The organism is Ochrobactrum sp. P6BSIII (assembly GCF_014138065.1).
In the GTDB taxonomy this organism is placed as follows: domain Bacteria; phylum Pseudomonadota; class Alphaproteobacteria; order Rhizobiales; family Rhizobiaceae; genus Brucella.
The window spans coordinates 1-101428 of the sequence record NZ_JACGXB010000017.1; the positions used below are offsets into that span (position 1 = coordinate 1).

Consider the following 101428-nt stretch of genomic DNA (forward strand, 5'->3'; position numbering starts at 1 on the left):
ATTCGCTCAGATCGCCTCGGCTCATGACTGCCTCCAAAAAGCAGTCTTGAATCAAGCTTCGATCAATTCGTCAACCAATTCGTCCACGCCGCCTAGAATAGTATGTAACAAGTTCTGCAACGGGACCGACGAGATCGTAACATCGGCATCATCCCATGTCGGCATCGTCAGTTCATGCGCCCTGGCAAGTGCGGCCAATCTCGCCTGAACCACCTCGCGAAACTCATCAACCTGCGTAGCCGATCTTGCGCTCAATGAGACGATTCCGTTTGCCAGAGCGAACAAATTTTTCACGCGATGACGCATTTCGCCCATATGGAGCTTTTGTTGGCTTTGAGCCTCCAAGCGCTCGCTGATGTCGCGTGCAATTTTTGATGCACCAATAATAACGCCGTTGTGTTTCGAATAGGTGAAATCGTTAATGAAATATCGATTGGCGTACCATCTCTCCGCTTCCGAATTGTTTCGAAATGATCGACTCGGTTTCCCTTTCGAATTTCGCTTAAAATAGCTGGTTCTTCGTCAAGCCGATCGTCTGGTATCAAGATCGTGACCGGCTTTCCGATGACTTCCTCGGCATGATAACCGAATAGGCGCTCGGCACCTCTATTCCAGCTTCTAATAATGCCATTCAGATCCTTGCTAACGATGGCGTCGTCTGAACCGTCAACAATTGCAGCGAGCCAATCCCGTGGATCGAGATCGGTTTCGCCGAGTTGTGGTTGCGAAGCAGGTGTTACCGACAACAAAATGCGATGTCTGGCGTAAGCCGAACCAAGTCGATCAGAGCCAATTTGGTCTTTATTCTTTTCCATCGTAGGCAACCCATTCTAAAGTCATGAAAGAATATTAATATTTCAGAACACGATATCAATCCCTTAGATCCACGTAATGCGTGAAGTGTTTTCCCTTATTGAAATTCTGGATAATCGCCCGCCATACCGGTTCTTCGCCAAACAATGTGATGAACTGTTCACTGCTAAATATCACCATATCGCGTGAAGAGCACCATGATGTGCTTTCGTCGGTTTATAGCGGTACATTAAAGGACCGATTTTTGACCGTCAGCACGAGCCGTTTCCTATTTACAATGGTAATAGGGCGCCCGAGACAATCCTCAGTCGAAATCATGCTTTCGTCTGGTTTGCTACCGCGTGGACATCAAACGCACTGATTGCCAGTCTAGAAATTCCGCACAGGACTGAACGAATGGACTTTCGTTGAGAGGAAACTTCTCGGCGGTGCGTGTACTCTTAAATCCCTCGTTCCATCGGATTCTCCTATCAAAACTATCGTATGTTTCCATTTCCTTGTCAGGATCGCGGCGGCTACCTTCAGACATCAGAGCGCACTTTCTTGCGCGGATGAACAAATTGAGGGAGATTCGAAGTGGAAGAAAAAAGTGCCCATGAGCATGTTCTGGTTGTTGGTGGCAGTTCTGGAATGGGACTTGCGCTCGCCGAACGATTGCTCTCGGCGGGGGCCAGAGTGACTATTGTCGGCAGATCATCTGAACGGCTTTCCGAAGCCCGCGAAAAGCTCGGTAATTTACCACTTTTGCAAACAACCGCCGCAGATGTCACGCGAGAAGACGAAGTGGTGCGCCTGTTTGGATCGGTTGGCGTACTGCATCATATCGTCTCCACTGCTGCAGATGTGGGCGGCGTCTACGTGCCTTTGCCCGAGATGAACATATCGACCGCACGCCGCGTTATCGATTCAAAGGTGGTGGCACCACTTCTGTTGGCAAAGCACGGTACCCCGCACCTCAAGGCCGCTGGATCTATTACCTTCACATCCGGGATCGCCGCATATCGGCCAGCGCCAAAAGGCTCGGTTGTGGCTGCAATCAACGGCGCAATTGAATCTCTGGTCTACGCACTAGCCGTTGAACTTGCGCCGATACGCGTGAATGCGGTTTCCCCCGGATGGGTCGATACACCAATCTGGGATTCGGTCGCAGGAGAAGGAAAGATCGCAGTGCTGAATACGATGGCCAAACGGCTGCCGGTCGGCCGGATCGGGCAACCGGGCGACATCGCACAAGCGATTGAATCGGTTATGCGAAATGGTTTCATCTCCGGAACAGTGGTCCACGTCGATGGTGGTCAGCGTCTGGTCTGATTGCGAAGAAGTTCTCTGGCAATGGCCAAAAATGCATTTGTCTCAGGTCGATCTACACGCCGGTGTCGCCACATCATTGTAACAGATGTTGCCCTGGCCGTGCCCAGCCAAGGGACGACCACTACACGGGCTGGCTGGACAGCGAGAGCCGATCGGGGCACCAATGCGCAGCCGACGCCTGCCTCAACAAGGCCCCGTATCGAGCCGATACTTGCGAACTCTCCGGCGATTTTCGGCAGTGCGGGCAGCGTTGCCGCGAAAGTCTCGTCGAACATTTTCCTATAAACGCAGCCGGGCGGTGTAACCAGAAAGACTTCATCGGCGAGTTCCGCAGGCTTGATTGCTTCCCGCCCAGCCAATCGATGGTTGGACGGTAAAATAACCAACAACTCCTCTTCAGTCACAGCCTCGCTCCGTAGACCTTTCTCTGCCCACCCATCTCCGAAAAAGAAACTCACGTCCAGATCGCCATGTTTTATTCCATTGCGAAGGCCACCACTGTCTGTTGTCTTAAGTGTCAATTCCACAGCAGGATATCTGCGGCTGAACTCCGCTACTACTTCTGGCAACCAGGTTGCGCAAAGGGTTTCAAGTCCACCAATGACGAGACTTCCCGATATGTCGGCTGAAGTACTGGCAACCGAGGAATATGCTTCGTCAGCCAGGTTGCTCAGTTCGGCTGCATAGCCGAGCAAACGCTGCCCCGCTGCTGTGAGCTTGAGTTTTCTGCGCGACCGGTCGAAGAGCTTTACGCCAAGTTCAGCCTCCAAGGCCTGGATCTGTTCGGTCACGCTCGACTGAGCCAGATGCACTTGTTCAGCTGCGCGCGTGAAGTTGAGTGTATTCGCAACTGCCGTGAAAGTCTTAAGAAAGCGAAGTTGCATGTTTTGCCTCAGAACAGAATGATGTCGACCAAATCTCTAACATGCTATGCTGGAAATATCCGACGCGTAGTCCAAATTGACCGGACCCTGCCTTCATTAAAGGCATGACAAGGCTGGGAAACCGTTCGCCACTTGTTACTAACAGCTTGTTCTGTCCATCGTCATCGGCATCGGCACACAGCTCGGTGAGCGGGCGGTACGGCGTTTCTCAATTCGCGCCACACTGGTCGCGGGCAATTTGGTCGGCGCCGCTTCAATAGTGCCCGACGCTGAAATCGGTAGAAACTGTCTGGTTATCGTTTTGGGCCGTATCATTTCGGTGTGTGCCAGCGCATTGTTTGGACGGCCATGTGGACTGCCGCCACTGGCGTCCTTCCAGAGGAACAGGTCGCCGCCTCAGGCATGGCGTCCACCAGGCTCAGTATCGGCAATTCCAACGGTGTGGCCGCCCTGATCGCCATCGCAATTCGCCATCTGGGCGATCTGGAGGGAGAGGCCCTAGCCGAAGCGATTTCAGAAAGCACTCAGCTTGCATTCTGGCTGGTCGCCGCCGGCATTCTCGTCGGTTTGCTTGCAATTTCCGGGCTGCCGAAGGTAGCTAAGGTCGTTCAAGGAGGATCAAATTGGCCCTACATTCGTTTAGACGAATGTAGGGCCGCATCTCCGGCTGGCTCACCCGGAAATTCATTTGAACGAGCCCATGCCTCAACAACTTACCCAAGCTCCTGACCCATTTCGGTGCCGCGACAATAACAATCACCATATCAGCTTCACCCGCTCACCACTTTCAGCGGCTCGTTCTATCGCATCAATGACCCGATGGATGTTTACTGCGTCCGCGAAGCTTGGCGCTGTATTGGTGCCATTACGTAGGTCGCTTGCCATTCTCGCATAAACGCGTGCGACATTTCCACTTTCAGTCGCCAATGGCCAACCGAGGCGACAGGAGGCAGGTACATCCAGCGGACGCATTGCCTTTTCGTCACCCTGAAGGCCCGAAAGAGAAAGCTGTACCATTTGAGTGTGGCCGGACGAGCCCGAAACTCTGATGTCCCCTCTCGTGCCATGAATTTCCCACAGCAAGCCATCGCCGTTCCTTGGGGCACCGCCACGATAGTGAATTGAGATCGGCGCACCACTGACAAGAATACCGCTTACGAGGACCTCATCGGGCGATGAAACCGGCAGTTTCTCTCCCGTATCTTCTGTGAGAACGTAAGGACGACGTGTTGCCAGTACAGCAGAAAGTTCCGCAATGTGGCCCAATATGTCCCCAAGCGCTGCAATCGTATGCCCAAACGGGATGGTCAACAGAGTTGCGCCGTTGGCATTATCGAGCAAGTAGCCGTAGGTCTTCTTGTTCGGAATGGCCGCAGCTCCCAGTGCGGCACCGCCATAAGCGACCAGGGTCGTCGACAATACCTCACCAACAAAACCATCTTCGATCAGACATTTCAGATATTCGATCTCAGGTGCGACCCGCGCTTGCGTCCCGACAATACCCAAAACACCTTTTGCGCGGGCAAGCCTCGCCATTTCTTCAGCTTCGGACAAACCGTTCCCAAGTGGCCATTCACAGTAAACATGTTTTCCAGCCTCAACCGCTGATCTCACGATCTCGAAATGCGGAGGCACTTTCACTGTAACCGTGACAATATCGACTTCTGGCGCGGCAATAAGCTCGGCAACATTTGCATAAGCCCGAGGCAGGCCATATGCCACCGCAGCAGCTTCTCCACTGGCTTTGGTCGAGTTGACGACACCTGCAATTTCGAAAGTCTCGGAGAGGGCGCGCAATGCGGGAATATGGGCTCGCGCAGCCCAGCTTCTTTCGGGTTGGAGGCCAACAATCCCAACTTTCAGGCGATCTGACAGCATAGCGATTCCATTCTCCATAGAATTAACTTCAATACTGCCCGGCATCTTAAACTGGTTTACTATGTGCAGATATTCGGCAAATATGCAAACATACCTTGAGATTTCGCACAGATGGTAAAATGATCGATTGGGAAGATATCCGGTATTTCATCGCTGTGGCGCAAAATGGAACGCTCTCGGGTGCGGCCCGGAGCCTCAAGGTCGATCATGCGACCGTCAGCCGAAGGCTGGCCGCCCTCGAGACTGCGCTGGAACTACGTCTTGTTGATCGCCTGCCCCGATCGTGTCGTCTTACAGAGGCAGGTAAACTGGTTCTGGAGCGATCAGTCGAGATGGAAGCTGGCGCACTTGCCATTGCCCGTTTGGCGACGGCTGCACGAGTTCCCCTTTCTGGACGCGTCACATTGAGCGCGCCGCCTGCTCTGGTCACCCATCTGCTGGCCAATCATCTGGACAGTTTCAGAAAACAATATCCTCACATTCGACTTTCGCTCTCGGCAGAAGGTCGGGTAGTTTCACTCAGCCGCCGCGAGGCAGACGTCGCCCTACGATTTGTCCAGCCAAAAGAGACAAACAGCGTGGCGCGTAAAATTGGAAAGATGGCGTTCAGTCTCTACGCCCAACGATCTTATGAGCATTTATCCGTCCCGGAGCGCTGGGAGTTCATCGCCTGGGACCAGACCTATCCGGACATGCCAGCCCAGGGATGGTTACTCGACATCATTGGAGATCGGCAGGTGGCCTGTGAACTGACGCATTCAAGTGAGCACCTGATTGCAGCACGGGCCGGCGTGGGAGTAGCGGCCCTGCCCGACTTTATAGGTGAACGAGATCGCGACCTTGTTCGGATCGGCAACAACGTTCCATTCTTTGCCCGCGATATCTGGCTTACGGTTCACAACGATTTGCGCAAAGTTCCAGCAATACGAGCCGTGATGGATTTCTTTACCACAACCGTATCCGACGACGAGTTTCTGCGAATTCGTTGATGGGCGGTCCCCTCCCACTTGGCTGCGGCGCAGTGCCCGGAACCTGTCTTGAAAGGAATTTGTGCTTATGTCGCTGGTTGTCAGTTGATACACGTGTCGTCCCTGGCTGCTGATCAAGCCATCTGATTGCCAGTCAGGGATTTCGCTGCCGACTCCATTCGCAACGCAATCTGTTCGAGCGCAATCGAACTCGCGGGCTATAGAAAGTTTGCCAAACTAGGTCTGTTAATCGATTCAGGACTATCATCGGCCCGCTGCCCTGCCCGGAAGGACCATGTCAAGTGCTGCACCTGCGCGAGGGTATCCTCTTGTAGACCGCAAAGACTATGGTAACATGGTTTCGGCTTTTGAAATGCCGTTGAGCTGGAATGAAAATGCCAGATCTCGCCCATCTCGTGACTTGAGCGCCGTTGTCATGGTCTTTCCACCACGCAGTGCTTTCAGCCATTGAGCATCGACCTTCGCATCAGCATAGCAGCCACCCGCATCGCAGCTTTGCCAAGTGAGCGAACCCACCTGCTTTTCATCGATCAGAATTTTGACAGGATCGGTCAGGCTTACCCCATAGGGCAAAGTGAATGCAGCTGCGGTTTCAGGCTTACCGGCAACACGGGTAAACGATGCTGTTGCCACACGCTGGCTCTGATTGCCCTGTCGCATAACGATGCTCTGCGAAACTTCACATAGCAGCTGTTCCGGCTGCAACTGATTAGAGCATGTCATCAGCCAGAGCGGCGCCGCCGGAGCGGCGTTTTGGTCAGCTTGTTGCGTATCGCCCGCCGCAGCTGGCGGAACCTGCGCCAAGGCAGCAGCAGAACCGCAGCTCATCATTGCAGTCATAGCGATCATCGTTGCAGTCAGTCGGTTCATGGTCTCTCTTCTCTAACGAATATTCTAGAAACGCAGGCCCAGATTCACAGTGGCCGTGTGACCAACCGTGTCGTCGCTCCATTGGCCTTGATAACCAAAGGTCAAACGTGTGGTGTTCTTGGCATCATAGAAAGTCAGACCAGTGTCCACACGTCCGGTCAGATCGCCAGTCTGGCTATAATTGCGGAATGTGCCGTCCGCACTGCTCGCACCGGCGAAGGTTGCGTTGATGAAGACGTCATTCTTATTGGCAAAGCTGACCTCGCCACGCAGATAAGCCTGCATCCACAATGTGCTGGTGATCTGTGTCTCGACGCCCACTTCAAGCGATGGCGTTGCCGCCAACACCCATTGACCCGTGCTGTCCAGCTCCAACCCGTAATTGGTGTTGTTTTCCGAAGCGCTGCCCGAATAAAGATAGCTGGCATCGAAATCGAGCGCAGGTCGCAGATAGACGGCACCACCATCGGGTCGATAGTGATAGGCGGATCCTAGCCTGAAATTGGCCTGGCTGATCCGTTGCTTAGCGGTCGCCGTTCCCCCGATCACGAGATCCCCACCGGGCAAAGCGCCGTAAATATCGATCAGACGTGTGCTGTCATATTGCGCTGTCGCGCCATTGAGAATGCCGTAAAGCTCCCACGGACCCTTATACTTCGACAGAGATACACCCAGCATTGCCCGCTGGCCGTCTGCCGAAAAGCGGTCACCGCTCGTCAGACTGAAATCTTCAAAGCCCGTTCCGAAGCCCAGATAGAGATCCTCCTTGAGAGGCATACGAACACCGGCATATAGACCGGCGGTCTGCGTATCGAAGCTTCTATACTGGAACGAGGCGTTGCGATCCAACGTGCTGGCGCTACCTGTGAACCAGTAACAGCTATGATCATCTCCCATACGGGCTGCGAAATTGTCGTAGCCGCAATCAGCCATCGTTCGCGCAAAGCGATAGCCGGACTGCAAGGCGTCAACCTGCGTCGTGGCATAGTCCTCCGAGCCAAGATTGTCGACCGCATTGAGGACTTCGGCACTGGTCTGCATGTTGGCAATCAGTGCGAACATCGGTCCCATACTGGTTGAACCCTGTCCCGACAGCACCCGTGCGATATGTTCTGCGGTATTGGTCTGATTGCGGTTCATGCCGGGCATATGGAAATCGGCATGCGGGATGAGGTCGATCGTGCTGCCGTCACCAGTCGGTCCATTCAACCCGATTTCATAGCTCATAACCGCCGTGCCAAGCACCGTCGTACCAGCATTGGCGGTTGTTCCGCCTGCATTGATGAGCACCAGCGGACGTAAACGGTCCAACTGATGGAGCACCGGATTCACTGTGCCGGCAATGGTGGCATTGCCGGTGACATTGATCAGATCACTCGCGCCGCCAGCGGCTGTATCCTGACGGAAATAGACATCTGCCGTGTAGGCCGCCGTGCTGCCGAATGTCAAAGAACCGTTGACTACAGTCGTCTGGCTGACATTTTCGGTCACCTGCAGATCCGAAGCAGCCATACGGGCGCTCAAGGCTGTATTTGGCACATAATAAGCGACGCCGCCCAGAGACAGATTGCCGTCGATAGTCAATTGACCCGACGCGCCAAGATTAACTTCATCCTGGGCGTAAAAGGTCGCACCTTGCTGAACCGTTACGCTGTTGGTGCCGCTACCGAGATCGATGTTACCAACCGCGCGGCCATTCAGCGTCACTTGTTCGGAACCGCTTCCCCCGCTGATGATACGATTATTGAGCGCCATCAGGAAACTGTCGGAAGAAAGAGACAGTGTATTGGCCATCCCGCCATCGATCATGATGGCTGCTGTTTCGGAGACAAGACTAGTGGTAGATTGCCCGTTGCTGCCACCGACAATAACGCCATTCAGTGCAATATCGATATTACCTGCGCCGTCCTTGCCTTCAGATTGTGCCAGTACGGCAATGCCGCGTTCACCAAGCGACAGAATATTTCCTGTCAGATCAAGCGCAAGGCTTCCGCCACTGCCTGCGCCGCCAGCGCTACCATGAAACAAACCATCAACACTGCCGCCACCGCCGCCGAGGCTTTGTGCCAATACGCCGATCGAGTCCTTACCCGTCACCATGACGTTGCCGTTATTGGTGAAATCGATTGCACCGCCACTACCGCCATTATTATCCGACAGCAACAGATTGACTGCCGATGGCGCCAGATCCGTTCCAACCAGACCACCGCCGCCGCCAATACTTTGCAGAACGAAGCCGTGGGAGCGGTCACCTGTTGTCGTGATATCGCCGCTATTCTGGAGGGTGATGGCTCCGCCATCGCCCGTTGAACCATCGCTTGCGCCAAGGGTAATCGTGGCCTGATCGAGGCTGGTCAGATAGACTTCACCGCCACCTGCACCGATGGACTGAACGATCTGACCGCTGGCATTATCGCCTAGCGTGCTGACTATGCCGCTCAGGTTTAGGGTGATATCGCCGCCATTGTTGCGGAAGGAAGGATCAGCGCCGAGTGTAACCACTGCCTTGCGCTGACCGGAGCTTCCGTTACCTGATGCACCTGCAATAATCATGCGTCCACCGCCACCGCCGATAGATTGCGCGAGGCCGCCGCTGGAAAGATTGCCGAGTGTCGTGACATCACCAACACGGTTGGCAACCAGATCGCCGCCTGAAGCATCATCTGTGTTGATTGCGCCCAGCATCGCGCTCAAGGCGATATCACCATTGCTGAGCGCGCCGAGTGTCGTCGTCGACATACCGCCGCCGCCACCGATGCTCTGGAGCAACATACCCGCCGAACGATCAGACGTAGTGACGATATCACCGTGGTGCGTCTGGTTCACCGATGCTCCTGCATTTCCATCCACGTCATTGCCGCCCAGCGACAACGAGCTGCTCAAGGAAGCGACTGATGAGCCGCCCGCGCCTTCTTCAGAAGCCGCCGCGAAATCGAGGAATGTATCCACATTGCCGCCGCCGCCATTCACCGACTGGCTGAATATGGCCTGACTGCCCGCACCTGTGACAATGATGTCGCCAGTACTGTTGACCGTAACTATGCCTGCGGTGCCTTGTGTTCCAAGGCGTGCGCCAAGTACTGTCGAGATAACGTAATCTGCCGCCATGGCGGCCGGAGTGGAGATTGAAAGCGCAGCATTGCCGCCGCCGCCACCGACCGACTGCGCGAAAATACCATAGCTGTTCTCGCCGCTGACACGGATCGTGCCACTGTGGTTGACCGTGACATTCCCACCGTCCGCACCATCGCCGCCTGCGCCGCCAATAGCGATCTTTGAGTAGGATTGGCCTCTCGCCTGATTGACCAGATCATTCAGCGACAATGCAACCGCCATGCCGCCATTGCCGCCGCCACCGCCAACAGATTGGGCCAGCACGCCATAAGACTGCGCACCCGATACGCTGATTTCGCCAGTGTTGGTAGCTGTGACATCGCCAGCCGCATTACCGCTGCCACCAGAACCGCCGATATTCAGCGCCATGGTAGGATTGGCTTCCGTTCCCTTCTGCAGGGCCAGACTACCGGTTATCGAGTAACCACCATTGCCGCCGCCGCCGCCAATGGACTGAGCCAGGATACCATGCGCCTTGTCGCCACGGGTAACAATGAGGCCGTCATTGACGACATTGACCGCACCGCCGGTACCGCCCGTGCCACCAGCCCCGCCGATACCGAGCTGCAAGCCCTGTTCCGTATTGGCCGTGCTGGCAGGTTTGGTGACCGTAACGGAAAGAACCTCACCGCCATTACCGCCGCCGCCGCCAATTGATTGGGCGAAGATACCGTGGCCTTCGTCGCCATCAGTTATAATTCTAGCGTCAAAGGCGTTGAAAACGTCCACAGTGCCGCCGGCACCGCCAGTACCACCAGCCCCACCGATCAACAGCGCATTGCGTGTGCTGTTATCGGCATCACTACCAGCAATGATGTTGCGAACATGCTGAGCGTCACCCCCGCCGCCGCCAACAGCCTGGGCAAAAATGCCCGCCGCCTGCTTGCCCTGCGTACCTATATCGCTGGTGTTCGTAACGCTGACATTGCCGGAAACGGCACCCGTGCCTCCCGTACCGCCAATTGCAAGCGTCGACGTGCTGGCAATGGTCGAGCGAAGATTGACAATCGTATTCTCGACTAAGCCGCCTTTGCCGCCGCCGCCGCCAACAGATTGCGCCATTATGCCATGAGCGCCATCTCCAAGGGTAGTGAGAACGCCGCCATTTGCGACGGTGACATCTCCCGAAGACATGCCATCGCCGCCAGAACCGCCGATATTAATCGAGGTCGTTGTGCCGATTTCGGTGCCTTTAACCAGGTTCTTGATAATACCAAGCGGAGATGTGCCCGCTTTTGCATAGCCACCTGTACCACCGGCACCACCAATGGACTGGGCCAGAATACCAATCGAGCCGCTGCCCTCAGTTGCAATGCGCGCAGTGCTCGCCACATCGACATCGCCAGACGTACCGCCACTTCCGCCCGTGCCGCCAATATTCAACGAATAGGACGTGGCCTTCCCGGCGGAGCCGGTTGCACCGCCGCCATTGCCGCCGCCACCGCCAACTGACTGCGCGAAGATGCCATGCGAGTCGTCGCCAAGCGTATACAACAAGCCATCGGCTTCGACCGACACATTGCCTGAAGTGCCGCCTTGACCGCCTTCCAGACCAACACTGACCGAGAAACTGCTACCGGTCTTGTCGCCATCTTTCGGTGTCGTCAAGGAAACTGATGTTGCTGAGGAATTGCCGCCACCGTTGCCGATCGACTGCGCAAACAGAGCATGCGATCGGTCGCCTTGTGTACGTATCAGACTGTCGCTTCTGACCGTGACATCGCCAGCGGAACCGCCAGTACCGCCAACACGTCCGATGGTGATGCCGATATTGCCATCTTCGCCACCTGTGGAGAGCACGTTATAGCCGGCATTACCGCCGCCGCCGCCAACCGACTGCGCGAAAATGCCGTGCGCGTCATCACCAAACGTATCAACGATGCCGGTATTATCAACCGTGACATTACCTCCTGTGCCGCCAGCGCCCGTACCGCCGCCGATAGCCATGCCGAAACCCTTGTTCTTGGAAGCATCTCCCGTTTCAAAGACCAGCCCGGCATTAAATGCAGCGTTACCGCCGCCGCCACCAAGCGATTGTGCGAAGACGCCGTAGCTTCCGTCCTGAAGGGTAACAATATCGCCAAAATGGCTGATATCCACCTGACCGCCATTGCCCGCATTGCCCGCAGAACCACCGACCGCGATGATTGCGGAATTGACAGTTTTATTGCTCCCGCTGCCGCCCCCACCGGTCGAGGTTTCGGCCTTATCAAGCGTGTCCGTAATGCCGGTAACCGCTGACGAATCCACACCGTTATTGACGGTTTCCTTGCGGTCGCCAGCAGAACCGCTATCGCTACCGGAGCCAGTGGTTTTGCTTATACCGAGAACTGCGTTGACCCCGGCATCGCCACCGCCACCGCCAATACTGCTTGCTTCGATACCATGCGCACCAACGCCGTCGGTCAGGATCAGTCCCGCCGACTGAAGCGAAGTCCCTCGCGTGACAGTGACATTACCTGCATTGCCGCCGCTGGTGCCTGTACCACCAATGCCGATACCGACCGGCGTGCTGTCCTTGGTCGCGACTGCTGTTACATTGATACCGCCAGTACCGCCGCCACCGCCGACCGACTGGGCAAAGATGCCACGGGAGTGATAGCCGTTCGTTGAGATGTCGCCGTTTGAAACAACATCGACATTACCAGCATCGGCGCCGACGCCGCCATAGCCACCAAGACCTGCAACGATGCTGAGATCTGTTGCACCGCCGGAACTGTTGGAACTGCCCCAGTTCAACTGTCCGCTGACATTGAGCGCGCCATTACCGCCACCGCCACCGATAGATTGCGCCAGAATGCCGTGCTTCCAGTTACCCTCGACCGCAATCGTGCCTTCGTGGTCAACGCTGACATCGCCCGATACGTTGCCTGCGCCACCCGAGCCGCCAACACCGAATGTAATGGATGGGATCTTGCCGTCTTTGCTGAGGGCTATACCGCCTGAGACGTTCAGCCCACCATTGCCACCGCCACCGCCGATGGATTGGGCCAGAATACCAGCCGAACCTTCAGTGTCAGGTAGTTTGTCATGGCTATTAAACAATCCGAGGTCGACGAACAGTGACTTGAGACCGAATGAATCGACCAGTCCTGTTGTGGTGTCAACCACCGAGTTACCCAACACATCGCGCAGTTTTGTTTCAAAGCTCTGGTCGGTCGGTTTTCCGAAATCGCTGGGATCCGTCGTGACCTGAATGTCGGCGCGCGCGGTAACGCTGACATTGTCCGCGCGGCCCGCATTGCCGCCCATACCGCCAACACCGACGATCAGCGATGTATCCGAAACGATGCCGCCAGAAACATTCATGCCACCATTGCCGCCACCGCCGCCAATGGACTGTGCGAGGATGCCCGAACGTCCCGTACCATGGGCAAGGATGGTGCTACCATCCCCGACATTGACATCGACCGTACCCGCATCGCCACCGACACCACCAAAGCCACCAACGCCGATCAGCACGCCGTAGGACTTGCTGTTATCGGATTGGCCTTCGCCGGGCTTGCTGCTGATTGCAACGCCACCGCTGACATTCAGGCCGCCATCACCGCCGCCGCCGCCAATGGATTGCGCAACAAGACCATCCGCGCCTTGCGTTTCATTGAGCGTGACACTGCCATCGCTATTAATGGTGCGCGGCAGAGCGGTCAGCGCGCCTGTATAGGAAAGGCTGACAGCTCCCGCATCGCCGCCACCGCCGCCAAAGCCGCCGACACCAGCGGAAACGGAAAAGATCGTGCTTGATCCGGACGGCTTGGTCAAAGCAAGAGAACCGGAAATATTGGTACCGCCGACACCGCCGCCGCCGCCAAGGCTTTGAGCCATCAGGCCGGTAGACCGGTCGCCGAATGTATTGACTGTTCCGATAACATCGAGATCAACAGACCCGGCATTGCCGCCCGCGCCGCCAAATCCGCCCAGACCGAGTGATACTGCCGCGCCCGATTGCCCCGTGACGCTGACTGCGCCTGAAACGTTCAGGCCGCCCGTACCGCCACCGCCGCCAACCGACTGTGCCATCACGCCTATGCTCTGATCACCAATGGTGGTGATGTTGTCATGGTCAGCCGTTACACGGACTTTGCTTGTTACATCGCCCGCATTGCCGCCGCCGCCGCCGAACCCGCCCAAGCCGAGCGATGCTGCAGCACCACTTTGTTGCGTGAGGTTGACCGTGCCGGAGACATTCATCCCCCCATTACCGCCGCCACCGCCAAGGCTTTGCGTCACAATGGCCGAACTTCTGTCGCCGATTGTGAGGACGCCGCCGGTCACATCCGAAGCCGTCAGAGCCCCTGCATCAGCACCCGCACCGCCAAATCCACCCAGACCAAGTGCTACTGCCGCACTTGTCTGACGCGACAGGGAAACGGCGCCACTGACATTGAGACCGCCATTGCCACCGCCGCCGCCGAGACTTTGGCTGAGAATACCGATAGATTCGTCGCCCAGTGTTTGCACATAGCCAATCAATGTCTGATCAACAGGCCCTGCAACACCGCCATCGCCGCCAAAGCCACCGATACCTAATCCAAGAGATCCGGAAAATTGTGGCGCGACCGAAAGACCGCCGGAAATGTTGATGCCGCCATTACCGCCGCCGCCGCCAAGGCTTTGCGCGACGATACCCGACGAACGGTCGCCGAACGTGAAGACATTGCCTGAATAGCTGCCGGTGACATCGCCAGCATAGCCGCCAGAACCGCCGAAACCGCCAATACCGACAGCTGCAACACCTGAACCATTGCCCGCAATACTGACCGCACCACTAATGTTGATACCGCCATTGCCACCGCCGCCACCAACTGACTGAACCAGCACACCGGTCGAATCCACGCCAAGCGTGACCACATCACCGGTAAAATCATTGGTCGCTGTATCTGCGTGACCACCGTCGCCGCCAAAGCCGCCGATGCCAATGCCGACAGCACCGCTGTTCTGCGCAGCCAGACTAACGGCACCGGAAACATTGATCCCGCCATTACCGCCACCGCCGCCAAGCGATTGAACCACTACACCAGCCGAACGATCCCCCTGGGTGACGACATTTCCGGTCATTTTTCCAGCAGCGGTCCCAGCATCGCCGCCGCCACCGCCCGAGCCGCCAATGCCGATACTGGCCGCGCCCGATCCATTGCCTGAAAGGCTGACGACACCGGCGATATTGATTGCGCCATTGCCACCACCGCCACCGGCGGACTGGACGACCACACCGCTCGCATCATCGCCCGACGTTTGGACATTGCCGTTGATCGTGCTGTCTGCTGTGGCCGCATTGCCGCCATCGCCACCACTGCCACCCAGTCCAACGGCAACACCGCCAGCGCCTGTACCGGCTGCTGTCACTGTTCCCGATACATTGAGGCCGCCGTTACCGCCGCCGCCGCCAAGCGACTGGACGACCACGCCGCCAGAACCATTACCTTCCGTAATGACATCGCCGGTGAGAACCGATGTGGCATTGCCCGAAGCGCCGCCTGCGCCGCCTGAACCGCCGATGCCGACAGACGCACCACCGGCCCCGGTTCCTGCGACTGCAACAGTCGCCGAAACATTCATGCCGCCATTACCGCCGCCGCCACCAAGTGACTGAACGAGCAGAGCCGTCGAGTTTTCGCCGATTGTGGTGAGATTGCCTGTGACCTTGCTGCCAACGGTGCCGCCTGTGCCGCCCGCTCCCGCACTACCGCCGAGACCGACACCGACTGCACCCGATCCGGTTCCCGCACCGGCACCGGCTGCCGAGACATTGAAGCCGCCATTACCGCCGCCGCCGCCAATCGATTGCGCGACAACTGCCGACGATTGGGCACCATGGGTCAGCACATCATTTTCAACCGTCAGGTCGACCGTGCCACCGTTACCGCCGCCAGCGCCGCTACCGCCCAGACCGACCGAGATCGCACCTGATCCCGTACCTGCACCGGATACCGTTGGCGTGATATTGAAACCGCCATTACCGCCACCACCGCCAACCGACTGCGCCAGGACACCTGTTGAAGCATTGCCGCGCGTTTCAATATTCGCCGTCGTGTGGGCGGTTACCGTTGAACCATTACCGCCGCCAGCACCGCTACCGCCAAGTCCGACACCGACCGAACCTGCGCCAACGCCTGCAACAGACAGCCCGGCACTGACATTGAAGCCACCATTGCCGCCACCGCCGCCAATCGACTGAGCAACGAAGCCAGATGACGCAAAGCCCTCCGTCAGAATCTCTCCGTTAGATGTCGCGTTGGCCGCGCCACCGTTGCCGCCACCCGCACCACCGCCACCGAGGCCCACGCTGACCGTTCCGCTTCCAGTTCCGGCACCGGCAATCGAACCGGAGACGTCGAAGCCACCGTTGCCGCCGCCGCCGCCGATGGACTGCACGACAACGCCTGACGAACGATCTCCTTGCGTCCAGACATAGCCGTTGCTGGTAAGCTTGACCGCGTCGCCCTTTGCGCCCGTACCGCCGCTGCCGCCCAATCCGACACTGACCGCACCGCTGCCGACGCCCGAGCCGCTCATGGCACCGGAAACATTAAATCCGCCATTGCCGCCACCGCCGCCGACCGACTGCGCGAGGATGGCCGTGGAGTCTTTACCTTCCGTCGTTACGTTTCCATCGACAGTTGCCGTGACGGTGGAACCGTCGCCGCCGCTACCGCCTGAACCGCCAAGTCCGACCGAAACCGAACCGCTTCCAGCACCCGCTCCCGATAAGGTTCCCGATACAGAGAAACCTCCATTACCACCACCGCCGCCAATCGATTGCATAACGACACCCGCGGCGCGTTCGCCTTGGGTTCCAACATCGTTATTGATAAGGGCGGTCACCGCGCCGCCCTTGCCGCCAGCACCAGCTGAACCACCAAGTCCAACAGACACCGCGCCTGCACCGGCACCCGCGCCAGCACCACCGGCTGCAACAGAGAACCCGCCATTACCGCCGCCACCGCCAATTGACTGGATCAAAATTGCGCCGGAGTCGTCTGCCTCCGTTGCAACAACGGCATCCACCTGAGCATTCACCGCGCCGCCGTTGCCGCCACCATCGGCCGAACCGCCAACGCCGACGCTAACAGTTCCGGCACCGGCGCCACCACCCGCAAGCCCCGCTGCGATTGAATAACCACCGTTACCGCCACCACCGCCGATTGACTGTGCAACAACCGCAGTCGAAAACTGACCGGTCGTGCGGATCAGGTCGCCACCGGCGATAAGATCAACTGCGCCGCCGGTACCGCCGCCTGCGCCACTTCCACCAACGCCGACACTAATATTTGCCGCAACGCCTGCGCTGCCCGCAACACCGGCTGCAATGCTACCGCCGCCATTGCCACCGCCGCCTCCAATCGATTGAGCAATCAGAGCAGACGAGCTGTTGCCGCGTGTTGTAATATCGGAGTCCGTGTAAACACGGACCAGTCCGCCACTGCCGCCAGCCCCTGCTGAGCCACCAATGCCTACGGACAGATTGCCGGAAAAGAGGAGAGACCCGCCGCCCGTTGCAGCCACCGCGAGACCACCGTTACCGCCGCCACCGCCAACCGATTGAAAAATCATACCGGCGGAGCGCTCGCCCGTGGTCACAACACTTCCGGAGAAGCCCGGCGCAACCAGATTGCCGCTTCCATCGACAGTGCCTACAAGGACTTCACCGCCCTTACCGCCTGCGGCGCCTGATCCGCCAACGCCGACAGCAAGAGAACCCGAAACCGGACCTCCAGCCGCTGCGACTGAAACCGCGTAACCGCCATTACCGCCGCCGCCACCGACGGATTGCAGTATTATGCCTGCTGCGTCCGCACCACCGGTCTGGATAGCGGCATCACCACTACCGTCCAATATGGCAGTTCCGCCGTCGCCGCCGACACCGCCCGATCCGCCCACGGAGATAGAGGCCGCACCGAAAGCGCCGACTGCCACACTGACAGCGCCGCCGCCATTACCGCCACCGCCGCCAACGGACTGCACAAATACGCCGGTTGACCGGTCGCCGGTCGTTACAATCCGGGAAGGCTGGCTGGCATCTGTGTCGGAAAGCGTCACATTGACCTGACCGCCAGCACCACCCTTACCGCCTGTGCCGCCGATAGCAACGCCAACAAAAGCCCCTACTGCACCAGACGAGCCGCCATTACCGCCGCCGCCGCCAATCGATTGGGCCAGGATACCCATTGCGTCCTGGCCGCCCGTGACAATGACACCGTCATTGGTGACGCTGACCGCTGCCCCGGCACCGCCCTCGCTGCCACTGCCGCCAACCGCGACCATGCCTGCGGTCGATCCGCCATCACCACCACCGCCGCCAATCGACTGCGCGATAATCCCGCGAGCGCCGTCACCTTCGGTAACGATACGACCAAGATTGCTAACAGAAACGGCCGACCCGCTACCGCCCTTCGAACCGTTTCCGCCAATGCTCACCAGACCGTAGGCGTTTGTCCCCTGACCGCCGGAGCCGCCAATGGATTGTGCCATAATGCCATCGGCGAGATCGCCTTTCGTGTAGATCGATCCGGTTCCCGCATTCGTCACGCTGACTTCACCACCGGATCCGCCGTTGGAGCCCACGCCCCCAAGGGCCAGCGCAACCAGACCTGCCGCCGTACCGCCAGCGCCGCCGCCACCGCCAATCGATTGCGCCATGATCCCGCGTGAAGCCACGCCGTGCGTTTCGATGGTGCCGCCATTCGTGACGTTAACCTTGCCGCCGCTACCGCCATTGTCGGCACTACCTATGAGCGAAACCAACAGATTGCTGCTCGCCCCTGCAGATCCCCCGGTACCACCGATAGATTGTGCAAAAATGCCGTTTGAGAAATCTTTCTCTGTCAGGATGGTCGCACCGGCGAAGGTTTTGACGTCAACCTGCCCGCCATTCCCGCCATAACCACCGTCGCCCGCAGTACCGACAAGCCCCCACTGATCGCCACCTTGACCGCCATTATTGCTGACGCTCAGAGCATAGATGCCGTGGGCATTCGTTCCGTTGGTGGATATCGCACCGTACTGGTTGACCGTAACCTGCCCGCCATTGGAGGAATGACCGCCAGTGCCGCCGCCAGGTGCAGCATAACCACTGCCACCGTCTCCGGCTTCGCCGCTCCGGCTATAAGCAAATATGCCATAATGATTATCGCCGCTTGTCTGAATCGTGCTTGATGCGGCCTGCGTCGCAAGAACAGTTCCGCCAGCGCCGCCATCACCACCATCGCGACCGCTCCAGAAACTGGCATAAGAATTACCGCCTTTACCGCCATTTCCGCCGACGCTGCCGATTTCCCAACCCACATTGGAAGTCGCGTTGACATTTGTCGCTAAGGTTTTCTCGTTGGTTGGTCCGGTCGCGCCATCCCCACCTGAGGACGGCGGAACGAACAGCGCCCCGGCCCGACCATTGCTGCCATTTTTGCCGTAGTTGACTTGCTTTACGCCATTGGGTCCATTCACATCGACCGGCGGAATGAGCGTTCCTTGAGTGTCAGAACCACTGAAATTGGCTTCAAAATCTGTGGTCTCCTGACCAAGCGGGATCTCTACACTTCCAGATGCAGTGGCACTGGTGACCACAGCCTGACCGCCGGTAATAGAGGCGACCGCAAAAGCGACAGGCGGCGCGTCGCCATTATAGAAAATTTCGCCAGCGGATTTTACCAGGAACGTATAGCCATCCTGGGTCTGAACAAATGCAGTCGTTCCAGCTGTCGCGGTTCCTGCCGGGTCAACGACCAATGCAGTGACGGTGGTCTCCTCCCCAGTCAGTGGATTTGTTACCGTTTGACCAGGCACCGATGTCTTCGACGGTGCGGGCGGTGGGTCAGCAGCAAAAACTGTGGAACTACCAACCGCGAGGTAGATACCTGCCATAACCGCAAACTGCACCGGCAAACCCGCCGACGACCGATGCCCACGCGCACGCTTCCTGTTTTTCATGACAGTCCCACCCGGTCCCGCACCTGCCCCACAATCTCTGTACGCCGCGGCCACGCGTACGAGATTAGTCATGACGTGTCGCACGACACTTCATTATAAGTCTGGATTTCCCCTCAACCTGACTGCCAATACTTAAACCTGACAAATTCAGCAGCGCAGCGGGGGAATATGTTCCAGTATAAGCTTAAAATCAATACGCCAGTTCTACAAACGGCGGAGATTTATGCCTTTCGAAGCCAAAAAAAACAGCCACAAAAAGCCGGTTGCTTGAGTCAACTAAATAAAAATCTACGCTGGCGGCAAAGGGCCAACAATACGGCAAATGTCGTATTTCGTGACAATGCACGCCGAAATGAACTCGATGACGGCGGGACGGGTTATCGAATCCGGGGGAAGGCTAAATTCGCTGACTTGAAATGTGCTGTTCGCTCTCGCTCTTCAGCAAGAGCATGCTCAATTAGGTATATTCGAGTTTTGGGTACACGATCTGAACTCTTATGACGATCTTTATCAAGCGCCCCTTACTTTAACGAAAAGGCGACCTACCAAACGATAATTGTCGGCAAATCTTCCTCGTAGATTGCCAGTCAAGAATTTCGTCAATCACTGGAAAATGAGCCGTCCGCTTAGGTCTGCAATGTCATTAACCTGGCGAGTACACGAAATCGACCCCGTTGGATAACAGCGCAAATATGATTGCATTGCAATTGGCCTTAACGCACGCGCTGATGACCGATATCATTCTTCTCGGTTATCTATAAATGTCAATTCTCGGTAGCTGCCATTGCGCGCTGGCACAACTTTTGTTCGATAGAATGCATCGGCTTTCGGCAGACAGATCGGACCCCTGATAACCCTTATGTCATGCTTATAGTCACTAAAGGGGATGATAATGAGATAGATGAACCGTCGGGTGCGATCAATCAACAAGATGCCGTTGGCATCCTCTGGAACAGGATAACGAGGTGTGACGTCGTAACCACGAAAGTCACCTCTGCCGTGCCGCCATAAAGCTTGCACGGCATTGTCGTATGCTTCGATGTGACAAATTTCGTTCCAATACACTTCTGGAAACATGTCCGAAAAGGCTTCGACCGCTCCAACATTCGATTGGAGCCTAGCGACGATACGCTCACTGTCCAAAGACGGTTGAGAACTGCATCCGGCGAGTAGAAGTGTTGCAGCGACAACCGGTATTATAATTTTTACTTTGATTGGTAACACCCGTCCCATCCCAAATTGACTTAGTTTGCCCAGACGCAATATGGCTCCTAAAAGGTTCCAGTTTCAATGAGCGTCAAAGTCCATTGCGACCGCAATGGGGCCGGACGCTGACCGTCCGCTTATGCGTTATGAGCGGAGTTAGCGGCCATTCGGCAGCAGATCATGCCTGCGGCTAGCCGAACAGATTGTGGCCCTACATGAGCCTTTCCGCTCGCGCTCGCATTGCTGGCTCAAGTTCGAGTGAATGACGCGCGATCTTGTCGAAATAGACGGACGTTGTCTCATTGATGGCGCGCAGGTCCCCATCAAGCGAACCAGCCATTATCTGGCGAAACGTGATTGATGAACGCCCCACCTTCAGGACCTGAGAGCGGATCGTCAGCAAGTCCCCGGCGGGCACTTCCTTTTTATATTCCATTGTCGAGCGCACATCCGCCCAACCGAAACCCTCATCCGGGATTTTCCCGGCAATGTGGCCCAACAGCTGAAAGCTCGCATCGTCGAACATCCCGGCATAATACCGGACATTCATATGTCCCATGACGTCGCACATCCACGGATGTACGACGCCGATAAAAGTCACAAGACCGCTCATCGCGCTACCGACTGATAGCCGCACAGGAAAGCGGTGAGATTGTCGCCCAGCGCATCGCAAAGATAACCACCTTCCTGAACGATGACAGTTGGCAGCCGAAGCTTTGCAATGGCTTCGGCAATGCGCCCGAAACCGCCAGTGGTAACCGACAATCCGCCGAATGGATCACCCTCAAACGGGTCAAGACCAAGTGCTACCACCAGCGCATCTGGCGCGAAAGCTTCTATACGACGGAAAGCCGTATCGAGCGACGCGAGGAACTCGTCATCGCCAGATTTGCGTGGCAGAGGCAGATTGAGATTGTAGCCGAGCCCAGCGCCTTCACCGCGTTCATCGGCATGGCCCCAGAAGAATGGATAGAAGCGCAACGGATCGGCGTGGATCGAGACTGTCAGCACATCGGGACGCGCATAGAAAATGCCTTGCGTCCCGTTACCGTGATGCAGATCAACATCCAGGATTGCGACGCGTTCAGCCTTTGACCGTAGATGCTGGGCCGCGACTGCCGAATTATTGACGAAACAAAAGCCGCCAGCAACATCGGCAAAGGCGTGATGCCCCGGTGGACGGCAGAGCGCATAGGCCGCCACCTCGCCCGCAAGCACCGCATCGGCGGCGTCAACCGCGCTCCAGGCACTCCAGCACACGCTTTCCCATGTGTGTTCTGCTATCGGGCACGCCGTATCGGCCATGTGATAGCCAACCTGCCCGACGGCGGACGCGGGATAGCGGCCGTCGCGCGTCAACGGATGAATGTTCGGGATGACCTCTTCCGAAGCTTCCTCGATGCGCCGCCAACGCGGATAGATGTGCTGCAGGAACTCCAGATATTCCGGCGTATGCACGGCAGCTATCGGACCGAGACCGTGATTATTCGGACGGATAATCTCGCAGCCCACAGCCTTTGCGCCGGAGAGCAGGCGCTCGACACGCTCCGGTTGCTCGGGGTTTGGCTTCGGCGCACCGCTGGAAAGAAAGGCTTTCGGATCGTGACGCTTTTGCTCAACAGCGTAGAAGGCTTTCATGATTACTCCCTAATTTGCGTTGATACGCGCCAGACGGGCAAAATCCTCGCCATAAGCGCCATGATCGAGGTCGGCTTCGATCCAGCCGATACCCAGCCGCTGGTAAAAGCGCCGCGCGGCAATATTGTCCCGATCCACAGCCAGCCGCAGATAGACGCCGCCCCGCGCTGTCGACCACGAGGCGACATGGCGGAGCAAAACCTCGCCCACCCGCCGACCGCGAAACGCCTCGTCAACATAGAGATCCTGCACAAAGACACCCGGCTTTCCGAGCCATGTCGAGAAAATCGGGAAGAACAGTGCCAGCCCGGCAAATACCTCGTCCACCTCGGCGATCAGACTGGTAAAAGCGGCGTTGGGACCAAAGCCGTGGTTGCGAAAATCTTCTACCGTGCTGGAGACTTTGCCCGCAGCGCCAAGCCCCGCGCCCATCACGCGGATCGCCTCGTGAATCTGTTCAGCATCGGCAGGCTCGGCGAGCCGGATCACAACGCCCGCTTTGCTATCCAACACGATCTTTGGCATCAGAACGCCACCCTGTCTCCACCCTTCAGGCCCAGATAGTCGCGCGCCTCGTCAGGTGTAGCAACTTCCAGCGACAAGCCGTCCAGGATGCTACGGATGCGCCGCACCTGATCGGCATTGCTCTTGGCCAGTTTTCCCCGTCCGTCATAGAGACTGTCTTCCAGACCGACACGCACATTGCCACCCATGGCCGCTGCCATTGTGATCATCGGAATCTGGTGTCGCCCTGCCGCCAGAACCGAGAAGGAATAGCCGTCGCCGAACAGCTTGTCTGCAATGCGCTTCATATGCATGAGGTTGTCCGGGTCTGCACCAATGCCGCCCAGAATACCGAAGACGAACTGGATGAAGAGATGACCGGTCACCAGTCCACGATCACGGAAATGGGCCAGTGAATAGAGATGCCCGACATCGTAGCATTCGAACTCGAAGCGTGTACCGCAGCCCCGACCAAGACTGGTCAGAATGCCTTCCATATCAGCGAAAGTGTTCTTGAAGATCGAATGGCGCGTTGCCTCCAATAGTTCGGGTTCCCAAGCGTGCTTCCACTCGCGTGGCTTGTCGAGGGCTGGAAACAGCGCGAAATTCATCGAGCCCATATTGAGAGAACACATTTCCGGTTGCGCCTTGAGCGGCGCAGCCAGACGGTCATCCAGCGTCATCAATGACGAGCCGCCGGTGGAAATATTCACCACCGCCGCGGTCGACTGCTTGATACGCGGCAGGAACTGCATGAACAGATCCGGATTGGCGGATGGTCTGCCGTCACGGGGATCGCGAGCATGGAGATGCAGAATGGATGCGCCCGCTTCCGCCGCCGCAATGGCCTCACTGGCGATCTCCTCCGGCGTAACCGGCAGATGCGGCGACATGGTTGGAGTGTGCACGGAGCCCGTCACTGCGCAGGTGATGATCACCTTGCGCTGTGTTTTCTTCTTATCGGTCATGATCCGGTTTCCTTATGCGTTCACGGGCAGCTTGAGTTCACGCGACAGAACCTCCAGCGTATCGTCAAGGATCGCGGTGATCTCGCCGACCTGTTCTCGACTCACGATCATCGGCGGACAGACGAGGAAGTGATCGCCTTCAACACCACCCCGCGTGCGGCGCGAATAGATGATCAGACCGCGCTCATAGGCAAGATCGACCATGCGCTGATGGGCGTTCAGCTCCTTCGGCAACGGCTTCATGGTTTCAGGATCGGACACGAATTCGGCGGCCAGCAACAACCCCTTGCCGCGCACATCACCGATGAACGGGAAGCGCTTCGCCAGTCCTTCCAGCTCGCCCTTCAGCGCATCGCCCATATGGGCGGCATTGCCGACCAGATCGAGACGATCAATCTCCTGAAGCACCGCCTTGCCTGCCGCGCAAGCCAGCGGATTGCCCGCATAAGTGAAGCCGTGCAGGAAGCCACCAGCATCCAGAACCGGCTGCACGATGCGCCCCGGCGCCACCATTGCGCCAAGCGGGCAATAACCAGAGGCGAAACCCTTCGAAAGCGCGATGAGATCGGGCTTGCAGTTCCAGTGGTCGCCGCCAAGAAACTTGCCGGTGCGTCCTGCGCCGCTCATCACCTCGTCGTGGATGAGCAAGATGCCATAACGGTCGCAGATTTCGCGGATACGCGGATAGTAACTGTCGGGCGCGACCAGCGCGCCGGTCGATGCTCCACCGATCGGCTCCATGATGAAGGCGAGTACGCTTTCAGGACCTTCTTCCTGAATCTTCTCCTCCAGCATGTCGGCATACTTCTGGCCGCGCTGTTCCATCGTGAGATTGTCGCGATCGAGATAGGCAGTCGGTGCGGGGACTTTCGGCATTTCGCGCATGATGGGTGCGAAAGGCTCGCTCAAAGCCGCATAGCCGGTGACCGCCAGCGCCCCAAGCGTACCGCCATGGTAAGACGGAAACCGCGAAATCACTTTCCAGCGTGTGCCCTGCCCGGTCGCAACCACCCATTGGCGGGCAAGCTTGATGCAGGATTCCACTGCTTCCGAACCACCGGACACGAAGAAAATCTTGTCCAGACCTTCCGGCATACGTTCGGCGGCCATGCGCGCCAGATCTTCCGCCGGCTCGTTTTCGAAATGGAGACGATAAGCGAAGGTGACGCGATCCATCTGCTCTTTCATGGCGTCAAGCACGTTGCGATTGCCGTGGCCGATATTGACCACCATCGCGCCGCTAGACCCGTCGATGACACGGCGTCCGTCCTGATCCCAGATATAGATACCTTCGGCACGATCCACCAGTGGCCTGCGCAGGCGCGACTGGTAGAAAAGATGCGATGTCGGGCGTTCGTTCTGTGCTTTTGTGTTGAGCATGGCGTTACTCTGTCAGCGCTTGAGATATTGGTTAAGAACATTGGCGGTCACACGCTCGACCATGCGGTCGCCACGTTTGAGAGCCGCGACCCACTCACAGCTTCCGGCGTGGAAAACCTCGCCCTTGCCGCGCGGGAAATTGACGATCATGCCGCAGCCGCGCTTGATGCGTTCGACGGCTGCATCGCCATTGTCGCCGATCAGCGTATCGGCTACAAATTTGGCATCGGCATCGGAGAGGAACTGGTCGTCAGCTGGAATATCCGCGCTCTCTTCCTTGAGAGACGACATGCCAAGCGCCAGAATCTGCAATCCATCAGGTGCGCCGCTGCCCTCCTCCGGTTCAGGCAGACCGCCGCGGATCACATAGTCGAGCCCGTCGACCTCATAGCCGAAGGCGTGACCGTCAGCGCCCAGGAGATCACCGTAATAGATGCCCGTTCCCGCAAAGGCCCAATGTTCCGGGCGATAGACCGGAAAACCGCGCACGCCACGCGGGGCGCAACCACCCCAGCCGACATAAAGCCCGCGCAGCGCATTGAGGCCGAAGGTTTCGGCAGCAGGCCGTCCGGCTTCCGTCGCTTCCCAGCAACCGCTGGTGCGCCGTGGATCAGCGGAGCGATAGACCGGGTCTTCAGCGCGGGCGCGATATTTGTAACAAGTCTGGCGCTTGCCATCATCCTCAAGCCGCGTCTGCCACATGAAGTTGCCCGCAAAACGGGCCGCACGGCCGCCGCCATCGACATAATGATCGACGGCATCGCGCATTTCCCATGTCCAATATTCGTCGTGACCGACAAAGGCCACGCAATCATAACCGTCGAGGATTTCCGGCGAGAAATGCAGCTCATGCTGGCTGGCGAGATCAATCGCAAAGCCTTCCCGTTCAGCCCAGCGGAAGAACAGGCTGTCATAGCTCGCCCAGCCGGACGAGGCATATTTCTTGGAATAGCCATTGGCAAAGGCCCATTCCATATGCGGATAACGCGGAGGTGCCGCGGGCCGCGTCACAAATTCCAGCGGCACGCGGGGCGCATCGGACGGCAGCAGCGCAAAGCCACGGCAGAACGGACGCTCGATGCTTACCGTCGTCGCATATTGATCGCCATTCGGTCCGGTAATGCCCTGATAGTGATTGGAACCGCCCCAGGTATTGTAGGCCGTCCACGTGCCGGTCGCGGCAACCTGCAGGATGCGACCGGGCTTACGGCCTGCTGCAGGTCGCAGGACGAAAAGATGGTGGCAATGGATCAGCTGACCGTCATTGCCTTCGGCTTTCAGCGTGATGCGATAGGCGCCGGAAGGCCAGTTCTCATCCGTCTTGAACGAAAATGTCGTCTCCCAGCCGCAGCCCACAACGGAACATTGGGCTGGCGTTTCCTGCCATTTGCAGTCTATCCCTCGCTTTGCGAAGACAGGCTTTTCAACCGCCCCATCCCGCACGATTTCGATATCGAAACGCGACGCGGTCGCACTCACCTGCAAATGAACCGTTGCGCCCGGCAGATAAGAATAGGCATCGGTGTAGCACCAGATTTCGCCACGCGGCCCGTCCATGCCGGGATATTCATAATAATGGCCAAGCACAGCTTCGCGCCGCTGCGCCGAGGTCAGTCCGAAATCGGGAAACTCCCCAAAATCGGCGAACTCATTGGCGTTTCTCTCGTTCATGCCATCACCTCACGCGGCCAGATATTTCTTGAGGAAGGAGCGGGTACGCTCCTGCACGGGATTGCTCAAAATCTGATCCGGCGGCCCCTCTTCCACCACCACACCGCCATCCATGAACAGGATGCGATCTGCCACTTCGCCCGCAAATCGCATCTCATGCGTGACGATCAGCATCGTCATATGTTCAGCGGCAAGCTGCTTCATGACGGCATTGACTTCATCCACCAGTTCGGGATCGAGTGCCGAAGTCGCCTCGTCGAACAGCATGACTTTCGGCTGCATGGCGAGCGCACGGGCAATGGCCACACGCTGCTTCTGACCGCCAGACAGCCGCGAGGGGTAGACGTCGATCTTGTCGGCAAGCCCGACCTTTTTCAAAAGCTCCAGCGCCAGTGTACGAGCAGCGTCCTTCGTCATGCCCTTGAGTTTGATGGGGCCGAGCGTGATGTTTTCCAGCACTGTCAGATGCGGAAACAGGTTGAAGTGCTGGAACACCATGCCCATCTGCTGGCGCACGGCATTGATGAGCTTCTCGAAAGCCTGCCCGATGAGAGGTTGATTGACCTGCATGCCATCAAGCCAGACTTCACCGCCATTAAGCGCTTCTAGATGATTGATCGAGCGCAGAAGCGTGCTCTTTCCGGAGCCGCTGGGGCCGATGATGGCGACGATCTGGCCACGCGCCACGGAAAGGTCGATACCTTTCAACACTTCCAGCTCGCCATAGGCTTTGCGGGCACCCTTCACTTCGACCATCGGCTTTGCGGTTTTGGGGCTGCTCATCGCGTGACCTCCACTTTTCTTTCAATGCGCCGCAGGCTGGCTTCCAGAACCAGATTGACCACGTAGTAAATGGCGGCGATGGTGATGTAGAATTCGAACGGGCTGAAGGTTTCGCTGATGGCAAGCTGCGCGCTGTGCACCAGTTCCGCAATGCCGATGATCGAAACCAGCGACGTATCCTTCAAAAGAACGATCATATTGTTGCCGATGGGCGGGATCGTATTGCGCACCGCCTGCGGGATGACAATGTAGCGCAAAGCCTGACCATGGCTGAAGCCGATGGAACGCGCGCCTTCCATCTGACCCGGATCGACCGCCACGATACCCGCACGGATGATATCGGCATTATAGACGGCAAAGTGGAGGCTAAGGCCGATGATGCCCGCGCCAAGTGCCGGAATATCGATACCGATCTGAACCAGCCCGAAATAGATCAGGAACAGCTGCAACAGAAGCGGCGTTCCCATGAACAGCCACATGAAGAGCCGCACCGGCCATGCGAGAATCTTGGGCGCGTAAAGCACCACCAGCGCAAAGATGATGCCGAGCACAAAGCTGAGGAAAGCCGACGCTATGGTCAGAACCAGCGTCCACCACAGTCCTGTCAAAAGCAGATCCGTATAGGGAGCGACGATGCTGAAATCGAGAGCTTGCATCCTGTCCTCCCTCACTGCGCCGCGAAGCGCTTGTCGAGAAGATCGACCCCGCGCGCCACGATATAGATGATGATCATGTAGAGAACAGCTGCAACACCGAAAATCTCGAACGGCTTGTAGGTGGAACCGATGAAACGCTGCGCTGTATAGGTCAGCTCAACCACTGAAATGGTGGAAACCAGCGCGGAGCCCTTCAGGAGCGCAATCGTGTTGACACCGAGAGGGCGGATCATCAGCCGGGCTGCCTGAGGTAGAACAACGAACCGCATCGTCTGCCCGCGCCCGAAACCGATAGAACGGGCGGCTTCCGCCTGGCCGCGATCAACGCTTTGAATTGCGCCGCGGATCGACTCCGACATATAGGCGCCGATATTCAACCCCAAACCGATGACGCCAGCGGCAAACGGTTCCAGATTGATGCCGATTTGCGGACCGCCGAAATAGAGAATGAAGAGTTGCACAAGGCAAGGTGTGCCACGAAAGACGCTCACATAAGCTGCCGCAAGCCATCGCAGGATGACCGAGCGGGATAGACGCCCGTTAACGAGGACCGCCGCGACGGCCAGACCCAACACCAGAGCCAGAGCAGAAATTTGGACAGTCACCAATGCCGCCTCCAGAAAAAACGGGAGGACGCGCAACATCAACGCAAAATCCATCGGAAAACTCCGGTCAATCGGTTCTCAACCGGCCCGGACATATGCCGGGCCGGGATGACGCATCAGCGAATATCGCTGCCAACCCATTGCATCGAGATCTTCTCATAGGTGCCGTCGGCCATGATCTCGTCGAGAGCCTTCTGCATTGCAGCCTTCAGCTCTGGATTGTTCTTGCGGATGGCGATGCCGATGGCGACGCTGCCGCCTTCAATATCGGGCGTATCGAGCCTACGCACCTTCTGTCCGGTTTCCTTGATCGCCACCATGACAGGGATGTTGTCAACGACGATTGCGTCGACACGACCGGCATTCAGTTCGAGCATCAGCTCCGGCAGGCCCTTATAGGTGCGAATGGTCCAGCCACCCTGCTCGCGCGCCCATTTTTCATGGGTTTCACCAAGCGTGACGCCTAGCGTCTTGTCTTTAAGATCATCGAGCTTGTGAACCGTAGAGTCTTCCTTCACGAAAACCGCGCGGCCCGCGTGATAGTACGGTCCAACAAAATCCACGGCCTTCTCGCGTTCCGGCGTAATCGTCATGGAGCCAACCACCGTGTCGAACTTGCCTGCTCGAAGACCCGCAACGATACCGTCCCATGCGGTGGTGATAAGCTGTGGCTTGAGCTGCATGCGTTCGGCAATCGCCGAACCGATGGAAGCGTCGAAGCCCACCACTTCATTCTTCTCATTGACGAAATTGAACGGCGGGTACTGGCCACTCATGGCGATCTTCAACTCGCCCGCTGCCTTGATCTTTTCAAGATCATCCGCCTGTGCAGGTGCAACCGCAAAGACTGTGGTGGCTGCAATCGCGGCTGCGGCAATGAAACCCGTGAATTTGTTAAACATGCTGTTCCCGACTTCCCTTTGTTTGTTTTTCTTGAGGCTTTTTGATGCCTTCCAATATTCATGATTGCTTTTATGGGTGCATTTCGCAAATAGATAATGGGAATGGATTGCATAGATTTCATGAATGGATGATGCCATGTCGTTACATCGCCCTGAACGCCTTGTCTGGGATCTGGACTGGAATCTTCTGCGCAGTTTTGTGGTAATCGCGGAGGTCAAAAGCATCACCCGCGCGGCAGAGCGTCTCAACCTCAAACAACCAAGCGTAAGCAATGCGTTGCGCCGATTGGAAGACCGCATCGGCCAGCGGCTGGTGGAGCGCGACGCAACCCATTTTGAACTGACGGACGTTGGCAAACTGCTTTACGAACAGAGCATTGAGGTCTTCGGCGCGATTTCACAGCTGCCGCAACTGGTGCGTGGCGTCGGTGACAATGTGACTGGCCATGTCACCATTTCTGTCGCCAGCCACATCATATCGCCGATCTTCGATCAGGCGCTCGCGCTGTTTCATGAACAGCATCCCAATGCGACACTGACGATCAACGTATCAGCCAGTACAGAAGTCGCGCGGCTTGTGCGCGAGAAGCGCGCTTCCTTCGGCCTTGGTCTGGTGAGCAATCGCGACCCCGCGCTCGACTACACCATGGTCTATCGCGAGTTCTTCGGGTTTTTCTGCGGGCCCCGGCACCGGATGTTCGGCCAGTCCGGGCTTGCCCTTGCCGATCTGAAAGGGGAACCATCGGTTTCGTTCCAGACCGATCACATTGCCGACGCGTTACGGCCTGTAGCCCTGTTGCGCAGCGAGGCGCGACTTTCACCGGATGTGGTCGGCACCTCGTCAAGCCTCGAAGAAGTCCGCCGGATGATCATCACCGGGCTTGGCATCGGTCCTCTTCCATTGCATGTCGCGCGACGCGAGATTGATGACGGTCTTCTCTGGCGTCTGCCGCCTTACGACAACCCGCCTGCCATCGATGTTTTTCTAATCCACAACCCTGAAGCCAATCTCAACAAGGCAGAAAAGGCCATGCTGGCCGGACTGAAATCTATCATTGCATCAACGCCCCTTGAGGAGCGCATCTACCAGGGTTGAGCCCCCCAAAGCCCCCAATCTTCACGGCTGCGCCAGCAACGTCTCATGATAGGCCCAGAACTCGTCTATGAAGCGCTGCGCCAGACTGTTATCGGGGCCATTACTGCGACGAATGACGAGAAACCCAGCATCGACGAAGCTCGTGAAAGGCCGGATCGCCACGCCGCGTCCGCGAAAATCGGTTGCCGACGACGGATCGATGATCGTTATGCCAACACCTTCGGCCACAAGCGTCAGCGCCGTGTGCGACAAGCGAGTCTCAATGGTGGCCGACCGTGGAATGCGCGCAAGCGCAACCTCGACGCGCATGGCAAACAGCGACCCCGGCTCCAGCGTGATCATACGTTCATCGGCGAGATCATCCGGTGAAACCTCCGGATAGTCTGCAAGACGATGCCCCAGCGGGACAGCGACAACCGCCGGTATCGCCCGGGTTTCAATATTGAAACCGGGCCGGTCGAGCGGACCATCGGCAAATCCGAGATCGACCTGACCAGATGCGACGGCCTCAACAACCATTGCCGAAGGAATACCGTTGAGAGAGGCGTGGATATTGGGTCGCTCCTTGAGAAAACGCGCAAGGAAGCGCGGCATGATCCCGTTTGCAAGCGCAGGCATGGCCGCTATCCGCAACATGCCCGCATTCTGACGGCTGATCTCGTCGGCGAAACTCCGGATGCGATTGAGCCCGACATAGGCCCGCTCCACCTCCTGCAACAGCGTCATGGCCGCCTGCGTAGGGATCAACTGGTTTCCGCGACGGTTGAAGAGCTTGAGTTTCGTGTCGATCTCAAAGTCGCGGATCAGGCGGCTCACGGCGGGCTGGGTGATCGACATCAGTTCCGCTGCAGCCGTCATTTTTCCAGTTAGCATGACGGTTCGGAACGCTTCGACCTGACGCAGGTTCATGTTTCACCATAATATTTGGTTATGCTTGAGGCTTCATTTCGAATTTGACTGTATTGAGCCCCGCTGTCAAACCACTCCCATAAACGTACCGGCGCGGTGAAAGCACCGGACATAAAAAGGGAACGAGGCAGTTGGGTGCGGTCAGCGCATATCTGGATTTGATGGGTTTTGCCGAAGACGGCTGGGGCTACGATATGCTCCGGGCCACCGGCATGACACTCGCGGTAGCCTTTTGCGGCTTTGCGGCAGGTGCGGTGTTCGGTATGATTGCCGCTGCCGCGTCATTTTCATCACAGCGCATTCTCAGAGTTGCGGCTGACGGCTATTCGACAGTGCTTCGCGGCATTCCCGATCTCCTGGTCATTTACCTGTTCTATTTCGGCAGCAGCGCCGTGTTGAGCCAGATTGGCGCGTTGTTCGGCGGGCAAGGTTTCGTCAGTGCGCCAATCTTCATCACCGGTGCACTGGCCATCGGTGTGGTATCGGGTGCTTATCAGGCCGAAGTTTATCGCGGCGCGGTGCTTGCACTCCCCAAAGGCGAGATCGAGGCTGCCAAGGCCTATGGCATGCCACCGCGTCTGCTGTTTCGCCGCATCATGGTTCCGCAGGCGGCACGCTTCGCCATTCCGGGAATCGGCAATGTGTGGCAGCTCGTCTTGAAAGAGTCGGCGCTGATTTCGGTCGTCGGACTGGTTGAGCTGATGCGTCAGGCGCAAATCGGCGCTGGATCAACCCGCAAGCCTTTCACCTTCTTTCTGACCGCCGGGCTGCTTTATCTCGTCATCACATTCATATCGGGCTTGCTGTTCAAGAATGCTGAAAAGCGCGCCATGCGCGGTATCCGGAGGGCGGTATGAGCTTTCTCGACCTGCCGTTCATGTTCGACAGTTTTGTTCAGCTATGCCGGGGTATTCCGCTGACGCTGCAACTGATGGCGCTATCAGTTATCAGCGGCGCCGTGCTGGCCACCATACTGGCCACGATGCGTCTGTCGGGCAATCTGGTACTGGACCTCATTGCGCGAGGTTATATCTTCGTGCTGCGCGGCACCCCGCTGCTCGTGCAACTCTACATCATCTATTACGGCCTCAGTCAGTTTCCAGAACTGCGCCGGAGCTTTCTCTGGCCGTTTTTGCGGGAACCCTATTGGTGCGCGGTACTGGCTCTTGCACTCAATACGGCTGCCTATAGTGCCGAAATCATTCGTGGCGGCGTTCTGTCGGTTGCGACCGGGCAGATCGAAGCGGCGCGCGCTTATGGCATGAGCGGCTTCACCCTCGTCCGTCGCATTCTGGCCCCACAAGCATTGCGACAGATGCTGCCCGCCTATTCGAACGAAGTAATCTTGATGGTGAAGTCCACCGCGCTGGCATCAACCATCACCATGATGGAGGTAACGGGGCTGGCGGCCAAGCTGATTTCCGCCACCTATCGCCCTGTCGAAGTCTTCATCTGTGCAGGCGCGATTTATCTCCTCCTGAACTTCGTAGTCACCAGAATCTTCAAACTGCTGGAATACCGCCTGTCGGCGGCCCAGCGTCAGCCTGTCATCGTGCATGCCGCCGGAGGAAACTCATAATGCAACGTTTCGAAACGCCTGCGGTCGAGATCAAGAACCTCGAGAAATGTTACGGCGCGCACAAGGTTCTGCATTCAGTTTCCTTGCAGGCCCACCAGGGTGAAGTCATCTCCATTCTGGGTGCATCAGGTTCCGGCAAATCCACACTGCTGCGCTGCATCAATATGCTGGAAGTGCCGGATGCAGGCAGTGTGGCTATTCACGGCGAGGCATACAAGCTCGACCAACAGCCCGGGCGCGCAGCTCGTCCGGCCGATGCGAAACAGGTTCAGCGGCTGCGCGGTCAGGCGACGATGGTGTTTCAGTCGTTCAATCTGTGGTCGCACCTGACTATCCTCGAAAATCTGATCGAAGCGCCTGTCCATGTGCAGAAGCGAAACCGGTCGGAGTGCATCGCCGAGGCTGAAGCACTGCTGGAGCGGGTCGGCATTGCCGACAAACGCAACTTCTATCCCGCGCATCTTTCTGGTGGCCAGCAGCAACGCGCCGCAATTGCCCGCGCGTTAGCGATGCGGCCGAAGATCATGCTGTTCGATGAACCAACCTCCGCGCTCGACCCCGAACTGGTGGCCGAGGTGTTGAAGGTCATGCGCGATCTGGCGGCAGAGGGGCGCACCATGCTGGTCGTGACCCACGAGATGGGCTTCGCCCGCGATGTTTCTAGCCGTGTCGTGTTTCTGCGTCAGGGCGTGATTGAAGAAGAAGGCACGCCCGACGAGGTTTTTGGCAACCCAAAAAGCGAACGGTTCCGGCAATTCATTTCCAAACAAAACGCGTGAACCGATCAATCAGTTTTCTAACAGAGGTGAACATATGAAACTGAAATTCGTCCTTTCCGTTCTCGGCGTTCTCGCCGTTGCCCCGACCGCGCATGCCGAAGATGTTGTGCGCATCGCGACCGAAGGTGCTTATGCGCCGTGGAATTTCTCCGGCCCGAACGGTGTGCTGGAAGGCTTCGAGATTGACCTCGTCAAAGACCTTTGCGAGCGCCTGAAAGCGAAATGCGAAATCACCGCTCAGAACTGGGACGGCATCATTCCATCGCTGACCGCTGGCAAGTATGACGCCATCATGGCGGGTATGAGCATCACGCCGAAGCGTGAGGAAGTGATTGCGTTTTCGTCGCCTTATGCGGCAGCCATCAACTCCTTCGCAGTCATGGATGACAGTGACCTCGCCGATCTGCCGGAAGGCGGCAAGCCGCTGAATGTCGATTCCGATGCGGCCAAGCCGGTGCTCGAGGAAATCGCCAAGAAAATCAACGGCAAGACCGTCGGCGTTCAGGGTTCCACAACCGCTTCTGCCTTCATGGAACAGTATTTCAAGGATGGCGCGGATGTGCGTGAGTACAAGACTGCCGAAGAACACAATTTCGACCTGACCAGCGGTCGTGTGGATGCGGTTGTCGCCAATGCCACAGTTCTTGCGGCTGCGCTGGAAAAGGACGACATGAAGGGCGCAAAGCTGGCTGGCCCGCTGTTTTCGGGCAAGGTCTTCGGCATGATCGGTGTCGGTCTGCGCAAGGAAGATACCGCCCTGAAAGGTCGCTTCGATACTGCCATTCAGGCCGCGATTGCCGACGGCACGGTGAAGAAGCTTTCCGAGAAGTGGTTCAAGGTGGACGTGAGCCCGCAAAACTGAGCCAACACTATCGGGCCTGACTCTCGTCAGGCCCAACACTGACGACGCTGTGACAACAGATTGATTTACGAATGCGCAGATTGCCGGACCAAAACATAATCATTATCGGAGCGGGACTGGTTGGCTCTGCCATCGCCTGGGGTCTCGCCCGATCTGGTCTGCGTCCAATGCTTCTCGATGGGGAAGACCTGTCCCTGCGCGCATCCCGTGCAAATTTCGCGCTCATCTGGGTACAGGGCAAAGGCGTAGGCGCACCACACTATGCCCGTTGGACAATGCAATCTGCGCACCTGTGGCCCGCTTTCGCAGATGAATTGCGGGATGTCACCGGGCTTGATGTGGCGTTGAAACAGACCGGTGCCTTTACCTTCTGCCTCGACGAACACGAGCTTCAAATGTTTGCCGAAGACGTCGATACCGTGGCGCGGCAACTTGGCAATGACGCCCCGGAACATGTTGTGCTCGACCATCAGGGAACGGCCAAAATGGTCCCCTCCATCGGCCGGGATGTGATCGGTTCGATCTATTCGCCGATGGACGGCGACGTGAATTCACTGCGCCTGTTTCGCGCCTTGCATACCGGCATGATCAACCTCGGCGCTTCCTACGAACCGCATTGTGAAGTCTCATCCATCACCCCGCAAAACGGCGGCTTTCTCCTGAGTGGCACATGGGGTGAAGTCTTCACCGAACGCGTCATTCTGGCTGCGGGCAACGGCAATGCAGAGCTTGCAAAGAGTGTCGGTCTCGATGCGCCGGTTGTACGCAGCAAAGGTCAAATTCTTGTAACGGAGAAATGCGCGCCCTTCTTCCCCTATACAGCGGCGACGCTGCGGCAGGCGGATGAAGGCGGCGTGATGATCGGCGACAGTCAGGAAACCCATACGGATCGGATCGCCACCAATCAGGATATCAGTGCAGTTCTGGCCAACAGAGCCGTGCGGACGTTCCCCCATCTGGCCGACGTCAATGTCATTCGCAGTTGGGCCGGATTTCGGGTCAAGACACCGGACGGCCTGCCTGTCTACGAACAATCCGAAAGTCACAAGGGCGCGTATGTCGTCATGTGCCATTCTGGCGTCACGCTTGCAGCCAACCACGCTCTGATCGTGGCTAAGGAAATAGCAGCCGATGTCAAACAACTTGCTGGTGATGCGTTCTCCGGCCGGAGGTTTCATGTCTCCTAAAATGTTCCTGAAAACTGAGACACCAGAGGAAACCGTGACGATCACATTCGATGCGCGCACCTTGACGGTGCCTGCCAATGTAACTGTCGCCGCAGCGCTGCTTGGAGAGGGTATCAACCGGCTCAGAAACAGCGTCGTTGGTGATCAGCCACGAGCGCCCTACTGCCTGATGGGTATCTGTTTTGAATGTCTGGTCACCATTGATGGTGTTCAGAACCGCCAAGCCTGTATGACGCCCGTTGTCGATGGAATGGTCATTTCTTCGCAGACCGGCGCACGTCGGGTGGAACCATGACCACCATGCTCAAGAGAATTTCCGATATCCATGCGCTCGACGCGGCCTATGATCTCGCCATTATCGGCGCCGGACCGGCGGGCATGTCGGCAGCGGCGGAGGCAAGCGCCGCTGGCGCTAACGTTGTCCTGTTCGACGAGAACCCCGTCGCTGGCGGCCAGATTTACCGTGGCATTGAACACAATACGACTGCCCGCAGACCGTTTCTCGGCACCGACTACTGGCGAGGCAAAGAAGTCCTGCAAGCATTTATCGCCAGCAATGCCACCTATGTGCCACAGGCTCTCGTCTGGAGTGTGGAACCACAGGATGGCGACAACAACGGCGTTGATCTGCGCGTATCGGTAAGCGGCAAGAGCGGGATTGTTTCAGCGCGCCGCGTGATCTTCGCGACTGGCGCGATGGAGCGCCCGATGCCTGTCAGGGGCTGGACTTTGCCGGGTGTAATGACCGTTGGCGCGGCACAGATTGCACTGAAGACTTCCGGCCTCCTGCCCAACGGACGTGTGGTTCTGGCAGGAACCGGTCCGCTCCTCTACATGTTCGCCGCGCAGCTGTTGCAGGCGGGCGGCAAGGTTGCTGCTCTGCTCGATACGACGCCCGGCGCAAATTACGCGAAAGCTGCATCGAACCTGCCTTCATTCCTTTTCTCGCCCTATTCCTTGAAGGGGCTTTCCCTGCTTTTGAAGGTGCGCAAGTCGGTGCCGGTTTATTCCGGTGTCACCGAAATAGCCATTGAAGGAAAAGACGAAGCCGAAGCGATCTGCTTTTCGGCCAAAGGCAAGACTCACAGGCTTGCTGTCGATAGCGTGTTCCTGCATCAGGGTGTGATCCCCAACAACAATCTCGCCAATGCTTCGGGCTGCACGCTCGTGTGGAACGACGGCCAGAAATGTTTCCAACCACAACTCGACGACAATGGTCGTTCGTCTGTTCCGTCCATCTATATTGCTGGTGACGGCAGCGGCATCGGCGGTGCATTGGTTGCCGAGCACAGCGGACGTGTCGCAGCGCTCGCAGCCTGTCGGGATATCTTTCCGGCATTGGCCACAACGTTGAGTTCGAAAATCGCAAAGCTGCATGCGCAAGCGCGGCGCTTCGAGCGTGGTCGATCCTTTATCGATGCGCTCTACCTGCCTGCACAGGCATTTCGCGCACCGGCGGCCAGAGACACGATTGTCTGCCGTTGCGAGGAAGTGACCGCAGGCGCAATCCGCGACGCGGCGGCCTGTAACATCGCCGGCCCGAACCAGCTGAAAACCATGTTCCGCTGCGGCATGGGGCCTTGTCAGGGTCGTTTGTGCAGTTCCACAGTCACGGAAATTCTGGCCGAGGTGCAAAACCGCGCGCCGGAAACAGTCGGCTTCTATCGTCTGCGTGCGCCGGTGAAACCGGTGCCGCTCAGCGAAATCGCAGCACTCCCTCAAACCCCCGATGCTGTTTTCGCCGTTACTGGCGAGCAACCGGACAATTCCCCAACCATCTGAAAGGATTAAACTATGGCTGAGCGTTTCATTCAGACGCCGATCATGCATCGCGTCGTCGAGCACAATGGCATTGTCTATGTAGGCGGAACCACCTGTGATGACGAAAGCCTGGATATGGCCGGGCAGACCCGCGAAATCCTCGCCAAGCTCGACAGCTATCTGGCGCAGGCAGGCACGGACAAGACCAAGCTTCTGGCAGCCACCATCTTCGTAACGGATCTCAACAAGAAGCCTGAAATGGATAAGGTCTGGAAGGAATGGATCGATCCTTCGCTGCTGCCAACCCGTGCAACCGTTGGTGTTGCAGATCTCGGCGGCGACACGCTGATTGAGATCGTGGTTTCCGCTTATAAATAAGCGACCTTAAAAGCCTCGTTAGCTTTTAAAAAAGAAGCCGTCGACTGGATGACAGTCGGCGGTTTTTCTCCATCCAAGAGCTATAGCCTTTGGCAGCTATTGTTATAGACGGGCATTAGTACGTTAAATGCCAAAGTTCATATTCTTATTATTGGTTGTATATTGAAATAATTATTTATCTATTCGGCCCATTGAAATGCTACAATCCAGGTTAATGTATTTAATTAAAATTTGATATTAAATATTCATAAAATGAATCTACATATTTATTTAACAGACTATACCTAAGATTCTGTGTGACTTTTCCGATATTCGCAAATCTCGCATTCTCAGCGAAGCGGCGACTAAGTTTTCGAAGGGGTATTTGAAAATACCAAACCCTTTTAAGCGTAAAGGACATAGCAATCACCTCGACAACCCGCGATGTTAACAGGGCCAAAGAACCCGTTCGTTCCAATTTCTATTTCCGTTCGTGAATGAGCGCTTCTGTTGCGCATTCCAACTTACTTCGGATGAATTGCCAATCAAAACAGAAGGTCTACATGTGGTATTAATCGCATCCGCTTAATCGAAGAGCTTTGCGTCCGTTACAGTCCGGCAACTATAGAGCACAAGGCTGTCAGCCGGAATGTGATTTGCGGCGGCCCCCACAACCGACTGCAGCAATGCCTTTAAACTACGGCGAGTGCGAAGCGACTTCCGCTTCTCGAATAGGCTTCTAATGAGCAAACTATCCGCTTTTCACCCCTTCCCGCTCGTTACTAGTATGAAAAGCGAAACGACCGCTTTCAGCAAACTTTTCGACAGCTCGAACGTCCGACATGAGGTCGCAAAGCGGTCACGTGCGGATCTGATTGCCAGTTAAGATTCAGCGGTTCCATCTTGTCAAAAGCACTATCCCCTTGCCTCACACTGAATAAGAGCCGAAAAATTATAGTTTTGCTCGTGTCTCTAGCCTCCTGGGCCATGGGGCGTACCATATGTTATGGAACAATAAGATTCCTATTTGTATAGTCTAAACCTAACGAGTTAGCCGATGCTTGGCAGCTTTGTCAGAACCTAACGCGAAGTCCGAGCGTGCCCTTCAGACCGTAGCTATCACCGAAGTTTTGCATACTGGTGGTCACCAGACCTTCTCCGTAGACCGAGTATTTGTCATCTTCCCAATTTCGTGAAAAACCAAGCCCCAGACCGCCCCAGAAACGGTCGTCGCGGTTGATCAGAGTGGTTTCGGCCACATTGACGCGTCTGTCACCGAGGAACTCATAATAAAGATTGGCTATACCATAGCCATGAAGACGATTGACGAAACCGTCATCATCAACCCAGGCACGTTCGCGGTCCACCGAAAGTCCCAGTCGTCCGCGCAGGCTGTTGGCCCGATCAAGCGAAACTGGAGCGCCAAATGTGTCGGTGAAATTATCAAACTCAACCGACGAGTAAACCAGTTGCGCTTGCGGCGTTAGTGTCCAATCCTCATTCCGCTGTAGGCGTTTACCGGTTTCAATTGACAAAGCGTAACCGAAACCGTCATTGCCATCAGTCAGTGATCGGTTGGCAAGCAAGGAGGATAGATCGCTGTCGAACCAGCTAGCCTCGCCCTGCGCGTCGATATAGAAACCTTCGTTTCCATACCAGGTCAGCGTTGCACCAAGACCGTATGCTTCGGTATCGATCTTACCGTCACCATAGAAAGATGAAACTCTGCTGCGACCATGACCGTAATGAGCAGTGATACCACCGATCAGCTTTCCGTCTTCATCGTCATGCAGAAGACCATCAATGCCGGCCTGCAACTTGAAAATATCGATCTTCGAACGTGCATTGGTGGTGGAGCGATCCGGGTCGATGCTTCCATGGAAGCCAACGACACGGCCCCATACGCCGTTTTCCTGAATGATGCTATCGTTTTCCGGCGATGGGGGAAGCTCGGTGCCGGGGCCGTCGCCTTGTGCGATTTGCAGAGCACCCGGCCCACTCCAGTAGCGATTGCCAACGCGTTGTTGAAGGGTTGGCATTTCCATTAATCCGAGAAGCGCACGGGAGTAGGCCTCATAGGTCGGATCGCCAGCTTGATAAACCGGTTCCGGCTCTGGTCCCGGGCCGGGGCCAGGCTCGTCTTTGAGCTTTGAGCGCAGGTACCAGTTGCCGTCCTGAGGCGTCGTGACGCCGTTTTTCCAAAGGGAATAGACATAAGCGCCACCGACAACCACCTGTTGGCCTTCTAGCTCGTAATCGCCGATCAGGGAAAAGTCGCCATTTGACTGGCCATCCACCTGTACGACGAGAATGCCGTTTTCCTGCGTTAAGGCGCCGGGACCGCCTGTATTGCGCACGCGCAGGAATGAATTGCCGGCGGTGTCGTTTGTGACGTGCAAAATATCGGACGGTGCATTGTCCGCCTCAAGCCAGGTGTTCAGCGCAAGTGTTCCGTTGGCGCCGGTATAATCGCCAACCGTCAGGGTTTTGTAGCTGGCGAGGTTTTCCAGATTGCCAGTCGGAGCGGTATAATCGATGACGCTTGCCGCATTAAGCAAGGTGGTGAGGTTGGAACTGCCCGTCATCGTCCACTGACTGTTGGCGAGCGTGACATTGGATGTACTGCCAGTTTCCGTTACGGCGGCACCGGTCAGTGTCGAACCGGAAATGTCAATATTGGCGATGGCGGGTGTATTATCCAGCCTTGGCTCGACAAGAAGCGGCAAAAGGCCGTCTGCTGGTGAAAGGCCGGGCGTGGTACCGGTATCGGGATCGGGTTCGTCTCCAATGACCGCATTTGGAGCCGCTGGCAAGCCAACTCGATTGACTGCGACGTCGCTAAAGCCTGAACTGCTGAACCCACTGACCTCCAGCCAGTTGACGGCGCCTGCAACTGTTGCACCGCTGATCGTAACGTCAGCATTGCCGCCTGCGACCGCCACTGTTCCTGCGTCCCCACTTTGAAGCGACCCGCCCGTAATGGTGGCTGTTTGAGCCAGGGTCACATCATCGCTTGTCAGCAGGAGAGTGTGAGCGCCTGTTGCGAGTGTCGTGACCGGTGTGGCGATAGCGTCGATGCGCGCTCCGTCCGCAACGACCAAACCATGCGACCCCGCTCCCAATGTTTGAACGGTGCTGTTGTTGAGCGTAATGGATGATCCAATACCTTCAGCGAAAAGGCCTGCTGAGCCCGTTCCTTCTGTTTTGATCTGCGTCCCGTCAAAGCTCAAATGAGACGCATAATTCGCATTACCAGTGGGATTCCACGCGACAGCGCCTTCCGAAAGCGCGCCGTGGGTAACAATGCTACCGCCCATCATTTGAAGACGGGATCCGCCGGCCTGACAGGCTGTTGAGGTCGTATAGTTGCACGTGACCTGATAGCCATAGGCGAGAATACCGGCAGATGTCAGTCCTGATGTTTCAATATGACCGCCCTCAATCCGGGCGAGAACGTCGTCCGGCGTCACGCCATTGCTATCGGTTTGAAGATTGTTGTTATAGACGCGCAGACCATTGGAATTATCGCCGGTCGTGGTCAGCTGTACCTGTTTGCCGAAATAGGCTTGTGTGTTGTTTGCAATATAAGCCGCATCGGAATTATCGCCAGAAGTCGTAATGGTTGCCTGGCCCGATAAATTGACCACCGCAAGCTTTGGCGCATAAGTTGAACCGGCGCCTGTGTATCCGGAAGCATAAAGACCGTGATTATAGGCATTACGCGTCGTGACGGAAATTGTCGAACCTAAGGCTGCTGACAAAGTGGATGCACCCGCTACGAAGGCGTCGCTGCGGATGCGCAAGCCTGCGTTCTGACCATCAGTCGAAGCAAGATTGGCGACATTCATGTCAACGGTTAGGATAGAGCCCGCATCCATATTGAGTTGCGCACCTTGACCGATTTCAACGGCAGCGAAGTTCTTGGATGCGGGCGACGGATTGCTCAGGTCAATGTCGGTTACGGAATTCCCCTTCAGTGTGAGAACCGTTGAGGCCTGCCCTTCCGTTGAGGAGCCCGAACCTATCGACAGCCCACTACCGCCAAGGCCCGAATATTTATACATAGCAACACCGGTACCGGTATCGTCGCCAAATGTTGCCTTTGCACCCTGGAGACGAAAGCCCGCTGTTGAACCAAGGCCCGCTGTGGTTTGCGACGTTTCGAATGTTCCGCCTGCAGCAAGTGAGAACACAGCCGTTGGCGAGTTTATCGTCACGACATTCTGATTGGTCGGTGCTTGTGCTCGCAACGTTGCGCCTGCCCCAATATTAAACTCGCTACCGGCACGGCTGGTCATGTTTATCGCGGATTGCCCGGACGTAATGGTTGTCGTCCCGCCCGTGAAATTCAGCTGCTGATCAGTTCCAAGAGAAAATGTTATGCCCTGCCCGTTGGAAACAATGTTCGTATCTGCGCCAAAATTTACACTGGAGCCGACCTGCGAAAAGCCAATGCCGACCTGATTAGACGTGTTCTGTGCGGTGATTGTTACGACACTGCCGGCAAGACCGGGGCTGACATTGAGAACAGAACTGGCAACCGTATCTCGAACAGCTGCAAACGTTGTGCCGACACCCGTTACACTATCGCCACCCAAAAGCGTAAACGGATTGTTGGCAGAATTGATAACGATGAACCCGTAGTCCGCAGCCTTGGCCGAGCTTGCCGCAAGAATTGCCAGAGTTGCTGTGCATGCAAGCCAACGAGTTCTCGACATGCGCTCTTCTCCTCGATCCCCGACAGCATCATCGGTCTTTTCGGAAGCATTTTGCCTTAAATCAAAGACATCCTCCATATAACGTTCCGAATTTTCAAGATTTTTTTCTTAAGAACAGAACGATTTGTTCTATATTTTTATAAAATACACAATATGCACCATTTTGATGCATCTCACTCACTCCGTTAACCACCCTATTTTTTTAGCACACGAGATTGTATCTCATTGCTTCCAACAAATTGACCTTTTTAGCTCGTGAAGATTCCTCTATTCTCCCCTAAGCCAAATTGATGCTGTTGGTCGCCCAATTCGACTGAAACTGACTGCCAGACAAAAGGTGCCAAATTCTAACGACCGAAATGGGGCCGGGAGCGGACTGGCGGGTCTTGGCAACTAGCTCACCAACCCGGACATCCGTCATAACAGTTTTTGCTGTAGCTTTCGGCCCATCGCGGACCGTCGCGACCGGTGCCGCGAATGGCTGTGGTTTATAAACCCTCCACCTGAATTCCATTCTCCGCCAGCCAATCTGGGAAATGCTGCTCCAGTTTGATCCAGAAGTTTGCGGAATGATCTGGGTGATGAGCATGTGTCAATTAATGCACCACAACGTACTGGGCAATGCGTGGAGGCAAAAGTACGGCTTTCCAGTGAAACGATACGCGACCGTCGGAACCGAAAGAACCCCATCTGAAGCCAAGGTCTTGAACCTTAACCTCTCGCACGGTCACTCCCATGCGGGTATTGCCAAGTTGTTTGATCGGCGGGTTGCAGCTTTCAGTTCGGCATGAAGATGCCTTGCTCATTACCCCGGCTGAAGGGGTTTCGCTTTCCGCGTGAAATCGTCGCCTATGCGGTCTGGGCTTATCACCGCTTTGCCCTGAGCACGGCCGATGTGGAGGATCTGCTCGCCGAGCGCAGGGTTATCGTCAGCCGGGAAACTGTTCGGCTCTGGGTCAACCGCTTTGGTCGTCATTTTGCCGATTGCATCCGCAGGGACCGGCCAAAACCCAAAGACAAGTGGCGCATGGATGAGGCCGTCATTACGATTGGCGGCAGGAAGTTCTGGCTCTGGCGCGCCATCGATGCCAATGGCGATGTTCTCGATATCCTGGTTCAGGCTCGCCGCGACAGCAGGGCTGCCAGGCGCTTCTTCTCCAGGCTGGTCAGGTAGTTTGGTCAGCCGCGGGTGGTCGTGACGGACAAACTGGGCAGCTACGTGGAGCCGATCCAGGCCATCGCTCCGGATGCCGATCACCGGGCGCACAAGGGGCTGAACAACCGAATTGAAAATTCCCACCGGCAGACCCGAAAACGCGAGAAGATCATGGGTCGGTTCAAGTCGACACGACAGGCACAGCGCTTCCTGTCGGCCCACGATCAAATCAACACGATCTTTCGTCCCCGCCGCTACACTCTGACCGCCATTTCATACCGCCATGCACGGGCTGATGCGTTCAGCCTGTGGGCGCAGTATGCCGCTGAAATGACAGTCTGAAACTGGCGACACGGCGTCGATAGCGCCCAACGCCAAACAACTTGGCAATGCCTAATTTAGCCACGATTGTGAAAATGTGATAGGAATGCCTGTGTCGCGGGCTGTTGTGGATTGTCGATCATGTCACGCGCCGCCCCCTGCTCGACGATCACGCCGTCGCGCATGAACACGACACGGTCGGCCACATCGCGGGCAAAGGCAATTTCATGCGTAACGATAATCATCGTCATGCCTTCGGCCGCCAGATCCCGCATAACCTGCAAAACTTCCGCGACCAGTTCAGGATCGAGCGCCGACGTGGCCTCGTCGAACAGCATCACGCTTGGTTCCATTGCCAAGGCGCGGGCGATGGCGACGCGCTGCTTTTGGCCACCGGAAAGCCTGGAAGGAAACTCGCCCGCTTTTTCGGCAAGCCCCACTTTACCCAGCAGCTTGCGCGCTAATGCTTCCGCATCACGCTTTGGCATCTTCTTGACGGTGACGGGACCTTCCATAACGTTCTGCAGAACCGTCATATGCGGGAACAAATTGAAATGCTGGAAGACCATACCGGTCTTCCGGCGAAAATCCGCCTGCTGGCGCGTGTTGGGAAGTTTTTTTCCTGGACCGAATTCAAATGCATCCGCACCGACCCGCAAAGCACCACCATCTGGCGTATTCAGCAGATTGATGCAGCGCAGCAATGTGGACTTACCTGACCCTGACGGTCCGATCAGCGACACAACTTCTCCCTGACCGATGGTCATTGTGATATCGCGGAGAACTGTCAACGTGCCAAAGCTCTTGCTCAAGCCCTTGACTTCAATCTTGACGTTACCGGCTTCCAGTTTTGACGTGGTCATCAATCAATCCCCTTTTGCCAGTTTGTTTTCGGTACGCTTGACGACAGCTGTCAGAGGCACCAGCACCACAAAATAGATGACGGCAATCGTCGTATAAATTTCGAGCGGGCGATAAGTTTCGGTCGCCGCAACCTGCCCCATATAAAGCAGGTCCGGAACGGTGAGTACGGAGACAAGCGAGGTGTTCTTAAACTGGATGATCGATTGATTCATCAATGGCGGGATCATGCGCTTGAAAGCTTGCGGCAACACGATGCGACGCATCACCTGGATCGGGCGCATCCCCAGCGCCTGTCCGGCTTCTGACTGGCCGCTATCTATGGAAATAATACCGCCGCGAATGACTTCGGCGTAGAACGAACCGCCATAAAGCGACAGGGTCAAAATTGCGGCTGTGGTCGCCGACATTTCAATCCCGACCAGCATGGGCAGGGCGTAGTAGACCCAGAGCAACTGCACCAGCAATGGCGTACAGCGAAAAACTTCAATATAGAACCAAGAAATACTGCGTAGAACGCGCCATCTGGAAAGCTGCGCCAGACCTGCGACCAGACCTGCCAACAACCCTAGCACGATGACGGCCAGCGTGAGCAGGACCGTTATCATCGTGCCTTGTGCAAACAGCCAGCGATAGTTCCATATTACACCAAAGTCCCAATCGTACATGGCCATATTCCTGTATGGAAAGAAGCACACAGCGGTGGGGCATTACTCAGATGCGCGCAGCGTGCGATAGAATGACTGGACCGGAAGCTTCCCGACCCTCAGCCGTTTAAAAGCGAACGAAGCGCGCCGGACTGCATAGGCTGTCCGACGCTTGCGAGCACGATTTTAGAACGTGACGCCTTCGGGAATGTCGCTGATCGACAGATCGACCGCCGCAAGACTATCCAGCACTGCGGTGCGGATTAGCCCCATGTATTTGGCATAGGTGATCCAGTTGTCGAGGAAGTCGCGAAGCGTTTTGTCTTTTTCACGCCGAATGCAGGCATTCGACGTCGAGCCGAACAAGGGCTGCGGCACAACCACACTGCCGATTTTCGGATCGCGCTTTACTGCACGCACCGCACCCATCCAGAACAGGCACTGGGCGTCAATACGACCGGAACGCAGCGCCATGCTGGCATCATCCAGCGTCTTGAAACGCGAGATCTGGGCATTCGGGCACATGCGGGTGAGAATCTGATCATGTGCGGAGCCAACATCCACGCCGAGCTTGGCTTCAGGCTTATTCATATCTTCCCACGTCTTGGGTTCATAGCCAGGTTTGGCGATGACCACGAGCGCTGACTCGTAGACCGTCGTGGTAAAATCAACCACCAACGCGCGCGCTGGAGTCAGGTTCATGCCGAACATGACGTCAACCTTGTTGGCCTGCAAGTCCATGATCGCGTTGCCCCATTGGGTTTCCACGATTTCCAGTTCGACACCCATATCCTGTGCAAGCGCGCGGCCCATTGCGATGAACTGGCCGCTCCATTCACCCGAGGCGACGTTCTTCATCGTCCAGGGCGCACCCGTCGCGACCGCACCGATGCGCAGTTTCTTGGTGCGCATGATCTTATCCCAGGTGCTCTCATCGCTGGACTGCGCCAGAGCGGGCTTGGACAAGCTGGATGCAGCGGCGGCGGCGCCAATTCCAACGAGGCCAGCAAAATTACGTCTATTAACCATCTGTTCCCTCCATTATTTGGCCCGTTTGAAACTCCCGGGCTCAGAGCTAGTGCCGATTTGGCAAATTGGTTATGTCGCCGCGTGCGGAAGAAGCACGCCGGGGTTCATCGTGTTATGCGGATCGAAAAGAGTGCGCACCTGCTGCATGGCACGCAACTGAACGGGATTACTCAAGCGGTCAATTTCGCTGGTAAGCTTACGACCGATGCCATGTTCGGCACTGATCGTTCCCTCGAATTGCATGGCGACATCGTGAAACACCTGTTCAACTTCGAGCGCGAACACGTCGCCCTGATCGCCGGATGGCACATCCGAACGCTGGAACATCATCGTGTAATGAACATTGCCATCGCCAAGGTGGCATACGACCATCGGCACCGCATGCGGCCATTTTTTGGCTGCAACAATATCCGCCGCTTCGATAAAGGCAGGCACATCGGAAACCCGCACGCAAATATCGTGCACGATACCCACACCTTCCTTCTTGTTCGCTTCTGAAACCGAATGGCGGACGTGCCAGATATCCTGCGCCTGCCCCTCGGATTGAGCGATGACTGCATCCTGGACCAGCCCAGCCTCCAACCCCCGCTCCAGAACGTCGCTCAGAACGGCATCGAGATCTGCACTTGCCGAGCTGCTGCCCAGTTCCACCATCAACGACCATTCAGGCACGCTGGCGAATGGAATTTTTACCCGTTCGACATGACGCACGACGAGCGCATATTGCGACCGCGATACAAGTTCGAAAGCTTCGATCGTATCGCCTGCCATATCGCGGAACATGGCGAGCAGCGCCGTCGCATCGGACGGCGCAGCGCAGGCTATCCATGCATGAGCGCGGCTACGCAAAGGCGGATGCAGACGCAGGGTCGCGCCAGTCACAATGCCCAATGTGCCTTCCGCACCGATGAACAACTGCCGAAGTTGATAACCGGTATTGTTCTTCTTGAGACCCTTGAGATCTGACAAGATTGAGCCATCCGCTAGGACAACTTCAAGACCGGCAACGAGATCACGCATCGGGCCATAGCGGACCACACCGGTACCACCGGCATTGGTGGAGATCAGCCCGCCAATTTGCGCGGAGCCGTCGCTTCCCAGATAAAGCGGGAAACGGCGATCCTGCGCTTCTGCAAGGTCATGCAGATTTGCCAGGATCACGCCAGCATCCACTGTAGCCAGATTGCTGATCCGGTCGATATCACGGACACGGCTCATGCGCTTCAAAGACAGAACGATACCCGGCTTTGCGGCATCGTCGGCCTCAGGCACCGCGCCGAAACAAAGACCAGTGTTTCCGCCCTGTGGGAAGATCGGCTCGTTATGAGCAGCCGCAAGCTTGACGACCTCGGCAACAGCATCCGTAGATGCAGGCAGGACTACGCATCTGGCATGGCCGGTCTTTCGGCCTCGCCAATCCTGAAGATAGGGCAGCATGTCGTTCTGATCAGTAATCAGCCCGACATCGCCAACGATTTTACGAAGCTCTTCGATCATCGCTCAACAGGTCAGGCGAGTGCGTTACTTTTGGCCAGTTCGGCAGCCGCAACCAGACGGCTCATCGTTTCGGCTGCCGGGGCTTCCAGCGGCTTGCGCGACGGGCCGACAGGGCGCCCTGCCAGTTCCATGAAGACCTTCAATGGCCCCGGATTGGTTTCCGAGTAAATCGCATCGGTCACAGCATCAATCTTGCTCTGCAGGGCGAGCGCTTCCTTGAGCTTGCCGTTCCGGCTCAACTCCATAATTTCCAGCCAGATTTTCGGATAGATCGTCGCCGATGCAAGCACGCCGCCCACGGCGCCGATAGCCATATGCGTTGCGAATAGAGGCTCCTCCCCACTCAATACGGCCAGCTTGTCACCTGCTAGTTTGACGGTGCGAATGAATTCCGGCATGTCATAATGCGAGAACTTGATACCAATAGCCGTGCCGTCTTCGGCCAGCTCGGCGATGCTTTCAGGACTGATGCTGACACCGGTGCGGCGCGGAATTTGGTAGAGAAGAATTGGAAGATCAACGGCATTTCTGTAGGAACGGAAATAGTCGCGCATTCCTTCCTGGCTCGGCGGCGCATAATAGGGCGTCACCACCATCACGGCTGCCGCGCCTGCCGCGAGGAAATCCTTACCGGTTTCGACGGCATCTTCGTAACCCGGATTGAGAACACCGGGAATGACCGGCTTGCCATTCGCGGCAGCGACACAGGTTTCCACCACCGCACGGCGCTCATCGCGCGACAGCGCCGGAAACTCACCCGTACCACCAATAGGCACGACACCCGACGCACCTGCATCCAGCTGGAAGCGGACAAGCTCGGCTAAAGCCGCATGGTCCACATCGCCGTCCTTGCTGAGTGGCGTGACAATCGCAGTGTAGAGTCCGCGGATTTGGCTTTGGTCTAGCATGCTGGTTCCACCTCATTGTGCGTTGCAGAAAGTGCGCAGGCACTGGTCGATCTGCAACAAAATTACATTTTCCAGATTAAAACGACACAATTGTTCAGCTGTCAAGCAATTGATGGAAAAATTATATGATACGATAAAAATATGATATTAAGGGAAAAATTGACTTTGATAGTTGTTCTCGGTAGTTTATAGGACGAGCGAACACATTGGCCGTAATGGATTTTTTCAACGTTATGTCATCACTTAAAGATCAAGCAGTCGGGGATATTCGAGTGGTTGGCTCCACATCGGGAGCAATGATCCAGGAATCCATCCTGCAAAGCGCCACCGCCTTGAAACCAAAGAGCGGATCCTTCAGTCTGGATGAAGTCGGCAATCGTTTGCACTCCATTCGCAAAGGCCGTGGGCTGACACTTCAGGAAGCCTCGCGACTAACCGGCGTTTCAACCTCTGCTTTTTCAAAAATCGAACGAGGCGAACTCTCGCCAACAATTGGCACCTTGCAGCGGATTTCTGAGGGCCTCGACCTTGAAATCACGAGCCTGCTCAATGGGGAGCCAATCCCGCAAATACTTGCCCGGCGCAGTGTCAACCTGACCGGCGAAGGTCGGCGTCACGATACCAACACATGCGATAACCAGCTGTTGTCTGCCGATCTGCGCGGTAAAAGAATGTTGCCAATCCGCACGCGTATCACCGCTCGCTCCATTGAAGAATATGGCGAGTGGGCACGCTCCGATAGCGAAATATTTCTCTACATTCTCAGCGGCACCATCGTAATGCACAGCCATGCCTACGAGCCGCTACGTCTGACTGCCGGTGAATCCGTCTATTACGACGCCAATATCGATCATCTGTGGGTTTCAGAAGGCGACGACGATGCTGAAGTTCTTTGGATGATAGCCAGCAGATAGATCATGAATAGCTTGTTGAATGCTGCGGAATATCGCGAGGCTGCGCGCAGGTTTTTGCCAAAGGGCCTTTTCGAATATATCGACCGGGGCACAGAGGACGAGCTGGCGCTCGGCAATCTTCGTCAGGACCTCGACCGTATCCGGCTTGAGCCGAGAGTTCTGAGGGGAACAACGGAACCGGACCTCTCAACCACACTTCTTGGCAAAAAATATTCCACACCCATCGTTATTGCCCCCACCGCTCTTGCGGGCATGCTTGCCTATCAAGGCGAAGGGCTATTGGCACGCGCCGGAGCGGCAACGGGGATTCCTTATTGCGCAGCGACACAAGCGATCTCATCCATCGGAGAGATAAGATCCGCATCAGCGGAGGCCGACCTATGGTTTCAACTCTATGTCTGGAAGAACCGGGAACTGACGCGACAACTCCTCGCGCGCGCCAAGGATCAAGGTATTGACACGCTTGTCGTTACAACGGATACGCCCGTCGGCCCGAAACGTGAATATAATCAGCGCAATCGGTTTGCGGTGCCTTTCAAGGTTACGTTGAAGGGAACTACCGATGTTGCACTGCATCCTCGCTGGTTTGCCTCAGTTATGTTGCGCTATCTGCTAACATCAGGAATGCCAACTTATGGCAATTACCCGCTGGAGTTTCGCGGTTCACTGACGCGCGCGGCGATACAGAAAGATGTTGCTCTGGAGAGCAATCTCAACTGGGACGATATCGACCAATTGCGCAGCTGGTGGGGCGGTAAACTGATCCTGAAGGGCATTCTAAGCCCCGAAGATGCAGAGCAAGCGGTCAAGACCGGTATAGACGGGTTGGTCATTTCCGCCCATGGTGGTCGCAATCTGGACATCGCACCGACCCCGGTGCAAGTCCTGCCCTCAATCCGTCAGGCTGTCGGCAACAGACTGCAATTGTTGGCCGATAGTGGCGTCATGCGCGGTACGGATATTTTGAAGTTAATCGCTTTGGGTGCCGATGGCGTTATGATTGGTCGCCTGCCTTTATGGGGTTTGGCCTCCGGCGGTGAGCAGGGCGCAAAAGCCTTGTTCGACATGCTTCTTCAGGAAATGAGATTAGCAATGATCATGCTTGGCACGCAAACGCTGGATGATCTGCGCGCACTTCGGCAGCTCTAAGAGTGTATTGATCAAGTTCATTTAGAGTTGACATTAAAGAACATTTAACGGTCTCTGCGGGTACAATGCATCTGTTTTCAGATTGCCAGTCAGTAATTCGCTAGTGTTAAGGAACATCCCCTTGCGATGCGGATATCAGGCCGTCATTGAATTTCGGTACCCTTAAAATGCGCGCGTATTCTATCCAACTGACCAATTATCACGGCTATTCCGAAACAAATAGAACCAAGCCCAAATGATAACGTCCCAAGTATCAGTCGCTGAATTGATGACGCTTCAACAATGAACAATAACCCAATCATAATCTGAGCCAACCCAAGAATGAAAACAACGATCTTCATTCTTTATAATCCGACCGTAATGGGTAGATATTGAACAGTGACGATATCAAACCAGCAAGTATAGCCATGCCCATCATTTAACCGCAGCGCAATCGAATTTTATGGCGTCAATCTCACCTGAGGCAACATTATATTCGCTTACCTGAAGAAATGAACACATGTAAATTTTTTCTTCATTCTGCAGAAACACATAGTTTCCTGTTGATGTCTTTATTTCATATCCATTTTCAACAAGATCGAGAATGGTTGGCTTACGTTCAGCAAGGACTGCGGAAGTTAGCGCCAGGATGACGGCGGCTGTACTGAACAAGATTTTCATTTTACTCCCATATAATACACGAGGCGAAACGGTCTCTTAAGTTGACTAATAAGAAAGCTAAAACTTTCCTGGATTCTAAACAACCAAAAACCGCTCATATTGAGCTTCCTCCCTCCGCAATGCATGGCTTGCTGGGCTACCGCAGATCAACACTTTTTAACGTTCTTCTTCACACGAGCTTCTGCTTATACTCGTGGACTAAAGTGTGGTGTACGGATTACCGCCTTTTTGCCGATAGACCGCAGAACAGTCTTCAACTTCGACAGTCCGGCTCGATAGAGAGTGTGGTTGACGAATGAAATTTCGAATACTTAAACTGGATACGATGAGCCGGCAACGAGATATTCACCAAGTGATATCCTTACGACGCTGTCGGTTCGTCACTTCAATTCAGCCCGTCACTGATGTTGTGGGACAAATCACGTCAGTCTCCATCACGGTCAATAAACCTTAGCTCCATAGGTTCAGTGGTTCATATTATTTATAGATAGAACCACCATCGCCCTTTGCCACTCCTTTCCATGGGCAGTTCGTCTCAAAATGATCGCTATGGCAGTGGCGTCATTTTCCCAGTTTTCCATGTTTGACAGCAAAACTTATTCACAGATAGTTGAATGATGCTTGAAATTACTTATCTCTTGGCGAACGAATTATCGAAAGGCTGACCTCGTGGAATTTCTTGCTGAGCATCTGGCGTTTCTATCCAGCCCTGGCGGCTGGGCTGCACTGATAACGCTGGTGACGATGGAAATCGTCCTCGGCATCGACAATCTGATATTCATTTCGATCCTTACGAACAAACTGCCCGCTCATTTGCAATCAAAAGCAAGGCGGATCGGTATAAGTGCCGCGCTTATACTGCGTCTGGCGCTTCTCTTCACGATCTCGATCATCGTGCAACTGAAAGAACCAATCTTTGAAGCGTTTGGGCACGGCTTTTCCTGGCGCGACATCATCCTCATTGCGGGTGGTCTTTTCCTTGTCTGGAAGGCGACAAAGGAAATCCATCACACGGTCGATCCGAATGACGGCAAGGAAAACATCGGTGGCAAAGTGGCCGAGTTAACGATGGGCGCTGCCATCGTGCAGATCCTCATTCTCGATCTGGTTTTCTCGGTGGACTCGATTATCACCGCTGTTGGCATGACAGACGAGATCGCCATCATGGTGATCGCCGTTCTGGCCGCCGTGACAGTGATGCTACTGGCCGCCGATCCGCTATCGCGCTTCATTGCCGCCAATCCCACCATCGTCATGCTGGCGCTGAGCTTCCTTCTGATGATTGGCATGACGCTCATCGCCGATGGCTTTGGCTTCCATGTGCCGAAGGGCTACATTTATGCAGCCATGGGTTTCTCGGCACTCGTCGAGGCGCTGAATATGCTGGCGCGACGAAAGCCGGAGAAAAAGTAACACAATTTCAACCCGAAGAGGGCCGTGCCAAACAACTCCGGCCCTCTGATGGTTAGATCGCAAAGACAGATTGCGCGTCAGTAATCAAGCGAGATTGAATGATAGAGAAACAAAGCCAACCGTCCAGACGAGGCAGGCCAAGGGACCCAATTCAAAAAGTCAGTGTATCGATAAGGCTCGAAGTCGACCTGGTCAACGAACTGATGTCCGATCCGAATTGGCGCGAACGTATCGCACAGATGATCAGACGTGAGTTTCAAACATCAGATTAGGAACGCGGGTGTTCGACAAACGAGATTGCCAGGAACAAAGAGGTAGTTGGCCAACCTGAATGGCTGTAAAGGGGCCGGTGAACGAACCCGCTTCGCGGGAAGACGCGGGCGACTGAGGTAGCAAGCACAGAGCGACCATTGCACTCTGCGTTGAGTGTCGCTCGGAGTGAGCAGAGAATGACTGGCTTCTTCAACCAGGAGCCTGACCATGCACAACCAACCGAATTCGCCCGCGATCAGCCCGCTTCGTCAACGCCTGATCGACGACATGAACCTGCGCCACTTCGGGCACGAGACCCAACGCAACTATCTGCGCGACATCGGACGACTTGCGAGCTTTCTCGGGAGCCCCCCCGATACCGCGTCCGTGGACGATTTGCGCCGCTTCCAGATATGGCAGCAAAGCGAGGGCGTCCCGGTGCCGACGATGAACAGTGTCGTGTCGGCGCTGGGGTTCTTCTTCAATACCACGATTGATCGCCCTGATCTTGCCCGCCGTCTCGTGCGGCTGGCGCACCCGCGCAAACTGCCGGTGGTTCTGAGCCGTGAGGAAGTGACGCGTCTTCTTGATGCCACAACCTGTCTCAAGCATCAGGCGGCACTGGCCGTTGCTTATGGTTCGGGACTGCGCGTATCGGAAGTGGCTTCGCTGAAAGTCGCCGACGTCGACAGCGAGCGCATGCTTCTGCGAGTGGAGCGCGGTAAAGGCGGGCATGGACGCAACGCCATGCTGTCAGAAGATCTGCTCACGCTTCTGCGCCAATGGTGGCAAGCCGGCTAACGGCAGGGCGTCATGCGGCGGGATGGCTGGCTCTTTCCAGGCATCAACACGCTGAGGCCCATCAGCACGCGCCAACTGCACCGCGTTGTAGTGGAAGCTGCAAGGAAGGCTGACATCGACAAGCGCGTGGGACTGCACACGCTGCGCCATTCGTTTGCCACCCATCTTCTGGAAGACGGCGTCGATATCCGCATCATCCAGGTACTGCTCGGTCACGCCAAGCTGAACAACATGGCCCTTTACACCAAGGTTGCGACACGCACTGTGCGCTCAGTGACGAGTCCGCTGGATCGACTTGGTTTGTTCAAAGCGGAAGGGTCTGCGCCCGACAGCTGAGCCATGAAGGCCTCGCTTGAGGTTGCCGATATCTTCCATGCTGCTGGTCCTGAATATCGGATCGCCCATGCCAGGCATCTGAGCCTCGCCCAGTTGAAGGTGATGTCGGCGATCGAGAACTGCCGCACCGCAGCGCTTGGCGGGCATGTCGAAGCTTGTGAAGACTGCGGCCAGTGGCGGATCGCCTATAACTCTTGCCGCAACCGGCACTGTCCGAAGTGCCAGGGCGCTGCTGCGCGGACATGGCTTGCGGAGCGCCACGCCGACCTTCTTCCTGTCGGCTACTTCCACGTCGTATTCACTCTGCCGACCGAGGTGTCCGACATCGCCTTCCAGAACAAGGCGGTCGTTTATGACCTGCTGTTCAAATCCGCGTCGGAGACGCTGCTGACGATTGCTGCCGATCCAAAACATCTCGGCGCGCGCATCGGCATCACCGCCGTGCTCCACACCTGGGGGTCGGCTATGACCCATCATCCGCATGTCCATATGATCGTGCCGGGCGGCGGCATCTCGCTTGACGGAAGCCGCTGGGTCTCGTCACGCCCAGCCTTCCTGCTTCCGGTGCGCGTTCTCGGCAAGCTGTTTCGCCGTTTGTTCCTCACAAGGCTCAACGCCCTGCGCGATGCAGGCCGTCTCGTCTTCTTCGGATCGATGGCGCATCTCACTGACCGGCGCGCTTTCCTGCATCATCTTAAGCCTGTTCTAGCCAAGCGCTGGGTGGTCTATGCAAAGGCCCCATTCGCGGGTCCGGAAGCCGTTCTCGCTTATCTCTCACGCTACACGCATCGGGTCGCGATCTCGAACCATCGCCTGATCGCCTTCGACAATGACAGTGTCACATTCCGCTACAAGGATTATCGCCGCGACGGGATTGATCGCCAGCAGGTCATGGCGCTGGCTACAGGCGAGTTCATTCGACGTTTCCTGCTCCACGTGCTGCCGCGCGGTTTCCATCGCATCCGCCACTATGGCTTGCTCGCCAGCGGCGCGCGCAAGATCAGCCTGGCGCTAGTGCGCGAACTGCTGAACGTTGTCACGCCAACGGCGGCGAATGATCAGTCGAAGGAGCCTGATGAATTCCGCCCGCCATGCTCTTGCTGTGGAGGGCGCATGATCGTCATCGAAGTGTTCGAGCGATGGCGGCAACCGCGCGGGCCGCCAAACACACCCACAACAAATCGGGAGAACTCGCCATGACCCGGCATGGCATAGCTCGACATTCAGCCGAAAGCGCTCGATCTTCGGCAACGCACCCGCATGTGCTGAGCACGATCATCACCGGCGGCATAGCGGCGCTCACCTACCATTATGTCGACGATCCCATGTGGACACACCGCAAAGCTGTCCGACTGCAGCAATGGGACCACCTCCCGGCTGCGGTCGCAACATTAATGACATCAGCCAAAAAGAGAAATCCCCATAACCGTTGATTGTGGCCCGCGGGTTCCTTCCCCGGGGACTTTCGTACGCCTAACGGCGCCCGAAACTCTTCACGATAGCCGACTATCCGCTGCTGGGACACCCAGCACCGAAAGCGGACGTCGGAGTTTTTGCCGCTAAGGACCGGGATGAGGCCCTTAGCGGACGGTCGGAACCTTGATTTCGTTCAATCTGGAAAGTCCCGAATTGACCATCAGATATTCATCTAGCCGGGGATCTTCCATATATCGAATTTGTTCGTCCAAAATGTCGTAATCCCTTCCAATTTCTTCTCGCAAAAGCGCTAGCAATCTGTCCACATTCGCATTGAAACGATCACAGAGGGTCTGAGACCACAGGCTTGGATCAAGCCGATACCTTGGGTTGAGATAACCAGAGTGTTCGAAATCCAGTTGATCCCGCAAAGTTTGAGCCGTTTCAGAAAGTTCTACGCGGGCAGGTTTTCGCACTCGACCATCAAGATCAAAGAATGCCGCATCGACAGGCCCCACGTCGAGCCCGTCAAGTGTGGCAGCATTACCTGCCCATAGACAGCCTCCTGCACCATAATCAAAGAAGAATCTGAGTACACCTTTCGCCATGACATGGTCATAGCAGCTTTGCGAACATCGAGAAATGGAAGCTTCCCTGACTGTCCGTGAGGAGGCCGAAGCGGTCGATCCGGTTTCGGTTGTCGCCCATGAGACTGCTGACGCCGCGCGCTATGGTCATTTGAGACCGCCTGCGACCCCATTGCGGACGTCAAACCAAGTGCGCGGTTTTTCCGTAAGCTGACACAACCATTGACCTTCGGTTTTTAACGTAATCTGAGCCAAACGGTGAGCAATCCTTCAGTCAATGAAAAGGAGTAAAATCTTCAAGTCTAGCGGTGTTTCATCATTCCAAACACACCTGCTCCAACCGCACCCAATCCATCGCCTCCAAGACATAGGGCGCAAACAGGAAGTCGCGGATTGTGGTGATCCTGTCATTTCGCCAATCGACCAACACAAAATGTGCCGGTGCCGCTGCAGCATTGCCTTCGAAAACCAGCATGGCCGGTCGGCCATCGATTGCGCCGAACGAGAAACCCCATTTGGCTTCTTCGGCATATCGCGTGAAATATACGCCGATCCTATCGCGCCCTTCCAGCTTAAGCCGGTTCACCAGGTCTAGTTTCACGTCTTTAGCGAGCATGGCACGAATGGCGTCGAAATCGCCGCTGCGAAACAGCTCGACGAATTCGGACATCCGTTGCCGCTGGGCATCCAGCATCAACGGCAGACGCGTGTCAGAGGGCATTTTTGCAAGGTTGCGCAAGGTCGAACGCCCCCTTTGCAGCGCCGACTTTGCAGAAGCGGGGGTACAATCTGCGATGCTCGCAATCTCCTCAATCGAGTGTCCAAGCACGTCCTTCAAAATCACGGCGCAACGTTGCATCTCGGGCAGTTGCAAAAAAGTGTGGAAGCTGATCGCGAGCACGTCCGCTTCGGGCATCGACGCGGATTCGGCGTCTTTAAGCAGCGGAACTACGACAGTTCGCGACCGACGGCGGAGAAGATCGATGCACGTATTGTGGGCGACCCGAAAAAGCCAGTTTTCGGGATTTTCCACGTAGGCGCCGCTAGCGCGCGCTCCGAGTGCCTTCACTATCACGTCCTGCAATACATCTTCACCGTCAACAGTCGATCCGATCATGCGCGCACAGTAACGATGGAGACGCGGCCTAAGCTCGACCAGTCGCGCCTCGAAGTCATTGTCGCTCATCCCAAACAGGTCATCGGTCAAGTTAAATCTCCTGAGATTCGAACGTGAGAATTTGTACACCCGTTTCATCGGGGGCGAATACCCGGCGATCCGCAGCACAGGCACGACCTTCTGGGCTTGCAAATGCCTCTTTCAACGAGGCTAAGTCTTGAAAATAGACAGTTCCAATCAGGAACACATCATCCGGGCCGGCAATAACCGAAATGGGCCGTTTGCTAACCTCGTAGCGTAGGACGCCTGGCATCTTCTTCGCCAACGGGATGTGCGTTTCGAAATAGTGCTTTTCGAATGCCCCTATATCGGCAGGGGTCTTGTAAAATGCAACGATCTTGGCCATGGCGGCTCTCCTCCTTATTGGACATACCAAAGACGAAGAAGCAGCCGGAATCGGATCGCGTATCTAAGTTTATTTCACGCGAGAACCCATATGCCGTTCCCGATTGCTAGACCGACGCATTTCCGGTCCGACTGACTAAAACCCGTCAGTCCGCTGTCCACGCCAAAACTGTCGATCAGGTTTCGGTTATCGCCAAGAGATTGCTGATACGGTCGGCGACGTCCATCTATGACAGTTTCCGACCCATCAATGCCGGTCAAGAGGTGGCGCTGCGGCCCCGGAAGTTGTCGAGTGCAATGACGGATCGGCACGCCGCTTGACGATCGACGTCAATTCGTCCGTATGTCGGGTTCCCCATTCACAAAGCTGGACGAGGGCTTGTGCGAGGCTGCTGCCGAAGCTGGTGAGCGAATACTCGACCTTGGGCGGGATCTCGCCAAAGTCGAGACGATCGATGATCCCGTCCGACTGCAACTCCTTGAGCTGCTGGATCAACACCTTGTCGCTGACCTTCCCGATCGCGCGGCGCAGTTCGCCGTAGCGCAATGCGCCGTGCATGAGGTGATAGAGGATCAGCGGTTTCCACTTGCCGCCCATCACAAACAGGACAGCATCCTGACCGCAGGTGAAGGGACTTGTCATTACACGCGCTCCATTAAATTTTGGCACTTACCAAATGGTGCATACTAGAATAACAGGCGGCGTGCCCCTAATTCAACCTCTCCACAATAAAGGAGAACGAGGTTGTCATGGGCAAACTAGAAGGAAAGATCGCTGTCATCACCGGCGCCAGTAGCGGCATCGGCCTCGCTGCTGCCAAGCGGTTCGTGGCCGAAGGCGCCCACGTCTATATCATGGGTCGTCGGCAGGAGGAGCTCGACAAAGCGGTCGCGGAGATCGGCTCCGACGTGACGGCCGTGCAGGGTGACGTGTCTCGGCTTGAGGATCTGGACCGCCTTTTTGGGACGGTGCGCGCCCAACACAGGCGCATTGACGTGCTGTTCGCCAACGCGGGCGTGGGCGAGCTGGAGCCGCTAGGGCAAATTACGGAAGCATCCTTCGATCGGACGTTCGGCGTGAACGTTAAGGGCGTTGTTTTCACAGTGCAAAAGGCCCTGCCGCTCATGGGCGACTGGACGTCCATAATACTTACCGGCTCGACCACCGGAACGATGGGAACGCCGGCCTTCAGCATCTACAGCGCAACGAAAGCGGCGATCCGCAATTTGGCGCGCAGCTGGGCGTTGGACCTAAAAGGCACGGGCGTTCGCGTGAACGTCCTGTCGCCTGGGGCCACAGCGACTCCGGGTCTGCACGGTGTTGCGGTGGCCGGCGGAGAAGACGCGATCTATGATCAGCTCATCGCCCAGACCCCTTTGGGACGGATCGCCGATCCCGACGACATCGCTGCAGTCGGTCTTTTCCTTGCATCGGACGATAGCGCCGTGATGACCGGAAGCGAGGTGTTCGCGGACGGCGGCATGGCTCAGGTCTGATCCGTTAGCAAAGCAGGTCGAAGCACGAAACGGCGGCTGTTTCGCGTAGCGAGCCGTTCGCTGCCGGTCTATTTTCCACCCATCAGGGTCGTTTGCAGCAAAAAGCGGAATGACCGCTTTGGAGTGCGTGTGAATTGTATAGTGATGTCTGCAAAAAGCGCGCAGTCGACAATTACCAAACAAGATCATACGATTATGCTTTTAGCATGATTGTGTGCACGGCCGCAGCTTGCACCGCATTTGGCGAATAGACGAGCGGACAATGGTTTCCGTCGCGCCAGTTGGCGTGAAGGTCCTGATAATGCAATGCGTTCGGAACGCCCGACTGCCCTGCATTGTTGACAAACAGGCTGTTATCCCAAGCCCCAACGTCGATCACCATGCGAACCGATGGCCCGGCCAGAACGGAAAAATCCCCCAGACGATAGTTAGCATAATTGAGCGTCGAACTGCTCCCGCCGAGACCGATAGGTGGCAAGGACCAGTTTTCTTCGGTGAGTGATTGCAAGGGGTGCTGCAAATGCAGCTTATGGATTTGTCCCCAGGACCAGTACTCAGAATCCGCACCCATCAAGACTTCGCATTCAGTCCAGGCGTCATTGAGGCTTTGGGAAATGCGTTCAACCATCTGCCCATCGGCTTCCGCTCCTTCCAGCCACGCCACTACGCTCGGTGCATCAAATGGCATAAGCAAGGGTACAATCTCCGGCGCCGCGCCCTTCATCCGGGCGGCAAGTGAGCCGAGATGTTGGCTGAACCAAACCTCAAAAAAGGCAGCGCTCGCAGACTGGGCCGCGAGATCGCCATCCCAGTCTCGGAGCAACTGCCAGCCCCGTGACTCAGCGACTGTTGGCATGGCAGACAAACAGGCGAGCACGCGTCCGGCAATTGGGGAAAAGGTCGAGCATTGCAAGCGCGCGCAATCCTCCAGTGAAATCGGCTCCGCCCTCGACAATTCGCGATGAAGCGTAATATGCCTGCTACTGTCGAGCCACTCATAGCCGATAGCCGGATTCGAACGTGACCAATCGTTAGGCACATTCATGGCATTGGCGGTCGCCACAAAACCGCGCGCCGGGTTGATCTCATGGGGTCCGGCTTGCGGCGGCAGATATCCGTCCCATTCATAACGCCCATCGCCTGGCACTGGGAGAAGCCCATCCCAGTTGCAACGAACGGGGGTCGCCCCGGACGGCTTCCACGCTATCGTGTTACCGGTATCGGCGTAGATATGATTGACGGATGGGCAGCCCCAGCCTGCCAATGCATCTGCATACGCCGCATAACTGGTCGCCCGCATGACGGAAAGGCTGGCCATATAGGGTGCCATGCCCGCCTCCATCCAGACTGTGCGTAATGCGAAGGCGCGATTATTTTCCGGGTCCTCATAAAGGAGCGGGCCATGGCGGGTAAACTTCAATGCTACCATCTGATCCGGGTAACCCTTCACCGAAATCGGTTCCTCCACAGTCTGGACACGCTCCCAGTCCGTTTCATAGGCATAAAGATCGGGATCGTCTTCCTTTGTACGGTAGACATAGATGTCTTCCTGATCCGCACCGAAAATGGTTAGCCCGAAAGCGGCAGTGCCGTTGTGGCCCATCGAAATGCCGGGCACCATCGGTTCGCCGGCGCCGATAACGTTCAGTCCCGGCATGCACAGGTGCACGACATAGCGTATCGACGGCAAAATATGCGTGCGATGCGGGTCGAGAGCCAGAATTGGACGACCTGTGCTGGTTTTCTCCGCTGATATCGCCCAGTTGTTGGACCCTTCTTCGAAAGCAGCCCTGACGATTTCACCAGACGGGGTAATCGTGGTCCAGAGGCTGGCCTCCTCAAGCGTGGCTGCAAGCCGGTCCCTAGAGAATGTCGCCGGACTGACGGCGAGATTGAAGTCGCGCAGAACCCGGTCCGTCATTATCGCCGGATCGAACCCGTCAACCGGTTGCGGGACGACACCATGCGACAATTCTTTCCGCAACTGATCGAGTTTCGCGCCAAGTTCGATCCCGGCGGCTGCCATCACTTTCGACCGCAGAAGTTCGGATGACGCATTGCGCGTGAGCGAGTGAGTCCGCACACGCACGACATCTTTCGGCTTCCAGCGATCCGGCCGATGACCAAGCAGCACAAATTCCGGCGGCAGCGCTATCGTGCCCAAGTCGCAGGCATCGACATAGGCGTTGATGCCACCGGCAAATGCGGTGCAGATTTCTTCCGAATCCGGTCCGTAGGCTTTCCATTCGGGAGCCATGTCGCCGCGATAAAGCAGCAGCCTTGCAGCCCTGTCCTGTTCAAGATAGCCGGGACCGAAATCGCGGGCCAGCAGACCAAGACCGCGCTTTCGCGCGATATCGATCTGCCAGAGTCGGTCACGTGCGGCGTTCCAGCCCTGTGCAAAGAAAAGATCGTGAAGGTTGCAGGCGCGAATATGAGCAACACCCCACCGATCCACCGTAATGGTGACGTCCTCTTTCAGACCCATGATCCGACGGGCATCAAGTTTCATCTCATCCGACTTTGCATCGAACATGGCCGCACCCGTCGCGCTTTATTCAAGTCCGAGGAACAGGCCCGCATGGAGCCGCGCCCGTTCAACAAGACTGTCCTCGAAGATATGCTCGCCCAAAGTGTGCAGGCCTTCGCCGCGCACACCGATGGAGTCGAGCGTTGGTATGCCGAGCGCGCCGGTGAAATTACCATCAGACCCACCGCCCGAACTTTGTGCGGTCATGGTAAAACCGATCTCCTTGGCAATGTCATTGGCGAAGTTGAAGAGCTTCATATCCTGCGGCTGCGCATTTTCCCAAACAGGACGTGTCACGCCGCGGGTCACGATGAATTCGACATCGTCTTTCATGCCCGCAAGCGCCATGATCCGAGCAACGCCGTCCTCAAGATCCTTTTGGGTCTTGGCCATGCTGAGCGCTTCGGCCGTGCAGTTCGAGGAGACGCAGTTGACCCATTGCCCCGCCTGAATAACGCCGACAGAGAAGGTGCAGTCATCCGTGGTGAGCGCTTCGATATCGATGATCTTTTCCGCCATGCGGCGGATGGCGGAACGGCCTTCCGCCAATAGCCAGCCAGCATGGCTAGGCCGTCCGACAGTCTCGAGATTATAGCGGGCAATCGCATAGCGGCCCACCACAGCACCACCATCGCGCCGCGCCGGTTCAGGCACCAGAACATATTTGTTCTTCAGCGCTTCCTGTTCAATCAGGTCGCGTGTCGAAGGCGTTCCGACTTCTTCATCGGGCGTCAGCAGGAAAGTGACGGGTAGCTTTGTCGTCAGTCCCGAGCGAAGGATCTGGCGCATGGCTTCAAGAGCGACGAAATTGCCACCCTTCATATCTTGAATGCCGGGACCATAAATCTTTCCGCCTTCGCGGCGGTAGGGATTCACATCAATGACGCCAAGCGGATGCACGGTATCGAGATGGCCGGACACCAGAACGCCGGGCTTGCCCTGATCCGCATGCGGAAAGCGTGCACGCAGGGAGCCGCCAAATCCCATGCGTCCGGGGATGAATTCAACGCTTGCACCGGCGGCGGCAAAATCATAAGCGGCAGCGTCGACCATGCGATTGACAGCCGACGCATCGAAGGTCGGGCTTTCCGTCTCGATCCATGGGCGCAGGCGCGCAATCATGTCGTCGAGATCAAATGGCAGTTCATGCGCGCTCATGCGGCTAACTCCTTAATCACTGGCAAGCGAGTTTCCACAATCCGGGCATAGATGGACGACCCGATGGGCAACGTTGCGGGATCGAGCGTAAAGGCGGGATTGTGAAGGGCTGCTTTGCCGCCATGCAGCACATTGATGTAAGCGCCAGGTACGCGGGCGAGCATATCGGCAAAATCCTCGCTGCCCATGAAAGCGGGGCAATCGTCGGTCACATTTTCTTCGCCCAGCACATCGCGTGCAGCCGCGACATAGGCGTCGGCCAGTTCATGATCATTACGCAGCACATCGAACACATTGCGAATATCGACATCAACCGTGATGCCGTAACCCGCAGCCACACCGGCGCAAATCTCGCGCAAGCGGCTTTCAGCAAGATCGCAGACGCGCTTTTCGAAATAGCGGATCGTCCCGGTGATCGTCGCGACTTCCGGCACGATGTTATAGGCGCTGCCGGTATGGAACTGCGTACAGGAAACGACACAGGCTTCGGTCGCCGGAATGTTGCGGGAAACAATGGTCTGCAACTGACCGACCAGATCGGCACCGATCACCAGTACATCGCGCGCATTATGCGGCTGGGCGGCATGGCTGCCTTTGCCGGTCAGCTTGATGTCGAAAAAGCTGGCACCGGCCATGGCCGCGCCCTTGCGGATGACGGCTTTGCCAAGCGTGCCCAGAGGCTGGTTGTGCATGCCATAGATTTCATCGCATGGGAAGCGCTCGAACAGGCCCTCCGCGATCATGCCGCGCGCACCGCCGAGCCCTTCTTCAGCGGGCTGGAAAACGAATACGACGCTGCCTTCAAAATTGCGCGTTGCAGCCAGATATTGGGCGGCGCCGAGCAACATCGTCGTGTGTCCGTCATGGCCGCAGGCATGCATGCGTCCGGGATTTTGCGAGCTATAAGGAACGCCGGAAATTTCGTCGATGGGCAGCGCATCCATATCCGCGCGAAGGCCGACCCGACGATTGCCGGCGTTGCGCCCATTCAGGATGCCGACGACGCCGGTCTTGGCAATGCCGGTATGAACTTCATCGAAGCCCCACTTTTCCAAAAGACCGGCAACGACACCCGAAGCGTGTTTCTCCTCAAAGCCAATCTCGGGATGGCGATGCAGATCCTCGAAAACCGCGCGCATCTCGCCGGCTTTCTCCTCGATAAACGGTATGATGGGCATGATTTCATTCCTGTTCAAAATCACTCGGAAAATAGGGGCTGCTCCCTGCTGCCCCCAATCAGACAAAGATCAGGCGACTGGCTGCCCCGCCGCAAAATCCCAGAAGCGACCGGGGGCCGCCTCAATCAGCGCGCGTGTATAGTCGTGTGACGGGCTTCCCAGAACATTGGCCGCCTCACCCTGCTCGACTACCTCGCCACGCTTCATCACCAGCACTTCATCACAAATTTGCGCTGCGACCCGCAGATCGTGCGTGATGAAGATGATGGCGATACCGGTGTCCTTCTGCAGTTCTGCCAGAAGATCGAGAACCTGCGCCTGCACCGACACATCAAGCGCCGACACAGCCTCGTCTGCAACCAGAATATCTGGACGCAGCGCAACCGCGCGGGCGATAGCGATGCGCTGGCGCTGCCCGCCCGAGAACTGGTGGGGATAACGCTTCAAAGCATCTTCCGGCAACGACACGATCTTCAGGAGCCGCTTGGCTTCCGCCACGGCCTCCTCATAAGGGACACCATAATTCAGCGGGCCTTCGGTCAGGCTCTGCTCGATGGTCCAGCGCGGATTGAGCGAGCGGAACGGGTCCTGAAACACGACCTGGAGTTTTTTGCGAAATGGCTTCATATCGCGCTTGCCGAGATGGGCGATATCGCGACCGTCGACAACGATTTCACCTTCCGTCGGCTCGATCAGGCGCATGATAGATCGCGCTACCGTCGTCTTGCCAGAACCGGATTCACCGACGATACCGAGCGTGCGACCCGGTTGCAGATCGAAGGTCACCTCGCGCGATGCATTGACACCGGGCTTTCTGCTGAAAATGCTGCTGCTCTGATAGGTCATGCCAAGATTGCGGACGCGGATAACTGGATCATGTCCCAGCGGCTCGCGCGCCGCACGTGGAACGAGGCTTGGCACCGAACCGAGCAGGTCTTTGGTATATTGCTGCTGCGGCTGCGTCAGCACCAGCCGGATGGTGCCGCGCTCCACGATCTCGCCGCTGCGCATCACGCAGACACGATCCGCGATTTCGGCAACCACACCCATATCATGCGTGATGAACAGCACGGCGGTTCCATGCTTTTCCTGCAATTCTGCCATCAGCGACAGAATCTGCTTTTGCGTCGTCACATCAAGCGCGGTGGTCGGTTCATCGGCAATCAGCAGCATTGGCTCCAGAATGAGCGCCATGGCGATCATGATGCGCTGGCGCTGGCCACCGGAAAGCTGATGCGGATAGCTCTGATAGATGCGCTCGACATCCGGCAGATGCACTTGTTCCATCATGTTGATGACTTTGGCGCGTTTGGCATCGGCCGACAGTGCTGTGTGAATGTCGAGGACCTCGGTGATCTGTTCGCCAACCCGCATGACAGGATTGAGCGCCGTCATCGGTTCCTGAAAGATCATGGAAATGCGCGTGGCACGCATTTTCTTCATGTCAGCAAGCGACAGTTTGAGAAGGTCGATGCCATCCAGCCGGATTGCACCGCTTTTCACCTTGAGGGCATCCTTGGGCAACAGTCCCATCGCCGTCAGGGAGGTCACGGACTTGCCTGATCCGGATTCACCGACAAGGCAAACCGTTTCACCTTTGCGGATATCAAAGCTGACATCACGCAGGACGGGCGTGCCACCCGGCAGGGCGACGATGAGGTTCTCCACCTCCAGCACAACAGGCTCTTGCGAGAAATCACGATTGCGCAGTTCCATATCAGCCCTCCCGCTTCTTGAGACGTGGATCGAGACTATCGCGCGCTGCATCGCCCAGAAGATTGATCGACAACACACACAATGTCAGCAAAAGGCCGGGCCAAAGCACAATCGACGGCTTGATGCGGAAGAACTGGCGGCCTTCTGCCATGATGTTCCCCCAGGTCGGAATTTCAGTGCTGATACCAGCACCAAGGAATGACAGGATCGCTTCGGTCAGGATTGCTGATGCGACGATATAGGTGCCCTGCACGATCAAGGGCGCCATCGTATTCGGCAGCAGGTGCCGGAAGAGAATTTTCGGTGTGCTGGACCCGAGGGCCATTGCCGCTTCGACATAAGGCTCCTCTCTGGCGCTCAGAATAACCGAACGGACCAGACGCACCACGCGCGGGATTTCGGGAATGGTGATCGCAGCGATCACTGAACCGATGGACGGTCCATTGAGCGCAACGAGTGCGATGGCAATCAGGATCGACGGCATCGCCATCAGGGCATCCATCATGCGCATGATGATGGTATCGGCAGTACGGAAGAAACCAGCGATGAGACCGATGAACACACCTGCTGCAATCGATGCTGCCGCTGCGAGAAGCCCGATCAGAAGCGAGATGCGCCCGCCGAGGATCATGCGCGAGAAGAGATCACGACCATAATTGTCCGTGCCGAGCAGATATTCATCCGAAGGTGGTTTCAGACGCATCAGAGGGTTCATAGCAAGAGGATCGTGCGGTGCGATCCAGGGTGAGATGAGGGTAAGCAGAACAATTGCGGCGAGAAGAGCGCCCGCAACCAGTGGCCCGATACCGACGCGAGCGACGCGCGGCAACGAGAACAGGCGAAGCATCCAGTGCATGCCAGCCGATGTCGATTCAGAGCGCATCAGTAACGAATCCTTGGGTCAAACAGGGTGTAGGAAAGGTCGATCAGCAAGTTGACGAACACATAAAGCGCGCTAGTCAGTAGGATCATGGCCTGAATGACGGGATAGTCGCGCGCGAGCACGGCATCCACGGTCAGGCGACCGATGCCCGGAATATTGAAGATACTCTCGGTGACGACGACACCGGAGATCAGCAAGGCAAAACCCGTACCCACGATCGTCACGACCGGCACGGCAGCGTTCTTGAGCGCGTGCACGAAAAGAAGGCGGCGGTCGCTCACACCCTTGGCGCGCGCGGTACGAATATAGTCCTCACCCAACACATCAAGCATCGCAGCGCGGGTCATGCGGGCAATGAGCGCGATATAGATGGAAGCCAATGTCAGCGCTGGAAGGATCGCGCGTTCCATGAACCCACCAAAACCGGATGAAAGCGGCTTGAAACCTTGCACCGGCAGCCATCCGAGATTGACCGAGAAAATCAACAGCAGCACATAACCGACCAGAAAGACCGGAACCGAAAAGCCGAGAACCGAAAAGCTCATGACCAGATAGTCGATCCAGGAACGATGCCGCCAGGCCGCGACGACGCCCATGGGTATCGCAACCAAAACCGCAATGATGATGGTCAGGATCGCAATCGAAATGGTCGGGCCGATGCGTTGCGAAACCATATCCAGCACTGGTACGCCGGAAATCAGCGACACGCCCAGATCGCCCTGCAATATCTTGCCCATCCAGGTGAAATATTGGGTCAGGATCGGTTCGTTGAGGCCCATAGCCTCGCGAATGCGCTCCAGCTGCTCCGTTGTGGCGGCGTCGCCTGCGAGGATCGCCGCCGGATCGCCGGGTGTAAGACGTAAAAGGAGGAAGACGAAGATCGATACCAGTAACAGAACCGGCACGAGCGCAAAAATGCGTTTTATCAGATAGACAGCCATATACACGTCCCGTGTGAGGCAGAACCGGAGGGAGGAGCCGGTTCCGCGTTGGACAGGGAGTTATCGCGCCAGAGAGATTTGCAGCGCGATAGCCGGGGCAGGATTATTCCTCTGTCTTTTTCACATTCCAGAAGACCGGCACGGGCGAACCGAGCATATCGACCACATTGGTGCGGCGTCCCTGGGGCGGGTTATATTCGCCGAGCGGAATATAGAGGACATTCTCAAGTGTATGTGCCTGTATCTTCTCGACCACGGCCTTGCGGTCTTCCGGCGACTGCGCGGCGATATAATCCTTTTTCAGGGCTTCGATCTGGTCGTCCTTCGGCCAGCCGAACCAACCCTGATCGCCACGGCCGTTCAGCATCACCGAATTGAGCGGGGTTGCGATTTCCGGAATCTGCCAGTTGGTGAAGAAGATGTTCCAGCCGCCCTTTGAAGGCTCATCCTTGGAGGCGCGGCGGCCGACCAGCGTCTGCCAGTCCATCGGCTGCATATCGACGGTGAAACCGGCCGCACGCAATTGCTGCGCGGCAACAACCGGCTGAGGCGACAGGCTCGTCACATCGGTCGGCTGCATCATCACGACCGGCGTGCCGTCATAACCAGCCTTTTTCAGGAGCGCCTTAGCTTCCTCCATATTGCCCTTCGCTGTTAGGCTTTCGGCGCCGATATCAGTGGCATTCGGTGTGCCACAACCGAAAATCGCGCCGCAAACCTTGTAATAGCTCGGGTCCGCCATCAGCGCTGCCAGCACCGGTTCCTGCGACATTGCCAGAAAGGCAGCGCGCCGGATATCCGCGTTGTCGAAAGGCGGATGTTTGAAATTCAGACGGCCCATGGTCTGGTAGCCGAGCGGATCGCGCTTTTCCAGAATGACGGAATCGTCCCCTTCAAACAACGGGACCAGATCGACCGGCACCTGCTCCATATAGTCGACTTCGCCGCTCATCAGCGCGTTGACCGCAGTCTGCGCGTCGGTCATCGTGACCCAGCGGACCTTGTCCACATTCACGACCTTGCCCCCGGCCATCCAGCTCGCAGGCTCTTTGCGCGGAATGTAATCCTCGTTCTTGACGTAACTGACGCCGACGCCCGGCTGAAATTCCGCAGGCACGAATTTGAACGGGCCCGAACCGATATGTTCGGTAATGGCCGTATCGGCGGGAGTCGCAGCGATGCGGGCGGGCATGATGAAAGGCGGCAGTGCGGACTGTTTGGACAGCGTATCGAGGAACGGCGCGAAGGGCTCCTTGAGTGTCCATACCAGCGTCTTATCGTCGGTGGCCTTGAGCGACTCCGTGACATCCATGATGAGCTGGCCGCCCGCGTCGCGCTTGGCCCAGCGTTCCAGAGACGCTACGGCATCGGCTGCGGTGACAGGCGCGCCATCGTGGAACTTGAGACCGTCACGCAGCGTAAAAGTGTAGACTTTCTGGTCGTCTGAAATCGTCCAGTCTGCCATTTGTGGCTGCGGTTTGAAATTCTCGTCCACGGCGATCAGCACATCATAGATCATATAGGCATGATCGCGTGTGATATGCGCCGTCGTGATAACTGGATCGAGGATACGCAGATCCGAATGCATGACGGCTGTCAGGGTTGTTTCAGCCCATGCATTGCTTGATAAACTACCAGCACCGAGTGCGATCAGAGAAGCGGCTATTCCGTATTTCAACCGGCGGAGAATGGGACCGGAGGTGGGGGATTTGAAAAACAGCATTTATGTGGTTCCTCTGAAGGTTTTTTCTTTATTTATGGATTGAATTCTTTCCCAAGCGGCTCGAGCCGGATGCCCGAGCGTAAATGTTTCCATGATAGTTGGGCCGGGCTCAGCGGCATGGCTCCGGGAGCCGTGCAGACCAAAAGTTTCTCGGCAATCGGCGCGAAATCTGCGCGGAAATGGACAGAGCTTTTATTGACAAGAATGGCTTCCTGTTCCGGCTCTATACCCACCATGCGATACAGGGCGCGGTCTGCCATTTGCGCCAGATTGGTCGTTACGACCACACGCGTGCCGCCAAGCCGCAGACATGCTGATGGTCCCATGTTCAGCCACGTGCCGCCATAATAGGGCCCGGTGGCATGGGCTTTCCCGTCAGACAATTTCTCGACCTGAAACCGGGCGGTGAATGGCGCGTCGCCGGCTATCCCGGATTTGCCGCCCAGCGAAATTTCAATTTCTGCTCCCTCGCCCGCGCGATGGGCGAGTGCCGCCGCCTCCGGATCGTGCATGCAGCCGATGGATGCTCTCTTCGCACCGCAGGCTACAAGTGCCCGGAGCATCCCTGTCGTGTCGGAACTGCCTCCGGCGCCCGGATTGTCCTGCGTATCGGCAATCACGATAGGGCGCTTTGCATCGCGGGAAAGTTCAATCGCCCTTTCGACCCCTTCCTCGGGTTGATAGGCAACGCCTGCAAACGACCCTTCCGCCGCGGCCAGCGCATTGGCGATGGCGTCTGCGCAACGCTCGACCGCGGCGTGGTCCCAGCCATAGGCGAAGACAGAAGGGCCGCATTCAGCAAAATCGGCGGCGGGAAATCCCATGAAAAGCGAGGCTGTCAGCACATTTTCCGGCAGGTCAACCGTCATGCCATAAAGGGCCTTGGCGGGTTGCTCGTCGGTGCATTGCCAGGCAATCGGGATGAGATAATCGCCCTGACGCATGGTCTTGTGCCAGCCATGCGGCCAGACATCCGATTTATCCATCAGGGCTTGCAATGCCTTGGCCGAACGATAACCGGTTTCAGCCATATCGACATGCGGATAAGTGCGGAAACCGACCATCACATCGGAAAGTTCGAACATGCGCTTTGTAATGTTGCCGTGCAGGTCGAGCGCGACTGCAATCGGTTCTTCCGGGCGGACGGCGCGAATCCGCTCAAGCAATTCACCTTCGCCGTCATCGACATGCGCAGCAACCATTGCACCGTGCAAGTCGATGAAAATCCCGTCGAGCGGACCACAATCCTTCAGCCCGGCAACGATTTCCGAGACGATGGTTTCATAAGCATCTTCTGTGACCGGTGCAGACGGTATCGCGCCGGCCCAGAGGATCGGCACGATGTCCCATCCCGCTTCATGGGCAAATTTCAGCGCACCGGCAATGCCGAGGTTGACGTTTTGCGCGTGATCGATAATCGCGTCACCGCGCGACAGCGGAATATAGCCGCCGCCTTGAACAAACGCCGCCAAATCGGCCGGAGCCGCGGCAAATGTATTCGTTTCATGCAAAAAGCCAGCAACAGCCACGCGTTTTGACACGAGCATACTCCCATTTCATCGATTTGCCCCCTCGGGCAGGAACGTGTATCTCTCAGCGATACATCTATATCTATTTTTATCTTAGGGACCAATTTTGGCTCTTGTCAATCCTTGAACGGCGACTAAAGATTTTTGCCATGAACACATTTCGAGACCTTGGTGGCATCTCCACTTTTCACCCCGACGAAGGGGAGGCCTACAATGAGGATCCATTGTTCCTGCGCTCTGTTGCGCGGACTGTGGCTGTCATGATGGCCTTTCAGAAAGCACGGCATCCGCTGTCACTGAGCCAGATAGCGACAGCAGCCGGGATTGACCGCAGCGCGGCACAGCGCATCGTTCATTCGTTGCAAAAACTGGATGTGATCGCCCGCGATCCCACAGATCGCGGCTACCTGCCAGGCCTGCGTATTCTCGACATGACTCATGACCTGTTGCGGCTCAATCCGATGCTACAACGCGCCAACCCGATCATGCTGGAATTACGCCGCCGCGTGCGTGAGCGCGTCGATCTTTCGCTTTTCGATGATGTGCGGGTTGTTTATGCAGTGCGCATGCCATCGAAGCACGAAATCTTCAGCGCGACGCTCGTCGGTCATGCTGTTCCGACCTATTGCACGGCTGGTGGCGTTGCCATTCTTTCACAACTGCTCGACGAGAAAATCGCGGATATCGTCAGCCGCTCCGACCTGACGCCTTTTACGCCCCATACCGTTCGATCTCTGGAAGAGGTGATGGAACAAGTTAATGCCGCGCGGGAACGCGGGCATTCTGTTTTGTGTCGCCAGCTTCTGCACGACGAAGTTGCTATTGGCGCAGCTATTCTTGATGCAGGTGGGCATCCGATCGGCGCGATTCACGTAGCTGGCAGCTTGCAAGAATGGAAGGCGGAGAGCTTCAGCAACAGTTTCGGACCACTCGTGGAAAATGCTGCACGCACAGTTTCAGAACGCCGGTAATCCCTTGCTTCGCACCGCGTTGAAGGTCGACAAACGAGTATACGACGCATTTGTGGCTGCCATCCACGCAGCGCTTCAGCAGAATGGGCAAACAGATCGAGACGTTGTGATGGGATGAATGTCTACTTCCCTCCCTTTACGGGCGCTGAGAGCATGATGAGCTTTAGGACCGCTTTGAGGAGCGTGTAAGTGTTGCGCTAATGTCCGAAATAAGACGCAAAGCGGTCATGAGTGGCTTTGATTACCAGTCAAGATTCCGGAAAAGATTTAAGACGCGACTACGCGCTGCTCAATTTGCCAAGATTTCTGCCGAACATGCGGGTTTTTTCAGTCTATACAAACTTTCAACTGCTCCGCTCCATTTGTGGTAATAGCGTTACTACATTTCGAAGGTAGATTCTGAGGTTTTGGGCGGTATTAATGTGTGAAGACTGCATCTTCAGAATGATCTGGCAAAGACGCCGGCGCCGGAAGTTATCGGCATGCCTTCAGCTCAAACAGCACCGGCCAGATGCTTACTGCGGCAGTGGGAATGTCTGCCTGGACGACCGCGTTTTCGAGTAACTCCAAGGCTACAGAACGGAAGCCTTCCCAAACCGCAGCAACATCTTTTAGCGACTTGCAAAATGCCATCATTCTGGCCGATGTTTCGCTGTTCCGCGCCCAGCTAAACAGATAAATCGCGTTTGCTAGTTCCAGAGCCAGCTGATCGACATCACCGTCGCCATGTAGGTCGGCATTCTCTCGCGGCCACCGAGACCTTGCGGTGTTAACTACTCCTGTAATCAAGTTTTGGAACTGCTCGTCAGCAGCCTGTCGGCCGAAAATCTCGGCAGCGACATCCAGCAACGCAGACCGCGAAGGATCTACGTCGAATGCCTCGTCGAGCTTTAGGTAGCTGTCAATCTTTCGTTTGAGCTCCGAGAGCGGAGGCTCATCGACGGCTGCGATGTCGACCACAAGTGAGACCAAAGAGACTAGAACACGCCAATTTTCGTCACGCATTTCTTGGATAATACGCGTCAAAAGCCCTGAAGGATCTCTCACCACGAATGCGCTATCTGGCGCTATCCAACCAGCTTTTGAGAAAACAGATATAGGGTCACGGCTGATCCAGCACTGATCCGGCGACCCAGTCGGAAGCGTCGCAAGCAACTGAGGATTCGGCACCCACTCCTCAGCTGTGACGCGACCGAGCATCGCTATCTGATCTGCCGGTAGAGTAGCACCAAGATCCACCAGTTCTGCAGAGATTGCCGCTCTCATCCGGATAGCCGAGAGGTCGAAAACGGAATTGCGTACCCACCTGCCCCAGACTTCTTGATCGTCCAAAAGTCTCAGAGGCGTCCGCGCGTGGAGCCAATTGCCGAGTGCTCCAAGAGCCGAATTCGACGGCGTAAGTACTCGCATCAACTGATCAGCATGCAGCCATAGCAGGTAAAACGCGATCTCGGGTTTCAAGTTGCGCCACGCCTCAACCAAAAGCGCCTGTCGTCCGCTGTGTCGAAGAATTGTTCGGAAGAACCGCAACCTTTCATCATCGAGCGATGTGAGGAAATTGAGATCGTCATCATTCAACTCACCGGTCTGCGCCAGCGCGAAAACGCGAGCAAGCGAGAGGGAGAGAAATCGCTCAGGGTTGTTCGGGACCTTTCGAACTGCGAGCACATAGCTGTCCAAAATTTCTTCCGGGACCCTTCGCGGAATACTGGAGAGCCTCCAAACGGCTTCCTTTGCACCAACCTTATCGCTCAACATTTTAAAGGAGGACGCAATCATCTCCTCTCCGTTTCCTGAAAACTCGCCAGGAAGCCCAAGGTAATTCAGTAGAACGCAAGGGGTCGGCAGCTCGAAATCAGCAATGCGTAACTGCTCAGTGGTTTTGAGACGAGCATCCAACAGAGTGAGTTGCCTCGAAAAATCTGCGGCATATAGGTCGTGGATAACCTCCATCCTTCGTTCAGGGCTCGGCTCGTTCGCCACGGCAACTAGTTCTTCCTCCGATATCGGCTTGCCAATACTGCCTATGGGCATCGACATCTTGAGAACGTGTTCCCTCGTTCGTGGATCCGGGTGGAGTAGCGCCATCGTAACTTGGTCAAGAGGGTAAGACTTTTGTCCTCGTTTAACGATGGCTTTCGGCTGTCCCTGTTGTTCGTCCAAAGAAATTTGCGCGAACTTCTTGCTCTCGTGGAACTCGAACTTGGCAATACGACTACTGCTTGAACACGCCTCACGAAACGCGGTCGCTAACGGACCCACCGCCACTCGTTCGTCGCTAATCTCTAGCAACATAACAGTTTGACGGTCGATTATGTTATCGATTCCCCGCCGTGAAGCCACTTGGTTAGCCCAATCGAGCGGAAAAAGTCGCAAATATTCAGCGACTACACGGCGCATCAGTGATTCGAACGCGTTCTTTAGGCGCTTATTTTTGTCGTCCGAGGCTTCAAGAAGCCTCGCCAGCATTCCGGCGATCGTCTCTGCTATGAGATCGCCTGCCTCAGGGTCAACTTCAACGAGGGGCTCAACAACCGTTGCCATCAGCCAGTTGACGTAACTGGCCCGCTCAGATTTTGCCAGCGCCGGTTCGCCGAGTTCCGCGTGGAGAGGCAGAGCCAGCGCCTGCGAGACATTCAAGGCTCCGAATTGTCGGAGGACGTTGGGTTGCTCGGAGCATGTACGATTCGGCGCGCAATCAAGACGGAGGTTCGACCAGACCCATGACGACCGCGCCCTCTTCTGTTCGTCGGTTGCGGCGGGCTCGTCCCAAATTCGCGCAAATAGATCTTGAGCAATGTGCGTGAGTTGGAGGATGCGACGGCTCTCGCCAATTACTTGGCCACTGGGATCGATCTCGACGGTGAGGTCGATATGCTTGAGATTGATGGCGTCTTGTGCAAACCAGCTCTTGATCGCCTTCAAATCATCATTTTCAATGAGCTTCCCATTCACGACTGGGGCTGCACTGATCTGAGCATAAAGTTCGTCAGCGTCTACGGGCAGGAATGAGTATCCAGCGTCGCGTAACAACTTCATCACGAGATAATATTCGGTATCACTTAGGGAGCCGACCTGTCGAAGTGTTGACAGTATTTGCCCGAGATTGACGGCGTTCGTTGACGGATTTCTCGATATGGTTCTGTCTTCGATCCAATAGAGCGGTAGATCGTCATCCTCACTTCGGGGCAGCGTTTCGAGGAGGCAACGAACATGAGCAGGAGCTTCGCGACGCATAGCTTTGAATTCTTCAACGCGCGCTGGGAGACTATGCCACTCCGAAGAACCTAAGCGGGTGGCGACTATCTTCCGAAGCTCCTCCAGCCTGTTGCCAATGCCCTCCTCGAACTCGAAAAGCGAAACTTGCGCGAGTAGTTGATCAAGATCGGCCTGTAGGATATTTGTCGGGAAAGAACGAGCTATGGGTTCGAGAAGGCCAAAGAGCATCAGGTCCAGAACCGCCGACTGGCCGACCATGACTGTGTCCAACGACAACTCGGGAAAACCCATGTCGTTTGAAATGCCGAAACTTTCACGAGCCTTTTGCATTTCCACATTCGTAAGGTGACCAGATTGGAAGGCATTTTCCAAGAGCGCGCTAAAGATGCCGAGTCCAACATCATCGTCTGGCAAGTGCCTCAGCGCTTCCAACTTGAAAACTCCGACCTTCGGAGAAGCAACGATATTGACCGCGCTGTCTCGCCGGGCGACCGCTCGCACTTGCCTAGCTATTTCTGGCGAAACCGTTCCGAATTTTGCGCGCATCTCTATCAGGGCTTCTGGGAGAGATGCCGGGACATGGATCGCGAAAACTCGCTCGATCTTGTCCAAGATTCCGACTCGATCAGCTAGGAAAAGCGCGCTTAGATCTAGCCGTAGACCCGGTCGGCGAGTGGTATCAATTACATCGGCTGTTCGCTTTGTCCCTGCGGTCAGAAACATGGGGAACTTAAGACCAAAATTCGCACGCCTCGAATTCCGGTCTCCCAGAAACAGCAAGCCATAATCTTTGGCGTCACCACTGAATGCCAAGGCTGATGGATTGCTTCCAGCAAGCCATTGATCGATTAGTGCTCTATACTGATCGGCTCGCTCGTTCATAAACTTAATGACAGCTTCAACGCTATCGAAGCGCATCATTTGACTTTCAGAATCTGGTTCGATAACCAGCCTCCCGATCATCTCGTCCTGCACCTCTCTCAACCCAAGTTCGGATGAAAGCGCCAAGAGCTGAGGAAGCAGCTCTTTTGGTAACTGGTCGCGCTGAATGTCTGCAATCACGCGTCGTGCAGTGTCAGGAGCGAAATTTCGAAGCGCGTTGGCCACCCTTAACGCATTCACGTCATCAAGCGACCGAGCCTGAATTGCATCGTTCGTCACCTGGGTCGCGTCTTCGAGCGCCCCTATGCGCACGTAGGCGTTGAAGAGCTGCCTTCTGAGATCAGAATCATCAGATTGGCTAAGTAGCGACTTCAGGTCCTTGATCAGATTCAGATGATCACCGGTCGCCTCTTGCGCCCGCAGGCGAAGCTGAACTAGCCTCGGAGGCAAGACAAGGCCAGCTCGGGACGCCTCCGTGAGCACCGCAATGGAGACTGGAGCATTGTCAGAGTGGAAGGCAGCTACAGCAACAATTTCAAACACGCGCAGGGTTCCAATGACCGTGAGCTGATTCCTCAGTTCTAGTACCTCGGCGTATGCCTTCCGAGACATGAGGAACTCAGAGCCCGCGATCAGAGCCTCGACGCTCGACAAGCCAGACGAAAGAAAGGCGACGAGCGGAGCGAAGTTCCCAGTCTCGATCCCATAGCGGACTGCTGCTGAATAAGACGCCTCTGGCGATACAGCATCTTCACCGAACTGCTTGCGCCACTCGTTGAAAAAATCTTCGGCTTCAGGAAAGTGGCTCTTAAACTTCTCGAAGACGGCGATAGCGCGCGAAGGCTTGTCCACCTTGGCAGCTAAGAGAGCGAGCGCGACTACATGTCCCGGCGTCCCCTCGCCTTTGCGCAATAGATCGCCAATGGCCTTCTTGATCTTGCCCCGACGCATAGGAAGATTGTTTTGAAGGCACCACACAATGGCAGAAGGATCTGGAACAGTCCTAGCCAACAGGTATCTTCCATACATTCTGGCCTCTTGCCTCTTTTCGGGATGCAAGATCAGTGCAGCGAGCTTCCAGATCTCAACTTCTCGGCGCAGATCGCCATCAACGACAGACAGCAGCCCTTCAAATTCCTGTCTGGCGGCATCCAGCTGATTATAAGCAGCTTGATCTGACCGGACCAACGCGCGGCTGATGGGGTCCGGGGGGCCGCCAAAACCGGGCATTACGCCTTCGACAAGAGCGGAGGCAATCCGGATAACCCCGCGTGTTAGCCGCACGATAGCGCCTTCAGGCTCCTTAGAAAGAGCTGAATTAACCAGATTCAGCGCCGCAGAAGCGCCCCCACCGGATAGCAAGGTAGCGATGCCGCGGAGACGCAGAACCTCACTGGAAACATCGTCACCGAAAAGCGGAGAAAGCACATCGAGTGCTGCATGCGGTTCTTCCGCGTCGATCCACAATCCCGCTGCAAGCTCCCGCTCCCGTCTGGTCGTAGGCATGCCGAGCTCACTAAGTGCAGCACCGACCCCGGCCGTCGCCCGGGCGATCATCACGCGGGCGGATGGATCCGGCTCTTCACTTAAAGCATCAGCCTCCGACACGAGCGCGTCAACCTTGTCGAGGTCACCTTCAGTGAGTTCGATCATGGCAAGAATACGAAGCCCTTTAGCACGGACCGCAGGATCGATCGTTTGCCAAGTGGCCTCTTCAGCGCGATTTGACGTAAACCATTTGCGGATAGCCGATCTCTTGCCGCGTCTAAGCTCGGTTATCGACGCTTCAAGTTCACGGGAAACTGCGCTGTTAAAGGGGGCAACTATCGCGTCTTGTAACTGGGCCGCTAATGCGGCGATCGAGCCACCAAGCTTATTGGGCGACACGGTAGACGAGGGGTTGACTGACGGACTATCGCTTTCGATCTCCGCCGACATAGCATCCACCCAGTACCGATTAAAATACCGGTCAATCAACCGAGGGTCGTTTCGTAAAAGGTCCGAAATATGGACAGAATCCCATAGATGAAATTGAATCCCTCTCTTGGCGAGAGACTTGGCAAGTATTCGTGCCGCTTCGTTCATGTCGTCGTCGTTGGCGGTGACGGTCACGGCGAGGATGAAGTGACGAACGTTTTTGCCCTTCCAGTGACCATCCAAGTGGGCGCAAAAATCCTGGATCCATGGGCGAAACTCCCACGCATCGACCTTCTGATAACATTTGGCAGAAAGCACAACGACGGGATCGTGCAACTTATCGAAGCCCTCTACATCGACTCCATACTGCTCTACTCCGGGTGTACGCTTTAATGCCACCCGAAGAACTTCTTTAAACACTGGCTTTAAGATCGCTCGGCAAAGTTCTTCGAACTTTCTCGATCCAACAGCGACGAGCGGAAGTACGTCTTCACGGTGCCCGGACGGCAGAGGGACCCCGGTTTCAACCGTCTTTCCCCGCTGCGGCTCTTTGGTTTTGCTATTTACTGGTTTCTTAGTAGCCATCTACGAATCCGTGCATTAGCAGATCGTTAAAGCACGAATCGCGAGCATAGAAAATCTTTGCATTACATCATCCGACAGATTTTTTGGGCAACTTGCCGAAATGACTTTTGTTGTTTTCCAATCAGCCGTTAGCTGGGCGATTGGCCGACGATTCCCGACGGGTTCACAACACGCCGCTGGTGAATCCCAGTTTTTCCGATGGCGATTGATATCGTGGATAGCTTTGCGAGGTATCAAAGGCTGAATATGCACAAAGAAGCAAGTGGGTTCTGCCACTCATCGAGTGGCGCCAATTCGGCTGGAACGGCCCGCCGGTAAACTGTGGAATATAAGGCTGCGGCGTTGGGGCCATGGCCGGCAGTCGTGGACCTTTTGAACCGACATAACTAGTGTAGATGCTGTCACATTTAAAGGAACAGAGCGTGCACGACAAGCGGTACCAGGTCTTCATCAGTTCGACATTTCAAGATCTCCGCGACGAGCGCCGTGCGGTACAGGATGTAATCATAAGCATGGGTGATTTTCCCGTGCAGATGGAGTCCTTTCCGGCTGCCGACGAAGATCAATTCGAGTTTATCAAATCCCTGATCGATAAGTGTGACTACTATGTCCTTATCATCGCCGGACGTTATGGCAGCCCGGCTGAAGACGGCATCAGCTACACCCACAAGGAGTTTCGATATGCCGTGGAGAAGGGTGTCCCGGTTCTGGTGATGCTCCACGGAGAGCCTGGCAAAATCCCAGCTGAGAACCTCGAGGAAACCGATTCTGGACGGCAATCGTTGAAAAACTTCATCAAAGAGGCCGAGCACAAGCGACTCCGGAAAGCTTGGTCGAGCCTCGGCGATCTCAAGTTGGCCGTTCGCGAGGCCCTAGATCACGCGAAAGCCACTAAGCCGCGCGTCGGATGGATACGGGGCGACGCAGTGGCGAGTATTGAGACACTTGAGGAATTAAACGAGGTTCGGAAAGAAAATGAGAAGTTTCGCGTCGCACTTGGCAACCTCAGCGTCGAGATCGCACTTCCTAAGCTCCCCGGCGCTGACGAGCCCATTATTCTGACGCTTCTGCCTGTGATCTCGAACAAGGGCACGAAGCGCGGCAGCTCTGCCAAAGTGCAAGGATCTTGGATAACATTCTTTCCCCTGTTCTTCTCCAACCTGGATTTTTCGACAGACCCCTGGAAGGGCGAATTCTACGTCGATCACGACGCTTCATGCGTGCAGATCGCGTCCGCAATCGCGGGGGAGCTCGCTCCAATAGACGCCACGGGCTGCTTTAAGATAACGCGGAGCACGCTAGATCGGCTGATTTCTTACTACACGGAGGCCGGGCTAATGATAGCCGGGAATGAGGGGCAAACCCCTTTCACGGAGACTGCGCAGCGTCTTGCACGCCGACACCATGTCGTGGGGAGCGCCTCGCCATTCACCATTGTCGAGGGCGACGTGAGCATTACTACTATCGGCTCCATCGGCGGAGATTTCTCAAGAAACCTGGACGACGAAATCCCATTCTAGAATCCGTGTTGATACCGTGATTATTCCATTTGCGTTTTCACCCGCAGTTGGAATCAAATCACTAGAAGATACCCACCATGTGGAAGCCAACCTTCTGGTCGACCTGCACTGGATGAAATGGCCAGAAGTCGCGCAGAACAGCGGCGTGTGGGTGGCCGTAGCTTTTGTGATTGGGATCAGAGGAAAAAATACTTACTTCTGGGTTCAGAAGCGAAGCCAACCCAGCGTGCCAACTCCCCTTGGCTCCGTGGTGCATGACCTGCAGGATACCGGCACGATCAAGGCGGCCATAGGGGCGCTAGTGCTTCTCGAAATCACGGAGTTGTCTGCCTGCGCAGATGCTCCCATCACCAGTATACATTTGCGCGAACCTGGTACTCCCCTCAAAAAGCCCCACTGGTTGCGAGGAGCCCAGCCATAGCAAAGTCGCCACAGGATCAACGGGACCTGAATAAAGGAAAAGAGAAATTATGTTACGTTCCACCGAACCTCGGAAGACTCTTTCGTACAGGCACTTAAGCTTTCCCAGCGTTCTGCTGCGCGTGGAAGGCAAATTCAGCATGTCCTGAACAAGCTTCGACGCCCGAGATTTAAATTTCGTCGTGATCTTGGGCAGCACCGAAGCATCGTTATAGGGCAAGAACTCCCAGAAAAAGGGAATAGATATAGTCCCACCTCGCTTGAGGTAGCGCGCTCGCGCGTTGGCTTGTGCTTCGAACAGTTCGCTTTCTGCATCTTCAGGAGGTTCGCCGTATTCATATCTCAACGGAAGTTTCCCCGGCCCTTCATGATCTGGTCGTGGATCCATAGGTGGAGGCAGCGGACCATCGTCTCGGTCCGAAGGTAATACGAAAATGATTTCGCCGATGTCACCTCCATCCAGTCCGCGGAGGTAACCCACGGGATCAACATAGAATCCTAACTCGGCGTCGTCGGCGGAAAGCCCTTGCTGTAGTGCTAGCACAAGCCGCTGAAGCGGAGTAAGATAGGGAAGAAGGATCACTCTGATCGGAGACGACCGCACGAGGCGCGAAAAGCCGCTGATATGGTCCTTGTCGAAATGCGAAAGAACGGCGAGATCGATGCCGGAGAGGCTGAGCAACGCGCGTTGCCGGTGGGCTTTCGCTATCGCATCCGAAAGCAAACGATCGGTAGACGTGGTGCCGCAATCATAAATCCAGCTAAAGCGCGGACCGTTCTCGGTCACAATTGCACCGGTGGAGAACAGGCCTTGCCCGACCGGCCACCAATCGAGATGCAGATATCGAGCAGCTTGTCGTATCGATGCCGAACGCCCAGGAAGAGAGAGGAACACCGCGGGATCGAGATGCGGTCGATATCGGCTAACTTGCATGTAGAACTGAACAGCCGCTTCAGACGCCGCGGGGACCGCACCGTAAAGGTAGCCATCACGGATCTGAGCTATCAAACGATGGTTCAGGTCCCGATCTGGGCGCGTGAAATGCGCAAGAATCGCTTGATTGGTGGGCCGAGGGGTGAGGTTCAGCATACCCTTTATTATGGCGATTTCTACGCTCGATAACGTCTTTGCGGATGCCATTCCCCCCCCCCAGGTTTCACGTATCGCCTATGTCGAAAATGAGCCGCCATCGAAGTCGTTCAAAATCGCATATGTATGCTTATGGAGATAAAATATTGTACTCAAGTGATAATTACTGTGTTCATCATATTTAGACGTGAACCTCAATCCCGACCAAACGAACACAGAGCCTTTCTGCTGCGTCCGTTTCGTGGAGAATATTTGTCTGGCATTGCCCAGCCGACGACTTCTCCAGTATAGCGGATCCCAACCGGTTCGATTGTTCGCTCTCTATCCCATACCTGATGTGGTTTTCCAATTAATATCGCATGATCGAATCTACATAACTGGCCAAATGGTAGCGCTTATTTGGGACTAAAATTTTTCTAACAATTTCGCAAAATTGCGAAGATTCTTTTCATGAGTAAGTCCTTGTTTTGCCTTTATTATTTTTCTCCAGATAGTTCGAGGCGTTCTCGGCATATCCAACGGCATCCACAAAAACTGTGCTACAATTTCAAAAAGACGCGTCGGTCATGAAATGCATTTTTTCCACTAAGGACTGCAATCGCAGTTTTAATGCGGAAAACGACAGCCAGCAATCAGACATGTCATCCCGGCGCCCGTGCCTTCGAATTGACGAGCAGGTTCTCGCTCATCGCGAAATTTAGAGCAAGTAAAAACAATAACTTATCATTATTCTATCAACCTAAACGGCGCTTAGCTTTCGTTACAGTGACGGTAATTTTTTGTATCCATCACCATCGATAATTATACAGTATCGATGGTGATTGATTTCAGGGCGCAAATCAGCAAAAGTCGGGCAAAAGGGCGGCTGTTTAACAGGAGAAAAAGACGCGCAAGAACCTATTCAGAGCGATGCGCTTGCCGGTGACGCGCGCTACGAGCACGTGCAACAAAACGGTCTCGGATCTCGGCAAACAGCGCCGGTGGTAGCGGACCGTAATAGCCGCTGTCGCTATCGACAGGCCGCAGATCCGGTCCCGGCCAGACAAAGCGATTGCTTTCGCTGAGCACGATCCACGAACGCTCATCATCCAGGCCAAGACGGCGCTTGGTGGCAGCGGGAATTTCGACCGCTTCGTCAGCCCGTTGCGGCGGTGTATGGGTGACGGGCAAAACCCTGACAACGGGAGATCCGTCTTCCAGTGTCGTCGTGATAGCTAATACGAGAACAGGACGATCCTTGTCGCCCTCTTCTCGCCCTTGTTCAAACTGCCAATGCCACAAATAGGAATATCTGAAAATCCAACCGACCTTGGGCTCACTCGGAATCATGCTATTTTTCGTTCAGTTCACGATCGAGATGCTCAAGGCCTGCTTCCATCGAGGCGGCTTCAACGGCCGCGAGATCGTCTTCGGTGAGCGTAGCGGTCAATTCGACGCGACGCTCGCGCCGCATCAAACGCAGATAATCCTCGTAAGCGAGCAGAACGGTGCGCGGGCGACCGTTTTTGGTAATGATGACCGGGTCGCGCACGGCAGCGTCCTGGTAAGCGCCAAAATTCTTGGAAATGGCTGCGGCTGTTACTGTGGATGTCATGATCAACCTCCGTTTTCCGTAATATACGGAATTTCCGTGTTTTCCGCAAGTTTTTAAATCGAGAAGCATCGTGCAATGACCAGACCAGACCGCTTGTCTTCGAATGTCCAGAGCCGGGCAGAACAACTCGATACGATTGCCGCCGTTTTGCCGATGAACCGGCGCGACATGCTGGCCGGCATTTTGACCGATGAGGATGTCGAGACACTGCGCCATCTGGTCAATGAAGGCATGGGTGAAAACACGCTGCGCGCGCTGACCTCGGATCTGGCCTATCTTGAAGCCTGGTCGATGGCCGTAACCGGTAGCCCGCTCCCCTTCCCGGCGCCGGAAGCCCTGTTGCTGAAATTCATCGCCCATCATTTATGGCGGCCACAGCAACGCGAGATCGAACCCGACCACGGCATGCCGTCCGCTGTGGAAGAGGAATTGCGCCAACAAGGCTTTTTGCGTGTGTCCGGACCGCATGCGCCAGCAACGGTGCGCCGGCGTCTGGCCAACTGGTCGACGCTGACCCGCTGGCGCGGTCTGGAGGGTGCGTTTTCCTCACCGGCCGTCAAAGCGGCAATACGCCTTGCGGTCCGCGCCATCAACCGGCCACGCAGCCGCAAGAGTGCCCATGCGATTACCGGCGATATTCTGGACAAGCTGCTGGCGACGTGTTCGGGAGAGAACCTCACCGCTTTGCGGGATCGGGCCATTTTGATGGTAGCCTTTGCCTCGGGCGGACGCCGGCGCAGTGAAATCGCCGGCTTGCGTGTAGAACAGCTTGTCAAACAGGTGCCGGTCACCGATGAGGACGGCCTTCCCCTCCCTTCGCTCGGCATTCATCTTGGTCGCACCAAAACCAGTGGCGCCGACCACGATGAAACTGTCTATCTGACCGGGCGACCCGTCGAAGCCCTCATCCGCTGGCTGGAAGCAGCCAGGATCGACAAGGGCAGCGTGTTTCGAAAAGTCGATCGCTGGGGCAATGTGTCCACGCGAGCGCTCGAACCCAGCGCCGTCAACCGGATCGTCAAACAACGAGCGCAAATGGCGGGCCTTGATGCCACAGAGTTCTCCGCCCACGGCCTGCGCTCCGGCTATCTCACCGAAGCGGCCAATCGTGGCATTCCATTGCCCGAAGCCATGGAACAATCTCGCCATCGCTCCGTGCAGCAGGCGTCCGATTATTACAACAATGCCAAACGGCGCAGCGGGCGAGCGTCGCGATTATTGAGCTGATCCAGAAAACGCTTTGTCCCCTCCCCAAAAATACGGCAGATGTCGTATTGAAGTCGAACGATTGCGCAGTTAATCGCGAAGAGGTTATATACGCCCCATCGCTGTGGGGACAGCAAATCGGGGGCAATCATGGGGCAGCAGAAATCTAAAACCGAACTTTCGCGCGAGCCGGTTTCGCAGCGTCAGCGGCGTCTGATATGGCTCTCATCCGCTGTCTTTGCCTCGGCGCTCAGTTTACCGCTTCCGGGCAAAGCCGAAACCTGGGTTGGCGGTTACGGATTTTGGGATTCTCCTTCTTCCTGGCAGGAGGGAACCATTCCCAACGCATCAGGAACCGTAGCAAGATTTGTAGGGAACGACATGTTCACCTATTTCATCTACCTGAACGGACAACAATTCACAGTAGGTGAGCTCAATATATCGGGATCTGGAAGCGGGGGGTTTAGCTTTCAAAATGGTACATTGATCCTCTCCGCTACGAACGGAAGCGCAGCTATCAATGTCGCCAACAATTACGGTCTAATTTTCAATCGTCATTTTGACCCCATCAAGGTTCATCTTGCGTCAGATACAGTGATCAACACATCAGGCGCGTCTTCAATACATTTCGTCTCCGAAACGACTATTTCCGGGCCCGGTGCCCTTCTAAAGCAGGGTGAAGGTGCCCTTTATCTCGATGGAGCAAATACCTATACCGGCGGCACAACAATTTCCGAGGGAACAGTCGTCGTCAATCATGCAACAAATGGCATCATCGATACATTCGGCAGTGGCGAGATCTCGCTGGCGGGTGGACGTCTGCATTCAACGACAGATGGCGCAATTACAAACGACTTGTCTGTTGCCTCTGGCTCGACCTCGACCGTGAGCGCGGGCCCGGGAACAACATTGCGTCTCGGAGACGCCAGCGGCAGCTCAACATTAGGTCTGGCAGGCAACCTCGTCGTCGGCGCCACCGGGACTAACGGCACGGTTATTTGGGACAAACTGTTCGGCTCGATCTATGGCGGCGCCACATTGTCTGTAGCCTCCGGAACACTGAAAGCAAGTGCCGGTTCCTCTCTTGGCTCATTCACCAGCTCCGTATCGGCGACGCGTGTAGGATCGAATGCCGTTCTCGATCTGACAGAAACCGGTGGGAGCATTTTGAATTTGCAGGATCTTTCTCCAGGATCGGGCGGTACCGTGGCCTGGTCAGGCAATCTGGCGATTTCCGGAGGCAATTTCTCTGGTAATCTCGACGGTCAGACGAACCGTGGAGTTGCGGCATCTCTGCTGAAAACGGGGTCAGACACACTGGTTCTAAGCGGTAATAACCATCTAACCGGTTTCACTACGATTTCAGGCGGCGTCTTGCGCGCAGGCAGTTCGACGGGCTTAGCTGGGCATATCCCTTATACCGTCAATGGAGGCACACTTGATCTGAACGGCTATGATCTGGCCATGTCGTATTTCAGCGGAAGTGGCGGCTCTGTTACTCTGGGTAGCGCCGACCTGACTGTCGATCAGTCGGCCACCACGACTTTTGCAGGTACAATCGCCGGTTCAGGCAGCCTTATCAAAACCGGCACCGGCACACTGACACTGACACTGACACTGACCGGAAACAATTTTTACACCGGCGGAACAGAAATCTCGGGCGGCACGCTTGCTGTGCACCAGGGATCGGTCATCGATGCATTAGGCACAGGTCTGATTACGCTCAACGGGGGACGGCTGCACTCGGCTCTCGGGAGCTCCACGCTCAACAGCTATCTCGTTGCAGCGGGTACAACGGGAACGATCACTACCGCAACAGGTACGTCGCTGTGGCTCAATGGCGGTTCGGGGCAGAGCTTCTCCCTTCAGGGTGATCTGGTCATCGGGACGAACGATGCAACGGGTGACGTGATTATGGACGTCATCGGTACGAATGCAGCGCCCGCTTCGACAATAACCGTTGCATACGGACGCCTTGTCGACGGTAACGGCTCGCTTGGAAGTCTTACCGGGTTTGCAGGTGCAACACGCATCGCCTCTGGCGCAGCGCTCGATTTCGCTGCTCAGGGCGGCACAATTCGCAACCTGCAGGATGCCGCCCCGGGAAACGCCGGCACAGTCAAGTGGTCCGGTAATCTTAACGTGTATGGCGGTAGTTTCTCCGGTCAATTCGACACTTCGCAAGGAGGCGCGCTCGTCAAAGGGAGTACGGACACTCTTCTTCTCAATGGCGATAACTATAATTTCAGGGGCACGACCTCCGTTGCAGACGGCAAACTGATCGTCGGTGACGCCAACAACAGCAGTGCTGTGCTCGGTGGGACCATCAACGTTTTATCCGGTGCGACCCTTGGCGGGTACGGCTCGGTTGGCGAAACGACGGTTCAGTCAGGCGGTCTTTTGTCGCCCGGCAATTCCATCGGCATCCTGACCGTCGACGGCAATCTGACGCTCGCGCCCGGTTCAACCCTCGAGGTTGAAATTGCAGCAAATGGCGCTTCCAATCGCCGCTCTGATATCGTGGGTGTCACAGGCACGGCAACGATTTCGGGCAGTACGGTTTCTGTGACGGCTATCGATCCGCAAACCAGTTATAAGAGCGCCCAAAACTATACAATTTTGCACGCGGACGGCGGCGTCAGCGGAACTTTTGATACGATTGTCTCGAAATCGGCCTTTCTTGATCTGAATACGATTTATGCGGCAAACGATGTCTTTCTGAATGTCGCCATCAAGCAAGATCCAGTCGTACCTGTCGATCCTGAAACGCCGACGCCGGGTCTACCAGCAGGTCCCGGCACGCCTGAGCCTGAAAAGCCCTCCCCTGCCCTCTTTTCGACTGTCGCTCAGACCCGCAATCAGCTGGCAACCGCTGGCGGGCTGGATACGCTGGCGCAGACGGGTTCGTCGCTTGCGCTCTATAACAGCCTGTTGATGCTATCAGCCGATGAAGCGCGTGCGGCCTTCGATAGCCTTTCGGGTGAGGCTTACGCTTCGGCCAAGGGCGTGCTGATCAACGACAGCCAGTTTATCCGCAATGCCGCAATCGGTCGTCTGCAACAAGCCTTTGGCGGCGCTCCAGCAACGCCAATCAATGCGCTTTCCTATGCCGGAACGCAAAGGCATGGTTCGGCTTCCGCCTCTGCCATTGATGCCGTGGCTCCAGCCACCATTGCCTCTGCTCACAATCTCTATGCCGCCTGGGGCAATGCCTTTGGCGCATGGACGAGACAGGATAGCAATAGCAATGCAGGATCGGTAAAATCCTCTATTGGCGGCTTTGTCACCGGTATTGATGGTGCGGTTCTCGATACATGGCGTCTCGGACTTCTGGCAGGCTACAGCCATTCCAGCTTCGATGTGGATGATCGCGCCTCGTCAGGCAGCAGCGATAATTATACGCTCGGCGCCTATGCGGGAACGGAGTGGACGCTCAATAATGGCCATGCCTTGGCATTCCGGTCCGGTCTTGCCTATACATGGCATGATATCGACATGAACCGTTCTGTCGCGTTTCCCGGCTTTGCCGACAATCTGACCAGCGACTACGACGCGGGAAGTTTTCAGCTCTTCGGCGAACTTGGCTATAAGATCCACTATGGCAAAGCCCTTTTCGAGCCATATGCCGGGCTTGCCTATTTGCGTCTGAAAACCGATGGATTTAATGAGAAGGGCCAGACAGCGGCGGCCCTTGCGGTTCAGTCCGACACGACGGAAACCAGCTTCTCAACACTCGGCCTCCGCGCATCGACAGAGTTTGCTCTGGGCAGCATCACGGCAACAGCACGAACCGATCTTGGCTGGCGACATGCCTATGGTGACATCACGCCGGTTTCCACTGCGAGCTTCATCGGTTCTGACGCCTTCACAGTCTCAGGCCTGCCAATCGCCGAAGATGCAGCTCTCATCGAAACTGGGCTTGATTTCAAGCTGACCGACGATGCCACCCTCGGCCTCTCCTATAACGGCCAGTTCGCATCAGGAGCAAAACAGAACGGCTTCAATGCGAAACTCAGTGTGAGTTTTTGAATTGGAGTCTGCCTATGCTACCATCTAGTGATCAAAATTGGCCAATCCAGACAAAAAAATACCTGAACAGATGGATCAACTCCCAGCCCTTCGGTACCAAGTGCCTCATTAAGGTCACGGAGCCGCTCGGATATTAGGCTGCGTACTGCCCTCCTCCATTTTTTCAAGCGAAGAATGCCGCGAGACTAATCGACATCTGGCGTGCGAGCATTATCTAATAATGAAATCGCTTCCGCTTGCGCCCTTCCAGCCCAGTCGAGGCGCACTGCATTTTTCATTGAATGTCTGCGTATGCTTTGTGACGACACAGTCTGCCGCAGAAATTTGAGATCTTTGTCCCGAGCTGGCACAACCAGCCCCAAATACCATTAACGAAACAAGTATCACAATGTTGATAGACTTCATTACCATTATATAACTCTTACTTTGGTTTTCCGAATTCGAATAATGCAGCGCCATCTCGGCGTTTGAACGCGTTGAATAGGCTCACATTCTTAATTGTTGACGATCTATACAAAATATGTGAGCTTTTACTCGTATTGTCTACTCGTATTAGGAAATCAAGAACATGGCCAAGCTCAACGCTACAAATCCCAGAAAAGCCGCCTCGCAAGAGAGGTCGAAAATGACCGTCGAGGCGATACTGGATGCCACTGCTCGCGTTTTGGTGCGCGATGGATATGCGCGGGCCAGCACAAATCGCGTCGCTGCCGTAGCGGGTGTGAGCATTGGATCGCTCTACCAATACTTTCCCAATAAGGAGTCGCTTGTGGCTGCGCTCGTCGCAAGGCACAATCGTGAAATTCTGGTTCTGCTGGAAAATGCCATGCAAGAATGCGCGTCAGACGACCTGAACAGCGCCATGCGGGAGCTCATTCGCGCGATGATTGCTGCACATCGGGTCGATCCCGAACTCCACCGGATCTTGAAAGAAGAAGTTCCCCGCATTGGAAAACTTGCCGAGGTGGAAGCAATCCGCAAGGATACGCTCTATCTGGTTCGGCATTATCTGGAGCAATGTAAGGAAGACGTTCAGCTCAAGGACCTCGATACAGCTGCGTTCATATGCGTCACGACAGTGGAGACATTGACCCATGCCATCGTCCTCAATGATTGCGGTCACTCCCTCTCGGACGAGGCCGATATTGTCGAGCACATCACCCGGATGATTGCGGGATATCTGGGCACTGCACCAATACCTATCCGTGCTATTTTGAAAGAAGCGGCCTGATCACAAAGGTTCAAGATGCGATCGAACTAAAACAATCATCAGGATCGTTAAGCAGCGGGTGGTAACAAGGCCTGGCGTGTAAGGATAGACACCCCAGGCAGAAATCCGATCAGGTCCATAATCAGCGAGCTTGACTTATTCTAATCTCGGTGCAAATTTTCATGGATGGGGTTGCGATCGCCCCACGAGGCCACGGCTGGAGAATCGCGTCCTGAGATCCCGAGCAACCGGAGGACGCGTTGTGACGTTTTTTCTTGAAATCACGCCCGAGAAACTGAACCGGCTCGTTGGTACGCCCAATGCGCCCACGATTATCGACGTGCGCAACCATGAAGAATTCGCCGCCGATAGCCGCCTCATTCCGGGCTCAATGCGACGAGATCACAAGGAACTCGACAGCTGGGTAGGAGAGATCAATAGACCCTCCATCATCATCTGCCAGAAAGGCCAGAATCTTAGTCACGGCGTAGCGGCCCATCTTCGCGCAATCGGCAAGGCTGCGGAAGTCCTTGAAGGGGGGTTCAATGCATGGTGGGCATTGAAGTATCCGCTAGTCCCGGAAGCAAAGTTGCCATCGCGCGATAGTCTCGGCCGTACCGTCTGGGTAACACGTTCGCGGCCAAAGATTGATCGCATCGCCTGTCCGTGGTTGATTAAACGATTTGTCGATCCTTCGGCGATCTTCCTGTTTGTACCGGCGGGCGAGGTTGTGTCCGTTGCGGATCGCTTCAATGCCGCGCCATTCGACGTAGAGGACGTTTACTGGAGCCATCGCGGCGAGCGGTGCACATTCGATGTCATGGTTGAGGAGTTCAACCTCGGTAGCGACGCTATGCTTCGGCTAGCAGCGATCATCCGTGGGGCAGACACTGCCAGACCCGAGCTGGCCCCCGAGGTAGCAGGATTATTGGCTGCTTCGCTAGGTTTATCTCGCATGTTCAACGATGATCGCGAACAGCTCTCGGCGGGTATGACACTCTACGATGCCTTCTACAGATGGTGCCGCGATGCAAATGATGAGACCCATAATTGGCCCAATCCGAGGAAGGTATAACGATCATGACTTACCCGGCAAAGGCCGACGCGAATATGGTTGAACCCGCCGCTGACATTGTTCCGCTCGCAGAAGCGGTTAAGGTGTGGGCGCGCGTCGCTGCTCTCAGCTTTGGCGGTCCCGCAGGCCAGATAGCCGTAATGCATCGCATTATCGTTGAGGAGAAATGCTGGATAGGCGAGCAACGCTTTCTTCATGCACTAAATTATTGCATGCTCCTGCCGGGTCCGGAAGCTCACCAGCTAGCCATTTATGTCGGCTGGCTCATGAACAAGACGAAAGGCGGCATGATAGCGGGCCTGCTGTTTGTTCTGCCGGGGTTTCTGGCAATTTTGGCACTGAGCTACATCTATGTTATTTACGGAGACCTTAATGCCGTTGAGGGCACGTTCTTTGGACTTAAATGCGCGGTTCTCGCGGTCGTCATTCAGGCAGTTTTCCGCATCGGCAACAGAGCTCTGAAGAACAATGCCATGGTAGCTGTCGCGGCCGTCGCCTTCGTCTCCATCTTCTTCCTGCACATTCCGTTTCCGTTGATCATCATTGTGGCTGGCATCCTCGGCTACTTCAGTGGGAGAGCCGGACTGGCCAATTTCGCGGTTGGCGGAGGCCATAAATCCGGAACAAGCAATATACTCGAAGACAAGGATTCCGTGCTAGGAGAACAGATACCGCAGCACGCTTTGCCGAACCTCATCTGGTCGCTCAAATTTTCCGGTGCTTTAGCGGCGCTCTGGCTGACACCTGTCGCCCTGCTTATCGTTGTGTTTGGTTCGGACAATATCTTCTCGAAAATTGGCCTGTTCTTCAGCCAAATGGCCGTCGTTACCTTCGGTGGGGCGTACGCCGTCCTCGCTTATGTCGCCCAGGCGGCCGTGGAGCAATACGGCTGGCTACACCCAGGAGAGATGCTTGACGGTCTCGGAATGGCGGAGACGACACCGGGCCCTCTGATCATGGTGACGCAATTTGTCGGTTTTCTCGCGAGCTACCGAAATCCGGGAAGTCTTTCTCCGCTGTTGGCAGCCACCCTTGGGTCGATCCTCACGACTTGGGTAACATTTGTACCCAGTTTCCTCTGGATATTCGCAGGGGCTCCATTCATCGAAAAAATGCGGGGTAACGCAGCACTGGGCGGCGCAATGGCAGCAATCACCGCCGCCGTCGTTGGTGTGATCCTCAACTTGGCAATCTGGTTCGTCTTGCACGTTTTATTTGCAGAACTACGGACCGTCACACTTGGCCCTTTTTCACTGTCCGTTCCTCTCCTAACGTCGCTCTCATTGCCATCGCTCGCACTGACGCTGCTGGCGGCGTTCGCTGTCTTCCGGCTCAAATTGTCGGTAATAACCATCCTGGCTCTATCTGCGGCCCTTGGGGTTGGGTGGTTTTATGTAGCCTAAAGTTGCTAGATTCCCGTGCGCTCAATTGTGGACACTATATGATTTAGCGATCCGCCACCTGTTAAATTCAGATAACGGCTCCCTCCTCTCCCGTCAATCATCTCGATTTAAGCATGTAGTGTGCGAATGCGTTAGCAAATGTACTATTGGCCAGCGCGGTGGGTACGGAATGTCATTGGCTGGTTTTGTCCTCTGCAGCCTTGTTTGAAACAGATTTCCCATTTGAGAAGAATATCAACGTGAGCAAGGCGAACGCCATGATGATGATGGCAACGTCAAACGCGTTTGCCGCACAGGCGATACCAATAGCACCGGTTGCCCATAAACTGGCAGCCGTGGCAGTTCCTTTCACTGAAGAGCTTAGCCGCAATATCGCCCCACCCCCTATAAAACCCATCCCCGTAATTACGCCTTCTATAATTCGGGCAAGCGCTTCCGGGTTGCCTGTCGTGACCCCTTCAGTCGCTTGAATAAAACCGCAACTTGCCACGGCTACGAGCGGGAAAGTACGAAGGCCAGCACTTCGTTCCTCCCGTTCACGATGCCAACCTATCGGTAGAGCAAGAATATAAGCAGCTGCCAGCGCAATGACATGCGGCCAGACGTTGAAATTGTCTGAGTTGAGGGCTTCCCTTAACGCTGTAGACAGTTGATCCATATCATCGCTCCAATCGAAACTAATCAAGGAACGACGCGGTCCAAATTCCGTTCCACCCCTCAAACACAAAGTGGTAGGAAACTACGGCATCAGCCCGAATCTTGACTATTCGTCAGAACAAATTGACGGCTTTTCCCAGCAGAATAGGCATACCATCGCCGATTGTGATTGAGATCGCGAGCATTCTTTATGGTTATCGCATGTTATATGACCAATGCATTGACCAACCTGCAGAAAAGCGCTACAATAGCCCTTAAAAACCGATAAATGCTGCCACTGCCACCTGATTAACAGCCGGAGAATCTGGCCATGACTGTAACCGTAAAAGTCGCTGAAGCCAAAACGCATCTTTCAGACTTGCTGGCGCGGGTTGAAGCGGGCGAAGAGGTGATCATTTCGCGTGGCAACACACCCATTGCGCGCCTCGTTGCGCTTGATGAACGGCGTCAGCGCCTGGCCGCGATTGAAGCTGTGCGGGCTTTCCGGACCCAGGCGCAACCGGTCACCCAGGATGAAATCCGCTCGTGGATTGAAGAAGGGCGCCGTTGATATGGCATTTATTGTCGACGCCTCTGTTGCCGGTGCCTGGCTGCTGCCAGATGAAGATCATCCATTCGCCACCGAAATGATGAACCAGCTGGCCGATGAAGACGCCGTTGCGCCGGAATTGTTGCAGCATGAAATCCGCAGCATTCTGCTGAGCGCCGAAAAACGCGGGCGGATTGGCGAGGACATGATCTACACAGCCCTGACACGGTTTCGCGCCTTGCCGCTGCGCCTCGTATCGCGCAGTGAGGATTCAGAAGTCGTTCGGGTCGCCCGACGCCATCAGCTCAGTGCTTACGATGCTGCTTATCTGGCGCTAGCCCTGACCGAAGTCCTGCCGCTGGCTACGCTGGATCGCAAACTGGCCGCCGCCGCCCGTGCGGAAAAGGCCATTGTTCTGGGCCCACTCGCCCATGATCACTGAGAGCGATCAATCAGGTGTAATATCGCGGGCCGAAACACTCGATACAATTGCCGCCGTCTTGCCGATGAACCGGCGCGATATGCTGGCCGGGATATTGACGGATGAGGATGTCGAGACGCTCCGCCATCTGGTCAATGAAGGCATGGGCGAAAACACGCTGCGCGCGCTGACCTCGGATCTGGCCCATCTCGAAGCCTGGTCGATGGCCGCAACCGGTAGCCCCCTCCCCTTTCCGGCGCCAGAAGCCCTGCTCCTGAAATTCGTCGCGCATCATTTGTGGCGGCCGCTGGGTGGGTTCTAGCTTGAAGTGCGACTTGCGAACGATAACAATGAGTTATCCCAAGCAAGGAACCCGTCATGCAACGCAGCTACTCGCATATTGACTTGGATGAGCGGCGCAAGATCGCGCGCTGGCGTATGGCAAATATTTCTGTCGAAACTATCGCCGAGAAACTTGACCGTCACCGTTCAACCATTTTCCGTGAGCTCACGCGCAATCAGTTTAACGATGATGAGATCAAGGATCTGACCGGTTATTACTGCACGGTTGCGGATCAGAAAGCGCGTGAGCGGCGATCGCGGCAACGCAAGCTCATTCGTTTTGCTCATTTGCGTCAATCGGTTGTCGACCGCATAAGCCATGGGTGGTCACCACAACAGATTGCCGGCAGAATGCGGTTGGAACGTCACCCCATTTCTGTCAGCCATGAAACGATCTATCAGTTTGTCTATTCTGCCGAGGGTCGGAAAGATGGGCTTTGGAAGTATCTGCCCGAGCGCCGTACCAAACGACGGCCACGACATGCAAGACGACGTCATGGACGCCGTTTTTCGCCGGAACTGAGCATCCTGCACCGTCCAGACGTAGTGGCCAAACGCAAACAGTTTGGGCATTGGGAATGTGATTTGATCCAGTTTCGCAAGAAGTTCGGCAAGGCCAATGTAACGTCTCTGGTCGAACGGGTCAGCCGCTTTACCGTCCTGTTGCGCAACAATGATCGTCAGTCCCGTGCTGTCATGAATGGACTGATTACCGTGCTGCAACCCCTTCCCCATATTGCACGCCGGTCGATCACCTTTGATCGAGGCACCGAGTTCACGGAATGGGCTTATCTGCAGGCCGGTATCGGATCGCAAACATGGTTTTGCGACCCACAATCACCCTGGCAAAAAGGCACTGTCGAAAACACCAACAGACCCACCAGACGCTGGCTTCCAAGAGACATCGACCCGCTGGCAATAACTGACCGGGATCTGACATTCATTTGCAGTCGCCTCAACAATACGCCGCGCAAATGTCTGGGTTACAAAACACCGGCAGAGATCTTCCGTCAGAAACTTGTCGCAAACAGACATCGCTATGAATAAACTCATACCGAAAAGTCGCGCTTCAGCCTGAATTCACAATTGATTATATTCTATATTTCAGTTCCGAGGAGTCTGCGTTGTCATGCACTCCCATCGCCGACTATGTCTTCCCACATCGCAGTTTGGTGCCAACTATGAACCGCCGCAACATCGTTGAACGACGTACAATTGCGCGCTAGCGACCGCGCTCCGCTTGAAATTTGTCCTGCCACGATGTATATACTCGTGTATATACAAAGGAGACCAATATGCCACAGCTCCGACACTCCGAACCTACACCAGCCCGCGAAGCAAAACTCTTCCGTAACAATAAGAGCCAGGCTGTACGCATTCCAGCTGACTTCGAACTTCCCGGCGACCGGGTGATGATCCATCGCGATGGAGATCGACTTATCATAGAGCCGGTGCGTCGCCTGAACCTGTTGGAAGTGCTTGCCGGATTGGAACCGCTTGGACCGGAAGATCAGTTCCCTGATATTGACGATACCCTGCTACCGTTAAAAGAAATCGATCTGTGAGCGCGCTCTACATGCTTGACACCAATGTCGTGTCCGAGCTTGCACGAAACCCCAAGGGCGCTGTCGCCAAACGCATCGCCGAGGTTGGACCAGAAGCTGTTTGCGTCAGTATCATCACGGCAGCAGAGTTGCGTTATGGATGCGCCAAAAAGGGGTCGCCAAAGCTGCTGGCGCACATCGAGGCCATTCTTGGAAGTATGCAAGTGCTTGCACTTGATACGCCTGCCGACGCCGAATATGGGCGAATCCGAGCCGAATTGGAAGCCGTTGGTAAGCCCATCGGTCCGAATGACCTCTTCATTGCTGCCCATGCTTATGCGCTCGGGGTGGTATTAGTCACGGCCAATACCGGAGAATTCTCACGCATCCGTGCTCTGAGGGTCGAAAACTGGCTACGCGACTGAGCCGTGCTGTTGTTCGTTCAAAGAGAATCTGACGCTGAATGGACAGATCACTAAAAAGTGCATTTATGATCGATAGATTGTCCCTTGGTCTGCTCATGCCTCGGATAAAGACTGTTTGGAATCCGCAACGCGTCCATGCGGTATGATCGCTGGCATCGTTTCTTGCGATGAACGACTGATTTTCCGCTGACGCCTGCTATGAATGTAGATGCCGAATCTGAACAACAAATGATGCTTTGACTGCTGATGATGACTGACCCGCTCCACATTCTCAAAACCATTTATGGATACGATGCCTTCCGTGGGCGGCAAGCGGAGATCGTATCGCATGCAATAGCAGGCAATAATGCATTCGTTCTGATGCCGACGGGCGGCGGCAAATCACTATGCTATCAGATTCCCGCTCTTGCGCGACCGGGCATGGGGATCGTGGTTTCACCGCTTCTGGCGTTGATGACCGATCAGGTCTCCGCGCTCCGGCAGGCGGGTGTAAAGGCTGCGGCGCTCAATTCCCACCTTGCTGGTGATGACAGGCTGGCCTTGTGGCGTGATATCCATGCTGGGGTGCTTGATCTGCTCTATGTGGCGCCTGAAACCCTGCTCAGACCGGATACATTGCAACGCCTGAGCGATGTGCCTCTCTCGCTGATCGCTATAGACGAAGCACATTGTCTGTCGCAATGGGGGCATGATTTCAGGCCATCCTATCGGCAGCTCGATGTGTTGATGACGCAGTTTCCCGACACGCCACGCATGGCGTTGACCGCAACCGCCGACGAGCCGACACGTGCGGAAATTCTGTCGCATCTGCAGATTGACAAGCGCGATGCCTTCATCGCCGGTTTCGACCGTCCCAATATTCGCTACACGATCATGGAGAAGGATAATCCCCGTGCGCAATTGAAACGCTTTCTACAGGATCACCAGAACGAAAGCGGCATCGTTTACTGTCTTTCAAAACGGAAGACGGAAGAAACAGCCGAATGGTTGCGCAGCCTGGGCTACGACGCCCTCTCCTATCATGGCGGCATGGAGAAGCATGCGCGCGAGGCTAACCAGGCACGATTCCAACATGACGAGGCAATCATCATGGTGGCGACGATTGCCTTTGGGATGGGCATCGACAAGCCGGATGTTCGCTTCGTCGCCCATATCGATCTGCCGGGAAGCATCGAAGCCTATTATCAGGAGACAGGGCGTGCGGGGCGCGACGGACTTCCAGCCGAGGCGATGATGCTCTACGGTTATGACGATATCGTCCTGCGCAGCCGCTTCATCGAAGAATCCGACGCGCCCGATCAGCGCAAGCGGATGGAGCGGCAGAAACTCGACACACTTCTTGGGCTCGCCGAAACCGCGAACTGTCGCAGACAGGTGCTGCTGTCTTATTTCGGGGATCGATGCGAACCATGCGGCAATTGCGATACCTGTGCCGAACCGCCAACCCTCTTCGAGGGGACAATAGCCGCGCAGAAAATATTGTCCTGCATCCACAGAACCGGGGAACGGTTCGGGCAAGCCTATATTGTGGATGTCCTTCTTGGCGTCGAGGATGAGCGCATCAGCCGCTTCGGCCACGACCAGATTTCGACTTTCGGAATCGGCCGCGAGCATGACAATCACACCTGGCGCGCGATCGTACGGCAGTTGGTCGCGCAGCGGCTGATCGATGTCGACCTTGCCGGACACGGCGGTTTGTCGATCTCGGAGACAGGCAGGCAGTTTTTGCGCGTAAAGCAGACGCTCAGGTTGCGTGTCCCGCCCAAATCGAAGCCATCGCGTGGTGCTGTTACGCGTGGAAAATCGGCAACATCCGCCCTTTCGGAGCATGATGAGGCGCTGTTTCATGCGTTGCGCGAGAAGCGGTTAGAGATCGCGCGCGCGCGCAAAATGTCCCACCTTACGTCATTTTCCACGATCGGACACTGATCGAACTGGCCACAGCCCGGCCAGCCTCACGCGCCCAAATGGCCGACGTGCCCGGTGTGGGCGATACAAAGCTCGAACGCTACGGTCCGGCCTTTTTGGCGTCGTCAACGCACACGAATAGTAAGATTGACTTCCCGTGTGTTGAAACAAGAAATCTGCCCGCAGCCTTTGGAACGACGACATTACTTCATCGTCGCATCATAGTGCATCCGTGATCCTGCAACGCAGTGCTCCAGCCCGACATATTCCCCCTTACTTTGGCTAAGCCCATCGCTACGGCGGGAGAGACATCTCCGGATTTTCTTTTATCTGCTAAATGATATTCTAAAGAAGCATACTGGGATGATCCGTTCAACACCCTACCAGCGTGCCGCCCCGGCATCCCCTCGGAAGTTGGGGGGGCGCGGTATGAGACGCAAGGGCGCTCATGTTCTTCGTGGAGCAACCTTGACATTGGATAATTATTTCTTACATTATTCCTTACCAATAGTAAGGAGCGTGCGTCATGTCATTATCAACCGTCACGTCGAAGGGTCAGATCACAATTCCGATCAAGGTACGCCATGACATGGGGCTGTCCGTCGGCGACCGCATTGAATTTATTCGCATGGAGGATGGTCACTATGCCGTCGTGCCAGCATCCGGTTCGGTGAAATCATTGAAAGGGATTGTCCCCCAGCCCGACACGCCGGTTAGCCTGGAGGACATGGACGCAGCAATCGCAAGCGGGGCTATTCGCAGGTGATCGGCATCGATACGAACGTGCTTGTGCGGTATCTGGCGCAGGACGACGAAGCCCAATCGGCAGCAGCGTCACAGATCATCGATGGCCTCTCGACCGAACTGCCGGGTTATATTTCCCAGGTTGTACTGGTCGAAACCGTTTGGGTGCTCGTGCGCTCTTATAAAATGCCGCGCGCCGCTTTGGTCGAAGTGATCGAAATGCTTCTGCGCACGCGCGAACTGGTCATCGAGAGCGCCGAGGTTGGTTATCTGGCACTTGCAACCTTTCGCAGCAGCAATGCAGATTTTTCTGACGCGCTGATTGCACACGGCGGACGGCTTGCGGGATGTCGTGAAACGGTGACCTTCGACCGGCGAGCAGCTCGCGCTACGGGAATGCAGCTTTTGGATATATAGAAAGTAACCTTCCGTAACACGGTTTATCCTGAACTCACAACGATTATGATCCCCATCAGCGGATCCGACTATGGGATAGAATAAGGTTTGTTTCCCAAGGCGGATTTCAATGGGTGCGGGCAGCCCTTTCGGATTCATCCGCACTTTTAGTGCAGCGGTGGAACTCACAGATGCATAAGGTTGGAATCACAATTAGCTTCGTGTTGAGGTGCGAGTAGCCCCGAGATGACCCGAGCGGTCATGACAGGCGGCTTGACGATCAAGCGGAGATAATGAGGGAGCATTGGCCCGCCGGATAGAAACGATGGCGGACCCCGATCCCATCAATCGTTTGGCCGACAACCGCCCTCGCCCCTAATCTCAAGCCCCCGCAAGGATCTTAGGTTTAAGACGTCAACCGAGGTCGTTGCCTATTTATCAAAAAAGCAACTTAATCAGATAACTACACCAACAGCAGTATACAGATGAAACGCAAGTGCAAGTTAGAGACGCAACCGATTTTGCTCCTCATGCCCTGTTCAAATTAAACCAGGAAAGGAAGACTGGATTTCCGGATGCAAGCAGCAGATAGGAGCCGCCATGTCTTGTTTGATCACGATATTGCAAAAAGAACTCAACCGGCTGAAGATCGTTCAGTAAATCAGAGACAACCATCTTGCCCCGATGCAGGCACAGCGCCGCTTGATCTCAGTCGCCGCCAGGTGCACGGGCCTTTACAGGATTTTGTAAAGCGAAGCTAACGGTAAGGAGAGACTGGATTCCTATGAATGTAACGAGGCACGTAGCCTCCACTCGAACGTGAAGGCCATCCGCCACGGGCCGCAGAAACGCGTAACCATCGCCGAAACTGATAACACTGTTCCGGCCAATGATTTCGACAGACATCAAACATGCGCTGAACTCAATGCATAGAAATTTGCCTGCCTCCTCCGGGGTTGAATGAGGTACGAACGCTTCGGTACTGTGCGTGTATGTGATATTCTTCATCATGGAAGCCTTAAGTTCCTTACGTCGCAACGTGCAGAGTGCATTTCTCCCATTACGGTCGCGAAACTGATTGCACCGTCGTCGTTGTTCTCAGACAGGAAATCTATTATCGATTGACTACGACTGATCGTCACGAAAGTAAGGTGTCACGGAGCAGACCGGTTCTCGATAACATGATGACTATAGAAATCTGTTTTCCTGATCGAGCCAGTTGGGGCTAGCCATTATCGATCAGAAGCTCTTTGACAGCGCTGCAAAAACTCTCAATGTTGATTTGTACTGAGAAGTGACCCGGCATTTGCGCCGAGAATTGACCCGCCTGTTAGTTATGTTTCGGGTCGATAGTAGTGGTCAAGTTCCTA

Annotated in this window: 75 protein-coding genes and 4 pseudogenes; 35 read left to right on the forward strand and 44 right to left on the reverse strand. The window is 55.8% G+C overall.

The annotated features are described in order from the left end of the window. Positions 1-51: 51 nt before the first annotated feature. Together FHW00_RS24615 and FHW00_RS20155 are read right to left on the reverse strand one after the other, a co-directional pair. Positions 52-255 (reverse strand): HWE histidine kinase domain-containing protein, encoded by a 204-nt coding sequence (locus FHW00_RS24615; RefSeq protein WP_445558030.1) that lies wholly within the window; start codon positions 253-255, stop codon positions 52-54. Between the two features lie 35 nt (positions 256-290). Further along, a complete protein-coding gene (locus FHW00_RS20155) occupies positions 291-815 on the reverse strand; it encodes a PAS domain-containing protein (RefSeq protein ID WP_445558031.1) in 525 nt (174 codons plus the stop codon). 574 nt (positions 816-1389) lie between these two features. Here FHW00_RS20155 and FHW00_RS20160 point away from each other — a divergent pair. Next, a complete protein-coding gene (locus tag FHW00_RS20160; RefSeq protein WP_078341258.1) occupies positions 1390-2124 on the forward strand; it encodes an SDR family oxidoreductase in 735 nt (244 codons plus the stop codon). Here the strand turns inward: FHW00_RS20160 and FHW00_RS20165 are convergent. Then, on the reverse strand, positions 2109-3008 hold the full coding sequence (locus tag FHW00_RS20165) for a LysR family transcriptional regulator (RefSeq protein ID WP_078341259.1): 900 nt from the start codon (positions 3006-3008) through the stop codon (positions 2109-2111). The genes FHW00_RS20160 and FHW00_RS20165 overlap by 16 nt on opposite strands. A gap of 348 nt (positions 3009-3356) precedes the next feature. Here FHW00_RS20165 and FHW00_RS20170 point away from each other — a divergent pair, with 348 nt between their 5' ends. Further along, entirely contained in the window at positions 3357-3737 is a 381-nt protein-coding gene (locus tag FHW00_RS20170; protein WP_139364461.1) for a hypothetical protein, read from the forward strand. A 27-nt stretch (positions 3738-3764) separates the two neighbouring features. Here the strand turns inward: FHW00_RS20170 and FHW00_RS20175 are convergent, their stop codons facing one another. Next, complete coding sequence (locus FHW00_RS20175; protein ID WP_445558032.1) at positions 3765-4904, reverse strand: Gfo/Idh/MocA family protein; 1140 nt, start codon at positions 4902-4904, stop codon at positions 3765-3767. A gap of 101 nt (positions 4905-5005) precedes the next feature. On the opposite strand from FHW00_RS20175, the gene FHW00_RS20180 reads away from it, so the two are divergent. Continuing rightward, on the forward strand, positions 5006-5875 hold the full coding sequence (locus FHW00_RS20180; protein WP_078341262.1) for a LysR family transcriptional regulator: 870 nt from the start codon (positions 5006-5008) through the stop codon (positions 5873-5875). Between the two features lie 324 nt (positions 5876-6199). Here FHW00_RS20180 and FHW00_RS20185 read toward each other — a convergent pair whose 3' ends face one another. The 13 genes from FHW00_RS20185 to FHW00_RS20245 form a co-directional block, all read right to left on the reverse strand. Beyond that, positions 6200-6745, reverse strand: coding sequence for an invasion associated locus B family protein (locus FHW00_RS20185; protein ID WP_078341263.1), 546 nt, complete (start codon positions 6743-6745; stop codon positions 6200-6202). 24 nt (positions 6746-6769) lie between these two features. Further along, positions 6770-19786 carry an autotransporter outer membrane beta-barrel domain-containing protein gene (locus tag FHW00_RS20190; RefSeq protein WP_182514691.1) on the reverse strand — a complete coding sequence of 4339 codons (13017 nt, stop codon included), beginning with the start codon at positions 19784-19786 and terminating at the stop codon, positions 6770-6772. 738 nt (positions 19787-20524) lie between these two features. Further along, positions 20525-21049 carry a hypothetical protein gene (locus tag FHW00_RS20195; protein ID WP_139364434.1) on the reverse strand — a complete coding sequence of 175 codons (525 nt, stop codon included), beginning with the start codon at positions 21047-21049 and terminating at the stop codon, positions 20525-20527. A 154-nt stretch (positions 21050-21203) separates the two neighbouring features. Next, a complete protein-coding gene (locus FHW00_RS20200) occupies positions 21204-21605 on the reverse strand; it encodes an acyl-CoA thioesterase (protein ID WP_182514689.1) in 402 nt (133 codons plus the stop codon). Further along, the gene (locus FHW00_RS20205; RefSeq protein ID WP_078340553.1) at positions 21602-22630 is read right to left on the reverse strand and encodes a histone deacetylase family protein; all 1029 of its coding nucleotides are present in this window, start codon (positions 22628-22630) and stop codon (positions 21602-21604) included. Before FHW00_RS20205 ends, FHW00_RS20200 begins: the two co-directional genes overlap by 4 nt. A gap of 9 nt (positions 22631-22639) precedes the next feature. After that, positions 22640-23155, reverse strand: coding sequence for a GNAT family N-acetyltransferase (locus tag FHW00_RS20210; protein ID WP_078340554.1), 516 nt, complete (start codon positions 23153-23155; stop codon positions 22640-22642). Further along, positions 23155-24102, reverse strand: coding sequence for a BKACE family enzyme (locus tag FHW00_RS20215; protein WP_078340555.1), 948 nt, complete (start codon positions 24100-24102; stop codon positions 23155-23157). Before FHW00_RS20215 ends, FHW00_RS20210 begins: the two co-directional genes overlap by 1 nt. Before the next feature lie 12 nt (positions 24103-24114). Next, complete coding sequence (locus tag FHW00_RS20220) at positions 24115-25482, reverse strand: aminotransferase family protein (RefSeq protein WP_078340556.1); 1368 nt, start codon at positions 25480-25482, stop codon at positions 24115-24117. A 12-nt stretch (positions 25483-25494) separates the two neighbouring features. Continuing rightward, a complete protein-coding gene (locus FHW00_RS20225; protein ID WP_078340557.1) occupies positions 25495-27153 on the reverse strand; it encodes a N,N-dimethylformamidase beta subunit family domain-containing protein in 1659 nt (552 codons plus the stop codon). A 9-nt stretch (positions 27154-27162) separates the two neighbouring features. Continuing rightward, positions 27163-27909, reverse strand: a complete 747-nt coding sequence (locus FHW00_RS20230; protein WP_078340609.1) for an amino acid ABC transporter ATP-binding protein — start codon at positions 27907-27909, stop codon at positions 27163-27165. 23 nt (positions 27910-27932) lie between these two features. Further along, positions 27933-28592, reverse strand: a complete 660-nt coding sequence (locus tag FHW00_RS20235) for an amino acid ABC transporter permease (RefSeq protein WP_078340558.1) — start codon at positions 28590-28592, stop codon at positions 27933-27935. An 11-nt stretch (positions 28593-28603) separates the two neighbouring features. Further along, the gene (locus FHW00_RS20240; protein WP_078340559.1) at positions 28604-29251 is read right to left on the reverse strand and encodes an amino acid ABC transporter permease; all 648 of its coding nucleotides are present in this window, start codon (positions 29249-29251) and stop codon (positions 28604-28606) included. 62 nt (positions 29252-29313) lie between these two features. Then, the gene (locus FHW00_RS20245; protein WP_078340610.1) at positions 29314-30099 is read right to left on the reverse strand and encodes an ABC transporter substrate-binding protein; all 786 of its coding nucleotides are present in this window, start codon (positions 30097-30099) and stop codon (positions 29314-29316) included. A 136-nt stretch (positions 30100-30235) separates the two neighbouring features. Between FHW00_RS20245 and FHW00_RS20250 the strand changes: the two genes are divergently transcribed. Beyond that, entirely contained in the window at positions 30236-31195 is a 960-nt protein-coding gene (locus FHW00_RS20250; protein ID WP_078340560.1) for a LysR family transcriptional regulator, read from the forward strand. A 21-nt stretch (positions 31196-31216) separates the two neighbouring features. On the opposite strand, the gene FHW00_RS20255 is transcribed toward FHW00_RS20250, so the two are convergent. Next, a complete protein-coding gene (locus tag FHW00_RS20255; protein WP_078340561.1) occupies positions 31217-32104 on the reverse strand; it encodes a LysR substrate-binding domain-containing protein in 888 nt (295 codons plus the stop codon). A 161-nt stretch (positions 32105-32265) separates the two neighbouring features. Here FHW00_RS20255 and FHW00_RS20260 point away from each other — a divergent pair, with 161 nt between their 5' ends. The 8 genes from FHW00_RS20260 (at position 32266) to FHW00_RS20295 (ending at position 38650) form a co-directional block, all read left to right on the forward strand. Next, the gene (locus tag FHW00_RS20260) at positions 32266-32961 is read left to right on the forward strand and encodes an ABC transporter permease (protein ID WP_078340611.1); all 696 of its coding nucleotides are present in this window, start codon (positions 32266-32268) and stop codon (positions 32959-32961) included. Next, complete coding sequence (locus tag FHW00_RS20265; protein ID WP_078340562.1) at positions 32958-33683, forward strand: ABC transporter permease; 726 nt, start codon at positions 32958-32960, stop codon at positions 33681-33683. The genes FHW00_RS20260 and FHW00_RS20265 overlap by 4 nt, the downstream gene beginning before the upstream one ends. Then, positions 33683-34462 carry an ABC transporter ATP-binding protein gene (locus FHW00_RS20270; RefSeq protein ID WP_078340563.1) on the forward strand — a complete coding sequence of 260 codons (780 nt, stop codon included), beginning with the start codon at positions 33683-33685 and terminating at the stop codon, positions 34460-34462. The genes FHW00_RS20265 and FHW00_RS20270 overlap by 1 nt, the downstream gene beginning before the upstream one ends. 34 nt (positions 34463-34496) lie before the next feature. Further along, a complete protein-coding gene (locus tag FHW00_RS20275) occupies positions 34497-35324 on the forward strand; it encodes a lysine/arginine/ornithine ABC transporter substrate-binding protein (protein ID WP_078340564.1) in 828 nt (275 codons plus the stop codon). Positions 35325-35395: 71 nt separating this feature from the next. Next, positions 35396-36511, forward strand: a complete 1116-nt coding sequence (locus FHW00_RS20280; RefSeq protein WP_078340565.1) for an NAD(P)/FAD-dependent oxidoreductase — start codon at positions 35396-35398, stop codon at positions 36509-36511. A 1-nt stretch (position 36512) separates the two neighbouring features. Further along, positions 36513-36806 carry a (2Fe-2S)-binding protein gene (locus FHW00_RS20285; protein WP_078340566.1) on the forward strand — a complete coding sequence of 98 codons (294 nt, stop codon included), beginning with the start codon at positions 36513-36515 and terminating at the stop codon, positions 36804-36806. Beyond that, positions 36803-38293, forward strand: a complete 1491-nt coding sequence (locus tag FHW00_RS20290; RefSeq protein ID WP_078340567.1) for an FAD/NAD(P)-dependent oxidoreductase — start codon at positions 36803-36805, stop codon at positions 38291-38293. Before FHW00_RS20285 ends, FHW00_RS20290 begins: the two co-directional genes overlap by 4 nt. A gap of 12 nt (positions 38294-38305) precedes the next feature. Next, entirely contained in the window at positions 38306-38650 is a 345-nt protein-coding gene (locus FHW00_RS20295) for a RidA family protein (RefSeq protein ID WP_061345658.1), read from the forward strand. A gap of 1052 nt (positions 38651-39702) precedes the next feature. On the opposite strand, the gene FHW00_RS20300 is transcribed toward FHW00_RS20295, so the two are convergent. Continuing rightward, positions 39703-43347 carry an autotransporter outer membrane beta-barrel domain-containing protein gene (locus FHW00_RS20300; RefSeq protein WP_176168367.1) on the reverse strand — a complete coding sequence of 1215 codons (3645 nt, stop codon included), beginning with the start codon at positions 43345-43347 and terminating at the stop codon, positions 39703-39705. 596 nt (positions 43348-43943) lie between these two features. After that, positions 43944-44153: a M48 metallopeptidase family protein gene (locus FHW00_RS24450; RefSeq protein WP_445557991.1), complete on the reverse strand. Its 210-nt coding sequence runs from the start codon at positions 44151-44153 to the stop codon at positions 43944-43946. On the opposite strand from FHW00_RS24450, the pseudogene FHW00_RS20310 reads away from it, so the two are divergent. Further along, positions 44135-44845 (forward strand): annotated as a pseudogene (locus FHW00_RS20310) (IS6 family transposase). The gene FHW00_RS24450 and the pseudogene FHW00_RS20310 sit on opposite strands and share 19 nt — an antisense overlap. A 56-nt stretch (positions 44846-44901) precedes the next feature. Here FHW00_RS20310 and FHW00_RS20315 read toward each other — a convergent pair. The 5 genes from FHW00_RS20315 to dapA all read right to left on the reverse strand — a co-directional run bounded on the left by FHW00_RS20315 (position 44902) and on the right by dapA (position 49766). Then, complete coding sequence (locus FHW00_RS20315) at positions 44902-45687, reverse strand: amino acid ABC transporter ATP-binding protein (protein ID WP_078340570.1); 786 nt, start codon at positions 45685-45687, stop codon at positions 44902-44904. Positions 45688-45690: 3 nt separating this feature from the next. Beyond that, positions 45691-46353, reverse strand: coding sequence for an amino acid ABC transporter permease (locus tag FHW00_RS20320; protein WP_078340571.1), 663 nt, complete (start codon positions 46351-46353; stop codon positions 45691-45693). Positions 46354-46518: 165 nt separating this feature from the next. Then, positions 46519-47361, reverse strand: coding sequence for a transporter substrate-binding domain-containing protein (locus FHW00_RS20325; RefSeq protein ID WP_078340572.1), 843 nt, complete (start codon positions 47359-47361; stop codon positions 46519-46521). 69 nt (positions 47362-47430) lie between these two features. Next, positions 47431-48858, reverse strand: a complete 1428-nt coding sequence (locus FHW00_RS20330) for an FAD-binding oxidoreductase (RefSeq protein WP_078340573.1) — start codon at positions 48856-48858, stop codon at positions 47431-47433. An 11-nt stretch (positions 48859-48869) separates the two neighbouring features. Further along, positions 48870-49766: a 4-hydroxy-tetrahydrodipicolinate synthase gene (gene dapA / locus FHW00_RS20335; RefSeq protein ID WP_078340574.1), complete on the reverse strand. Its 897-nt coding sequence runs from the start codon at positions 49764-49766 to the stop codon at positions 48870-48872. Positions 49767-49981: 215 nt separating this feature from the next. Here dapA and FHW00_RS20340 point away from each other — a divergent pair, with 215 nt between their 5' ends. Continuing rightward, positions 49982-50680 (forward strand): helix-turn-helix domain-containing protein, encoded by a 699-nt coding sequence (locus FHW00_RS20340; protein WP_078340575.1) that lies wholly within the window; start codon positions 49982-49984, stop codon positions 50678-50680. Between the two features lie 3 nt (positions 50681-50683). After that, complete coding sequence (locus tag FHW00_RS20345) at positions 50684-51829, forward strand: alpha-hydroxy acid oxidase (RefSeq protein ID WP_078340576.1); 1146 nt, start codon at positions 50684-50686, stop codon at positions 51827-51829. 414 nt (positions 51830-52243) lie between these two features. On the opposite strand, the gene FHW00_RS20350 is transcribed toward FHW00_RS20345, so the two are convergent. Further along, a complete protein-coding gene (locus FHW00_RS20350) occupies positions 52244-52489 on the reverse strand; it encodes a hypothetical protein (protein WP_078340578.1) in 246 nt (81 codons plus the stop codon). Between the two features lie 669 nt (positions 52490-53158). Between FHW00_RS20350 and FHW00_RS20355 the strand changes: the two genes are divergently transcribed. The 3 genes and pseudogenes from FHW00_RS20355 (at position 53159) to FHW00_RS20365 (ending at position 56491) form a co-directional block, all read left to right on the forward strand. Next, entirely contained in the window at positions 53159-53902 is a 744-nt protein-coding gene (locus FHW00_RS20355) for a TerC family protein (RefSeq protein WP_078340579.1), read from the forward strand. A gap of 480 nt (positions 53903-54382) precedes the next feature. Further along, positions 54383-55291 (forward strand): annotated as a pseudogene (locus tag FHW00_RS20360) (tyrosine-type recombinase/integrase). Between the two features lie 3 nt (positions 55292-55294). Continuing rightward, positions 55295-56491, forward strand: a complete 1197-nt coding sequence (locus tag FHW00_RS20365) for an IS91 family transposase (protein ID WP_078340580.1) — start codon at positions 55295-55297, stop codon at positions 56489-56491. A 380-nt stretch (positions 56492-56871) separates the two neighbouring features. Here the strand turns inward: FHW00_RS20365 and FHW00_RS20370 are convergent, their stop codons facing one another. From FHW00_RS20370 to FHW00_RS20385, 5 genes are all read right to left on the reverse strand, one after another. Continuing rightward, positions 56872-57315, reverse strand: coding sequence for a hypothetical protein (locus tag FHW00_RS20370; RefSeq protein WP_078340581.1), 444 nt, complete (start codon positions 57313-57315; stop codon positions 56872-56874). A gap of 7 nt (positions 57316-57322) precedes the next feature. Continuing rightward, positions 57323-57445 carry a hypothetical protein gene (locus FHW00_RS24620; protein WP_445557992.1) on the reverse strand — a complete coding sequence of 41 codons (123 nt, stop codon included), beginning with the start codon at positions 57443-57445 and terminating at the stop codon, positions 57323-57325. Positions 57446-57610: 165 nt separating this feature from the next. After that, positions 57611-58501, reverse strand: coding sequence for a sigma-70 family RNA polymerase sigma factor (locus FHW00_RS20375; RefSeq protein ID WP_176168368.1), 891 nt, complete (start codon positions 58499-58501; stop codon positions 57611-57613). Position 58502: 1 nt separating this feature from the next. After that, a complete protein-coding gene (locus FHW00_RS20380) occupies positions 58503-58817 on the reverse strand; it encodes an EthD family reductase (RefSeq protein WP_078340583.1) in 315 nt (104 codons plus the stop codon). A 246-nt stretch (positions 58818-59063) separates the two neighbouring features. Then, positions 59064-59459, reverse strand: a complete 396-nt coding sequence (locus FHW00_RS20385) for a winged helix-turn-helix transcriptional regulator (RefSeq protein WP_078340584.1) — start codon at positions 59457-59459, stop codon at positions 59064-59066. A 107-nt stretch (positions 59460-59566) separates the two neighbouring features. Between FHW00_RS20385 and FHW00_RS20390 the strand changes: the two genes are divergently transcribed. After that, complete coding sequence (locus FHW00_RS20390; protein WP_078340585.1) at positions 59567-60313, forward strand: SDR family NAD(P)-dependent oxidoreductase; 747 nt, start codon at positions 59567-59569, stop codon at positions 60311-60313. 193 nt (positions 60314-60506) lie between these two features. Here the strand turns inward: FHW00_RS20390 and FHW00_RS20395 are convergent, their stop codons facing one another. The 8 genes from FHW00_RS20395 to FHW00_RS20430 form a co-directional block, all read right to left on the reverse strand. After that, positions 60507-62849, reverse strand: coding sequence for a penicillin acylase family protein (locus FHW00_RS20395; protein ID WP_078340586.1), 2343 nt, complete (start codon positions 62847-62849; stop codon positions 60507-60509). A gap of 18 nt (positions 62850-62867) precedes the next feature. Beyond that, positions 62868-64001: a M20/M25/M40 family metallo-hydrolase gene (locus tag FHW00_RS20400; protein WP_078340587.1), complete on the reverse strand. Its 1134-nt coding sequence runs from the start codon at positions 63999-64001 to the stop codon at positions 62868-62870. Next, positions 63998-65179, reverse strand: a complete 1182-nt coding sequence (locus FHW00_RS20405) for a M20 aminoacylase family protein (RefSeq protein ID WP_078340588.1) — start codon at positions 65177-65179, stop codon at positions 63998-64000. Before FHW00_RS20405 ends, FHW00_RS20400 begins: the two co-directional genes overlap by 4 nt. Positions 65180-65248: 69 nt before the next feature. Beyond that, complete coding sequence (locus FHW00_RS20410; protein ID WP_078340589.1) at positions 65249-66895, reverse strand: ABC transporter ATP-binding protein; 1647 nt, start codon at positions 66893-66895, stop codon at positions 65249-65251. A gap of 1 nt (position 66896) precedes the next feature. Further along, positions 66897-67778: an ABC transporter permease gene (locus FHW00_RS20415; protein ID WP_078340590.1), complete on the reverse strand. Its 882-nt coding sequence runs from the start codon at positions 67776-67778 to the stop codon at positions 66897-66899. Beyond that, the gene (locus tag FHW00_RS20420) at positions 67778-68719 is read right to left on the reverse strand and encodes an ABC transporter permease (RefSeq protein ID WP_078340612.1); all 942 of its coding nucleotides are present in this window, start codon (positions 68717-68719) and stop codon (positions 67778-67780) included. The genes FHW00_RS20415 and FHW00_RS20420 overlap by 1 nt, the downstream gene beginning before the upstream one ends. Positions 68720-68822: 103 nt before the next feature. Further along, a complete protein-coding gene (locus FHW00_RS20425) occupies positions 68823-70442 on the reverse strand; it encodes an ABC transporter substrate-binding protein (protein ID WP_078340591.1) in 1620 nt (539 codons plus the stop codon). Between the two features lie 32 nt (positions 70443-70474). Beyond that, complete coding sequence (locus tag FHW00_RS20430) at positions 70475-71989, reverse strand: M81 family metallopeptidase (RefSeq protein ID WP_078340592.1); 1515 nt, start codon at positions 71987-71989, stop codon at positions 70475-70477. Positions 71990-72120: 131 nt separating this feature from the next. Here FHW00_RS20430 and FHW00_RS20435 point away from each other — a divergent pair, with 131 nt between their 5' ends. Further along, positions 72121-72942, forward strand: a complete 822-nt coding sequence (locus tag FHW00_RS20435; protein ID WP_078340593.1) for an IclR family transcriptional regulator — start codon at positions 72121-72123, stop codon at positions 72940-72942. 474 nt (positions 72943-73416) lie between these two features. Here the strand turns inward: FHW00_RS20435 and FHW00_RS20440 are convergent, their stop codons facing one another. Further along, a complete protein-coding gene (locus FHW00_RS20440; protein ID WP_078340594.1) occupies positions 73417-79545 on the reverse strand; it encodes a hypothetical protein in 6129 nt (2042 codons plus the stop codon). Positions 79546-79967: 422 nt separating this feature from the next. Between FHW00_RS20440 and FHW00_RS20445 the strand changes: the two genes are divergently transcribed. Beyond that, positions 79968-81065 (forward strand): DUF4062 domain-containing protein, encoded by a 1098-nt coding sequence (locus FHW00_RS20445; RefSeq protein ID WP_078340613.1) that lies wholly within the window; start codon positions 79968-79970, stop codon positions 81063-81065. A 298-nt stretch (positions 81066-81363) separates the two neighbouring features. Here the strand turns inward: FHW00_RS20445 and FHW00_RS20450 are convergent, their stop codons facing one another. The 3 genes from FHW00_RS20450 to FHW00_RS20460 form a co-directional block, all read right to left on the reverse strand. Continuing rightward, a complete protein-coding gene (locus FHW00_RS20450) occupies positions 81364-82626 on the reverse strand; it encodes a hypothetical protein (protein ID WP_078340595.1) in 1263 nt (420 codons plus the stop codon). A gap of 846 nt (positions 82627-83472) precedes the next feature. Next, positions 83473-83904 carry a type II toxin-antitoxin system PemK/MazF family toxin gene (locus tag FHW00_RS20455; RefSeq protein ID WP_078340596.1) on the reverse strand — a complete coding sequence of 144 codons (432 nt, stop codon included), beginning with the start codon at positions 83902-83904 and terminating at the stop codon, positions 83473-83475. A 1-nt stretch (position 83905) separates the two neighbouring features. Then, entirely contained in the window at positions 83906-84169 is a 264-nt protein-coding gene (locus FHW00_RS20460; RefSeq protein WP_024899766.1) for a type II toxin-antitoxin system Phd/YefM family antitoxin, read from the reverse strand. A gap of 75 nt (positions 84170-84244) precedes the next feature. Here FHW00_RS20460 and FHW00_RS20465 point away from each other — a divergent pair, with 75 nt between their 5' ends. From FHW00_RS20465 to chrA, 5 genes are all read left to right on the forward strand, one after another. Continuing rightward, entirely contained in the window at positions 84245-85396 is a 1152-nt protein-coding gene (locus FHW00_RS20465; RefSeq protein WP_078340597.1) for a site-specific integrase, read from the forward strand. Positions 85397-85969: 573 nt separating this feature from the next. Continuing rightward, positions 85970-89404 carry an autotransporter domain-containing protein gene (locus FHW00_RS20470; RefSeq protein WP_176168369.1) on the forward strand — a complete coding sequence of 1145 codons (3435 nt, stop codon included), beginning with the start codon at positions 85970-85972 and terminating at the stop codon, positions 89402-89404. 568 nt (positions 89405-89972) lie between these two features. Continuing rightward, entirely contained in the window at positions 89973-90635 is a 663-nt protein-coding gene (locus tag FHW00_RS20475) for a TetR/AcrR family transcriptional regulator (RefSeq protein WP_445557993.1), read from the forward strand. Positions 90636-90876: 241 nt separating this feature from the next. Next, positions 90877-91689 carry a chromate resistance protein ChrB domain-containing protein gene (locus FHW00_RS20480; RefSeq protein WP_078340599.1) on the forward strand — a complete coding sequence of 271 codons (813 nt, stop codon included), beginning with the start codon at positions 90877-90879 and terminating at the stop codon, positions 91687-91689. A gap of 5 nt (positions 91690-91694) precedes the next feature. Next, positions 91695-93092, forward strand: coding sequence for a chromate efflux transporter (chrA, locus tag FHW00_RS20485; protein WP_078340600.1), 1398 nt, complete (start codon positions 91695-91697; stop codon positions 93090-93092). Between the two features lie 172 nt (positions 93093-93264). On the opposite strand, the gene FHW00_RS20490 is transcribed toward chrA, so the two are convergent. After that, entirely contained in the window at positions 93265-93750 is a 486-nt protein-coding gene (locus FHW00_RS20490) for an MgtC/SapB family protein (protein ID WP_078340601.1), read from the reverse strand. Positions 93751-94059: 309 nt separating this feature from the next. Here FHW00_RS20490 and FHW00_RS20495 point away from each other — a divergent pair, with 309 nt between their 5' ends. The 9 genes and pseudogenes from FHW00_RS20495 to FHW00_RS20535 all read left to right on the forward strand — a co-directional run bounded on the left by FHW00_RS20495 (position 94060) and on the right by FHW00_RS20535 (position 100079). Beyond that, a complete protein-coding gene (locus FHW00_RS20495; RefSeq protein ID WP_078340602.1) occupies positions 94060-94299 on the forward strand; it encodes a type II toxin-antitoxin system Phd/YefM family antitoxin in 240 nt (79 codons plus the stop codon). A gap of 1 nt (position 94300) precedes the next feature. Further along, the gene (locus FHW00_RS20500) at positions 94301-94720 is read left to right on the forward strand and encodes a type II toxin-antitoxin system VapC family toxin (protein ID WP_078340603.1); all 420 of its coding nucleotides are present in this window, start codon (positions 94301-94303) and stop codon (positions 94718-94720) included. Continuing rightward, a pseudogene (locus FHW00_RS20505) lies at positions 94710-95006 on the forward strand (integrase); the annotation flags it as partial. The gene FHW00_RS20500 and the pseudogene FHW00_RS20505, both read left to right, overlap by 11 nt. A gap of 71 nt (positions 95007-95077) precedes the next feature. Further along, a complete protein-coding gene (locus FHW00_RS20510) occupies positions 95078-96088 on the forward strand; it encodes an IS30 family transposase (protein ID WP_078340604.1) in 1011 nt (336 codons plus the stop codon). A 248-nt stretch (positions 96089-96336) separates the two neighbouring features. Then, entirely contained in the window at positions 96337-96606 is a 270-nt protein-coding gene (locus FHW00_RS20515) for an AbrB/MazE/SpoVT family DNA-binding domain-containing protein (protein ID WP_182514690.1), read from the forward strand. After that, positions 96603-97010 carry a type II toxin-antitoxin system VapC family toxin gene (locus tag FHW00_RS20520; RefSeq protein WP_078340605.1) on the forward strand — a complete coding sequence of 136 codons (408 nt, stop codon included), beginning with the start codon at positions 96603-96605 and terminating at the stop codon, positions 97008-97010. Before FHW00_RS20515 ends, FHW00_RS20520 begins: the two co-directional genes overlap by 4 nt. Positions 97011-97256: 246 nt before the next feature. Further along, positions 97257-99043, forward strand: a pseudogene (recQ, locus tag FHW00_RS20525) (DNA helicase RecQ); the annotation flags it as partial. A 401-nt stretch (positions 99044-99444) separates the two neighbouring features. Continuing rightward, positions 99445-99684, forward strand: a complete 240-nt coding sequence (locus tag FHW00_RS20530; protein WP_078340606.1) for an AbrB/MazE/SpoVT family DNA-binding domain-containing protein — start codon at positions 99445-99447, stop codon at positions 99682-99684. After that, entirely contained in the window at positions 99681-100079 is a 399-nt protein-coding gene (locus FHW00_RS20535; protein ID WP_078340607.1) for a PIN domain-containing protein, read from the forward strand. Before FHW00_RS20530 ends, FHW00_RS20535 begins: the two co-directional genes overlap by 4 nt. Positions 100080-101428 lie beyond the last annotated feature (1349 nt).

Bases quoted from the DNA above. Each gene is read 5' to 3' on its own strand.
- FHW00_RS20155 (WP_445558031.1), bottom strand. From the start codon at position 815: ATGGAAAAGAATAAAGACCAAATTGGCTCTGATCGACTTGGTTCGGCT.
- FHW00_RS20165 (WP_078341259.1), bottom strand. From the start codon at position 3,008: ATGCAACTTCGCTTTCTTAAGACTTTCACGGCAGTTGCGAATACACTC.
- FHW00_RS20170 (WP_139364461.1), top strand. From the start codon at position 3,357: ATGTGGACTGCCGCCACTGGCGTCCTTCCAGAGGAACAGGTCGCCGCC.
- FHW00_RS20175 (WP_445558032.1), bottom strand. From the start codon at position 4,904: ATGGAGAATGGAATCGCTATGCTGTCAGATCGCCTGAAAGTTGGGATT.
- FHW00_RS20180 (WP_078341262.1), top strand. From the start codon at position 5,006: ATGATCGATTGGGAAGATATCCGGTATTTCATCGCTGTGGCGCAAAAT.
- FHW00_RS20185 (WP_078341263.1), bottom strand. From the start codon at position 6,745: ATGAACCGACTGACTGCAACGATGATCGCTATGACTGCAATGATGAGC.
- FHW00_RS20190 (WP_182514691.1), bottom strand. From the start codon at position 19,786: ATGAAAAACAGGAAGCGTGCGCGTGGGCATCGGTCGTCGGCGGGTTTG.
- FHW00_RS20200 (WP_182514689.1), bottom strand. From the start codon at position 21,605: ATGAGCGGTCTTGTGACTTTTATCGGCGTCGTACATCCGTGGATGTGC.
- FHW00_RS20205 (WP_078340553.1), bottom strand. From the start codon at position 22,630: ATGAAAGCCTTCTACGCTGTTGAGCAAAAGCGTCACGATCCGAAAGCC.
- FHW00_RS20210 (WP_078340554.1), bottom strand. From the start codon at position 23,155: ATGCCAAAGATCGTGTTGGATAGCAAAGCGGGCGTTGTGATCCGGCTC.
- FHW00_RS20215 (WP_078340555.1), bottom strand. From the start codon at position 24,102: ATGACCGATAAGAAGAAAACACAGCGCAAGGTGATCATCACCTGCGCA.
- FHW00_RS20220 (WP_078340556.1), bottom strand. From the start codon at position 25,482: ATGCTCAACACAAAAGCACAGAACGAACGCCCGACATCGCATCTTTTC.
- FHW00_RS20225 (WP_078340557.1), bottom strand. From the start codon at position 27,153: ATGAACGAGAGAAACGCCAATGAGTTCGCCGATTTTGGGGAGTTTCCC.
- FHW00_RS20230 (WP_078340609.1), bottom strand. From the start codon at position 27,909: ATGGTCGAAGTGAAGGGTGCCCGCAAAGCCTATGGCGAGCTGGAAGTG.
- FHW00_RS20235 (WP_078340558.1), bottom strand. From the start codon at position 28,592: ATGCAAGCTCTCGATTTCAGCATCGTCGCTCCCTATACGGATCTGCTT.
- FHW00_RS20240 (WP_078340559.1), bottom strand. From the start codon at position 29,251: ATGGATTTTGCGTTGATGTTGCGCGTCCTCCCGTTTTTTCTGGAGGCG.
- FHW00_RS20245 (WP_078340610.1), bottom strand. From the start codon at position 30,099: ATGTTTAACAAATTCACGGGTTTCATTGCCGCAGCCGCGATTGCAGCC.
- FHW00_RS20250 (WP_078340560.1), top strand. From the start codon at position 30,236: ATGTCGTTACATCGCCCTGAACGCCTTGTCTGGGATCTGGACTGGAAT.
- FHW00_RS20255 (WP_078340561.1), bottom strand. From the start codon at position 32,104: ATGAACCTGCGTCAGGTCGAAGCGTTCCGAACCGTCATGCTAACTGGA.
- FHW00_RS20260 (WP_078340611.1), top strand. From the start codon at position 32,266: ATGGGTTTTGCCGAAGACGGCTGGGGCTACGATATGCTCCGGGCCACC.
- FHW00_RS20265 (WP_078340562.1), top strand. From the start codon at position 32,958: ATGAGCTTTCTCGACCTGCCGTTCATGTTCGACAGTTTTGTTCAGCTA.
- FHW00_RS20270 (WP_078340563.1), top strand. From the start codon at position 33,683: ATGCAACGTTTCGAAACGCCTGCGGTCGAGATCAAGAACCTCGAGAAA.
- FHW00_RS20275 (WP_078340564.1), top strand. From the start codon at position 34,497: ATGAAACTGAAATTCGTCCTTTCCGTTCTCGGCGTTCTCGCCGTTGCC.
- FHW00_RS20280 (WP_078340565.1), top strand. From the start codon at position 35,396: ATGCGCAGATTGCCGGACCAAAACATAATCATTATCGGAGCGGGACTG.
- FHW00_RS20285 (WP_078340566.1), top strand. From the start codon at position 36,513: ATGTTCCTGAAAACTGAGACACCAGAGGAAACCGTGACGATCACATTC.
- FHW00_RS20290 (WP_078340567.1), top strand. From the start codon at position 36,803: ATGACCACCATGCTCAAGAGAATTTCCGATATCCATGCGCTCGACGCG.
- FHW00_RS20295 (WP_061345658.1), top strand. From the start codon at position 38,306: ATGGCTGAGCGTTTCATTCAGACGCCGATCATGCATCGCGTCGTCGAG.
- FHW00_RS20300 (WP_176168367.1), bottom strand. From the start codon at position 43,347: ATGTCGAGAACTCGTTGGCTTGCATGCACAGCAACTCTGGCAATTCTT.
- FHW00_RS24450 (WP_445557991.1), bottom strand. From the start codon at position 44,153: ATGAGCAAGGCATCTTCATGCCGAACTGAAAGCTGCAACCCGCCGATC.
- FHW00_RS20315 (WP_078340570.1), bottom strand. From the start codon at position 45,687: ATGACCACGTCAAAACTGGAAGCCGGTAACGTCAAGATTGAAGTCAAG.
- FHW00_RS20320 (WP_078340571.1), bottom strand. From the start codon at position 46,353: ATGTACGATTGGGACTTTGGTGTAATATGGAACTATCGCTGGCTGTTT.
- FHW00_RS20325 (WP_078340572.1), bottom strand. From the start codon at position 47,361: ATGGTTAATAGACGTAATTTTGCTGGCCTCGTTGGAATTGGCGCCGCC.
- FHW00_RS20330 (WP_078340573.1), bottom strand. From the start codon at position 48,858: ATGATCGAAGAGCTTCGTAAAATCGTTGGCGATGTCGGGCTGATTACT.
- dapA (WP_078340574.1), bottom strand. From the start codon at position 49,766: ATGCTAGACCAAAGCCAAATCCGCGGACTCTACACTGCGATTGTCACG.
- FHW00_RS20340 (WP_078340575.1), top strand. From the start codon at position 49,982: ATGGATTTTTTCAACGTTATGTCATCACTTAAAGATCAAGCAGTCGGG.
- FHW00_RS20345 (WP_078340576.1), top strand. From the start codon at position 50,684: ATGAATAGCTTGTTGAATGCTGCGGAATATCGCGAGGCTGCGCGCAGG.
- FHW00_RS20350 (WP_078340578.1), bottom strand. From the start codon at position 52,489: ATGAAAATCTTGTTCAGTACAGCCGCCGTCATCCTGGCGCTAACTTCC.
- FHW00_RS20365 (WP_078340580.1), top strand. From the start codon at position 55,295: ATGAAGGCCTCGCTTGAGGTTGCCGATATCTTCCATGCTGCTGGTCCT.
- FHW00_RS20370 (WP_078340581.1), bottom strand. From the start codon at position 57,315: ATGGCGAAAGGTGTACTCAGATTCTTCTTTGATTATGGTGCAGGAGGC.
- FHW00_RS24620 (WP_445557992.1), bottom strand. From the start codon at position 57,445: ATGACCATAGCGCGCGGCGTCAGCAGTCTCATGGGCGACAACCGAAAC.
- FHW00_RS20380 (WP_078340583.1), bottom strand. From the start codon at position 58,817: ATGGCCAAGATCGTTGCATTTTACAAGACCCCTGCCGATATAGGGGCA.
- FHW00_RS20385 (WP_078340584.1), bottom strand. From the start codon at position 59,459: ATGACAAGTCCCTTCACCTGCGGTCAGGATGCTGTCCTGTTTGTGATG.
- FHW00_RS20390 (WP_078340585.1), top strand. From the start codon at position 59,567: ATGGGCAAACTAGAAGGAAAGATCGCTGTCATCACCGGCGCCAGTAGC.
- FHW00_RS20395 (WP_078340586.1), bottom strand. From the start codon at position 62,849: ATGTTCGATGCAAAGTCGGATGAGATGAAACTTGATGCCCGTCGGATC.
- FHW00_RS20400 (WP_078340587.1), bottom strand. From the start codon at position 64,001: ATGAGCGCGCATGAACTGCCATTTGATCTCGACGACATGATTGCGCGC.
- FHW00_RS20405 (WP_078340588.1), bottom strand. From the start codon at position 65,179: ATGCCCATCATACCGTTTATCGAGGAGAAAGCCGGCGAGATGCGCGCG.
- FHW00_RS20410 (WP_078340589.1), bottom strand. From the start codon at position 66,895: ATGGAACTGCGCAATCGTGATTTCTCGCAAGAGCCTGTTGTGCTGGAG.
- FHW00_RS20415 (WP_078340590.1), bottom strand. From the start codon at position 67,778: ATGCGCTCTGAATCGACATCGGCTGGCATGCACTGGATGCTTCGCCTG.
- FHW00_RS20420 (WP_078340612.1), bottom strand. From the start codon at position 68,719: ATGGCTGTCTATCTGATAAAACGCATTTTTGCGCTCGTGCCGGTTCTG.
- FHW00_RS20425 (WP_078340591.1), bottom strand. From the start codon at position 70,442: ATGCTGTTTTTCAAATCCCCCACCTCCGGTCCCATTCTCCGCCGGTTG.
- FHW00_RS20430 (WP_078340592.1), bottom strand. From the start codon at position 71,989: ATGCTCGTGTCAAAACGCGTGGCTGTTGCTGGCTTTTTGCATGAAACG.
- FHW00_RS20435 (WP_078340593.1), top strand. From the start codon at position 72,121: ATGAACACATTTCGAGACCTTGGTGGCATCTCCACTTTTCACCCCGAC.
- FHW00_RS20440 (WP_078340594.1), bottom strand. From the start codon at position 79,545: ATGGCTACTAAGAAACCAGTAAATAGCAAAACCAAAGAGCCGCAGCGG.
- FHW00_RS20450 (WP_078340595.1), bottom strand. From the start codon at position 82,626: ATGGCATCCGCAAAGACGTTATCGAGCGTAGAAATCGCCATAATAAAG.
- FHW00_RS20455 (WP_078340596.1), bottom strand. From the start codon at position 83,904: ATGATTCCGAGTGAGCCCAAGGTCGGTTGGATTTTCAGATATTCCTAT.
- FHW00_RS20460 (WP_024899766.1), bottom strand. From the start codon at position 84,169: ATGACATCCACAGTAACAGCCGCAGCCATTTCCAAGAATTTTGGCGCT.
- FHW00_RS20465 (WP_078340597.1), top strand. From the start codon at position 84,245: ATGACCAGACCAGACCGCTTGTCTTCGAATGTCCAGAGCCGGGCAGAA.
- FHW00_RS20475 (WP_445557993.1), top strand. From the start codon at position 89,973: ATGGCCAAGCTCAACGCTACAAATCCCAGAAAAGCCGCCTCGCAAGAG.
- chrA (WP_078340600.1), top strand. From the start codon at position 91,695: ATGACTTACCCGGCAAAGGCCGACGCGAATATGGTTGAACCCGCCGCT.
- FHW00_RS20490 (WP_078340601.1), bottom strand. From the start codon at position 93,750: ATGGATCAACTGTCTACAGCGTTAAGGGAAGCCCTCAACTCAGACAAT.
- FHW00_RS20495 (WP_078340602.1), top strand. From the start codon at position 94,060: ATGACTGTAACCGTAAAAGTCGCTGAAGCCAAAACGCATCTTTCAGAC.
- FHW00_RS20500 (WP_078340603.1), top strand. From the start codon at position 94,301: ATGGCATTTATTGTCGACGCCTCTGTTGCCGGTGCCTGGCTGCTGCCA.
- FHW00_RS20510 (WP_078340604.1), top strand. From the start codon at position 95,078: ATGCAACGCAGCTACTCGCATATTGACTTGGATGAGCGGCGCAAGATC.
- FHW00_RS20515 (WP_182514690.1), top strand. From the start codon at position 96,337: ATGCCACAGCTCCGACACTCCGAACCTACACCAGCCCGCGAAGCAAAA.
- FHW00_RS20530 (WP_078340606.1), top strand. From the start codon at position 99,445: ATGTCATTATCAACCGTCACGTCGAAGGGTCAGATCACAATTCCGATC.